The organism is Polaromonas sp. P1_F6 (assembly GCF_056405695.1).
Map to the genome: position 1 here is coordinate 57,330 of NZ_JBFUBQ010000008.1, position 115,343 is coordinate 172,672.

At 63.7% G+C, this 115,343-nt stretch carries 98 protein-coding genes (2 of these 98 cut by a window edge); 39 read left to right on the top strand and 59 right to left on the bottom strand.

What is annotated here, in order from left to right:
- The 5 genes from paoA to AC1DY9_RS19505 all read left to right on the top strand — a co-directional run.
- A protein-coding gene (gene paoA, locus AC1DY9_RS19485; RefSeq protein WP_477647584.1) for an aldehyde dehydrogenase iron-sulfur subunit PaoA crosses the window boundary here: on the top strand, positions 1–380 show its 3' portion. Its footprint begins 271 nt before the window's first position; 380 of the gene's 651 nt are visible here — the last part of the coding sequence; the start codon falls outside the window, past its left edge; it ends in the stop codon at positions 378–380.
- Entirely contained in the window at positions 377–1,333 is a 957-nt protein-coding gene (locus AC1DY9_RS19490) for an FAD binding domain-containing protein (protein ID WP_477667386.1), read from the top strand. The genes paoA and AC1DY9_RS19490 overlap by 4 nt, the downstream gene beginning before the upstream one ends.
- Positions 1,330–3,540, top strand: coding sequence for an aldehyde oxidoreductase molybdenum-binding subunit PaoC (gene paoC, locus AC1DY9_RS19495; RefSeq protein WP_477667387.1), 2,211 nt, complete (start codon positions 1,330–1,332; stop codon positions 3,538–3,540). The genes AC1DY9_RS19490 and paoC overlap by 4 nt, the downstream gene beginning before the upstream one ends.
- A 273-nt stretch (positions 3,541–3,813) precedes the next feature.
- Positions 3,814–4,644, top strand: a complete 831-nt coding sequence (locus AC1DY9_RS19500; RefSeq protein ID WP_477667388.1) for a hypothetical protein — start codon at positions 3,814–3,816, stop codon at positions 4,642–4,644.
- The gene (locus AC1DY9_RS19505) at positions 4,644–5,030 is read left to right on the top strand and encodes a hypothetical protein (protein ID WP_457282562.1); all 387 of its coding nucleotides are present in this window, start codon (positions 4,644–4,646) and stop codon (positions 5,028–5,030) included. Before AC1DY9_RS19500 ends, AC1DY9_RS19505 begins: the two co-directional genes overlap by 1 nt.
- 33 nt (positions 5,031–5,063) lie before the next feature.
- Here the strand turns inward: AC1DY9_RS19505 and AC1DY9_RS19510 are convergent, their stop codons facing one another.
- The gene (locus AC1DY9_RS19510; RefSeq protein WP_457282561.1) at positions 5,064–5,528 is read right to left on the bottom strand and encodes an Lrp/AsnC family transcriptional regulator; all 465 of its coding nucleotides are present in this window, start codon (positions 5,526–5,528) and stop codon (positions 5,064–5,066) included.
- A 228-nt stretch (positions 5,529–5,756) separates the two neighbouring features.
- Here AC1DY9_RS19510 and AC1DY9_RS19515 point away from each other — a divergent pair, with 228 nt between their 5' ends.
- Complete coding sequence (locus AC1DY9_RS19515) at positions 5,757–6,797, top strand: 1-aminocyclopropane-1-carboxylate deaminase (RefSeq protein WP_477667389.1); 1,041 nt, start codon at positions 5,757–5,759, stop codon at positions 6,795–6,797.
- Positions 6,798–6,799: 2 nt separating this feature from the next.
- Entirely contained in the window at positions 6,800–7,045 is a 246-nt protein-coding gene (locus tag AC1DY9_RS19520) for a hypothetical protein (RefSeq protein ID WP_457282559.1), read from the top strand.
- A 239-nt stretch (positions 7,046–7,284) separates the two neighbouring features.
- Here the strand turns inward: AC1DY9_RS19520 and AC1DY9_RS19525 are convergent, their stop codons facing one another.
- The 3 genes from AC1DY9_RS19525 to AC1DY9_RS19535 form a co-directional block, all read right to left on the bottom strand.
- Positions 7,285–8,520, bottom strand: coding sequence for an ABC transporter substrate-binding protein (locus AC1DY9_RS19525; protein ID WP_477667390.1), 1,236 nt, complete (start codon positions 8,518–8,520; stop codon positions 7,285–7,287).
- Between the two features lie 59 nt (positions 8,521–8,579).
- Positions 8,580–10,523, bottom strand: a complete 1,944-nt coding sequence (locus AC1DY9_RS19530; protein ID WP_457282557.1) for a hypothetical protein — start codon at positions 10,521–10,523, stop codon at positions 8,580–8,582.
- Positions 10,524–10,871: 348 nt separating this feature from the next.
- The gene (locus AC1DY9_RS19535; RefSeq protein WP_457282622.1) at positions 10,872–11,267 is read right to left on the bottom strand and encodes a YkvA family protein; all 396 of its coding nucleotides are present in this window, start codon (positions 11,265–11,267) and stop codon (positions 10,872–10,874) included.
- Between the two features lie 457 nt (positions 11,268–11,724).
- On the opposite strand from AC1DY9_RS19535, the gene AC1DY9_RS19540 reads away from it, so the two are divergent.
- Positions 11,725–12,918, top strand: a complete 1,194-nt coding sequence (locus AC1DY9_RS19540; RefSeq protein ID WP_477667391.1) for a sigma 54-interacting transcriptional regulator — start codon at positions 11,725–11,727, stop codon at positions 12,916–12,918.
- Between the two features lie 35 nt (positions 12,919–12,953).
- Positions 12,954–13,493, top strand: a complete 540-nt coding sequence (locus AC1DY9_RS19545) for an SPOR domain-containing protein (RefSeq protein ID WP_457282555.1) — start codon at positions 12,954–12,956, stop codon at positions 13,491–13,493.
- A 4-nt stretch (positions 13,494–13,497) separates the two neighbouring features.
- Here AC1DY9_RS19545 and AC1DY9_RS19550 read toward each other — a convergent pair whose 3' ends face one another.
- The 21 genes from AC1DY9_RS19550 to tssC all read right to left on the bottom strand — a co-directional run bounded on the left by AC1DY9_RS19550 (position 13,498) and on the right by tssC (position 41,785).
- A complete protein-coding gene (locus AC1DY9_RS19550; RefSeq protein WP_457282554.1) occupies positions 13,498–13,782 on the bottom strand; it encodes a 7(1) septoil knot domain-containing protein in 285 nt (94 codons plus the stop codon).
- A gap of 60 nt (positions 13,783–13,842) precedes the next feature.
- The gene (locus AC1DY9_RS19555) at positions 13,843–14,670 is read right to left on the bottom strand and encodes a hypothetical protein (RefSeq protein ID WP_457282553.1); all 828 of its coding nucleotides are present in this window, start codon (positions 14,668–14,670) and stop codon (positions 13,843–13,845) included.
- Positions 14,671–14,750: 80 nt separating this feature from the next.
- A complete protein-coding gene (locus AC1DY9_RS19560; RefSeq protein ID WP_457282552.1) occupies positions 14,751–15,884 on the bottom strand; it encodes a hypothetical protein in 1,134 nt (377 codons plus the stop codon).
- A gap of 65 nt (positions 15,885–15,949) precedes the next feature.
- Positions 15,950–16,333, bottom strand: a complete 384-nt coding sequence (locus AC1DY9_RS19565) for a hypothetical protein (RefSeq protein ID WP_457282551.1) — start codon at positions 16,331–16,333, stop codon at positions 15,950–15,952.
- 110 nt (positions 16,334–16,443) lie between these two features.
- Positions 16,444–17,250 (bottom strand): hypothetical protein, encoded by an 807-nt coding sequence (locus AC1DY9_RS19570; protein WP_457282550.1) that lies wholly within the window; start codon positions 17,248–17,250, stop codon positions 16,444–16,446.
- A 94-nt stretch (positions 17,251–17,344) separates the two neighbouring features.
- Complete coding sequence (locus tag AC1DY9_RS19575) at positions 17,345–19,540, bottom strand: GNAT family N-acetyltransferase (RefSeq protein ID WP_457282549.1); 2,196 nt, start codon at positions 19,538–19,540, stop codon at positions 17,345–17,347.
- On the bottom strand, positions 19,537–20,688 hold the full coding sequence (tssA, locus tag AC1DY9_RS19580; RefSeq protein ID WP_457282548.1) for a type VI secretion system protein TssA: 1,152 nt from the start codon (positions 20,686–20,688) through the stop codon (positions 19,537–19,539). Before tssA ends, AC1DY9_RS19575 begins: the two co-directional genes overlap by 4 nt.
- Entirely contained in the window at positions 20,685–24,659 is a 3,975-nt protein-coding gene (locus tag AC1DY9_RS19585) for a type VI secretion system protein (RefSeq protein WP_477667392.1), read from the bottom strand. The genes tssA and AC1DY9_RS19585 overlap by 4 nt, the downstream gene beginning before the upstream one ends.
- 1 nt (position 24,660) lies before the next feature.
- Positions 24,661–25,413, bottom strand: a complete 753-nt coding sequence (locus AC1DY9_RS19590; protein ID WP_457282546.1) for a DotU family type IV/VI secretion system protein — start codon at positions 25,411–25,413, stop codon at positions 24,661–24,663.
- Between the two features lie 11 nt (positions 25,414–25,424).
- Positions 25,425–26,897, bottom strand: a complete 1,473-nt coding sequence (tssK, locus tag AC1DY9_RS19595; protein WP_477667393.1) for a type VI secretion system baseplate subunit TssK — start codon at positions 26,895–26,897, stop codon at positions 25,425–25,427.
- Between the two features lie 11 nt (positions 26,898–26,908).
- The gene (locus AC1DY9_RS19600; protein ID WP_457282544.1) at positions 26,909–27,379 is read right to left on the bottom strand and encodes a hypothetical protein; all 471 of its coding nucleotides are present in this window, start codon (positions 27,377–27,379) and stop codon (positions 26,909–26,911) included.
- A 2-nt stretch (positions 27,380–27,381) separates the two neighbouring features.
- Positions 27,382–27,780: a DUF4150 domain-containing protein gene (locus tag AC1DY9_RS19605; protein ID WP_477667394.1), complete on the bottom strand. Its 399-nt coding sequence runs from the start codon at positions 27,778–27,780 to the stop codon at positions 27,382–27,384.
- A 3-nt stretch (positions 27,781–27,783) separates the two neighbouring features.
- Entirely contained in the window at positions 27,784–28,362 is a 579-nt protein-coding gene (locus AC1DY9_RS19610; protein WP_457282542.1) for a DUF3540 domain-containing protein, read from the bottom strand.
- Positions 28,359–29,366: a pentapeptide repeat-containing protein gene (locus AC1DY9_RS19615; protein WP_477667395.1), complete on the bottom strand. Its 1,008-nt coding sequence runs from the start codon at positions 29,364–29,366 to the stop codon at positions 28,359–28,361. The genes AC1DY9_RS19610 and AC1DY9_RS19615 overlap by 4 nt, the downstream gene beginning before the upstream one ends.
- Positions 29,367–29,449: 83 nt before the next feature.
- Positions 29,450–32,071, bottom strand: coding sequence for a DUF2169 family type VI secretion system accessory protein (locus tag AC1DY9_RS19620; RefSeq protein WP_477667396.1), 2,622 nt, complete (start codon positions 32,069–32,071; stop codon positions 29,450–29,452).
- Positions 32,072–32,077: 6 nt separating this feature from the next.
- Positions 32,078–34,720, bottom strand: coding sequence for a contractile injection system protein, VgrG/Pvc8 family (locus tag AC1DY9_RS19625; RefSeq protein WP_477667397.1), 2,643 nt, complete (start codon positions 34,718–34,720; stop codon positions 32,078–32,080).
- A complete protein-coding gene (tssG, locus tag AC1DY9_RS19630) occupies positions 34,717–35,913 on the bottom strand; it encodes a type VI secretion system baseplate subunit TssG (protein ID WP_477667398.1) in 1,197 nt (398 codons plus the stop codon). The genes AC1DY9_RS19625 and tssG overlap by 4 nt, the downstream gene beginning before the upstream one ends.
- Entirely contained in the window at positions 35,877–37,688 is a 1,812-nt protein-coding gene (gene tssF, locus AC1DY9_RS19635; RefSeq protein ID WP_477667399.1) for a type VI secretion system baseplate subunit TssF, read from the bottom strand. The genes tssG and tssF overlap by 37 nt, the downstream gene beginning before the upstream one ends.
- Positions 37,689–37,701: 13 nt before the next feature.
- Complete coding sequence (locus AC1DY9_RS19640) at positions 37,702–38,085, bottom strand: GPW/gp25 family protein (protein ID WP_457282536.1); 384 nt, start codon at positions 38,083–38,085, stop codon at positions 37,702–37,704.
- Between the two features lie 90 nt (positions 38,086–38,175).
- Positions 38,176–38,748 (bottom strand): Hcp family type VI secretion system effector, encoded by a 573-nt coding sequence (locus AC1DY9_RS19645; RefSeq protein WP_348049164.1) that lies wholly within the window; start codon positions 38,746–38,748, stop codon positions 38,176–38,178.
- A gap of 43 nt (positions 38,749–38,791) precedes the next feature.
- Positions 38,792–41,785: a type VI secretion system contractile sheath large subunit gene (tssC, locus tag AC1DY9_RS19650; RefSeq protein WP_477667400.1), complete on the bottom strand. Its 2,994-nt coding sequence runs from the start codon at positions 41,783–41,785 to the stop codon at positions 38,792–38,794.
- 223 nt (positions 41,786–42,008) lie between these two features.
- Between tssC and AC1DY9_RS19655 the strand changes: the two genes are divergently transcribed.
- The 3 genes from AC1DY9_RS19655 (at position 42,009) to nirK (ending at position 44,780) form a co-directional block, all read left to right on the top strand.
- A complete protein-coding gene (locus AC1DY9_RS19655; protein ID WP_457282534.1) occupies positions 42,009–42,260 on the top strand; it encodes a hypothetical protein in 252 nt (83 codons plus the stop codon).
- A 16-nt stretch (positions 42,261–42,276) separates the two neighbouring features.
- Complete coding sequence (locus tag AC1DY9_RS19660; protein ID WP_457282533.1) at positions 42,277–43,092, top strand: sugar phosphate isomerase/epimerase family protein; 816 nt, start codon at positions 42,277–42,279, stop codon at positions 43,090–43,092.
- 215 nt (positions 43,093–43,307) lie between these two features.
- Positions 43,308–44,780, top strand: a complete 1,473-nt coding sequence (gene nirK, locus AC1DY9_RS19665) for a copper-containing nitrite reductase (protein WP_457282532.1) — start codon at positions 43,308–43,310, stop codon at positions 44,778–44,780.
- Positions 44,781–44,831: 51 nt separating this feature from the next.
- Here the strand turns inward: nirK and AC1DY9_RS19670 are convergent, their stop codons facing one another.
- Together AC1DY9_RS19670 and AC1DY9_RS19675 are read right to left on the bottom strand one after the other, a co-directional pair.
- Entirely contained in the window at positions 44,832–45,872 is a 1,041-nt protein-coding gene (locus AC1DY9_RS19670; protein WP_477667401.1) for an NADP-dependent oxidoreductase, read from the bottom strand.
- On the bottom strand, positions 45,869–47,116 hold the full coding sequence (locus AC1DY9_RS19675) for an MFS transporter (RefSeq protein WP_477667402.1): 1,248 nt from the start codon (positions 47,114–47,116) through the stop codon (positions 45,869–45,871). The genes AC1DY9_RS19670 and AC1DY9_RS19675 overlap by 4 nt, the downstream gene beginning before the upstream one ends.
- 78 nt (positions 47,117–47,194) lie before the next feature.
- Between AC1DY9_RS19675 and AC1DY9_RS19680 the strand changes: the two genes are divergently transcribed.
- The gene (locus AC1DY9_RS19680) at positions 47,195–48,196 is read left to right on the top strand and encodes an AraC family transcriptional regulator (protein ID WP_477667403.1); all 1,002 of its coding nucleotides are present in this window, start codon (positions 47,195–47,197) and stop codon (positions 48,194–48,196) included.
- A 138-nt stretch (positions 48,197–48,334) separates the two neighbouring features.
- Here AC1DY9_RS19680 and AC1DY9_RS19685 read toward each other — a convergent pair whose 3' ends face one another.
- Both AC1DY9_RS19685 and AC1DY9_RS19690 read right to left on the bottom strand, forming a co-directional pair.
- The gene (locus tag AC1DY9_RS19685) at positions 48,335–48,787 is read right to left on the bottom strand and encodes a cupin domain-containing protein (RefSeq protein WP_477667404.1); all 453 of its coding nucleotides are present in this window, start codon (positions 48,785–48,787) and stop codon (positions 48,335–48,337) included.
- An 11-nt stretch (positions 48,788–48,798) separates the two neighbouring features.
- Entirely contained in the window at positions 48,799–49,197 is a 399-nt protein-coding gene (locus AC1DY9_RS19690) for a tautomerase family protein (protein WP_477667405.1), read from the bottom strand.
- Between the two features lie 107 nt (positions 49,198–49,304).
- Here AC1DY9_RS19690 and AC1DY9_RS19695 point away from each other — a divergent pair, with 107 nt between their 5' ends.
- On the top strand, positions 49,305–50,225 hold the full coding sequence (locus tag AC1DY9_RS19695; RefSeq protein WP_477667406.1) for a LysR family transcriptional regulator: 921 nt from the start codon (positions 49,305–49,307) through the stop codon (positions 50,223–50,225).
- A gap of 219 nt (positions 50,226–50,444) precedes the next feature.
- On the opposite strand, the gene AC1DY9_RS19700 is transcribed toward AC1DY9_RS19695, so the two are convergent.
- Entirely contained in the window at positions 50,445–56,582 is a 6,138-nt protein-coding gene (locus AC1DY9_RS19700) for a YDG domain-containing protein (protein ID WP_477667407.1), read from the bottom strand.
- 105 nt (positions 56,583–56,687) lie between these two features.
- Positions 56,688–58,433 (bottom strand): ShlB/FhaC/HecB family hemolysin secretion/activation protein, encoded by a 1,746-nt coding sequence (locus AC1DY9_RS19705; RefSeq protein ID WP_477667408.1) that lies wholly within the window; start codon positions 58,431–58,433, stop codon positions 56,688–56,690.
- Positions 58,434–58,578: 145 nt separating this feature from the next.
- Between AC1DY9_RS19705 and AC1DY9_RS19710 the strand changes: the two genes are divergently transcribed.
- Positions 58,579–59,223 (top strand): response regulator, encoded by a 645-nt coding sequence (locus AC1DY9_RS19710; RefSeq protein ID WP_477667409.1) that lies wholly within the window; start codon positions 58,579–58,581, stop codon positions 59,221–59,223.
- Positions 59,224–61,089, top strand: coding sequence for a sensor histidine kinase (locus AC1DY9_RS19715; protein ID WP_477667410.1), 1,866 nt, complete (start codon positions 59,224–59,226; stop codon positions 61,087–61,089).
- Positions 61,090–61,148: 59 nt separating this feature from the next.
- Here the strand turns inward: AC1DY9_RS19715 and AC1DY9_RS19720 are convergent, their stop codons facing one another.
- From AC1DY9_RS19720 to AC1DY9_RS19740, 5 genes are read right to left on the bottom strand one after another with little or no spacing between them, the layout of a single operon-like run.
- The gene (locus AC1DY9_RS19720) at positions 61,149–62,525 is read right to left on the bottom strand and encodes a class-II fumarase/aspartase family protein (RefSeq protein ID WP_477667411.1); all 1,377 of its coding nucleotides are present in this window, start codon (positions 62,523–62,525) and stop codon (positions 61,149–61,151) included.
- A gap of 34 nt (positions 62,526–62,559) precedes the next feature.
- A complete protein-coding gene (locus tag AC1DY9_RS19725; RefSeq protein WP_457282518.1) occupies positions 62,560–63,393 on the bottom strand; it encodes an HpcH/HpaI aldolase/citrate lyase family protein in 834 nt (277 codons plus the stop codon).
- Positions 63,390–64,571: a CaiB/BaiF CoA transferase family protein gene (locus AC1DY9_RS19730; RefSeq protein WP_457282517.1), complete on the bottom strand. Its 1,182-nt coding sequence runs from the start codon at positions 64,569–64,571 to the stop codon at positions 63,390–63,392. The genes AC1DY9_RS19725 and AC1DY9_RS19730 overlap by 4 nt, the downstream gene beginning before the upstream one ends.
- Positions 64,572–64,580: 9 nt before the next feature.
- Complete coding sequence (locus AC1DY9_RS19735) at positions 64,581–65,429, bottom strand: HTD2 family dehydratase (RefSeq protein ID WP_457282516.1); 849 nt, start codon at positions 65,427–65,429, stop codon at positions 64,581–64,583.
- A 34-nt stretch (positions 65,430–65,463) separates the two neighbouring features.
- Positions 65,464–66,459, bottom strand: a complete 996-nt coding sequence (locus tag AC1DY9_RS19740; protein ID WP_457282515.1) for a Bug family tripartite tricarboxylate transporter substrate binding protein — start codon at positions 66,457–66,459, stop codon at positions 65,464–65,466.
- An 86-nt stretch (positions 66,460–66,545) separates the two neighbouring features.
- On the opposite strand from AC1DY9_RS19740, the gene AC1DY9_RS19745 reads away from it, so the two are divergent.
- A complete protein-coding gene (locus tag AC1DY9_RS19745) occupies positions 66,546–67,448 on the top strand; it encodes a LysR family transcriptional regulator (RefSeq protein WP_457282514.1) in 903 nt (300 codons plus the stop codon).
- Positions 67,449–67,719: 271 nt separating this feature from the next.
- Positions 67,720–69,426 (top strand): acyl-CoA dehydrogenase family protein, encoded by a 1,707-nt coding sequence (locus AC1DY9_RS19750; protein WP_477667412.1) that lies wholly within the window; start codon positions 67,720–67,722, stop codon positions 69,424–69,426.
- Between the two features lie 67 nt (positions 69,427–69,493).
- On the opposite strand, the gene AC1DY9_RS19755 is transcribed toward AC1DY9_RS19750, so the two are convergent.
- From AC1DY9_RS19755 to AC1DY9_RS19780, 6 genes are all read right to left on the bottom strand, one after another.
- Positions 69,494–70,204 (bottom strand): enoyl-CoA hydratase/isomerase family protein, encoded by a 711-nt coding sequence (locus AC1DY9_RS19755; protein ID WP_477667413.1) that lies wholly within the window; start codon positions 70,202–70,204, stop codon positions 69,494–69,496.
- Positions 70,205–70,409: 205 nt separating this feature from the next.
- Entirely contained in the window at positions 70,410–71,861 is a 1,452-nt protein-coding gene (locus tag AC1DY9_RS19760) for an NAD-dependent succinate-semialdehyde dehydrogenase (protein ID WP_457282511.1), read from the bottom strand.
- Positions 71,862–71,970: 109 nt separating this feature from the next.
- Positions 71,971–73,809, bottom strand: a complete 1,839-nt coding sequence (locus AC1DY9_RS19765; RefSeq protein ID WP_457282510.1) for an ABC transporter ATP-binding protein — start codon at positions 73,807–73,809, stop codon at positions 71,971–71,973.
- On the bottom strand, positions 73,809–74,678 hold the full coding sequence (locus AC1DY9_RS19770) for an ABC transporter permease (RefSeq protein WP_457282509.1): 870 nt from the start codon (positions 74,676–74,678) through the stop codon (positions 73,809–73,811). Before AC1DY9_RS19770 ends, AC1DY9_RS19765 begins: the two co-directional genes overlap by 1 nt.
- A gap of 31 nt (positions 74,679–74,709) precedes the next feature.
- A complete protein-coding gene (locus AC1DY9_RS19775) occupies positions 74,710–75,666 on the bottom strand; it encodes an ABC transporter permease (RefSeq protein ID WP_457282508.1) in 957 nt (318 codons plus the stop codon).
- Between the two features lie 100 nt (positions 75,667–75,766).
- On the bottom strand, positions 75,767–77,392 hold the full coding sequence (locus AC1DY9_RS19780; RefSeq protein ID WP_457282507.1) for an ABC transporter substrate-binding protein: 1,626 nt from the start codon (positions 77,390–77,392) through the stop codon (positions 75,767–75,769).
- A 566-nt stretch (positions 77,393–77,958) separates the two neighbouring features.
- Between AC1DY9_RS19780 and AC1DY9_RS19785 the strand changes: the two genes are divergently transcribed.
- The 6 genes from AC1DY9_RS19785 to AC1DY9_RS19810 all read left to right on the top strand — a co-directional run bounded on the left by AC1DY9_RS19785 (position 77,959) and on the right by AC1DY9_RS19810 (position 84,545).
- Entirely contained in the window at positions 77,959–79,431 is a 1,473-nt protein-coding gene (locus tag AC1DY9_RS19785; protein WP_477667414.1) for an aldehyde dehydrogenase family protein, read from the top strand.
- A gap of 53 nt (positions 79,432–79,484) precedes the next feature.
- Positions 79,485–80,810 carry an NAD(P)/FAD-dependent oxidoreductase gene (locus tag AC1DY9_RS19790; RefSeq protein ID WP_477667415.1) on the top strand — a complete coding sequence of 442 codons (1,326 nt, stop codon included), beginning with the start codon at positions 79,485–79,487 and terminating at the stop codon, positions 80,808–80,810.
- A gap of 144 nt (positions 80,811–80,954) precedes the next feature.
- Positions 80,955–81,620, top strand: a complete 666-nt coding sequence (locus tag AC1DY9_RS19795) for a haloacid dehalogenase type II (RefSeq protein ID WP_477667416.1) — start codon at positions 80,955–80,957, stop codon at positions 81,618–81,620.
- Entirely contained in the window at positions 81,617–82,663 is a 1,047-nt protein-coding gene (locus AC1DY9_RS19800; protein WP_477667417.1) for a phosphotransferase, read from the top strand. The genes AC1DY9_RS19795 and AC1DY9_RS19800 overlap by 4 nt, the downstream gene beginning before the upstream one ends.
- Positions 82,660–84,012 (top strand): aspartate aminotransferase family protein, encoded by a 1,353-nt coding sequence (locus tag AC1DY9_RS19805; RefSeq protein WP_477667418.1) that lies wholly within the window; start codon positions 82,660–82,662, stop codon positions 84,010–84,012. Before AC1DY9_RS19800 ends, AC1DY9_RS19805 begins: the two co-directional genes overlap by 4 nt.
- A 32-nt stretch (positions 84,013–84,044) precedes the next feature.
- Positions 84,045–84,545, top strand: coding sequence for an Lrp/AsnC family transcriptional regulator (locus AC1DY9_RS19810; RefSeq protein WP_477667419.1), 501 nt, complete (start codon positions 84,045–84,047; stop codon positions 84,543–84,545).
- Positions 84,546–84,567: 22 nt separating this feature from the next.
- On the opposite strand, the gene AC1DY9_RS19815 is transcribed toward AC1DY9_RS19810, so the two are convergent.
- From AC1DY9_RS19815 to AC1DY9_RS19835, 5 genes are all read right to left on the bottom strand, one after another.
- Entirely contained in the window at positions 84,568–85,845 is a 1,278-nt protein-coding gene (locus AC1DY9_RS19815) for an NAD(P)/FAD-dependent oxidoreductase (protein WP_457282501.1), read from the bottom strand.
- Between the two features lie 70 nt (positions 85,846–85,915).
- On the bottom strand, positions 85,916–86,293 hold the full coding sequence (locus tag AC1DY9_RS19820; RefSeq protein ID WP_457282500.1) for a cupin domain-containing protein: 378 nt from the start codon (positions 86,291–86,293) through the stop codon (positions 85,916–85,918).
- On the bottom strand, positions 86,290–86,649 hold the full coding sequence (locus AC1DY9_RS19825) for a cupin domain-containing protein (protein WP_457282499.1): 360 nt from the start codon (positions 86,647–86,649) through the stop codon (positions 86,290–86,292). The genes AC1DY9_RS19820 and AC1DY9_RS19825 overlap by 4 nt, the downstream gene beginning before the upstream one ends.
- Before the next feature lie 61 nt (positions 86,650–86,710).
- On the bottom strand, positions 86,711–87,379 hold the full coding sequence (locus AC1DY9_RS19830; protein WP_431095011.1) for a haloacid dehalogenase type II: 669 nt from the start codon (positions 87,377–87,379) through the stop codon (positions 86,711–86,713).
- Positions 87,380–87,447: 68 nt separating this feature from the next.
- Complete coding sequence (locus AC1DY9_RS19835; protein WP_457282498.1) at positions 87,448–87,645, bottom strand: hypothetical protein; 198 nt, start codon at positions 87,643–87,645, stop codon at positions 87,448–87,450.
- Here AC1DY9_RS19835 and AC1DY9_RS19840 point away from each other — a divergent pair.
- From AC1DY9_RS19840 to AC1DY9_RS19865, 6 genes are all read left to right on the top strand, one after another.
- Positions 87,644–88,543: a GNAT family N-acetyltransferase gene (locus tag AC1DY9_RS19840; protein WP_457282497.1), complete on the top strand. Its 900-nt coding sequence runs from the start codon at positions 87,644–87,646 to the stop codon at positions 88,541–88,543. The two genes, AC1DY9_RS19835 and AC1DY9_RS19840, sit on opposite strands and share 2 nt — an antisense overlap.
- Positions 88,544–88,693: 150 nt before the next feature.
- Positions 88,694–89,620, top strand: coding sequence for a 2-hydroxyacid dehydrogenase (locus AC1DY9_RS19845; RefSeq protein ID WP_477667420.1), 927 nt, complete (start codon positions 88,694–88,696; stop codon positions 89,618–89,620).
- A gap of 159 nt (positions 89,621–89,779) precedes the next feature.
- On the top strand, positions 89,780–91,177 hold the full coding sequence (locus AC1DY9_RS19850; RefSeq protein ID WP_477667421.1) for an aminotransferase class III-fold pyridoxal phosphate-dependent enzyme: 1,398 nt from the start codon (positions 89,780–89,782) through the stop codon (positions 91,175–91,177).
- 42 nt (positions 91,178–91,219) lie between these two features.
- Positions 91,220–91,723, top strand: a complete 504-nt coding sequence (locus tag AC1DY9_RS19855; protein ID WP_477667422.1) for an Lrp/AsnC family transcriptional regulator — start codon at positions 91,220–91,222, stop codon at positions 91,721–91,723.
- Between the two features lie 131 nt (positions 91,724–91,854).
- Positions 91,855–92,226, top strand: a complete 372-nt coding sequence (locus AC1DY9_RS19860) for a helix-turn-helix domain-containing protein (RefSeq protein ID WP_477667423.1) — start codon at positions 91,855–91,857, stop codon at positions 92,224–92,226.
- A complete protein-coding gene (locus tag AC1DY9_RS19865) occupies positions 92,220–93,398 on the top strand; it encodes a M20 aminoacylase family protein (protein WP_477667424.1) in 1,179 nt (392 codons plus the stop codon). Before AC1DY9_RS19860 ends, AC1DY9_RS19865 begins: the two co-directional genes overlap by 7 nt.
- A gap of 69 nt (positions 93,399–93,467) precedes the next feature.
- Here the strand turns inward: AC1DY9_RS19865 and glmS are convergent, their stop codons facing one another.
- Positions 93,468–95,318, bottom strand: a complete 1,851-nt coding sequence (gene glmS / locus AC1DY9_RS19870; RefSeq protein ID WP_477667425.1) for a glutamine--fructose-6-phosphate transaminase (isomerizing) — start codon at positions 95,316–95,318, stop codon at positions 93,468–93,470.
- Positions 95,319–95,451: 133 nt separating this feature from the next.
- Here glmS and AC1DY9_RS19875 point away from each other — a divergent pair, with 133 nt between their 5' ends.
- A complete protein-coding gene (locus tag AC1DY9_RS19875; protein WP_457282490.1) occupies positions 95,452–95,937 on the top strand; it encodes an Lrp/AsnC family transcriptional regulator in 486 nt (161 codons plus the stop codon).
- 74 nt (positions 95,938–96,011) lie between these two features.
- On the opposite strand, the gene AC1DY9_RS19880 is transcribed toward AC1DY9_RS19875, so the two are convergent.
- The 3 genes from AC1DY9_RS19880 to AC1DY9_RS19890 form a co-directional block, all read right to left on the bottom strand.
- Positions 96,012–97,463 (bottom strand): DUF3999 domain-containing protein, encoded by a 1,452-nt coding sequence (locus AC1DY9_RS19880; protein WP_477667426.1) that lies wholly within the window; start codon positions 97,461–97,463, stop codon positions 96,012–96,014.
- Positions 97,460–100,453, bottom strand: coding sequence for a DUF2339 domain-containing protein (locus AC1DY9_RS19885; RefSeq protein WP_477667427.1), 2,994 nt, complete (start codon positions 100,451–100,453; stop codon positions 97,460–97,462). Before AC1DY9_RS19885 ends, AC1DY9_RS19880 begins: the two co-directional genes overlap by 4 nt.
- A gap of 218 nt (positions 100,454–100,671) precedes the next feature.
- Entirely contained in the window at positions 100,672–101,544 is an 873-nt protein-coding gene (locus tag AC1DY9_RS19890) for a LysR family transcriptional regulator (RefSeq protein WP_477667428.1), read from the bottom strand.
- Between the two features lie 140 nt (positions 101,545–101,684).
- Between AC1DY9_RS19890 and AC1DY9_RS19895 the strand changes: the two genes are divergently transcribed.
- The gene (locus AC1DY9_RS19895) at positions 101,685–102,644 is read left to right on the top strand and encodes a DMT family transporter (RefSeq protein WP_477667429.1); all 960 of its coding nucleotides are present in this window, start codon (positions 101,685–101,687) and stop codon (positions 102,642–102,644) included.
- Between the two features lie 686 nt (positions 102,645–103,330).
- On the opposite strand, the gene glmU is transcribed toward AC1DY9_RS19895, so the two are convergent.
- The gene (gene glmU, locus AC1DY9_RS19900) at positions 103,331–104,791 is read right to left on the bottom strand and encodes a bifunctional UDP-N-acetylglucosamine diphosphorylase/glucosamine-1-phosphate N-acetyltransferase GlmU (RefSeq protein ID WP_477667430.1); all 1,461 of its coding nucleotides are present in this window, start codon (positions 104,789–104,791) and stop codon (positions 103,331–103,333) included.
- On the opposite strand from glmU, the gene AC1DY9_RS19905 reads away from it, so the two are divergent.
- Complete coding sequence (locus tag AC1DY9_RS19905; protein ID WP_477667431.1) at positions 104,790–105,731, top strand: DUF6279 family lipoprotein; 942 nt, start codon at positions 104,790–104,792, stop codon at positions 105,729–105,731. The two genes, glmU and AC1DY9_RS19905, sit on opposite strands and share 2 nt — an antisense overlap.
- Positions 105,732–105,759: 28 nt before the next feature.
- On the opposite strand, the gene AC1DY9_RS19910 is transcribed toward AC1DY9_RS19905, so the two are convergent.
- Both AC1DY9_RS19910 and AC1DY9_RS19915 read right to left on the bottom strand, forming a co-directional pair.
- Positions 105,760–106,077 carry a hypothetical protein gene (locus AC1DY9_RS19910; protein WP_477667432.1) on the bottom strand — a complete coding sequence of 106 codons (318 nt, stop codon included), beginning with the start codon at positions 106,075–106,077 and terminating at the stop codon, positions 105,760–105,762.
- A 184-nt stretch (positions 106,078–106,261) separates the two neighbouring features.
- Positions 106,262–107,020, bottom strand: coding sequence for a Crp/Fnr family transcriptional regulator (locus AC1DY9_RS19915; RefSeq protein WP_477667433.1), 759 nt, complete (start codon positions 107,018–107,020; stop codon positions 106,262–106,264).
- Between the two features lie 78 nt (positions 107,021–107,098).
- Here AC1DY9_RS19915 and AC1DY9_RS19920 point away from each other — a divergent pair, with 78 nt between their 5' ends.
- Complete coding sequence (locus AC1DY9_RS19920) at positions 107,099–107,506, top strand: BLUF domain-containing protein (protein ID WP_477667434.1); 408 nt, start codon at positions 107,099–107,101, stop codon at positions 107,504–107,506.
- Between the two features lie 12 nt (positions 107,507–107,518).
- Here the strand turns inward: AC1DY9_RS19920 and AC1DY9_RS19925 are convergent, their stop codons facing one another.
- Positions 107,519–108,508, bottom strand: coding sequence for an MBL fold metallo-hydrolase (locus AC1DY9_RS19925; protein WP_477667435.1), 990 nt, complete (start codon positions 108,506–108,508; stop codon positions 107,519–107,521).
- A gap of 233 nt (positions 108,509–108,741) precedes the next feature.
- Positions 108,742–109,296, bottom strand: coding sequence for a gluconokinase (locus tag AC1DY9_RS19930; protein ID WP_477667436.1), 555 nt, complete (start codon positions 109,294–109,296; stop codon positions 108,742–108,744).
- A gap of 142 nt (positions 109,297–109,438) precedes the next feature.
- Between AC1DY9_RS19930 and AC1DY9_RS19935 the strand changes: the two genes are divergently transcribed.
- The gene (locus AC1DY9_RS19935; RefSeq protein WP_477667437.1) at positions 109,439–109,900 is read left to right on the top strand and encodes a TfoX/Sxy family protein; all 462 of its coding nucleotides are present in this window, start codon (positions 109,439–109,441) and stop codon (positions 109,898–109,900) included.
- Between the two features lie 68 nt (positions 109,901–109,968).
- Here the strand turns inward: AC1DY9_RS19935 and AC1DY9_RS19940 are convergent, their stop codons facing one another.
- A complete protein-coding gene (locus AC1DY9_RS19940) occupies positions 109,969–110,598 on the bottom strand; it encodes a DUF2917 domain-containing protein (RefSeq protein WP_477667438.1) in 630 nt (209 codons plus the stop codon).
- 161 nt (positions 110,599–110,759) lie between these two features.
- Here AC1DY9_RS19940 and AC1DY9_RS19945 point away from each other — a divergent pair, with 161 nt between their 5' ends.
- The 4 genes from AC1DY9_RS19945 to AC1DY9_RS19960 all read left to right on the top strand — a co-directional run bounded on the left by AC1DY9_RS19945 (position 110,760) and on the right by AC1DY9_RS19960 (position 113,232).
- Positions 110,760–111,743 (top strand): LysR substrate-binding domain-containing protein, encoded by a 984-nt coding sequence (locus AC1DY9_RS19945; RefSeq protein ID WP_477667439.1) that lies wholly within the window; start codon positions 110,760–110,762, stop codon positions 111,741–111,743.
- A gap of 150 nt (positions 111,744–111,893) precedes the next feature.
- Positions 111,894–112,367, top strand: a complete 474-nt coding sequence (locus tag AC1DY9_RS19950; RefSeq protein ID WP_477667440.1) for a hypothetical protein — start codon at positions 111,894–111,896, stop codon at positions 112,365–112,367.
- 45 nt (positions 112,368–112,412) lie between these two features.
- Positions 112,413–112,796: a hypothetical protein gene (locus tag AC1DY9_RS19955; protein WP_477667441.1), complete on the top strand. Its 384-nt coding sequence runs from the start codon at positions 112,413–112,415 to the stop codon at positions 112,794–112,796.
- Positions 112,735–113,232, top strand: a complete 498-nt coding sequence (locus tag AC1DY9_RS19960; protein WP_477667442.1) for an SMI1/KNR4 family protein — start codon at positions 112,735–112,737, stop codon at positions 113,230–113,232. Before AC1DY9_RS19955 ends, AC1DY9_RS19960 begins: the two co-directional genes overlap by 62 nt.
- A 24-nt stretch (positions 113,233–113,256) precedes the next feature.
- Here the strand turns inward: AC1DY9_RS19960 and AC1DY9_RS19965 are convergent, their stop codons facing one another.
- Together AC1DY9_RS19965 and AC1DY9_RS19970 are read right to left on the bottom strand one after the other, a co-directional pair.
- Positions 113,257–114,729, bottom strand: a complete 1,473-nt coding sequence (locus AC1DY9_RS19965; protein ID WP_477667443.1) for an N-acyl-D-amino-acid deacylase family protein — start codon at positions 114,727–114,729, stop codon at positions 113,257–113,259.
- A protein-coding gene (locus tag AC1DY9_RS19970) for a MurR/RpiR family transcriptional regulator (RefSeq protein ID WP_477667444.1) crosses the window boundary here: on the bottom strand, positions 114,726–115,343 show its 3' portion. Its footprint extends 294 nt past the window's final position; only the last 618 of its 912 coding nucleotides appear in the window; its start codon lies off the right edge, out of view — the gene reads right to left on this strand; its stop codon occupies positions 114,726–114,728. The genes AC1DY9_RS19965 and AC1DY9_RS19970 overlap by 4 nt, the downstream gene beginning before the upstream one ends.

The window sequence follows — 115,343 nt, forward strand, 5'->3', positions numbered from 1 at the left end:
AATGCGGCGCCTGCACCGTGCTGCTCGACGGGCAGCGCATCAATTCCTGCCTGACGCTGGCCGTGATGCATGAGGGCAGCAAGGTGACCACCATCGAAGGGCTGGGAACCTTGCAGCGCATGCACCCGTTGCAGACAGCCTTCGTCAAGCATGACGGCTATCAGTGCGGTTACTGCACGCCGGGCCAGATCTGCTCTGCCGTCGGCGCACTCGACGAGCTGCGCCGGGGCGTCCCCAGCCACGTCAGCGCGGACATCACCGCGCGGCCGCTGCTCTCACCCGACGAGCTTCGGGAGCGCATGAGCGGCAACATCTGCCGCTGCGGCGCCTACTCCAACATCGTTGAAGCCATCACTGAAGTGGCGGGGGCGCAGGCATGAAACCCTTCACTTATGAACGCGCCACCTCACCGGCACAAGCCGCAGCGGCGGTGGCCCGCAACCCGACGGCAAAATTCATCGCAGGCGGCACCAACCTGCTGGATTTGATGAAGCTGCAGATCGAAGCGCCTGCGCACCTGGTCGACGTGAACGGCCTGGCGCTGGACAAGATTGAGGCAACGCCCGAGGGCGGCCTGCGTGTGGGCGCGATGGTTCGCAACACCGCGCTCGCCTCAGACGAGCGCGTGCGGCGCGACTACGGCGTGCTGTCACGGGCCTTGCTCGCCGGTGCCTCGGGCCAGCTGCGCAACAAGGCGACCACCGCCGGCAACCTGCTGCAGCGCACGCGTTGCCCTTACTTCTACGACACCGACCAGCCCTGCAACAAGCGGCAGCCGGGCAGCGGCTGCAGCGCCATCGGGGGCGTGAACCGCCAGCACGGCATCATCGGCACCAGCCAGGCCTGCATCGCCACCCACCCGAGTGATATGGCTGTTGCCATGCGGGTGCTCGACGCATCGGTAGAAACCGTGCGGGCCGACGGCCGTGCGCGCGTCATTCCGATTGCTGACTTTCACCGGCTGCCAGGCGAAACGCCGCACATCGAAACCACGCTGGAGCCCGGCGAACTGATCACCGCTGTGACGCTGCCGCGCCCGGCCGGCGGCGTGCACATCTACCGCAAGGTGCGTGACCGTGCCTCTTACGCCTTCGCGCTTGTTTCCGTGGCTGCCATCGTGCAGCGTGATGGCTCCGGCAAGGTCGCCCTGGGCGGCGTGGCGCACAAGCCCTGGCGCGTTGAAGCCGCAGAGGCCGCCATGCCGCGAGGTGCGCGGGCTCTTGCGGCCGGCGTGCTGGCCGGCGCAACGCCGACACATGACAACGCCTTCAAGTTGCCACTGGCAGAGCGAACCATTGCCGCCGTGCTGGCCCAGGCGAGGAGCGCATCGTGAAATTCGACACCCCTGCCACCACCAACCCCATTGACCAGCTCAAGGTCATCGGCAAGCCCACCGACCGCATAGACGGCCCGCTCAAAACCACCGGCACCGCACCCTACGCCTACGAGCGCCACGACGCCGCACCGGACGCGGCCTACGGCTACGTCGCAGGCGCCAGCATCGCCAAGGGCCGCATCGCGTCGATGGATTTGCGCGCGGCCCGCACCGCGCCGGGCGTGCTGGCCATCATTACCGCAGAGAACGCCGGCAAGCTCACCAAGGGCAGCTTCAACACCGCCAGGCTGCTGGGCGGGCCGGAGATTGACCACTACCACCAGGCCGTGGCGCTGGTGGTGGCCAACACCTTCGAACAGGCTCGCGCCGCCGCGCAACTGGTACGCATCGTCTATGAGAGCACGCCGGGCAAGTTCAACCTGGCAACAGAAAAAGACGGCGCGCCGCTGGCCAAGGCGTCTGATTTTTCGGGAGAACCTGAGACCAAGGTGGGCGATTTCGCGGGCGCCTTTGCCGCGGCGCCTGTGCAGCTGGACGCCACCTACACCACGCCCGACCAGTCCCACGCGATGATGGAGCCGCACGCCACCACCGCCGCGTGGACGGGCGACAAGCTCACGGTATGGACAGCCAACCAGATGATCGACTGGGGCGTGGGCGATCTGGCCAGGACGCTGGGTATCCCCAAAGCCAACGTCAGACTGGTGTCGCCCTTTATCGGCGGGGGTTTCGGCGGCAAGCTTTTCCTGCGCGCCGATGTGTTGCTGGCCGCGCTGGGGGCGCGCGCGGTGCGGCGGCCGGTCAAGGTCGCGCTGCAGCGGCCGCTGATGATGAACAACACCACCCACCGGCCGGCCACCATCCAGCGCATACGCCTGGGGGCGGGGCGCGACGGCAAGCTCACTTCTATCGGTCATGAGGGCTGGTCAGGCGACCTGCCCGGCGGCGGGCCCGAGACCGCGGTGAACCAGACGCGCCTGCTCTACGCCGGCGCCAACCGGATGACCGCCACACGGCTGGCCGTGCTGGACCTGCCCGAGGGCAATGCGATGCGTGCACCGGGCGAGGCGCCCGGCTTGATGGCGCTCGAGATCGCGATGGATGAAATGGCGGAAAAGCTGGGCTTGGACCCGGTGGAGTTCCGCGTCCTCAACGACACGCAGGTAGACCCTGAAAAGCCAGCGCGCGCTTACTCCCAGCGCCAGCTGATTCAATGCCTGAGAACCGGCGCGCAGACCTTCGGCTGGAACCGGCGCGTAGCCAAACCGGGCCAGCTGCGTGAAGGGCGCTGGCTGGTGGGCCTGGGTGTCGCCTCGGCTTTTCGCAACAACCTGACGATGCCGTCTGGTGCGCGCGTGCGGCTGGACAACACCGGCCTCGTCACGGTTGAAACGGACATGACGGATATCGGCACCGGCACCTACACCGTCATTGCGCAGACCGCCGCTGAAGTCATGGGCGTGCCGCTGCAAAAGGTGTTTGTGCGGCTGGGCGACTCCGCCTTTCCCGTGTCGGCCGGCTCCGGCGGGCAATGGGGCGCCAACAGCTCCACGTCGGGCGTGTACGCCGCCTGCATGAAGCTGCGCGAAGCCGTCGCCCAAAAACTGGGAATGACCCAGGGCGACATCACGTTTGCCGACGGCATGGTCAGCGCGGGTGGCCGCTCTGTGCCGCTGGCTGAAGCTGCCGGCGCCCAGGGCCTCGTCGCCGAAGACACCATCGAGTTCGGCGACCTGGGAAAAAAATTCCAGCAGTCGACCTTCGGCGCGCACTTTGTGGAAGTGGGCGTCGACATCTACACCGGCGAAATTCGTGTGCGGCGCATGCTGGCCGTCTGCGCCGCGGGCCGCATCCTCAACCCCAAGAGCGCGCGCAGCCAGGTGATAGGCGCGATGACCATGGGAGTTGGCGCGGCGCTGATGGAAGAACTCGCTGTCGACAAGCGTCACGGGTTTTTCGTGAACCACGACCTGGCGGGCTACGAGGTGCCGGTGCATGCCGACATTCCGCACCAGGATGTGATCTTCCTGGAAGAGACCGACCCAACCTCATCGCCCATGAAAGCCAAGGGCGTGGGTGAACTCGGCATCTGCGGCGTCGGCGCGGCAGTGGCCAATGCGGTCTACAACGCCACCGGCGCGCGGGTGCGCCACTACCCGATCACGCTGGACAAAGTGCTGGACAGCCTGCCGGCGCTGGTGTGAGCGCCGGCGCGCCTCATCACGCCGGCGGCGGGTGTGGAAAACACCTTAAAAATGCCTGTTTCAGGCATAAAAAGTGCCTGGAACCTAATCAGGACGGGCGCAAGTAGCTCCTGATTTAATAGCGCCCCTGCTCAACCCTGAACCCCCTTGCGGAGGCCCGCCGGCGAGCGGAACGGCGGCCCGCCGCACCGCTGGAACAAGTCCTACACAGCAGCGTGTTCGCGCGCACTAGGATTGGTTTTACCTGTGAATCCGTTCCGTACTGACGGTGCCATGTCAACCCGCCCTTTTCGCCTCGCCACACGGCTGATCCTGGCGTCAGCCCTGGCTGCTGCCTGCCTGGGAACCGTTGCGCAGGACAAACCCGCAGGCACACTGCCGCAAGTCACCATCGCCGCCAAGGCAAACCGCGACCCCGTCGAAAAGTCCTACCGCAAGATGGTCCGCGGCATGGATCTTTTCGAGAAGCAGCGCGCCGCCATGGCGCCCAATGCGTCGCTTCGCTTCAAACTCTTGCCGCGCAAGCGAGAGACAGAGATGGACCGCATCGAGATGGAGGTCATCGGGACGACGGTGGCGTTTGGTGTGGCGGTGGCGCCGGACCATACCTTTACGCTGGAGCGTGACCCCAAGGCGTTTGACGAAAACGCGCAGGTGATTCCGAACCGGAAGGCGCAGACCATGACGTGGCGCACGGAGATACGCACGCCGGGCCTGCCGCCCAACACGCGTCGGCTGGGTGACTTGCGGCTGGAATGCCAGGTGGGCATGGAGGCGGGGCTGGTGTCGAACACCACCAATGTGATCGGCCGGCTGGCTCGGGTGATTCTGGATACGCCGGCCTATTGCGACAGGAAGGCGCCGCTTTATCTTTTCTTTGCGGACCGGCCTTTGTTCAGCGTGGCCATGATGAACGGCGCGCGGCGGGAGATTCTTTCCATCGACAAGCTGTACGCCGCCGCCAGCGACGACCCCAACCTGAACAGCGACCTGCCGTATTGCGACTGCGAGGTGCTGGTGGACCGCACTTACGTGCTGCCGCTGGGTGACCGGAGCTGGCCGGACGACACGCTGGTGGAGTTTGAGTACATGGACGGGCCGTGATGAAAACCTTGCCCCGTCAAACGCTGCGGCATGCCGGTGCGATGCTGCTTGCCTGCCTCTGGCTGGCCGGTTGCGCGGGCCCGGGGGGATTGTTCGGCTCGCAAGAGGCGCCACCGCCTTTTCGCGACCCGGCCATGACGATGGAAAGCGCGCAGGGCGCCATCGTGGCCGGGCAGTCCACCAAGGCCGACGTGGCGGCAACGCTGGGCGACGCCGCCGCGTCGGTGAAGTTCGACAGCGGATTCGAGGTGTGGGTCTACCGGAAAAAGACTTCGCAACCCACAGCGGCCAACCCGGAGCTGGTGATTCTGTTCACGCCGGCCGGCATCGTCAAAAAGACGCGGATTCGCCCGGCTTACCTGGCGCAGGAAGAGCGCAGGGATTGACGGCTTAAGTTACTCAGGACCAGGTTCGCCACCTCAGACCGGAATGACGGTCGTCTCGAACACTTCCTTGAGGCATACAAAGGTGCGCACCTGCCGCACGCCGGGCAGGGCCACGAGCTGGGCGGTGTGCATCTCGTTGAACGAGTCGATGCTTTTGATGCGCAGCTTCACAAAATAATCAAACTCACCGGTGACCAGCTGCACCTCAAGGCAACCCGTGAGGCCGGCGGCGGCTTTTTCAAATGCGGCGAATGAGTCGGTGGTGGAGCGGTCGAGCACGACACCGATGATGACCAGGCCGTTGTAGCCCAGCGCACGCGGGTTGACCAGCACCACGGTCTTGCGGATCAGCCCCAGCTCCTTGAGCCTGGCCACCCGCCTGGAGCAGGCCGGTGCGCTGAGGTTGGTTTTTTCGGCCAGCTGCATGTTGGGCAATGAGGCGTCCTGCTGCAGCAGCTTCAGGAGCTTGCGGTCTACCCGGTCGAGTTCTTTTTCCATTGGGGAATTGTACAAATCTTGCATTAAATGGCAATTCAACAAAATAAATTGTGCATTTATCCAATTCAAAGATTTTTGGGTCGCTTTATTCGCTGAAGTATGCAATTCATTCCACAGACCCGGCGATACGATTTGACCCAGGACTGCACCCAACCCTTCACCCACATGCCCTCCTTCTTTGCGGCCATTTCAGTCTACGCACCAGGGCTTCAACCGAGAAAAACTTCCATGCCTACCCCACTTCAATATCCGCTCCAGCTCCAGAAATTTGCAAAACACACGCTGACCTTCGGGCCCAGCCCGATACAGCCGCTCAAGCGCCTGAGCGCCCACCTGGGCGGCAAGGTCGAGCTGTTTGCCAAGCGCGAAGACTGCAACAGCGGCCTGGCGTTCGGCGGCAACAAGACGCGCAAGATGGAATACCTGATCCCCGAGGCGCTAGAGCAGGGCTGCGACACGCTGGTGTCGATCGGCGGCATCCAGTCCAACCAGACGCGCCAGGTCGCGGCGGTGGCGGCGCACCTGGGCATGAAGTGCGTGCTGGTGCAGGAGAACTGGGTCAACTACTCCGACGCGGTGTATGACCGCGTGGGCAATATCGAGATGTCGCGCATCATGGGCGCCGACGTGCGCCTGGACGCGGCCGGTTTTGACATCGGCATCCGCCCGAGCTGGGAGCAGGCGATGGAAGACGTGCGCAAAAAGGGCGGCAAGCCCTTCCCGATTCCGGCGGGCTGTTCAGAGCACCCGTATGGTGGCCTGGGGTTTGTCGGCTTTGCCGAAGAAGTGCGTGCGCAGGAGGCAGAGCTGGGCTTCAAGTTTGACTACATCGTGGTGTGCTCCGTTACCGGCAGCACGCAGGCCGGCATGGTGGTGGGCTTTGCGGCAGACGGCCGTGCCGACCGGGTGATCGGCATCGATGCGTCGGCCAAGCCGGCACAAACCCACGCGCAGATTGTGCGCATCGCACAGAACACCGCCAAGCTGGTGGAGCTGGGCCGCCCCATCACCGAAAAAGATGTCGTGCTCGACACCCGCTACGGCGGCCCCGAATACGGCCTGCCGTCCGAAGGCACGCTGGAGGCGATACGCCTGTGCGCCCGCCAGGAGGGCATGCTGACCGACCCGGTGTACGAAGGCAAGTCGATGCAGGGCATGATCGACATGGTCCGGCGCGGCGAGTTTCCGGCCGGCTCACGCGTGCTGTACGCGCACCTGGGCGGCGTGCCGGCGCTCAATGCCTACAGCTTCCTTTTCCGCAACGGTTGAACATGGAACGGCCTGCAGCACTGACCGTGGCGCTGGCAACCCGGCTGATGGAAGCCTTGTGCGCAGCGCCGCCTGACGCTAAGGCACCCGAGAGCGCCGGCATGCCCCTGCTGCGCGCGGCACTGAATGACCCGGCCATGCACACCGTGGTGCTGGCCATCAGCAAAAACGGACCGGCGGCCAGCCTGGTGCAGGTAATACGGCAGCCGGACACGCTGCATCAATGGGTGGAGCTGGCCTGCATCTGAACGCGACGTCAGCATTTTGCTATCAATTAAATAGCTGCTCGCGCATGACTCTATTGGGTTGCAGGCCTTTTTTACGCATCAAAAGCGGGCTCCAGGGCCTTTTTCCGCGGTCCAGCGCCTGCCTCCACACGCTAAAACCGCTTGAAAAAGGCCATTTTCAAGCATGAAAAGTGGTTGTATCCCAATAGGATCATGCGCAAGCAGCTATGGTTTTAATAGCATTCGTCGGCTAACGACCTCTAGATCCGGTCCTTCCAGCGCTGCATTTCCCATGAAGGCAGGCCCCGGAGGTCGCCGACCTTCGCGCTCTGGAATTCCCCGATGGCGGGTTTGGCACCCATCCGCTCGTAGGCCTGTTTGGCGAGCGGCGCGGTTTGCACGAACACACTTTTCACCTGCGCCCAGCTCAGGGGTTGCGGGATGATTTTTGCGCCTGCAATCATTTTGGACGTGGCGAACAAAGCCAGCGCGTCACCTTCGGTGGACCAGGACCAGCCGCGGCGGAACACGACTTCGTCGCGAACCACCCTGGCGCCATCTGCCGGCGACAGGCCCCAGTAGGACTTGACCAGCTGCGAGACGGCCTCCGGGTCGGCTTCGCTGAGAACGCTCACGGCCTCCTGCTGCGCCAGCAAAAAGGCCAGCACGAGGTTGGGGTGTTTTTCAACCAGGTTGTTGTGCACGATGCGGAAGGACCGGTGCAGGTAATAGCCGTCGGGGTAAAAGGGCGAGTTCTTCACCGAAGGCAGCAGGATGCCGGCGCCCTTGCCGGCCGGCCCGTCGTAATGCGCTTCGGTATAGCCGTAGGAGTTCATCACAGCCACCGTGCCCGTGGCCTGCGCTTTCAGGAAGGCCGGGTACACGGCCAATGTGGCGTCCACGCCGCTGGGCACCTGCGCCGCTTCGGGCAAGGTGGGCAGATGCACCATGCGGATGCCGTGCGCGGCCGGGTCGGGGTTGCCAAGTTCATAGCGCAGGATTTGCGTGAACGCGTTGTACGGGTCAGCGCCCACCAGCGTGCCGACCGTCTTGCCCTTGAGGTCCTGCACGTTGTGGATGGGCGAGTCCTTGCGCGTGCACAGCAAAAAGCGCAGCCGCCCCTCTGCCACCGACACCAGGCTGAAAGGAAGCTTTGCCACGATGGCGCGCAGCGTCGGCGTGTTGCCCCACATGGCCATGTCGAGCTGGCCGGCCGCCAGGGCCTCGACTTGCGGGGCCGCAGCGGGATAGGCACGGTAGTCCACGGTGAGGTCGTAGCCAAATTCCGCCGCGTGTTTTTCGATCAGCTTTTTATTGATCAGGTACTGCGTGATCGGCGAGTTGCCCGCCGCCCACGGAACCCAGCCATAGGACATCGTGAACGGCTTGCCGGCCTGCGCGCGGGCAAGCTGCGCCAGCCCCACCGTCGCTGCGCCGGCCAGGCCGGCGCCCTGGCGCAGCCAGTGCCTGCGCGTCAACATTGATCTGCCGGCCATAAAGACCTCTCTTTCACGTGAAGAACAGCCACGCGGACCCGACGGCGCAAACCTGCAGCTCACACGGCCGGCAGGCTCACGCCCTCGTGTTTCGCATGGTGTTCGTGGTCTATTCTTTCCACGAGCTCATACACCTCGCAGGGCTCATCCTTCGGGCCCAGCGGCACTGTGGCCACCAGCCTGAAACGGAAAAACCGCGCGGCCGCAAGCGCCACCGCACGGCTGGCGGCGATGTTCACGCCCAGCGCATTGGCCTGCCGCGCCAGCGCCCGGGCCCGGTCCAGCGGTGCGCCCACTGCGGTGAAGGTCAGGTGATCCCAGGTGCCAAAGTTGCCGACTGTGGCATTGCCGAAATCCAGGCCGAAGCGCGGTGGTTTTACCGGCACGTCCAGGCCTTCGGCCAGCGTCTTCATGGAGTCCACCGCGCGCAGGGCCGCCTCGCAGGCGTAGCCCGCCGGGTTGGACACATTGAGCGGCGTGTTCCACAGTGCGACGGCGGTGCAGCTTTCGTAGCGGTCCATCATGCCCTTGCCCTGCGCCACTTCCACCGCCAGGATCTGCAGGTAGTGGTCGGCATGCGGCGACCAGGTCATGGCCGTGGCGTGCTCCTCGTCCAGCGCGGCGCACAGCACGGCCAGCTCGCGTTGCTCGACGCCGGCCTGCGGCGTCAGGCGGTTGGCAATGAAATGCTGCACCAGTGGCCGCGGCACGTAGCGCGAAAAGCCCTGCAACGCGATGCGTGCCAGCGCCAGCGATTCCTGCAGCCGGCGCACCTCGGCGATGTCGCTGTCCTGGGGAATGTCGCTGTCGAATTCAAATTGCCGGATGTGCCTGGCCGAGCGCACCAGGTTTTTCAGGGGCCTGGCCAGCCGGTTGGCCATCCAGAACAGCATGGGCATCAGCAGCACCAGCCCGGCCACGCCCACCCCCAGCAACATCCAGCGCATACGCCGCACCTGCGCCAGTAGCAGGTTCTGGTCAGACACCAGGGCCACATAGGCCTTGCGGCTGAACACGCCCTCCATGGGCATCACCACTGCGGCAAAACGCTGGCCGTCTGCGCCTTCAACCGAATGAATCGGCGTATCTTTCAGAGAGGCCTGCGTCATCAGCGGCGGCAACGCGGCATACAGGGGGTCATCCAGCGCGGCGAGGCTCACGGGCCGGCCGGACGCCAGCAAACGGCGCAGACGGTCCGCATCGGACCAGCCCCAGACGCGGCCCTGCTCATCAAAGAGGATCAGCTCGGCATGGCTTTCCTGGCTGCGCGCACGCAGAAAATCCGAGAGGCCCGCGACCGTGAACGTTACCGCCGCGACGCCACCCTTCGGCCCGCTGAGCGGCCGTGACAACGCCATGCCGAACTCCGCCGGAAGCTGCAGCATGAAAGGGTCGGTGGCCTGGAAGGTGCCCAGGTTCAACTCGCTCACCCCCTCGTACCAGGGCCGGCTGCGGGGGTCATAGCGGTTGCCCCAGGGACGCCGCTCGCTGGCAATGGCGGTCATCTGCTGGTCGTAAAAAACCCATTCCTCCACCCGCTTTTCGTGTTCGTCGACCCGGATGATCTGCTCCGCATAGCGGGCTTCCGGCAATGATTTGGCCCAGGCCCGGTCGCGCTCGGTGCGCAGCACCATGCTTTGCAGGTAACTGCCGTCCGGGTAACCGAACACCAGCGAGGCGATCTGGGGATAGCGGTTTTGCATCGACATCTGCATGCGCTGCACTGAAATGTCGTTCTCGCCTTCGAGGCCGGCGTGCGGGTCATTGGTGGTGGCTTCCAGCCAGGCGCGGGCCGGCTCCTGAAAGCGCAGCAGCTGCTCCTGCGTGCGGCGGCCCAGTTGCTCCAGCTCGCGCTGCGCGCCGTCCAGCACGATGCGGCTTGCCGCCAGCTCGGCCAGTACCATGAGCGCCACAACAAGCACCGTACCCAGCGCGGCATAGGTCCAGAACAGGTGGGAGCGAATCGACCTGGCGTGAAAAGTCAGCGACTTCAACTTTTTCAAGCGTGTCCCCCTGCTGTGCTTGTTTGATCGCAAGATACGCTGCAGTAATACCTTTGACAAGGCGGTTGCTACTGCCCCGCGAGGGATCTTTTCGTCTTCCACATTTTGTGACGTTTGTCAGGATTTTCAGTGTGACGACTGACAGAGGGAGCGTCATCAGAAATGCAAATTTTTGGGCGCCCGTATGGATACAGATGGTGACATCGGCGCGGCCTGTTTGCGACATGTACCGCTGGAGTACACACCCCGGGCTATAACGGAAGCGCTACATGCGAGCGGCCGCCTTGCCGATTTGCTTTGTATTGCACTGGATCAAGGGACCTGCGATTGAGCGGAACGGTGCGGGAGCTATAACCTCGGCTGGACAAGCCAGATCCACAAAGCCGCGGCGAATCCGATCCAGATCAGCACGATCACGAACGCGGCAATCCGGCTGCCCGGCTTCGCACCCTGCTCCTTCACCCAATCATCAGCCCGGTTGCGGCAATCGGCGAGCACCTCTGGAGGCAGGAGCCTGATGGTCAACCAGATCAGCCCCGGGAGCAGCAAGGCATCGTCCAGATACCCGAGCACCGGGATGAAGTCCGGAATGAGATCAATGGGACTCAGCGCATAGGCCACGACGAAGAGCCCAAGCGCCTTCGCATACCAGGGCGTTGCCGGGTGCTTGCCGGCGAACCAGAGCGTCAATCCATCGCGCTTGATCCGCCTGGCCCAATTGTCGAGTTTGCCGCGCACTGTCATGCGCACAAGCATGCCACAGCGATTGGAATGATCACATCGATTGCAACGATTCCGTCGATTTGCAGACTGTCGTTTACCAGGGCCCGTCGAGGATCCGGGGAAAAGTATTGAGTTTTGCGAGCCGATCCGTGTATGCCCTACCTGTCAGTTCTGACAGGGGGATGAGGGTTGTGATCGGAGCGATTCGAAAGGTCACAGGCTTTGGGTGTTTTCAAAAAACTGATGTCCATTCGCAGGTTTGTAAGGCGTAATAGGTATCGACGATCAGTCAAGATCCGTCATCGCCACGCAAGGTTTGTCAGCACGGGTCAACACTTGCAAGCGCCAGCCATATTGGCGAAAGGCTGTCAGGCTGACCCGTGAGAAGAGGCAAACAATTCCTGGGTGCATTTCCGCACCTCGAATGCAATTCACACATTCTGCTTACAGGAGTTTGAAGCTGGAATTCAGTGAATAGTTGCGTCAGCCTTCAGTGCAGTTCAGCAGCCAGGTCGATCACGAATTGTCGGTATTAATTGCTCCTGCAATTGGAGGATGTGAGGGTTTGGCAATTCTCTTATGTTTGCTTCCAGGCACTCGGTTTCTTCTTGCTTCCTCGCGAAAGCAGGCAGAAGCCCCTGAAGTAGCCGCAATAAAACGGGGGATGTTGATGAGTGCAAGATTCGGCTTCCAGTTGCTGGGATCTTCGGAATCCCTGGCGAAAGTGCGTACGCAGATCGAGCGTGTCGCCAGAGTTGATGCGGCGGTTCTCGTCGAGGGTGAAACAGGAACCGGAAAGGAAATGGTGGCACGGGCAATTCACTACGGCAGCAAGAGGGCCGACCGCGCTTTTGTTCCGGTCAATTGCGGCGCGCTGGCGGAAACCCTGGTGGAAAGTGAACTTTTCGGCCACGAGCGTGGGGCTTTCACCGACGCAAAAGTTGCTTCGCTCGGGCTTGTCAGCGAAGCCGGCGGCGGCACACTTTTTCTTGATGAGGTCGACGCGCTCAGCCTCAAGGCCCAAGCCGCGCTGCTGCGCTTTCTGCAAGATGGCAGTTACCGCCGCGTCGGCGGGAGTTCGACCAAACAGTCCGACGTTCGTATCGTCGTGGCCAGCAACGCCAACCTCAACGAGCTTGCCGAAGCACGCCGTTTTCGCAAGGACTTGCTGTATCGCATCAACGTGTTGTCGGTCTATCTGCCAACGCTGCGCGAGCGCGGCGATGACGGGATCGAACTTGCCAGGATTTTCCTGACGCGGCTTGGCCACCATCACGGAAGGCCGCAGGTTCGCCTGACACCCGCATCGATCGCATTCATCCAGAGCTACACGTGGCCCGGTAATGTGCGTGAACTCGAAAATGTTGTCCAGCGAGCTTTCTTGCTCAGCGACAGCAACGAAGTCGATATCAGCCAGGCAATGTCACAGCCCCGCGGCGAGCGTTCCGCTGCCGCCGAACCGGAGGTCTTTCGCACAGCCAAGCAGCAGGCCGTCAAGGAGTTCGAGCGGCTGTATGTGAGCCGCTTGCTGATGCAAACCAACGGCAACCTGACTCAGGCGGCACTGATCGCGGGACAGGATCGCAGCGCTTTCGGACGGCTGGTGCGCAAACACAGTCTGAGCCCCAGCCGGGTCCAGGCCACCACCGCAGCCCGCGCCGGTGAAGCCTGAGTCCGAGCGTGCTTGCGAAGTACGGACTTGTCCTGTTGACCCTGGTATTCGGCATGGTGGCCTTCGCCGCCGGGTTGCTCGCGCCTTCCTCATTCAAGGAAGGTGCGGCAAAAATAGTGCAACAAATCGGAGCGAAAATCCCGGGCCGTGCCGATCCCGGCATACCGGCGGCTTCCGCACCCGCCGCGACATCTGGCAGCACACCGGCGGCTGCTGCCGCTTCTGCAGCCGCTGCGGCCCCAGCAAGCGCGCCGGCCGTCGCGGCGTCATCACCCCTGCCTGCGGCCAGCCTGATATTGCCGACAGTGGCCACGGCCTCTCCAAGCTTCGCGCTGCAGGCCGCACAGTTTTCGACGGCGCAGCCCGCCAGCCAGCTGGCTTCGTCAATACAGGCACAAGGTGTCACCAGCACGGTCGTGCTGATGGGCGAGCCCGAGGGCGGTTCATGGTCAGTGGTCACCGTCGGGCGTTTTGGCAGCGCGGACGAGGCACTGTCCCAGCGCAACTACCTCTCGCTCAAGCTCGGGCTGCCACCCAATATGGGCACCATCTCACTGCCGCCCCCACCCAAATAACAACTCAGCGCAGCAAGTGCGCTACCGGGTGCCGCTGCAGTTTGTTGACCCAACCAGCCTGGCCGTAGGTGTCGACATAGCAGACCACGAGCTGTGCCATGCCGAGCGAGCAAAAGTAGACGTACAGGTTCGCATCCTGCTTGGGGGCCATGTACCAAAGCCACGGGCGGGTGGCCAGGCCCCAGCTGCTGACCCGGTGCACGAGCAGGTCGGCCTGGCCGAGGTCACTGACGAGCGCGACACGGATGTTGGCGTCACCCATCGTGGGGGATTCATAGATGCGCGGCATGTATTTCTTTGTGGTCGGGGTTTTCCTGCCGCCGCCGGCGAGCGGTCTGCCGGATCGGGGTCATTTGTTTTTCAGACCGCCGGCGACTTCGGCACGGCACTTCACACAATACTCCATCGCGTGACCCGCACTGACCTCGCTGGTGGCGTGGTGGTGCACATTGGTCAGCGCGCCGTGCTGCTGGACGTCGTTCCAGGCCAGGAACGACGACTCCTTCGCCGCGTACTCGTGCCAGCTGTCCATGCCGGTCATGCTTTTGGCAAGGCCGTCGAGCGTAGCCTGGCGTTGCTGCATGAGCGTGCCGTGTTCCGCAATGCGGGTTGCCTCGGCCGCCTGGTACTTGCTCATGAGCAGGTTCTTGCGCGCATTTTTGGTGTTGGCGCCGAAGGTCGGTGCAGCTGCCGGCACATAAGCCGGTACGGCTGGTACCAGCCCGGCCGTGAACGCGTCGAGGTGTGCCGCCGCATGAGTGTTGCCGCGCTGGTTCAGCTCCTGGTGTGCGGCGATGAGGCTGTGCCCTTCGGCGCAGGAAAGCCCGCGTTTGTCCTCAGCCGGAGTCTGCTGGACATGCCGGTCCATGAGTTTTTGTGCAAGCGGATGGGCCGCGTGGTTGGCCTTCATATAGGCCACGCGGGTCTGGTATTTCGGTACGCCGGCGCCTCCATGCGGGACCGGTGTTTTGGCCCAGGCGGTGTTTTTTCCAGTCACAGACAGCGAAGCATCACCGCCCGTCAGGCGCCCTCCGCCAGGCGCTGTGACCGTCATCGTCGCATGCACGAGGTCTCGCGGCGGAGCAGCGGTGGAAGGCGATGCCGTACGCGTCGTCTTCGGGCCTGACTGCGCTGTGACCGGCTTGGACAGCGCTGGCGTTTGTCGTTTGGATGCCATGGTTTACTCCTTTGAAAGCCTGGGGATGGCCGGTGCCAGAACGCTGAAACAGCATTGACGGCCCGGCGAATGCGCGTATTTCATGACCGATCCACGCGGAACGGCTCTGATACGTATTGAGTGATGTCGCGCGCGCTCCCGCTGGCGGGGGGAGCTTTGGAGGCTTTCCCGCCAATCTGTGAACCGTCATAGCCGCCGCCGGCAACCGCATTTCCGGCTTCCAGCGCGGTACTCCTGCGCGGCGAGCTGGGCTGAGCAGGATCAAGCGTGCGCGTCCCGCCGACGCTGATTGCCAGCGCCTGGAGGTGTCGCCGCACGACGGCTTTTTCTGCCGGTTTGAGCGCACCGTAGACCTGGGCGAGGCGCTCCTTGGCCTGGTTACGATCATCTTCCCAGGTTCCAAGCGCGCGCTTATCCTTGAGTTTTTCTGCTCCCTCTGCCCGGCTGGCCAGCGCGCCGGGAGCCATTGTCAAAACCGTGGCGGCCGCGGCAGTCACCGCCATGGCGGCGGGCGTCATCTCCGTGTCCTGCAACGCGGCCATTGAGGCCGCCCGCAACATATCATGCGCGGCAGCCTGACCGGTGCTGCGGACCCCGGAACCGCTGTGCCCGGCAACGGAACCGCCCGGTCCACTCAAAATAGTACGAGCGGTATCTGTTCTCGCACCGTCACCCGCCTCCATCATTGGTCTTATATTGCTTTCCGGGAAAGTAGCGTGAGAAAAAGCTTTCCAGGAGGCTTCTTCCATGGCCGGCATGGCTGACATGCCCTTGGCATGTTTCACCCTCTTTTGCAACTTGGGAGTCATGTCAGTCACGACGAACGCCTCGTGATAGCCGCTGCTGATCCCGTGGCTCGTCGGGTTGGAAGCGTAACGGAAGGCTCCTTTGGGAAACGCCTTCGATCCGACGACCATATCTACTACCTGGGGCCGAAACCCGTCCTTGGCCTGCATTGGTGTCAGCGTGCGATCTTGCGAGGCCTTATAGGCCATAACATTGCCAAGCCATTGGTCGGTGCCCTGACGCCAGCTCTTTTTAGTGGGCATACCCATGAGCGCCAGGTCGCCAAGCTTGCGGGGTTTTGCCTTGCCGACCCTCTGGATCGCCGCCAGTTTCGCCACCTTTGCAGCCTTTGCCTTTTGGGGGGAAGGCGGGCCCGGCAGATGGGGCAAGGTCTTTCTGGACTTCGTCAGTTTGGTCGGCTTAGGCATCAGGCACTCCCGCGGTCAGGGCAGCGGACCTGACACCGCAGGCCCAGCAGTCGAGCTGCCGGCGATCAAAAAGGCTTGAAGCCCGTGTAATGGCCCTTCTTCCTGAGATCAAACTTCATAAACGACGGGCCCCCAATCTGCTGGCTGCCCGTGATCTTGCCCTGGCTCACTGTCGTGTGATGCACCTGATCGGTGTACTCGTGAAGCACATCGTTCTCGATGAAGGACTTATGAAGCGAATCTTTGGTTGAAACACCCGATGTATTGGCCGGAATTTTGTTGCCTGCTGCCAGCCGCCTCTGCGTCAGCTGCAAGGCATTCATCACCCCGCCGGGCCCTCCCACCGGAGTCATATGCTTGGTCAACGCGTTGACCATTGCCCTGATCTTGTCGCAACCCGTCAGACCCACGAAGCCCAAACCCTCTTTAAGCAATCTTTGTTTTGCCATGTTGCACTCCTTAAAAAATTTAAACCATTCGCTGATGACTGACCGAGACCCAAAGCCCGCTTACACCCATCCTCATGAGGCTCATGACACTTCAGGCGGATACGCTGCCATCAGGATTTTTTTGGCCCCTTACCTTCAGCTTTAGTGCTCATTTTTTTGTACATGTCGGCAAGTGCCGCGCGCCGCTCGGTGACAACGCCCACAAGATGGCTTTCATGCGTCGAATCGATATGACCGGTGTTCTTGAGACGCTTTAGCATGTCGAGCTGTCTGTCCATGCCCCACTCCGCGTCCCGTCTCGGCACCACGCCCTTCTGCGATGGCTTGTCGAAGGGCCGCGGATCATGGAGTGTCGGTTTTCCGAAGAGAGTCGATTCCGTCGTCGTCGCACCGAGCTCGGCTTGGATCGCTGCCGCATAGTGATCCTGCGTTGTTTGCATCCTGCCCGCGAACGGCACCATTCCGTGGTGCGCTTGCAGCAGATATGCGCGAAAGTGCTGGGCAGCTTTGCTACTGCCGGTGGTGAGCTTGCGGCGGTGCTGGGTTTCATTCATCGCCGCTGCAGGCAGCCGCTTGCTCAGTGCCGCCCCACCACCGCTCTTTCTCGAACTGCCCACAGGCTGATGCAGTGAATCTGGAGTCATGTGGTCGACCTCGACCGATGCGCCAGACGGTGTTCTTTTATAGGTTGATTGTTGCGCGTGGGTTCCGAGCACCTGCTTGACACGTTTGACCGGCGGAAACTGGCCGGGCACCGGGCCTAGCTGCTTCTTGGCGGCAAGGTCGGCGGGTTGGCGCCGGGACATCGCAGCCGGTGCTGCGGCGGCCCCGCCGCCAGACGCACTGGCCGCTGCGTTGCGCGCCAACTTCGCGGCGCGGAGCGCCATCGCAGACAGGCTGGACGCTGTTGCAGCCATTTTTCCCGCACCCGCTGCAGCAGGCGGAGCCGCACGCGCGATGGTGAGGCCTGCGCGCCTCGCGGTAGTTGGTGCTGCGCGAGCTAGCAGAAATCTAGACAGCATGAACACTTCCCCCTATGAGAGTTTGACCGGTCACCAGCGGCTCTCCGATGCAATCGCAGATCGCCGCAAGGCGTAATTCGAGTTCGTCATTGGTGCAGGCAAGCGCCCCAGGCAGCGCGAGGTGCATGAACCGGTAACCCACATCGTCGCCACGCGACTCGTGCCCGAGCGTGTCAAACCCGGCTTTCTCAAGCAGCCGGTGCGAGCGCGTGTTGCCCTCGTGTACCGAGGTGAACAGGTGCCGTACCGGTCCGCCGGCGAGGCTTGCCGTCAGCAATCGCACCGCACGCGCACCAAAGCCAGTGCCTTGATGATCGACACCTATCCAGAAATGGATATGCGCCATATCAGCCTCGCGGCGCAAACCGACGGCACCGACAAAACCGAAATTCCGGTGAACCACTGCATATTCGGTCCCCTCGCTGCCGCCTACATGGGCAAGATAGGTTTGCGCCTCCGCTTCACAGGTAATTGGCGGCAATCCGGCCACCACGGCGATGTTCGGGTCCCGGTATTGATGCAGCCATGCCGGGATATGCAGGACATCAAGTGGCTCGAGCGAGAGCTCATCGTCGCGCATCGCGTCGGCTTCATACCAGTTGCTGGCCTGCCAATTGGCCAGCCGGCGCTCCAGCAGCTCATGCATGCCTTGCGCCTCAGGGTGACCGGCATCCAGGCGCAGACATTCCCGTACGACGCGCAATGCGGTGGCGCTGCGCCCGGTTTCCGCCTCCAGTCGCGCACGCAGCAGCAGCTGATCGATGCGAGAAGCCGTCGGCGAATCGCTGTCGGGAGTCGCGGCGAGCACATCACGTGCCAGCGCCCACTGACCCACATGCACCAGCAGGCCTGCAAGGCCAAGCCCCGCATCACAACGCTGACGCGGTGTCATCTGCTGCCATGTGCGTGCCAGGCTGCGATGCAGTGTTTGCAGTGCACCTTCGTCCGCAGCGTCCAGCAGGCGAAGATCAAGGCTGTCGAGGATGGATTGGAGAGCCCAGGGATCATGACCCGAGCAGCGAAGGCGAAAATTGATTTCGTCAACGCTCCCCACAGGGCTGTGGGGAGCCCCGTGCCACCAGCGCTCCGCTGGATGGTCTTCATCTACCGTATCGATCAGACTGCTCCAGCTTGCGGCATCCATGCCGATGGCATCGTCGCGGCAGGCCATATGCTGAATGCATCCCGATGCGCCCCACTCCAGATGCGCAACATGCGCTCCAGCGCTTTCCTGATGCATCCCAAGTGCATGAAAATTGGCGGGGAAGTACAGTTCGCCAGGAGCGAGTTGCTCAGGAAGCGCCATGCAGTTAAGCCTGATCTGCCGCTCATCGGCGACTCCCTGGTCTGCCGCCAGCAGCAAATAGCGCCCGGCAGAAAAATCGGCAAGCGCATCCAGCAAGGACAGTGCGGCGTTTGAAAGTAGAACAGTGGCACTGATCAGGCTGGCGCGGTAATGGCCCAGCAGCGCGGAAGCGGCTGAGGCAAGCTCATCCTCCGCCAAAGCCTGCCATTCAGAAGTCAGCGCGAAACGACCTTCGCCGTCTGGCTGCGCCTGAACCCGCGCCTGCAATAGTTCGCCGTAGTGCACACCGTACAGTTCTGCCGGCAATGCGGAGAACCCGCCTGCCGTCATCGCGACCACCGGGTTGCGTGATCCGAACAAGGCAAAGCGGTTCGCACCGAGCAAAAGCGGGTGGCCGCGCCGAGCCTGCCAGCTTGCCTGGTCAAGCCAGCCGCGCGCGACAAAAGGCTGAAGTGCTGGCTGTTTGAGCAGCGCCAGTGCCGGTTCTTCACCCGCCAGGGGGCACAGCACATACCGGACGGGCCAGCCGAGCATGCCGCAGGCATGCATCTCATCGCGCAAAGTGGTCAACAGCACCGCAGCCAGGGCGCCGTCATCCGGACCCATGTTCAGGATGTAGAGTGGTTGCGACAAGTCCAGGCCACCCAGGCGTTCAAGCCTGCTCCAGTACATAACTACGGCACGCGCCCAGGTGCACCCCAGGCGCGGGCCGGTCAGGGCGGCAGCAATGCCCGAACGCTCCTTAAACAGAAGGGTCGGCAGTTCGCAAAGGTTTTTCCAGACCGAAGCGGCGATATCCATCGCCACTGACGGAGCCGACGGATCAGTCCCCGGGGAAACCGGTACGAGAAGCCCTTGGGGTTCAGATGATGCGATCATGTTTCCTCCCGCGCTGCGGGTGTTTCAAGCCCCACCAATTCGAAGATATTGAGTTGGCCGCCAAGACGGATAAACACCTCCTGGTAGAGCTCGGCCGTGTTGAGCCTTCCCCATTCGATCGCCCGGCGTATCAGGTAGGGCGCCGGGCTGTGCGGATCCATCTTGAGCAGTGTGTCCCCGAGTTGCTCCAGCATGGCGTAGACCTGGCGCCGGTCATCAATGGACCGCGGTACGGCAACGCCGGCCCACGTCTGGTCATCCATGATGGCCGTCTCATCGGATCCCGCGACGGTACCTGGCCCCGGCCCGGATTCGCCGCCTGCGGCCGCCAGCGTTATCCCGCGCCGCTGCAGCTCGGATTCGGCCAATGCGTACAGTTGAGCCAGCAAGCCGGCCAGCGCCGACAGACTCGGTCCGTCCACCGCGAAGTGGCGGTCGATGCTGTCTCTGAGCAGTTGCATCGCACCGAGCGCATCATTCAACTGCTGGTGCAGCGCCTGATACCAGGCCAGGGGCGTCGCGGCCATCGCTGCAGTGATCGTTTCCGTGCTGGCATGCTCCTCCTCATCAGCGCTGTTAGCTGCGGCCGCGGCGGCCGGGGCCAACCGTTCGCGGTGCATGGCAACTTCCCAATCGGCGAGGTTGTAATTGCGATGCATGCCCGTTGAAGTCATGGCGAGCTGCTTGAGCACAAACGGCAAACGGTTGTTGAGCGAACGCAGGATGTTGGCTCGGTGTTCGCCGCCGGAGTCAGCGTCCTGGGGATAGAGATCGTCCCAGTAATCACGCAACAAGCCATCAAGCAGCAAAAGGCTGGGAGCTATCGCGGAAAACCCATGCTGGTTCACTTCGGCCTCAAGCAGCCAGGCAGCGACCTGCAGGTCCTTGGATTTGGAACAAAGGGCCTCGGTGGCGACACGGCTCACTACTGGCCAGTCCGCTCGCTTGAGCTTGTGCTCCCACGGACCCAACGGCAAACTCGCATCGTCCTCGCGTCTGGCGTTCTGGATGGTGTTGTAGACACCATTGCCTTTAACCGAATAACCGGCGGGATTGCCCGCGTCGATCGGGTCGAGCAAGGTCTCGAGCGAACATCCAAGCCGTTCGCCGAAGTAACGCTGTGATCGGGTCATCAATTCAGTGTTCATGGTTTTGCTCGCTTTTGCGTGGAAACATCTTGCCGCTGCGGTGCAGACCTGGGAAAAGGTCCCGGCCAGACCAGGCTGGTACTGGCCTGGGATTTCGGATCGGTGCCAGACAGGGTCAAGCCGAGGTAGAACGTGGCCTGGCCCGTCGTGACTGCCGGGGCTGTTGTGGGTGTCGCCTGGGTCGTGCGCTGTATCGGCACACTGAATTCGAGCAACGCCTTGCCCGGCTTGAGGGGATCAGCCGGTCGTGCCGGCACAGGCTGGTAGCGCTGCAGCATGCGCAGCAACGCCCAGTTCCCGCTTTCAGTGAACGAAGCTGTGCTGCCTTCGACCCGGTAGCCACTTTGCACCGGGTATGCGGCCGGTCGCCAAACAGACAGCTCGGCCCAATTCAGATCAAGCGCGAGCACCTGGCCGTAGCTCCAGTCCACGGTCGGCGGCTTTCCACCCGGATAGCTCGCCACCCGAGAACCTGAGCTCACAACCCAGCTCACGACCTGTTCACTGCCAGGCGACTCCTGGGGTAGCGCACGGAAAGTGATGTCGAGCTTTAGAGGCTGCGGTGCTGCGCCTATACCCAAGCCTGGCCGCAGAAACTGATCGGCTGCATCGAGTTCACTGAGGAACCCGCGTGCCGAAACGACCCAGCCAGGGGTGCTCAGGCCGGACAGCGACTGTTGCAGCGATTCGCGTTGCGCGGCGTAGTCACTGAAAAAGGTCTGCACCTCCGCCAGCGAGGCGTCCGGACTGCTGGTTTCGCCGAACGGGAATCGCCCCTTGAGCCGGCTGTTGAAGCGTTTGGCCAGGGCATCGTAGGCAGTGGTTGCCTGTTCGGTACGACGGTCGACACAGCGCAGGTTCAGTTGCGCAATCAGGTCGCGCCGCCTCTCCGAGAACATGTCGTTCCCGTAGTCGGCTGGCTGGTAGGCCGCCAGCACCTTGCCGCAGTTCGCATAGGTGAGATCGGCAATGGTCTTGAGGAAAAGCGTGTCGAGAGCGCCAACTTGCTTGCCCGGGTCCTTGAACTGCACGTAACTGGTGACCTCATTGATCGTATTACTCCAGTACGGCAAGGTTTGTGCGTTGTCGCGCTGCGCATCGTTGACGCCGTCAGTGTTGCGCAACAGATTCACGAAAGGATCAGCGTAGCCAGCGAGTACCTGAGCGCGCGCAACCTGCCGCGCGAGGTAGTCGCGTATCACCGGCGTGGTGCCCAGGTTCACGAGCAGGCCGTCGGCAGGACCGGCCTCGGGGTCATAAAGCCGGCTGCCACTCACAAGGCCCGAGACGCGGCCGAGAGCATCCGACGAAAAGTCCCGCGCGCACTGTGAAACGCGTCCTGCGCTCGCGGTAAAGCCGAACTGGGTATAGAGCCGCAGGTTGCCGATCAGCGGATCCAGTGCGCGCGAAAAATCGCCACTCTGCTGCAAAAGCTGCTGGTCTGCCGCCGAGACCGCGTCAAGTCCCTGAGGCACGAACAACTCAGTTGCAGCCGACTGCGCCGAGCGCATCGCGTCATTCATGACCTGCTCAAGCTGCGCCCTCGCAAGCCGGTCGAACAGCGGCTTGCTGGTTGCCGGCGCACCGAGAGGCGGCAGTCCCTGGCCTGCTGCGAATCGCTGGTAATCAGCAGCGTAATTCATGGACCGGCCGAGGTCTGCCAGGCGCCAGCCGGGCGCTGAACTCACGCAGGCGAAGGCCTGCGGGTTCCGGACCTGCATGAAAGTCTGCTGTAGCAGGCTTTCGAGGCCGCGTACCTCTGCCGACAGTGCCGGATTCATGACGAGACTCCGGCCCTGTGCGATGAGCAGAGGCCCGTAGGGCGAAAGCTGCATGCCACGCAGCACCTGCATGGCCGGGTTGTAGCACCTTGCCTCATCAAAACCGCCGTCACCTGCCAACAGGTCTTTCGGATAGCTGTACTGTGTCACGAGGGGCGACAGCAGTTGCCGCAGTTCCTTCGCGTCATCGGCGCAGGGGTTGTTGTTCGGGTCCGATGGCACCCATGATTTGGCGACCCAGACCAGCCATGAGGTGAACCGCCTGGTGTTGTCAACAAGCGGCCCTTTTGCCGGATCAACCCTGGCCAGGAGGCTGGGGCCCATCGAGGCCTCAGCAAGCAAATCGACATGCAGTTGCCGGCTGGAATTCGCCAACTGGCGCGCCCAGTTGCCGCGCGAACGCTCGGGCACATTCACCACGCCGCTGTAAGGCACCTGCTCGAGCGAAGCGGCAACCACGCCGCCGGGCCGCGCCGCAGCAAGGGGCAATCCCGCTCCGTAGACGTAGAGATAAATCAGGTTGAGATCATCCAGCTTGCGGACGGTGGATTCGGCGGGTATGGCAGTCAAGCGTGCGAAACGCTGGAGCTTGTCTTCCAGGTTGTTCACCTCCAGCGCAAGCACCTTCAGGTTGGCGCGGGTTTTGGCATACGCCGAGTTGTTGACTGTGATACCGGCAAGCGTTGGCTCGGAAGCCGCGACCAGACCAGCGTCGAGCCGCGCGACCCGCGCCTGCAGGCCGCAAGCCAGCGCCGGAAACACCGTGCGCGCCATCACGGTACTGGAGACAGCCTGCACCGCGTTGTTGCTGGCACGCCGATCGACCCAGGACAGCGGCATCGTCGCGAACACCAGGTCGATATCGAGGGCCGAGGCCCGGGACAGCGCATCGTCAATCAATGGGCGGCCGGCGCAGCTCTCCTGTGCACCTGCCAGCGCCTGCGACTGGTAGAGCGCGGCGATGCTGCGACCCAGACCATCAACCTGGCGCTGCAGCCGCCAGCCCGATAACACCAGTGCCAACAGCAGCAACCCGGCCAGCACGATGCAGGCTTGCTGAAGCCGCAGCAGCCCCGGCTCACGCGACCAGAATGACGCCAGCGTGGCGCGCGCCAGCCCACACTCCCCCAACGCCTTTTGCGTCAGGACGTCTTCGGCAAACGAGACATCGGCACGCGGCATGCCAGCTGGTGCGCCGGTGTCTTCGGTGCAGCCTGTGAAATAGACACCTCGGCACAGTGCAGGCTGCGTCGTCGCCGTGTCGTGAAAGACCTCGGCCAGGTAATCACGCAAGGGCGCATGCAAACGCTCGAAATGCCTCGGAAACAGAAAAAACGCATCAGCGTCGGCAATCTGCTCCTGCGCCGCAGCGGCCTCTACCTGGATTTCCTTGAGTCGTTCACCGATGTCAACAAATGCCTCGTCAATCCACTGTACCGGGCCGGACTGCAACAGGCCGTCGCGCGCCGACCAGCCGAACATGCTTTCCCTCTGCGAACGCCCCTGCAGACGCCAATACGGAGCAAATCCATCGACCGCGTCGCACTGGCTGACGATCACGTAGACCGGCAAAGCCAGGCTGGTGGCGGCACGCAGGTCGTCGAGCTGTCGCCGGGCATCGAGCGCGAGTTGAAGCACACTCTCACGGCCCATGCCCAGCAAGTTACGGGAGGAAACCACCAATAGCGCCCCGTCAAGTGCACGTTCGGGGCGCAGGTGGACGAGTCCGCGCAGTACGGCTTGCCAATCTGCCGCGTCGGATCCGGTTTGACCGGCAGCGCTGAGCTTGCCTTGCGGGTCTATGAGTTCACCCTGTGCCAGGCTGTGCCAGGCTGTGTGGGGGACGCCGGCGATCGTCGCCGCCTGTGCGTCTGGCTGTTGCCGGACCTGTCGCAACGAAGCGATCAAGCTGCTTTTACCAGCGCCGGCCTGCCCGATCATGATGACCCAGGTTTGTCGGTAGCGCTCCCGTGCGGTTCTGGACAGCACGGTCCGCAGCCCGCGCAACCAGGCCAGGAACGACTGCCAGCGCGTTCGCCAGAAACTTCCCTTCAAAACGGGCTTGATGGCACCGGCCGCAACTATCAATTTGGCCTGGCGCGAGCGCACTATCAACCAAAGCACCAGGATTCCGAGTGCACTGGCGACTGCGGCAAGCACGCCAAACCAGATACTGCTGATGCTGCTCATCTCAGACACCCGCAACCTTGACCAGCGGCTGGATCAGCCATAGCCAGAGCGCCGACGACATCAGCACAAAGCCAAGTGCATAACCCATCGCCAGACGCAACCACGGGCGCAGGGGCGCGACCCGCGCATCGGCAGTCGACTTGACCGTGTGTTCATAGGCTTGCACAAACAGCCTGCCGTCAGACTCTGCCGGTCGGCCGTTGACAAAACGGTATAGTCGCTGGCGCAGTGTGTCCAGGAACAGCTGGCCCTGCGTGCCCCGATGCATTCCCTTGAACCCAAGCTGCAGCGCGAGCAGAAAGCAGGCAGCGAGATCGCGATGCAAATGGGATCGGGACACCACAGCCAGCACCTGCTCCGCCATGTCGAAGAAGCGGCGCCCAGCCTGGCGCGAACCGAACTGCCGGTGCTCAAGCAAAACCTCGAGCCAGGCATCCTGCGCCGGCCACGAGAGTTCAAGGATGAAAATCTCGTCAGCCAGCACCACCATCACATAGCTGGCTGCCGTATAGGCGCGTTGCTGCGCTTCACTCGCGGTAGCCCGCATATCGCGTGCCTGGCCGGCCAGAAGGTCGGCCAGGCGCAGGCTCACACGGCCCGCGAGTTCGGCCGGCTCGGCCGGTGCCGCACCAGAGACCCCCAGGTAGGCTTGCAGCGACCCGCGTTCGCTTTCCTGCCGCACGCGCGCAACCTCCTCATAGAACTGCGCAAAGCAGCTCAGGAGCGGCATTTCGGGCATAGCAGCAGGCTGCATGGCTGCGTCTTTCAGGTCCGCGTGCCTGCAGCGCGCGCACGATAAAGCAGAATCATCGCGGGCGGGGTTCCCGGCGACTTCTTGTCACCGCTAATGACGAGGTTTTGCCCTGGGCCGAACAGCCTGGTATCGCCTTCTTTGAGCTGCAGGACCTGGTTGTCGATCGCGAACAAGGCCGCTCCCGAACGCAGGTTGCGTTTCGCCAACTCCTCAGCGGTCAAGAGGTGCGGCCTCGCGGTCACGCGCAACCGGGCTGCGGCAGGCAGCAACGCCTCGCTCGCGATGCAGGCGTCAAGCAACCAGCGTTCCATTGACGCGCGTCCATCGGCCCCCAGGCCCTGGCCGCCTTGCGGCCTGAGCTCGACAAGCAGTTGTTCACCCGCGTCAGGAGGCAACACATGTGTAAAAGTACCGTCGGCATGGCGTTCAAACGGCTGCAGCTCGAAACTGGTATTGATATAGCTGAGCTTGCGTACCACATAGTCCAGCGCACGCCGGAACTGTGGCGAACAGTCATCGTGCTGATAAGCGTCCAGCACAGGCGGGATGGGATTGGCGCCGAACGATGCCATCGTGCCAAGCAGGAGCGCCAGGCTGTCGTAGACCGCGCGCGGGCTCGACTCGGGGCGCTGCACGATGAGGCTGAACTGCGGCAGCACGGCAGCCAGCCGTCGGGCCATCTCCAGGTGCTTGCGGAAATGGGCGCCCTGCAATTCATCGTCCTCGGGGCCGTCGCTTTCCCGGTTAGCGCCCAATTCGCGCAGCTTGAGCCACAGCGCTTCATTGAGCAGCTGGAGCCGGTGCCGCAAGCCGGTTGCCTTGAGAAAATCGCCGGCCTGCCAGCACAGCATGGGCGGGTGGTAGGGCTTGAATTCGACATGCCTGTTTTCTTCGCGCCGGAACAACTCGAACAAGGGACAGACCTCGTAGCCGGCCGGGGCTGCAACTTCGGCTGACAGCGAGATCGCCGGCCGCAGGCGGTCGACCGGCACCGATCCGGTCAGGGTGTTCTCGTCAAGCGATACCAGGCCGTGCACAACCTCATTGCGCGCCGGTGTCGTATTCCAGTGATTGGAGGCGTTGCCCCGCACAGGCATGATCAGCGACAACCGCACCCCATCCGGCGTGCGCTGCAACTGCGCGGTGACATCAAGTTCGAGCGCTTTTCCGGTGTACGAGCCGGGAAACACGACCGGCGTGCCGTCTGGCATGATGCATTCAAGCCGTTTGATTGCGACGATACCGGCCTTGAGCTTCACCATATCCAGCTGCAGCAGGCTCAATCCCCAAAAATCCGGCGCGACGCACGATAGCCGGTACCTCAACTGCTCCTGCCAGTAAACATCGCTCTGCTGAAAATGCTGGGGTGACAGCAACATCCCTTCGATCCACTGGACACTGTCGGGCAAGGCCGGACCGGCCGCAGCTGAGAACAGCTTCGCTGCGGGCTGGGCGGCTTTAGGCGCTGAAATGGTTTCAGGCATGGGTTCTCCAATCATGAAAGGCAGCTCGTATAGCTGATCTGCGTGCTACGCAGGGTGATCAATGCGCATTTGTAGGCAGTGATGTTGGCGACAGCCTGACCGCCGGCGCTCACATAGCTTGCGTAGCTGTAGACATAGACGGCCTTGCCATAACCAATGGGCAGGGGCTGGTTGGTGACCGTGCTGCCAGGGACAACCTGCACACCAAGCACTGCGATGCCGCTGGCCAGACCGGCCTGCAGCGCGTCGCGATTGGCAAACCAGTCGGGTGAGGTCTTCGGCAAGACGGCCGCCGCGTTCTTGTCGAAGACAAACACCAGGTCGACCTCGGTTCCCATATTCTGATTGGCATCGAGTTCGGCGACGATGTTCAGCGTCTTTAGCGGCGTAGTAGGGCTGTAGCCCAGCGCGTAGCTGATAAAACCGCAGCCGGAAACAGCCAGCAATGCCGCTGTGCCGAGAAAAGCGTTGACGATGCGCATGATCATCCCAGCACCATCACGCATACCTGCGAAGGTGTGATCGACATGCCGATCGCGTTGCCTATCATGCCGTTCTGCCCGACCACACTGGTCAGCCGTGTCGCAAACACACCGCCCATCGCGACCTTGAAGCTACCCATGAGGTATCGGTCCGGCCCAATTTCCATGCCCGAAACCACGCCCAGGTTGACGCCAGGCTCGTCGCCGTTGCTCAACGTGCCCTGCGTCACCAGGTTTTCAGCGAGTCCGCCGCCGACGATCACGCAGGCCTGCGAAGGAATGTGCGAAATCGTGATGACGATATTGGGAAACGGAATGGGCACCGGCCCCACCGGCGTAGGCACCAGACAGACGTCGGGAAACGCGAAATTGATGACGCAGAGGTTCGTGTTGGCGAACATGGTTCATCCCAGACTGATGCGTTCAGCATCGAGCTTGATGTCTTCTTCGGCCGTGACCAACGCCTGCCGCCCATGGAGCCGCAGCAGCGCCGAGGCCTGCATGATCCCGTGCTCGACACGCGTTACGAGATGGCGTGCCGACTGCACCATGGTCTCACTGACGGACGCCAGGAAATCCCTTGCGTTGACGCTGACGGAGCCGCTGGCCGACGTCAGCTCGACGTCACCAAGACAACGCAGTGCGATTTGACGGGTGCAGGCCAGCTCAAAAGCTGGCTGGGTGATCGCCATAAGCTCCGCACCCGGCACGGAAAGCTCGGCACGGCCTGCGCCCGGCGTGTCCGCGGCCGGCTGCGGACGCAGCAAAATATGGGTCACAAACAAGCCCGAAGCACTTTGCAGCACGGCCACCGTGTCACCTGGCAGGGGTGTGAGCAGGCAGGAAACCGCTTGTAACGCAAGCCGGCCGTCCGCCAGCCGCCACTGCGCTTGTCCGAGTGACCGGCCTATGCTCGCCTCTCCCCAGCCGTGCACGGTTGCGGCGCGCACGGGAAGGTCAAGCTGTTGTGTTGCCTGTTTCATGCTGCTTCCATTTCAAGTGAACGTTTTTCGGCGGCAGCGCGCGCCTCCTGGGTACCCAGGGCAGCGGCTACGTTGGCACCGGTGAAATCGGCACCGGTCCAGACCGCACAGTGAAAACTCGTACGGTCGAGCTTGCAGTACCGGAAATCCATTGCCCCGCCATTCGCATGCGCGAACTGGGCAAACTGCAAGTCCGATCCCGCGAAAACGACACTGTCAAGCCTGCTGTGATCCCAGATCGTTTTCACCAATCCGGCTCCGCGCAGCGAAACTCCGTTGAGTTGGGCTTTTTGCAATACCGCACCCTCGAGTTGGGCGCCGTCAAGATTTACCCGGTCAAACTTCGCTTTTACGAACTGGCAGCGCGTAGCGTCAATGCCGTTCATCAGCGTCGCACTGAAGCGGGCTTCGGCACAATTCGATTCACGGATGCTGGCGCGGCTCAGATCAGCACCTGAAAAATCGGCACCCTGCAAAGTGCAACGCAACAAGCTGGCACCGGCCAGTTTCTGCCCGGCGAAGCTGGCTTTGATAAACAGGCTGGTGCTGGCACGCATGCCAGCGAGCCTGGCTTCCTGCAGTTGTGCTTCGTTCAGGCTTACCTGCTGCAATTCGGCACCCTGCCAGTCGCTGCCGCCCCACTGGCAATCCGCAAATGCGCTGCGCAGCAAGCGCGCCTCAATCCAGAAAGAGCCGCCGATGTCGCACTTCGTCAACATGGATTTCTCAAGGCTCGCACCGTCCCAACGACTTTGGCGGAGGTCACACTGACTGAAGGCCAGCATTGTGCCGGCCGTACCACGCCAATCGCTACCAGCCAGGCGGCTCTGGCAAAAAGCGGTGCGGCGCAACCCGGCATCGCAAAAGTCGGCCGCGCCGAGTTCGCAATCAATAAAGGACGCTCCCTCCAGCTGGGCACCGGCCCAATGCGAACCCGCCAGCTGGCAGCCGCTGAAAACCGCACCTGTGAAATCGTGGCCGCTTGCATCCAGTCCGGCCAGCATCTGGCCACGCACCGGACGGCCAAGCCGCACCAAGCGCTGGATCTCGGCCCAATCCTGGGCGGAGGCCTGGCTGTAAATTCTGCTCACGCGAGCCTCCTGCGCGCATCCAGACGTACACCGCGTGTGTCCGCATCAACCAGGCAGACCTCGGTGAGTTCGGCTTCATACAGGCTGGCGTCGCGCAGATCGGCTTTTCCAAAGTCAGCCTTTCGCAACAACGCCTGGTAGAAGTCGGTGCCCACGGCACTCGCACCGGGCAGTTGTGCCTTCATCATGAGCGTGCGCGGCAGGCAGGCACCGTCAAGGCTGGCGGCACTAAGGTCAGCCCGACTCATATCGCACGCCATGATGAAAGCGCCGTCGAGCCGCGCACCCTGCAACTGGCTTTGCGTCCAGCTTCCGCGTTCAGCGCGCAATCCGGACAGGTCGGCGCCACGCCAGTCGCTGTCATTCCCCTGGACCTGGACCAGTCGGGCCTCCCTCCATTTACTGGCCGACAGGTCGGAACCGATCAGTGCACTTCTCTCCCATCTCGAACCCGAAAAATTGGCCCCCTGGGCCTGCAGCTTCCAGGCAACACATTTGTTGAACGAGGCACCGCACCAGCTACTTCCAGCCAGTTTGGCCTGGTTGAAAATTGTTGTATCCAGCGTCGCGCGATCGAAGTTTGCGCCGCAAAGATCTGCATCGTCGAGTTGAGCGGCTGACAGGTCGCAATCGGAGCCGCAAGCTTGTCTCCAGGTCGCCTTGGAAGCACGGGCCGAACAAAGACTCGCCCCGCGAAAACTCGCTTCGCATGCGTGGCTGCTGCAGAGATTGGCCTCATCAAGGTTGGCCTCATCAAGTAGTGCGCCATTGAGCCGCGCCTGCGTCAGTACAGCGCGACGCAGGTTACAGCCGCGCAGGTCGGCACCGCTGAGGTCGGCGTACTCCAGCATGCATCCGCCAAGGTCAAGGCCCGCAAGTATGGCACCGCGCAGATCCGCGCCGGCAAGGTCGCGGCCCGCAAGATTTTCTCCGGCCTTCGCCCAGGCCAGCACCTGCGCCCCCAATAGCGACGCGACAGCGGGCGACAGCGCCTGCGCGGGCGACAGCGGGACGGGAGACGCATGGCGGGCTTTGCTTTTGAGTTGCGCGGCAGCCATAAGGTCGGCATGTTGGGATGGCGTCGCGGCCAGCGCGAGCGGCGCCAGTGCCTCTCGTGTCGCCGTACCATCGGCGCGCTGCAACACCTCCGTCCAGAGCGGCCCGGACTCCGGAGCATTTCCATGCTCCCCAGCGGGAACATCCGTCTGCCCCGTCAGTACCTGTAGCTCTGCTAGCTGGTGAGTAAATGCTGCCTGCTGTGCGGCCGCGTTTTCGCGGGTACTGGCCACCAGCTTTTCGACGCTGTGCATCAGGCTGGTCAAGTCCATGTCGCCGTCGGCCAGGGCCTTCGCCGACGGTGTCTGGAGCAGGGGCGGCCCGGCTTTTGGCGGCTCGTAGCCCGCGGGCGGCTTCATGCCGCTTTGTTGCCAAAATTCACGCGTCACTTCGTCAAGCACGTCCTGGCGTTTTTTCAGTGCCGCTTCGGCTTCGGCGGCAGCCAGCGCGGGATCGACTGGATCGAGCCGCGGCGCGAGTTGCGACTCGTTGAGCGCATGCAACGGTGCAGTCTTGGGGTCCAGGCGCAGCGTGAGCACTTCCGCGTAATGGTTCAAGGTACGCGGCGTTTCGGCCGCGCCTTCGTAAGCCAGCATCAATACCCCAATGTCCAGTGCATCGCTGTCGGTGATCTGCATCTCGCCCCGCCAGGCCGCAACACCGAGTTGCTGTTCGGGCAGGAACCAGACCGTGTCCATGCGCAGCCCGATTTCAGCCAGCGAAGCGGGAGAAGCGTCCTTTTTGAGCGCGAAAGCCTTGACGCGCTGCTCAGGCAGTGCGCCCCGGATGGTCTCAATCTGCGGATGCATCCCCTGTAACAGGTAGGCTTCGCCGCCCGCGAAAGGATTCGCGATGCGCTGGTCGGCGGCAGCCTGGTTATAAAGCCGCCAGTCAAGATCTCGCGGCAAGCCGGGATAATCCTCGCGCAGCCAGCGTTCATCGTAAGTACCGGCATAGCGCTTGCGAGGCACCCAATCGATAGGTATGGGCCCAAGTCCAGCTGGGGGATAGCGACGCCCATGGCAGTCAACGGGCTGAGCGGCGTACTCGACGTTCGGCATAACCCCTTCGTTCGCACCGGCCATTGCGGCGAACCGGTTGCCGTCATGGCCACAGCCAACCGGATTGGCTTCGTAGCCCGGACCACCGAAGGCATGTGCGAAATCAAGCGGCATGTGTACAAATTCCGCAGGCTGCGAGATGCCAAAGAGCGGCAAGACGCCATAGCGCCATTGCCTGTCGCCAAAAACCGCCAGACGCTTGTCGATGGAGCCGACTTGCAGCCGTGCTTCCATATGCTTCACCGGACGATTTCCCGGTGCGCAAGCGCGACCCAGCACCATGGCCTCGGCTCCGGTCTTAGGCATCGCCTCGTCCAGCGCCTGGCCCGCCGGCAATGCGGCCAGTACCCGGGCCCATTGCGGGCCCTCCATGAGAAAGCGCTGCGGCCTGACTTCACCCAGCGGAAAGAATCCCAGCGCCGTCAACACCAGGCGGTTTATGCCGGATTGCCGGTATGTCTTGTAGAGCAGGCCTAGGCTCAAGGGCTTGATGATCTTCATGGCGGCCTAGAGATAGATCTTCAGCTCGGTGATCGTCAGGCTCAGGCCCGTGATCTGCATCGTCGCCTGCAACGCGGTGAGCTGCACCAGGATGCCGGCCCCGGTCATTTCAATCGAGGTTGATGCGCCTTTCATCGAGATCGCCGTGGTGTCGCCCGACAGCGAGATGTCAGTACTCGACCCCAGAACTGAAACACTGTTGCTCTGGCCCGTGAGGCTGACCCGGCTGGACAGGCCGGTCAGGCTGACCTCGTTGTGAGCGCCAACCAGGTTCATCGCAGTACTGGCACCGGTCAGAGAGGTGCTGCTGCTGACGCCAACCAGATTGGTGCCCGTATCGACCAGCGTCATCGAGACATGATCCGAAGCAAGCGTCACCGCAACGTTGCTGCTCGAACCGGTCGCGCTGGTCTGCATGCTCATGCCTACGACCGAGTCACTGTCGCTGAGGCCAACCATGCTGCTGCTGCTGCTCATTCCCTCCATCGAGCCCGACAGCCGCACCCCGGTCGCGCTTGCGCTGACAGCCATGCCGACCGCCGAGGTCGAGATGTGCTGGCCGGTTACGTCGAGATTGACGCTGCTGACCGTGAACGACTCGCTGGTTTGGCTCGCGGTCGTGGTTGTATTGAACACGGCGTTTTGCGAAGTCGTGTTGCTGAGCGTGCCTTCGGTCTTGCTGGTGTTGGTGGCGTCGCCGGTCACCAGCGAGTGGTTGGTGGTCGTGCCGAACTCGGTGCTGCTCCAGCTTTCCGCCCCCTTGTGGGTGCTGTGGGTCGAACCGAAGGAATCCGACTGGCTCAACAGGCCGTTCGCGCCGTCTTCGGAGGTCGAATAGCCATAGCTGGCACCCTGCGAATACGACGATTCGCGGAACTTTCCGCTGTCGTATTGCTGGCTGACGATGGCAACCGCGTTGTCCAGGTCGGCATCGGAGTGCAAGCCGAAACGGATGCTCTTGCCGTCGCCGTAGGCCGTCGAATAGCTGCTGCCAACGTTGGTATTGGCCGTCCAGCCTGACGGCATGATGACCTTGGTGCCATTAGCCTGGATGATGCTCTGGATTTCAGGCAGCTCGGATTGATCCTGCGCGCGCGTAATGATGACGGTCGTACCGATCTCCGGCACGGTCTGCATGTGCGCAGCCAATTTGACCCAGACCGGCTCCGCCGGGTCGGCACCGTCCGGTGAAAAGATGTCCTGGCCTGTCGAGAACCGCACATAGACACCCTGCGCCTCAAGCACCGGCGAAATACCCTCGCTGTCGACAATGCGGCTGGTCTCCGGGTCAAAGTTGTCTTTCCGCATATAGCGCCAGCCCACCGGCGCAACACCCTGGCTCCCACCCGAGACGACACTGGCGAGCACACTGCCTTGCTGTGTCTCCTGGATGGAGAACGGCGTGACCAGTCCCTGCGCGTCTGCCGCCTGGAACTTGTTGCTGTAGCTGCCGTCGAGCGTTGCCTCGTGCTGAACCTGCGTTGCGACAAAGCTCCTTCCCTCCAGCTGAGGTCTGACCTGCAACGGCCATTGCCCTGAACGAACTTCCTGCGTCACCGAGAAGCGGTGGCCGCAATGCAGATAGGGGCAATAGCTCGAACCACTGAATTGCCGGCTACCCGTATCCAGGGTGTCCTGCGTTGCATGGGCATAGTGATCGACCTCAACGTCGCTGCAGCCGTACTGGTAGATCTGGTATTGGTTGAATGGCAAGGCGCCAGGCGCCGGCTTGGTCTGTGCATGAAAACTCTGGAACCCGGCCACTGCATCCGACTCCCAGGCCGCCTCCTCGCGCGTGAACACCGAGGTCACCGCGCTGCTGGCCAGACTCTGCTGAAAGCGATAGTCGCTGATCATGTCGGGCTGAGCCAAGCCGAGAGTATCTTCCTGGGTGCCGCAGTAGCGTAGCGGCTTGCCACCGGGCAGGGCTTCCGGATAAACAGGCCGGTTGGCGAACACCACTGTGTGGCTAGTGCCGGTGGTCACGTAGAAATAATAAATGTGCGCTTTCGACATGAGCCGCCGCACGAACTCGTAGTCGCTTTCACCGGCCTGCAGCCAGTCCTGCTGCCTCGCGACTGCCAGATTTCCTGAGCCGACCAGCGCCGCGACCGAAAAAACAATGTTGTGCTTGTGCAGGACGCCCGCAATAGCATCACGCACATTCAGCTGGCGATGGATGCAGTAGTTGTTCGTGAGCGTAAGCTTCCAAAGTGCCGGCCGCATGGTCACGCGATAGACGCCTGGCTGTTCCATTGAGAAGGATGCGACGATGCCATTGAACAGGGACAACCGCACGCCTTCGTCCTGGCCCTGTACGGCCTGGTCAAACCACTCGTTGGCTTCTTCGCGCGTCGGCTGCTGCTGGTCATCCAACACCGGGTAGTGAACCCCCACAGTGACCGGTCGCCCGAGCAGGTCATCAAAGGCCAGCTCAAGGCCACTCTCGGGGTCCGAGTTTCCGTGCAACTCCAGTTCGTACTCAAAATGATCAGAAATGCTTTCCTGCCCTTTAAAGCTGACCAGCCGAAAGCTACCGTCACCCAGGATGACGCCCGTCTCCAGGAACAGCGCGACATGCAGGTAGACGACCGGCGCCGGCGATAGCAGAGCCAGCGCGGTCGTTATGCCAGTGACGCGGTCGTTCATGTCATGGCTCCCGATTCATAAGCAGGGACCAGAAAGCGCGCGACATAAACACCCGAAATGCCAGCGGCGCTATCCGTCGGCCGCGACTTCAACCATGCGTTAAAGCCCAGGCGCATACCGGAGAAGCCGGAGACCTGAGTCGATACCAGCCGCGCCAGCGGCACCTCTTCTGCAAGCACCGAAAGTTCGATCTCGGCATCGTGGCGACGGTCAAGCATCAACCGTAGCAAGCCTTGCAGTTCCTCATACGAGCTGCGCACGGCAGGCGCTTCGCTGCCGATATCGACCTGGCGTTGCAGCCGTTGCCATTGACGCAGCGAACGTTTTGGTTCTGTGCCTTTTTTCAGCGGCGGCAACAGCGCCTCCAGTTGGGAATATGAGACAGGGCCTGCGGTCAACCGGATGCGCGACTGCTGATCCCAAGTGCTGCGACCAAGCAGCATGTCAACACCAAGCCGGTGACCACTGCGGCCCAGGCGGTGCTGATCCTCCGGATCGATTGCACGCCATGCGCCCACCAGTGCCTGCAACCTGACTGGAAATCCAAGCTGCACCGAGAGCACCTGAACCAGCCCGGCTGCCGACCGCCGGCCGTTCGCCAGCAAGTCCCCGATGCCGAGCCACTGGCGCTGGGGCATCGGGATTTGCCCGGCCTGCTCGGCGTTGTCCACCCCCATCAGCGCGCCAAGGTATTCGGCGAGCTGGCTGCGCTCAGGCCGCTCGTTGTTCAGCCCAGGCTCAAAGCCAGCGCGGGTTTCATAACGCAGCAGATTTAGCCGGTTATTGAAAATGTCGAGAAATGCGCGCGTCGCGGATTTTCCTGCGCGATCCAGCTCGCGCATCCACTCGAGAAAAGGTTCGGGCAAGGGACCGAGTGCACTGCCAACACAGAAGTCCGGGGTGGTGATCGCCAGCATTTGCGGCCGGTCACGCTGATCGCCTTCGGCGTCGATCAGCGCCGGTACCGCAGAGGACCCGGATGCAATGGCCTGCACACGCACTGCGCTCGCCGCGCGCGCGGGAAAGCCCGCATCAAGGTCAGCCTCGAAACGCACGGTCTGGCCTGACCCGCCGGCACGATCATCCGGCTGGCGCAGCCACAGACGGATCATCTGCAGGAAATTGAACTCCCCAAAACGCTGCTCGAGCCGGCGGCTCAAAGAACGATCTGGGCCCCAACCATTGGCGGCCATCTTTTGAGTACTCCTTTCTCGTCAGTGGTTTCCAGGCTTACGCAGACCATGTTGTTGACTGTTGAGTAGAGCGCGAGAAAGTAGCGCAGCACCGATGCGAACAGCAGCATGCTGGTCGACTCAAACTGTTTTCGATTCAGTGTGAGGGTGATATAGAGGCATTGCACATAGCCCCGCACTCCATCGCGTATCGTGTAGCGCATGCCGGGCCGRCATTGAAGCGCCTGAATTCCTTCAATGCTGCGGAAAGCCTGTGTCTGCAGAGGGTCGATGTGGTCGCGCAGCATGCTTTTGAATGCAGCGAGCGCCTGCGGTCCCTCTGCCATCGACAAGTGGCTCATGCCGAGCTGGGACACCAGCGACCAGGGACGTCGCCCTATCAGTGCCGGGGTGATGTGACGCGAAGGCCGGCTTATCACTTCGAGTACCGTGATCGGCCCCGCCCCTTCGAGCTGCAGGGATTGCTTGATCAGCAGCTGTTCTGCCAGCTTGCGATTGGTGCAAAGCGCCCGCCCGCCAACCACTTCTGCCGGCGGCAGTGCCATCTGCTGCCGGACGTCAAGAAAAGATACGTACACCTCGGTACCGGCAATACCGCCAAGCTGGTTTTCCTCGCGCCGCATGACATAAAAATAGTCATCTGCGCCACGCGTCTGCGCATTTCCAAGTTCGAAGTACGGCGCCAGCTTGCGTTGGCTGCCGTCGGCGCTAATGGAAACCAGCTCCTCAATGCTGTAAATCTCGCAGTTTTGGCGGTTCTGCACATCTGCGGTTAGCTGGTATTCGTACTGCGTGTGGTCAAGCGCCAGGGGTTCCATGCGCTGACGATAGAGGTTCACCATCGGCACGCAGTTGAGCTTGAGCGAGCGTGACGAGAGCTGGCGATCCTTATGGGAAGCCACGTCAAACTGGAACAACAAGTCAAAACCATTCTCAAACGGAGCGAGGTCAAACTCGCCGGTTTCGAAAAACATAAATTTTTCCGGAAAGGAAAAATATTCCTGGAGAAGCCGGTGTCCGGGATGCATGTTGCTTCGGACCGGGAGAGCGGCCTCTTCATCACCAAACCCGAGCCAGTGGACGGCGCTCTGGTTTTCGCCTGGCAGTGGCTCACCACCAATCTGTGCGATGTCAACGGCGTGCAGGTGCAGGCCCAGCATCTCCTGCAAATACCAGGCGTCTTTTTGGCTGGTGTCGATATAAAAACGCAACCGGGTTTTCTTGAGCGCCTTCACCGGATCGATACCCAGGCTGCGCACCCGAACACGCAGCACCGACAGGCAACGCTCGTCGCTCAACCCGACCGGAAAATCTCCCGCCTGCAGCATGTCAATCTCGACAATGCCCAGCGGCACCAAAGGCAAGTCGCAGGTTGTCGTAAAGCGGCAGACGCTTTTCCGGCCCCGGCCGTCCTCGGCCGTCACACTGGCCTGCCGCCCGCGCTCCAGAACCGCGCCGGCCGCGTCGTCCGGCTTGACGCGGACCTGAGCAATCAACATGGACGGCACGGGTGCCGCCAGGTGCGGATAAAGGTAACCGAGGAGTACGTTCGGGATCAGCGCCTTGCTGACTTCGGACTCATATTGCACACGGCCGGTCAGGAAAGCAAAGGACTGCAGCAGCATTTCCACGTGAGGATCGTGCGAGCCGGTGCGATCGAGTTTGAGCGCCTGCGCCTCCGTCGGATAGGCCTGCGCAAATGCAGCGGCGTCGTTACGCAGCCCTGCCAGTTCACGCTGGTAGTAGTCCTTGAGTTGAGTTCCGTAGACTTGCATGGCCTGGAAGCGCCTAGCGGCGCGGCAACCCGAAGCTGAAGGTCTCTGTCAGCGGCTGGTCGGCGAGCTTGCCGGTGACGACTACCTGGAAAGGCATGACGGAACTGCGGGTTTCCTCAACAGTTACACGTACGCCCGTCAGCCGGGGTTCGTGACGCATGATCATGTCGCGGATGCTCAGCGAATAACGCTGTATGTCATCTTTTTGGGCGTAACCGGCGCCGGTCAGGGAAGGCAGGCCGACGCGCATGAGTTCCAGACCGGTCGAACCAGCCCAGACGTGCGAGCTAACCAGCCGCTGAATCTGCAGCCGCACGGCATCGCGCAGATTGAAGCTCTGGCCGCTTTGCGCCGGCGCCGCACCTGCAAACTCCAGGCGCTCAAGCAAGAACTGCATGTTTATCCCCTTGGGCCGGCGCGCCGCAACAACGGTACGCCATCTCAAAAACAACGAAAATCCACGGCCCCCGCAGGGCCGCAACGAGGCTCAAGTGAACGCCGTCAAAGGCCTGTTCTGCGCCAGACTCCAGCCGGCAGTGACATTCCCCTTGACCTGCATGTCCGGCGTCTGCACGGCGTAGGTCCAGACGATCTCTGTGAAGTTAAGCTTGAACTGCTCGGTCGGCATGTCGTCAGGATGTGACTGGAATTGAATTTCGCTGATAAGCGCGTCGCGCAGCATGAAGGTAATGATGTTGCCGACCTTGTCGCCCGAGTTGCGCAGGATGTAGATGTACGAGGGCTTGGCCTTGTCGCCCAGCGACTTCGCGCGCAAACAGAAGTCGTAGAGCTTGACCGAAGTCTTGTCAACATATTTGACGCAGGTGAACTCCGTGATCACCGGCCTGCCAGAGGTGCGCGCCGAATTGCTGACGTCCGTCGTCACCTGCTGCTTCATACCCTGGTGCACTGACACCAGTTCGATGCATTGGCCGAGCTTGAGTTCCTCATTGGCGGTCCAGTCGGCGCCGGTCGAAATCAGGCTGCCGCCCGTGGCCCAGTCATTGCTTGTTGTGGGGAACACAGAAGTGTCGCCGGGTTGTAGCAGTATCAGATCCATGGCTTGTCTTTCGTTGGTCTATGTTGGGTGGGAAGTGAATGCATCACTTCGGCAGATTCGCCACAAGGCGGATCGAGGTCGTCAATTCCTCAAGCTGGAAGTGCGGCCTTAGGAAGACCACCGCGTTGTAGGAACCCACAGCGCCCGGCACGTCCTTCACGATCACGTTCGCCTGGCTCAGGGGGAAACTCGCCTTTGCGTCCTGAGAGGCGTTCTCATCGAGCAACACGTAGTTCGATATCCAGGTGTTGAGGTAGGCCTCCACATTGCCGCGCGTCAGGAAGCTGCCTATCTTGGCGCGCATGATGACCTTGATGTAATGGGCGAAGCGCGAGGCTGCGAGCATGTAGGGCAGCAGCGCGGAAATCTGCGCGTTGGCATTGGCGCTGTCGGAAAAATACTTCTTCGGCTGGTTGCTGGTCTGCCCGCCAAAGAATGCAGCTTGCCCCTTGCCCTTGCAATGGCATAGCGAGATGAAGCCCAGATCGTTAAGCTCCTTTTCGCGCCGGTCGGTGATGGACACTTCAGTCGGACAAAACAACTCCTCCGCCCCGGAATCGGTGCGGTAGCTGTAGGTCGGCAGGTCCTCAACCAGTCCACCACCTTCAACCCCGCGTATCGCTGCTGTCCAGTTGTACTTGGAGAACGCGTTGGTCACGCGCTGCGCCAGCATGTAGGCCGCGTTGCCCCACAGGAAGCTGCCGCTGTCGGGTGAACTGCTGGAAGGCCCGACAGTCTCCTCGAAATCCATGCCGTCAACCGGCCAGCTGTTCTTGCCGTAAGGCAGGCGCAGCAGCACATGCGGCATCACCAGTGTCACATAGCGGGAGTCCTCGCTTTCGCGGAATTCCTGCCAGCCGGCCAGCTCAATGCTTTCAAAGATTTTTTCCAGGTCACGGGGCTTGGCGAGGTCGCGAAAGCTGTCGAGTCCGAACAGCGACGCCGAGGCCGCGGTGATGTATGGCGCATGGGCGGAGGCCGCAACTTCCGCGATCTTGCGCAGGAATTCGATATCCTTGGCGCTGCGCCCCACCTCGTAGCCGCCAATCAGAAGACTGTAGGGCAAACCACCGAAGGTGCCGTACTGGTCTTCGTAGATCATTTTGAAGAGTTTGCTTTGGTCCTTGTCGACCGCCTTCTCCATGTCATCCAGCAGCTCGTCCCTGGTGGCGTTGAAGACACTGAGCTTGAGCATCTTGCCGGTTTCGGTGTTTGACACGAAATAGTGCAAGCCGCGCCAGGTCGCTTCGACCTCCTGGAACTTCGGCGCATGCATGATCACGCTCAATTGCCTGCTCAACCAGCTGTCGATGTCGGAGATGTGCGAGTCAATCGCGGTTATCGCGGCGACCGGCGCATAGGTGGAACCCGGAGCATCGAGCCGCGCCAGTACATCGGTCGCAAAGAAACCAATCGGACCGAGGAATTTCTGCCTGTCTTCGTCGGTTTTCAGGCCGGCTGCATCCATGAGAGCGAAGACCGTATCAATGTTCTGCCTGGCTTGCTTTTTTGTCGGAGGCACCGGCTTTGCTTTCGGGTCAGGCGTGTCGGTAGCGCCGCTAAGAACAAGCAGCATATTGTTGGCCACCCTGCGATTGACCGCGTCATGCTTTTGCTCGGCCACTGTGCGCACCTGTGCTGCGTCAGCCGGCATCGCAATCGAATCGCTGTCGTCGGTCTGCTGCATGCCGAGCACAGCCAGAGCAGCCCTTTTCGCGTCGGCATCGATCTGGCCGTCCTTGGGTACGAGAGCTGCCAGTAGCGCTGTGGCGTCCGCAGCGAGCTTGGTCTGCGTCGCGGTCACAGTGGGGTCGGCGCCGAGATTGCTGGCAATCGCATTGCGTTCCAGCTGGATTTTGGAGGACAGGCCGGCATCCCACTGCGTAAGCTGCTGCAGCTGGGCTGACACTGTCTGCAGGTTCTCCGGTGTGTCCGGGGTCGAAAACACCCCCAGCAGCCTGCGCAGCGGCGCCAGGGTTGCATCGGCGTCAACCACCGGCTTGCCGTCCGCGCCCACGCTGTTGACGGTCTCATATCCCCAATCGGTGGCAGCCTTGAGCTTGGGCGTCTGATCGGCCTTGCCCATCACCATGGCCAGGTCGTACAAAGAAGATGTGGCCTTTTTGAGTTCGCCAGGCGCCTTGTCCATGTCTGCTTTGACGACGCTGTTGCGGTAGTCCGGCCCGGCCAGCACCTGAAGTTGTGCGCGCTTGGCCTGGCCGTCCGGTGTTTTGGCGATCAACAGATTCAGTTGGTCGTTGAGCCGGTCGCTCGACTCCGCCCGCGACTGCAGCATGCGGATGTTGCTGCGTACCCGATAGAGCTTGTTGAGGTCAGGAATGGCGCGCACGACGGCGATCGGGTCGAACGCATCCAGCGAACTGAAAGTAATGTCGCCGGACAGATTGGCCGATTCGACGGCTCCGATCTGCATTGCACCGGGTGGTGACGGGATACGCGGAACGCGGCCCAGAGCCACACGCGGCAACTGCGTCTTCATGACGTCGTTGAAGAGGTCCCGGTCAATAGGCACCATCTGCCGTTGCTTATAGGGCGGAAATTCCACGTCGGGATCGCGATCGCCGGCCAGGTCGGCGAACACTCCAACAATGAAGGGGAGCTCCTGCTTTTCGATGGCGCCGCCAGTCTCCACCTCGTAGGTGATCTTCACCCGGGGCGGACGATTACGCTCCAGCCATTTTTGAACACTTTCAGCCATTTTTAGCCTCTCATAGTCAATACCGCACGCACTTGCAGAAACGCTCGCCAAGCCACGAGGGCCGCGGGCGGAATTTCTCCCGCACTGTTTTTGCAAGCGGCATGCCAACCTTAAAAATCTCTTAACGCATTGATTTGCATGACTATTTTTTTCACCTCCGAAGGTGAGGGGGACTAATTTGCACCGCTCTTTTTTTAGTTGAGCGAAGGCATCGCATACCGGAAAAGCGTGCCGGTCGAAGGCCCTCGACATCTGTCCGTGCTTGTGCAACCAGCAGGACAAAAATATCCATGCCTTGGTGCAGATATGTCCCGTCACTTTGAAAACCGTGGAAACTTTCCAAAGAATGGAATGCCACTATTGCGAATAGTTAGTTTCCAAAGAAAATGACTGGTTTTGAGCTGACCAGGACAATAATGAAGTCATCTATTGCGAAGAAACTGCAGAACAGGCGCTTCGAAGACATTGCGGCATGCAGTAGTGCACGGCACGCGCACGCTTAATGACACGCAGCGGCATCTCCACAAAACAAGCTTGCTTGATGAACAAACAACTGGTCGATTTCGCCGTCCTCTGTATCCGCAGAAAGCTTGAGAGTGCCCCGCACTCAGTCGATACGGCCAGGGGAATCCACTCTTTCTGGATCGATTGGGAAGAGCCCGTCCCTCCGGAAGCTACAACACTGGAGGCGCTGGAAAGACTCGAGAGCGACGGAGTGGTAGAACGTGTCGCGCTGGACACCCAGGAACTCTGGATGATGAAGAAGGAGTCTCAGTTGCCCTCATCGACGTGAGCCCGGAGCCAGGAATATGACCCGACCCATTTCACTCGCCGCCTTGACTGTGCTGGAACTGACACCGCCGGAAATGGTGACGTGCGCCTTTGACGCCGGCTTCAGCCATGTCGGCATCCGCCTGCTGCCGGCAACGCCGACCGAGCCGCAGTACGACATTGTGGGAGACACGCAGATGCTGCGCGAAGTCGAACATCGCCTGGCGGACACCGGCATCAAGGTGCTTGATGTCGAAATCTTTCGCATCAAGCCCGGTACCCTGGTCGGCGACTACGAAGCCGCGATTGCCATCGCCGCCCGGCTCGGCGCGAGCGAGTTGCTTGTGGCCGGAAACGATCCCGACGAGGCCCGGCTCACCGATACCTTCGCCGCATTCTGCGACCTCGCCAACAGCTACGGGCTGGCAGCCGTCCTGGAATTCATGCCCTGGACCGACGCGAAGGATTTGACCCAGGCTGCGCGCATCGTTGAGCGCACCGGCCGCAGCAACGCAGGTGTGCTGATCGACCCCTTCCATCTGAGCCGCTCACGCAGTTGCATCAAGGACATTGCCGAGATCCCGCCATCGCGCTTTCGTTTCATGCAGTTTTGTGACGTGCCCGCAGCCATTCCACCGACGATGGACGCGATCCTCGCCGAGGCCCGCTCCGAGCGCCTGTTTCCTGGCGATGGCGAAGTGGACCTCCTCGGTCTCCTGCGCGCCGCGCCGCGCAACATCCCGCTCAGCCTCGAAGTGCCAACGCACACGCTGGCACTCACCGTCGGCGCCACCGATCGCGCACGCCGAGCCCTTGCCGCCACACGGCGCGTGCTGGCGCTACTCGACACATGAGCGAACTCTGTCAACCGGGCTCGTGCCAGGAAAGAAAAGAAACAGGCTGAAGGCGGGCGTTGCCCGACACGGCAACCCGAACGTTCTGAACCATTTTTATTCAGGTCGAACAAGCCATCTATCTGGCAAGGCATTGATCTAAAGCAAGCTTGTCGTGGCACATCACTCGCATAGTCAGAACTGCCGAATCGGCACAAAGACCAAGGAAACGCCACATGAAACGGACCCTCTCCCTCGGCGCCATCGCCGCCGCCATCGGTATCCTCGCCACGGCTTTGTCCGTGCAGGCGCAGCCTGCCGCACACTCGGCGCATACCGCTGCCGCGTCCGGCAACACTTCAACCGCTGCGGCACCCGCCCGGATCAAGCGCTACGAACTGCACACCAACATCGTCGACGGGAAAATGGTGTTCGTCGACGACAAAGGACAGGTGAACCCGACCCTTGCCGCCAACGTGGACGACACAATCGAGATCGTGCTGGAAAGCGGCGAAGGCGCGGAGCATGACCTGGTGATACCCGAACTCAACGTCGCATCGTCCAAGTTCAGCCCCGGCACTGGCAAGACCACTCTGCGGTTCAAGGTTCCGCGCTCTGGTACGTTCACCTATTACTGCTCAATCCCCGGTCACCGGCAGATCGGCATGGAAGGCCGGCTGCAAGTCAGCGGCCCCGCCTCTGCCCAAGTCCCTACGCCCGCTGGCAGCGACTCCGGCCAGGCTGCGCTTGCGCTCTATACCCCAGCCCCCGTGCCGCAGCGCGCAGCCGACCCCTCCGCAGTCAGCGTCGCCGCCAACCCGGCCACGGTGCCGGCTGCCGTAGGGGACCGGGCTCCCAAGACCCTGAAGTACCGCATGGAAACGGTCGAGTTGCCCGGCAAGCTCGACGACGGCACGAGCTTTACCTACTGGACTTTCAACCGCCAGGTGCCCGGTCCGATGCTGCGCGCCCGCGTAGGCGACACCATTGAGCTAACGCTGGCCAATGCCCGTGACAGCAAGATGATCCACTCGATCGACCTGCATGCGGTGACAGGCGGCCATGGCGGCGGCGAACACACGCAGGTTGCTCCGGGCCAGGAAAAGACCATCACCTTCAAGGCGCTCAACCCGGGCTTGTATGTGTACCACTGCGCCACGCCCCTGGTGCCACAGCACATCGCGGCCGGTATGTACGGAATGATCCTGGTCGAGTCCGCAGGCGGCTTGCCTAAGGTGGACCGCGAGTACTACGTGATGCAAGGAGAGATGTACACGGGCCGCCCACATGGCGTCAAGGGGCACCAGGAAGCCGATCTCGAAAAGATGGCCAATGAACTACCCGACTACTACGTCTTCAACGGCGAAGTCGGTGCACTGAGCAAGACCCATAAACTTCAGGCCAAGGTAGGCGAAACCGTGCGCATCTACTTCGGCGTCGGTGGGCCCAACAAAATCTCGTCTTTCCACGTTATCGGTGAGATCTTCGATACCGTGTACAGCGAAGGCTCCTTCACGGGTCTCAAGCACGACGTACAGACAACGCTGGTGGCACCCGGCGGCGCGACCATCGTCGAAATCAAGGTCCAACACCCCGGAAGGTATTTACTGGTGGACCACGCCTTGTCACGCGCAGGCAAGGGCGCGGTCGGCGTGCTCGAAGTCACCGGCGAACCGGTACCCGGCGTCTACAAGGCCGGTGTGTTGTAACCCTGGACAGGGCCGCGCCACGCGAGGCAGCGTAAATCTGCCCCTCTGCAGCTATGCCTCCAGGCGTACGACGACTTTGCCGGAGTGCCGGCCCTGCAGCAGGTCTGACAGGGCGGCGGGTGCTTGCAGAAGACCATCCACAACGTGCTCCAACGCCTTGACCTGTCCACTGTTGATCCATTCTTCCATGTCACTGCGGAACACGTCAAAGCGCGCGCCATAGTGGTCAAGAATGATGAACCCCTGCACCCGCACCCTCTTTTGCAAAATGGCGGCCAGGAACTGCGGCAGCTGACTGATGCCGGGAAAACCTGCCGAGTCGTTGTAATGTGCGACAAAGCCGCACACAGGCATACGGGCGCCAAGATTGAGGAGCGGAAGGACTGCCGCCAATACGTCGCCTCCGACGTTTTCAAAGTACACGTCAATGCCCGCCGGGCATGCGGCAGCAAGCTGTTCCCTGAACAATGGCCCGTGCCTGTCGACGCAGGCATCAAAGCCCAGATCGTCGACCGCCTGCCGGCATTTGTCGGTACCGCCGGCGACGCCTACCACGCGGGCGCCCTTGAGTTTCGCGATCTGGCCGACCATGGCGCCCACCGCACCGGTCGCCGCTGCAACCACAACAGTTTCACCAACTTTTGGCTGGCTGATGTCCAGCAATCCGACGTGAGCTGTGAAGCCCGGCATTCCGAGCGCACCAAGCGCCAGAGACGGACGGACCATGTCACCAATGACCTGCAGGTCGTTCCCATCGCTCAGAGCGTAGTCCTGCCAGCCAGCGTTGGCTAGCACGAGATCACCAACGCGATATTTGGGATGCCTGGAGTCGACGATGCTGCTGACTGTGCCGCCCGGCATGGTGCCGCCCAATGGAACGGGTGGTGCGTATCCAGGCCCGATTTCGTCCATCAGGTTGCGCATGTACGGGTCCAGCGAAAGAAAATGCGTTCGCAGGAGTACCTGGCCTTCGCCTGGGCGCGGCACGGGCTCGGTCACGAGCTTGAAGTCAGACGCAACAGGCAGGCCGCGCGGATGCGCCGCCAAGGTGATGCGCCGATTGATGCTAGGGTCTGGTTTTGACTTTGTCATGACTGCCTCCGTGCTTCAGCTACGGCGGGCGCCGGGCCACGCCGCCATGCCAGCAGGCCGCCCAGCGCCACAGCCACCATGGCAAATGCAGGGGCACCGAGCGCTCCAGTCCAGTCAACGATGAGGCCGCCTGCGATGGCGCCCGTGGCGATGGCGATCTGGAACGCTGCCACCAGCAGGCCGCCCGCGGCCTCTGCCTGGTCGGGCGCGGCGCGCACGATCCAGGTCTGGAAGCCGACCGGAAATGCGCCGAATGCGAACCCCCATAGCGTCACCGCCACAGCGGTGACCACGGTGGAGCTGCCGCCAATGAGCAGCGCAGCCGCAAGCAAGGCGATCATTGCGCTGCCTGCGACGATCGCGTATCGCTCACTGCGCCCCGCCAGCCAGCCCCCTGCAAAGTTCCCGAAGAAGCCGCCGATGCCGTAGCCCAGCAGCACAGCGGAAATCGCCGCCACTGGCAGCTTCGTCACGTCTTCAAGCACGGGCCGGATGTAGGTGAAGCCCGCAAAATGGCCGGATATCACGAGCAGCACTGCCAGCAGAGCGATGCGTACCGGCCCCCGCGTAAGCAGATCGCGCAGGCCCTTCAGACTGGCCTGGTCGCGTGGCGGCAGGGGCGGCAACGCGACCAGCTGCACAACGAAAGCCAGCAGGCCGACGACACCTGCCGCGACAAAAGCACTGCGCCATCCCCAAAGACTACCCATCCACGCGCCGACGGGCGCCGCGCAGACGGTGGCAATGGACACGCCCGTCAACACGAGCGACATTGCGCGCGGGAAAAGCCGTTCCGGCACCAGGCGCATGGCCAGTGCCGCCGCCATCGACCAAAACCCTCCCAGCGCGATGCCGAGCACCACGCGCGCGACCAGCAGCACCGAGAGCGAGGCGGCTGTCGCCGCCAACAGGTTGGATACGAACAAAAGGGCTGTGAGCGTCAGCAGCACCCGCTTGCGGTCAAAGCGTGCCGTCAGCAAGGGGATGGTCGGCGCGGCCACCGCGCCGACAAGCGCGGTGGCCGTGACGGCCTGGCCCGCAGCGCCTGCCGTGACGTGCAGGTCAGCCGCCATGGCGGTCAGCAGGCTGGCCGGCAGGAATTCCGCCGTGACCAGGCCGAACACGCCCAGGGACAGTGAGGCGACCGCCGCCCAGAGCGCGGCGGCCTCACCGGGCGGATCATTGACAGGAGTTACACCGGCGGCCAGCGGATCGAGACAGGCAGAACAGGAAGTTGATGACATGAAATATGAAGCCTTGTTGAGGACAGGGTTGCCAGCTTAGGCCTAGCATCGACACCTTTCCATGGCGAAAGAGCCGAAATGCTTGACGATTCCTCCAGAACTTTCACGCCCGTCGTTCAGCCTCCTCAAGAAGACGGGGGCCTGCCTGCCGCAGGGCCCGATTCCCTCACCAAAGTCCTGCTGGGCCTGCGCCTGGAAGGCGTTGAGTACGGCCGCTGCCTCATGCATGCGCCGTGGGCGATTTCCTTTGCCGCGCAACCGGCCGCACGTTTTCACTTCGTCGCCAGCGGAGACGCCTGGATGCACACGCCGCAGTCCGGGTGGATGGAACTGAAGGCCGGTGACGCGGTGCTGCTGCCGCGCGGCACGGCCCACACCTTGGCCAGTTCGCCCGAAGTGCCGCCGGTAGACCTCGCGACCTTTGATCGCGAGCGGGTCGCGGACGACATCTACCTGCTGCGGGACGGAGCTTCTGTGGCGCAAGTACCCTCCCACGTCATGTTCTGCGGCAGCATGACCTTCAACCTCGACCCGCTGCACCCCTTGCTGGCCATGATGCCGGAGGTGATCCGCGCCGGCGACCTGGCCCAACGCGATCCGGGCGTGCCCATGCTGCTTGACGCGATGGAACGTGAAGCCTCGCTCAACCGCATCGGCGCCTGCGGCATCCTGGCCCGCATGGCCGACGTGCTCGCCGCGAGCATCATCCGCGCCTGGGTGGAATGCGCTTGCAGCAACTCGACAGGCTGGATCGCAGCGCTGCGCTCGCCCGGTGTGGGCAAGGTGCTTGCAGCCATTCACGCGACGCCGGAGCAGGACTGGAGCGTGCCGGAGATGGCGAACATCATGGGCGCATCGCGATCACGTTTTGCCCAGGCCTTCAAGGAATCGGTGGGCGAAAGCCCGGCCAGGTACGTGGCCCGCATTCGCATGTTCCAGGCCCGCAACTGGATCGCGCAGGACGGCATGCGTGTCACAGTGGCCGCTGACCGGCTGGGTTACGACTCGGAGGCCTCGTTCAGCCGGGCGTTCAAGCGTGTTATCGGCCACCCGCCCAGCAAGGCCCGCAGTTCCATGTGACCAAGGCGTGCTGTGGCGCTGGACTGCTCAGTTGGGCTTTGGTGCGCATTTGCAATACGCCCGGCGCACAGAGCAATGAGCGCCGGCAAGGCCCGGGTGAAGCAGGACATGGCTATCGGCAATTCGTGAATCGCCCAGCTAGTCCAGCACGCGAGGCTGCACGCCGACTACTGCGCAATGCCGGTGGTAGTCCGAGATCCGGTCGGCGGCAGTTATCCGCTGCAGTACGCTGTGGTGCGCTCCGAGGTATTCGACACTGCCCTTGACGACGACGTGCACCAGGAGTTCCTCGTCCCCTACAGCTTCCCACCAGTCCACATTGCCGGCAGGCTCATGAATGTAGTCCCCGACGCCCACCATGCGACCGTCGTTCAAGCGACGCTCGCCAACCAAGGTCAGGGCGTGAACCTCGCCAGTGTGTCGGTGTAAACCCAGCCGTGTGCCCGGCTTGAGCCGCATCAATTCGACCCAGCCTGAACCATCTGGCAGGAACTGGATCGGAAGTGACCATTTCCCTTCCCCTTCCGGGATCCAGGTGCTGAGTCCGGCCCGGCGCATAGCCGCGGCGACGATAGTGTTTGCTAGTTCCATGGCTCTGCCTCTTACTGGTCTGGATGTTGATGGCGGTATTCCTGGGTGCGCCCGCCATAGCCGTACGCGCTGCCGCGCACGTCTTGCACGTACACATAGCTTTCTGGGTGCAGGTCTCCTAGGATGCGCCCGAACGCTTCAAATGATTCGGCGACAAACCGGGCCTTTTCGGCCTTGGTGTTGGTTTCGTCCACCACCTTGATGTCGAAGTAGAAGCTGGTCATCTTCAGTTCGGCCAGCGATTTTCCGGCGACAAACCAGTCGCGCGGATCGACATAGTCGATCACCACTGCGGTGAGGTCACGTCGCTTTCCGAGCAAGCGGCTGGAAAGGTCCAGCAGCGTGTCGGTGACGAGTTGCGAGAGTTCTGGCGTACGGTTCGCCGAGATCTTGACATTGAGGATAGGCATGGTTGTTTCCTTTTTTGGGTTGGTGTCGCCACTTTAGGGCGAGCCACTACAGCCGGAAACCACCATCCCGCATAATCGGTTTTGCTCGAAACGCAAAGGCAACCCCGATGAAACACTTCCTGCCGGACCCTGCGGACTTGCGGTGGCTGGTTCGCTCACTCGACCTCAATTCGTTCTCTGCGGCCGCCCGAGAGCTGGACGTGGCAGTCTCTGTCGTTACCCGGGGAGTCAACCGGCTCGAAACGGGGTATGGGGTCACTTTGTTGCGCCGGTCCACACATGGGCTGTCGGCAACCGCCGAAGGCTTTGAGCTGGCGCAGGAAGCGCGTGAACTGCTGGCGCGGATGGAGGACATCTCTGCCGCGGTGTCGAAACAGCGAAATCGCGTGGCCGGTGCGCTGCGGCTGGCATCAAGCCAGGAGATTTGCGAGGAACTGGTTGTGCCGCAGCTGGGCCCGCTGCGCGCGCGATACCCGGAGTTGCGCATCGAGATAGTGGCCGATGACCGGGTTGCCGATCTCGTGACGGACGGGATCGATGTGGCCCTGCGCACCACAGTGGGCAATAGCGAGGCTGTGGTCGCCCGTGCCCTTGGCTCCTTTGAACGCCGCCTGTACGCCTCGCCTGAATATTTGCGCCAATATGGAGAACCCGCCAACCCGGAGGAGCTTGGCAGGCATCAGACGGTAACCCATACCGCGCAGGGGCCCGTTGTGACATGGGCGTTCCGCAAGGCCGGACGGTCGGTCGAAGTCACTGTCAGGTCACAGCTCGCAACGAATACCACGGCCTTGGTGCATCACGCCCTGGTGGCCGGGGCGGGCATCGGCATGCTGTCGGTTCCATTGGCTGCGGGGGACGTGGCCAAGGGCCTTTTGAAGGAGGTTTTATCACCTTACGCTTCCGGTGTTACCCACACGATGTTCGCAGTGTCCCTGCCCAACCTGCGCAACGCCGCGCGCGTACGGGCTGTGATCGACTTCCTTCAGGCGGCCGCCCGCCGGCAGTGGGCCATGACTTGCACCTAGCGGAAACCGGCCTTGAACTCCAGCACCTGGAATGCTGCGCTTAAGGTTTGTTTTGATTCCTCATAACCTGCCCAAGAGGGGATGCAGACAAAAATTGGACTATCAGGAGGTAGTTCACGTATCCGTGCCAAGACAGGATTCGAGCGGTCGAGCTCTACATCAAGTCCGGAAAACCCGTGAGCCAATCATCCGTCAGCTGGGTTGCATGAATAAAGTCCTTCAGTTGGTGCTTTGAGCAAGCGCCGGCATGCGCATGCCCTCATCCACAATCGTTAGCGGCAGTTCACCGGCACAGTTGCCACGACCCGCCAGCGGGATACACGCAGAAAGCGGCCTGAACTCAGGCGCTGGCAGCGGCGTTTGCGCTTTTGCCTGCTGGTAGGGTGTGCCGCCGGTCGACCCTGCAGCCTGACCAGGCAGCAGTCCGGCCGTGATCAACAAGGTGCCGGGCGTGTAGTTGATCGTGTAGTTGCCATTGGCTGCCAGCAAACCCTGGTTGATCGCGTAATTGCCAGGCTGCTCGCCCGCCACGCGCTGCAACGCACCGCTCAGTACAGAGGCCGCGCTGTCGCCGGCCGCAAACGGCCCGGTGCGGTAAGTCAGCAAAGGGTCGGGCGTATAGACCTGTTTGGCCTGGTTATCGGCGATCACCGAAAGTGACGCTGGCGTAATGACACCGCTGTTGTTCGCGGCATAGCTGACGCTGTAGTTGTTGCCGCCATTACCGTCGTTCATGACCAGTCCGGCGGCAGTCAGCGTCTTGCCGCTGCCGGCATTTTTGTTGTCGAAGGTCTGCGTGGCTGCGCTGGCAACTGTGTCGTACAGCGCGCCGGTGACCACGGGCGCTGCTGCCGACGCGGTGGTGCCGTCGTAAACACGGTTGTCGGCCTGCGCGGTCACAGTCAGCGCGGCCGGGGTGATGCTGGCCGTGGCCGCCGCCTGACCGGTGATGGTGTAGTTACCCACGTCGGCGCCTGCGTAGCTGCTGCTGAGGGCGACGGCTTTCCCGCTGCCCACATGTTTGTCTGCGAAAGCGCCTGTGGCAGTTACCGCGAGATCGTCGTTGGTGATCAGGCCAGCGTAGCTTGCACCAGCAACGTTGACAGTGGCGGTCGTGCTGCCGTCGTAGACCTTGTCGGCAGCCGTAATGCCGCTGACGGTCAATGCTTTCGGTGTGATGTTCGCCGTCGTCGTAGCCTGGCCGGTGATGGTGTAGTTGCCGACGTCGGCGCCCGTGTAGCTGCTGGCGAGCGTGATGGTCTTGCCGTTGGCCACGTTTTTGTTGCCGAAGGCGCCATTGGCAGTGACCGCGAGATCGTCATTGATGATCAGGCCAGCGTAGCTTGCGCCAGCCACATTGACGGTGGCGGCGTTGTTGCCGTCGTAGACCTTGTCGCTGGCCGTGATGCCGCTGACCGTCAAGGCCTTGGGTGTGATGTTGGCGGTGGTGGTGGCCTGGTCCGTGATGGTGTAATTCCCCACGTCGGCACCGGTGTAGCTGCTGGCCAGCGTCACCGTTTTGCCGTTGCCTACGTTTTTGTTGCCGAAGGTGCCGGTGGCGTTGACTTCGAGTACATCGCCGCTCACCAATCCCGCGTAGCTTGCGCTGCTGATGTTGACGGCAGCGGTCGTGTTGCCGTCATAGATCTTGTCGCTGGCCGTGATACCGCTGACCGTCAGCGCCTTGGGCGTGATGTCGGCCACCAGCCCAGCCGGATTGCTGACGCTGTAGTTGCCGGCATCGGCGCCCCCCAGCAGGCCGGTACCGTTCAAGGTCACCCCTTTGGCATTGCCGACCTTTTTATCGGCGAAACTGCCGGTGACACCACTCAGGTTCAGCGTTACGTCCTCAAGGCCGATCACGCCTGACAGCGCCGCCACACCGGTGTTCAGCGTAGCGGTGGCATTGCCGTCGTACATCTTGTTGTCCGCAGTAAGGCCGCTGACCGCCAAGGTTTTAGGTGTGATGCTGGCGACCACCGCAGTCGGGCTGCTAACGCTGTAGTTGCCCGCATCGGTGCCCGACAACAAGCCCACCCCGCTTACTGTTACTGCTTTGGCATTGCCTACATTTTTATCGGCAAAGTTGCCGGTAGCGCTGCTCAAATTGACGGCAACGTTATCGCTGCCCAGCACGCCAGACAACGTTGCCGCGCCGGTATTCAACGCGGCGATAGTGTTGCCGTCGTAGACCTTGTCGCTGGCCGTCACGCCGCTCACGGTGAGCGCGGCCGGCGTAATAGTCAGCAGGCCGCCCACGATGTCCAGCCCCTGCTGATCGGAAAACGCGGTGTAGGTGCCGACGTTGCGGCCACTGGCGGCAGTGCCGGTGCGCGTGCCCGAGGGCGCCGCCACGCTGCCGGCCTGCGTCGCCGCGTTGTAAACCGTGTTCACATTGGCCACGTTTTGCGCCACCAAAAAGTTGCGCAGCAGCGGGCTGGTCATGCCTTCGTAGATGCGCCAGGTGCTGCCCGTGCCGCCCAGCTTGTCGATGCTCCAGCCGGTAAAGGTGTCGACCTGTTTCATCTGGGCGCTGGTCTTGCCGGTGCCGACAGGGCTGGTAGCTTGGCCGCTGGTGGTCACATCCCAGTAGCTGTTCGAGACGCCGCCGACGGTGACGCCGATCAGTCCGCCCGTGGCGCTAGTGCCGGTGACTGCCCCCGTCGCGTAAGTGCGGTTCACCGAACCGACGATGTGTTCGCCGATGAGGCCCCCGACCCGGGCGGCGCCGGTGACGCTGCCGGTGGCATAGGCATCGGTGAGGCTCGCCGCGCCACCGTAACCGATCAGGCCGCCCACCGCGTCGCCCGTGCCCGTCACGTTGCCCGAAGCATAGACGGCGCGGAATCGTTCCTTTGCGACCCATCCCGGGTTCAAGAAGCCCCCCGCCCCCACCAGCCCGCCAACGCTGCCGGCGCCGCTGACGTCGCCCGTGGCGTACAGGTTCTCCATCCAACCCAGGCCGTCCGTCACGCCGTCGATTCTTGAATGCCCGATCAGCCCGCCGACCATGTTGCCGTTTGCCTCGACCCGGCCGGTCGCAGAACTGTTGACCACCAGCGATTCCGAATATCCGATCAGGCCGCCCGCCTCGCTGTCGCCGGTCCCCGTGGCACGCACGGCACCCTCGGCCCGCGCGTTGCGCACGATCATCAGATTGCTGCTGGTTCCGATCAGGCCGCCGACCTTGCTGACGCCCTCTACCCTACCGCGGGCGACGGCATCCGTGACGTCATACACCGTCCTGCCGATCAGCCCCCCTACGTACAGCCCACCGGTGACGTTCCCGGTGGCTTCCGCATTCGAGACAGGCGCGAGGGCGCTGCCAACCAATCCGCCAGTGGCTTGATAGAGGCCAGTCACGTCGCCGGTCGCTTTCGCGTTGTCGATGGTGCCGAACGCCAAACCGACAAGGCCGCCGACCAGGTAGTAGCCCGTTACGGCTCCGCTGGCCTGGCCATCGGTGAGGCTGCCGCCGTTCAGGTGTCCCACCAGACCGCCGACCTGATGCCCGGCCGCCGCCACGCCGGTGCCGGTGTTCGTCACCGATCCGCTGGCGCGGACATTGGTGAGCGCCGCTCCGGTCGAGCGACCGATCAGCCCGCCGGTGTATTGGCCCTGGCTCGTGACCTTGGCGTTGGACCTTGCATTCTGGATATCGCCGCCGCTGTGGTCACCGATCAAGCCGCCGGTGTAGTTGCCGGGGCCCTCCACGGTCGCGGCGATCGCGGCTTCCGAGCGTGCATCCGTCACGGCGCCGATGTTCTTGCCCACCAAACCGCCGGTGTAGTTGCCCCCTGAAGTCACCTTACCGGTGGCGTAGACAGTGGTCAGGGTACCCGTGCTGCTCCCCGCCAGCCCGCCCGTGTAGTCGCCATTGGACTTCACATCGCCGGTGGCGTAAACGGAAGTCATGTCACCCGTGCTGCTCCCCGCCAGGCCGCCGACGTACTGGGCCTTGCCAACCAGGTTCTCAGCGGTGACGGCGCCGGTTGCGTGGGAGTTGCTGATCGACCCGGAATGGTTGACGCCGACCAGCCCGCCAATACCGCTGTAGCTGTACAGATTGAGGCCATCGGCCAGCACCTCGCCATCCGCGCTGGCCTGGCTGATGTTGCCGAAGTTCCAGCCGACCAGGCCGCCCACGTTGCGGTTGGTGCTGGAACCAAAACCGATGCCGCTGACCTTGCCGGCGGCGCTGACGTTGACCAGGTTCCCGCCGGACGTTGCCGCCGTGGGATTGCCATTGGCACCAATCAGGCCGCCCACGTTTGCCGCTCCCTTGACCTCGCCTAAGGCGCGCGCATTCTCCAAGGAGCCTCCCTGCATTCGGCCAATAAGCCCCCCCACATGGTTGTAGCCCGTCGCCGTGACATCGCCGGAAGCCGAGACATCGCGCATAGCCGTGTTGAGAGCAGTGCCAACGAGGCCACCGACATCGCTGAGGCCGGCGCTTGTCATGTTGACCGTGACTTTGGCGTGCGCGTCCTGCAGTGTCCCACCGGTCATTAGGCCGACCAGCCCGCCGACGTCGTGGCCGGGCCCCGTGAGCGTGCCGGACGCTCGCAGGTTGTGCAACGTGGCGCCGTTGGCGGAACCAGCCAGGGTGCCGTACCACTCGTCCACTCCACCGGTCACGCCGGCCAAATCCAGGTTGCGCACCGTGCCGCCGTTGATGCCGGCGAACAGCCCGCCGTTGTTCACTGTCCTGATCTTCAGGTCGGTGATGCTATGGCCCAGCCCGTCCAGGGTGCCGCTCAGCCCTAGCAGCGGCGAGGCTCCCTGGTTGCCGTTCCAGTTTTCGGTGGCGCTGGCGTCGATGTCGGCCCCCAGCGCGTAGCGCAGGCTACCTTCGAGGTTGATGGACTGCAGGCCGTCGGTAGACCCCTCCGTGCCCAAGGCGTTGATGACAATGTAGCCCTCGCCATTGATCGTTAAAAATCCCGTGCCGGCGCGGTCGAAGTTGACGCGCCCGGCAAAACCCGCGTCCGGATCCACCGCCACCTTGACCTTGCCGGCGGCAACACCCGCATCGGCGCCGTTGGCGGTGCCGGTGTTCATCACCAGCGCCGAGCTGCCGGTGGCGTCCATCACGGCGCGGATGTTGATGTCGCGCGCAGCGGTCAGCGTCAGCGTGTTGGCGGCCCAGCTCACGTTGTCGTTGACGTGGATGTCGCCGTTGCCCGCCGCGTTGCTGCCGCTGCTGGACAGGATGGTGACGTCGCTGTTGGCCAGGTTGGCGGAGAGCGTGGCGCCGCTGATGTCGCCGCTGCTGGCGGCGATGGTGAAGTCCGCGGGGTCTATCAACCAGGTGCCGGTTTTGCCCTGCGCGGCGCGCGTGCTGACGCGTGTGCCTTCAGCCACCTTGACATGCGCGCCCGAGGTGTCGACAAAGCCTCCGTCGCCGCCGGTGGGCGCGGAAGCGTCCAGCGTGCCGCCCACCTGTACCGTGCCGCCGTTGAAGCCGCCCAGCAGCTTGATGACACCGCCGCGGTTTTCCAGCGTGCGCGCCTGGATGACGCCGGTGTTGTTGACCACGGTGCCGGCCAGGGCGTCGGCGGCTTTGGCGGTGAGCAGGGCGGTGCCGCCGTCGGCCTGCATCAGCCCGCCGTTGTGCACCAGTGCGTTGACCGCGCCTTCGTCCACTGCAAGCTTGAGCAGCCCGTCGCCTGCGAAGTCGAGCGTGACCTGCTTGCCGGCGGCCAGCGCCACCGTGCCCAGGTTGGCCACCAGCGTGCCGGTGTTGCTGACCTGAGCGCCAATCAGCGCGATGCTGCCGCCGTCGGCCGCGCGTATCGAGCCCTCGTTGCGCACGCTGCCGCCACCACTGCCGCTGGCGCGCAACACATAACGCCCGGCCATGAAGTCGGTATCGCTCATGCCCAGGGTCGAGGCCACCAGCCCGCCCACGCTGACCTGCGCGCTCTGGCCGAACAACACGCCGTTGGGGTTGAGCAGGAAGACCTGGCCGTTGGCATTGAGCCGGCCCAGGATCTGGCTGGCCTCAGTGCCCAGCACGCGATTGAGTGCAACGGCATTCGATCCGGGCTGCACGAAATTGACGGTCTCGTTGCCGGCAACGCCGAAGCCCTGCCAGTTGATGGCCAGCTTGGGTGTGGCCTGAGTGATGGTGGTGGTGGTGCCGCTTTGCGTGATGCCACCCTGGCCCGCGCTGACCTGGCCACCCGTGGGAGCGGCCAGCGCCTGCGCCGCTGCCAAGCCGGCGGCAAGGGCCAACGCGCGGAGCTTGCGTTCACGCTTGCCCAGGCTGCGTTTGCCCTTGCCGCTGGCTGTTTCGGCCACGGCTTCAAAGCAGGCACCGGCTTCGTTCCAGATGACGCGGTAGGTGTGGTTCATGGCGATTTTTCCTTCGGTTGTGAATCAAATCGGGCTTCAGCCCTTTCAGGACGTGCGCAAGCAGCTATCAAATATGTAGCGCGAAATAGGCGGTACGTTGGCCACTCAAAAACTCCTGGACACCTGCAGCCACAGCCGGCTGCTGCGATCCGGCTCGGCGGTGGCCGGGCCGCCGTGCAGCTTGCGTGCGTAAAAGAAGCGTGCGCTCCAGCCGTCGGCATGCGCCCAGTTCAGGCCCAGACCGGCACCCGACAGGCTTCGCCGGTTTGACGCGCCAACGCCGGACAACGGCTGCTCATTGCCGTAGCCAACGGCCGCGTCGTAAAAGCCGACCAGCTGCCAGCCGGCGCCCAGCGGGTATTGCAGTTCCAGCGTCAGCAGGCTGGCGCGGTCTGACGGCGCTTCGCCCTGCGGGTAGGCGCGCACGGCGCCAGCGCCGCCAAGCGGCAGCTTTTCGGACGAGTCCAGGTTCTTGCTGGGCCACTGGCCGGTATAGGAGACCAGCAAGTTGGCCTTGCCGACGCTTTGCTGGCGCATGGCCAGCAGGCCCAGCTTGCCGAAGCTGCCGGCGCTGCGCACGGTAGCCTCGTCGATGGCCAATGCGTCGGCACTGTTAATGGCCAGCTGGCCGCGCGTATAAGCGGCCGAAAACCCCCAGACGCCACCGCCACCCCAGCCGTCGCGTGCGTCACCGGAAAGGCCAAGATTGAGCAGGTTCAGATGCTTGTCATCGGCCGAGCCGACGAGGTCGATGCGGTCACGCAGGCGCTTGTGCTCGGCACTGACTTGCGCGTTCAGGTTGTGCAGGCGTGAGCGCAGCACCGGGTGCGCGGCGAACAGGGTGACTATGGAAGCGTCGCCGTGTGCGTCCAGGTTTGCAAACTCCCCGCCTAGGCGGTACCTCATCACCGAGACGGCAGCGCCCGCGCGCGTGCCGTTGCCGCCCACCGGTAACTGCCACCCCAGGCGCGCGTAGTTCATATCGCTCCCGGCGGTCAATGCGCGCAGGGACACCAGGTCGCCCAGGCCGGCCGGGTTGTTGAAGTACAGGCTGGCGCCTGCCCGTTCGCGGCCGGTGGCGCGGCTGCCGAAATTGTCGGCCTCCAGCAAGCCAGTGACAGCCGGCCCCCGCTCAACGTCCACCACCAGTTCGCTGGTGCCCACCGACGCGCCGGGCTGCAGGGTCGAGCGCACCGCGATGCCGGGCACGTCGGCTGCCAGCAGCAGCGAACGCTCCAGCGCTGCGTCGTTTACCAGCTCACCCGGCACCAGCGCGGCCAGTGGCAGCGGCGCGGGCAATTCGCCCTGCGGCTTCACGGTGATGGCGCTGTAACGGCCCTCCACAATGGCGATTTTCACAACACCATCCCGGATGTCCTGCTGGGGCAGGTAGGCGCGCGCCACCGTATAGCCGTGCTGGCGATAGAAGCGGCTCAGGCGCACCGCCAGTTCCTCGAGCCCGGCGAAGTCAAGCTCACGGCCGATGGCGTCCTGCACCACCGTGAACAGCTCTGCTTCGGAAAAAGCGGTGGCACCCGAAATTTTTATCTGCGCCACCCGCACCTGGATTGCAGCATCCCCCGGTGATGCCTGTGGCATCGGGGATGCCGCGGCCGGTGCTGCAGGCAGCACAGCCGGTGCGTCATCGCGGGGCACGGGAGCCGCAGGCCTGAGTTGCTGCAACACATTGCCGGCATCGGGAGGGCTGACCGCCGCTGCAGGCTCCAGTCCGGCCAGGCACGCGGCTCCGCACAACAGCACCGCGGCGCGGCGCACGGGCCAGGAAGAGGCGTAGACGCCCTGACGCAGCGGCAGCGAAGCGCCTGTCGTGGATCGGGTAGTGGTTTGCATGCCGCGTATGGTGTCGGGCCGGGAAGGCAATCGCCTCCCCTGATTCGGGGAGACGGTCCGAATTTTTTTGCGGTCAAATAGGCGCACCCGCTAAGATTCACGGCGGCGTCAGCCCCAACAACAACTGAAGGAATCAAGCGCATCCATGTCCATCCTGACCGTGACCCTGGTGGAAGACGACACACCAATCCGCGAGGAATTCGCGCGCATGGTGCGTGAAGATGTTGGCCTCAGGCTGCTGGAGGCGGTGGGTTCCTGCGCTGAGGCACGGCGCAGCTTTTCATTTGCCCAGCCGGACGTTGCACTGATTGATTTGGGCCTGCCCGACGGCGACGGCACCGAACTGATCGCGGACCTGGCCCGCCGCTCGCGCCACACCAGCATCCTGGTGGTGACCATCTTCGGTGACGAGGCCCACGTGGTGCGCGCCCTGCAGGCGGGTGCCCACGGCTACCTGCTCAAAGACACACCGACCGCGGAATTCGGCCGTGCGATCCGCGCCGTGAGCGAGGGCGCAGCCCCGCTTTCGCCGCAGGTGGCGCGCTATCTCCTGCGCAGCTTCGCCGCACCACGGGCAGAGGCACTGCGCTGGCTGATGGAGCCGCTGACGCCTCGCGAAAAAGACGTGCTGACGGCCATCTCGCAAGGCCTTTCGGTGCCCGAAACAGCGCGGCACCTCGACGTCGCGCCGTCTACCGTAGCCGCCCATATCAAGAGCATTTACGGCAAGCTGGCCGTGCACTCGCGCGTCGAAGCCGTGAACCAGGCGCGTGCCCGGGGACTGATCTGAATGCGATTGCAGGGCATATGGGCCGCGCTATGCGCCTGCGCCACGCTGATGCTGGCGGCGCCGTCCTGGAGCGCCACGGCGGCCACCCTGGAACGGGCGGTGGTCGTCACTGAAGACGCAGGGCGCCCCGCCGAAGTCGATTTCAGCAAGGCTTCGCCCGTCACGCTGCCCGACAACTGGCGCCGCAGCCGCCCTGGTTTTGACGGCGTCGCCTGGTATTCGATCGCGCTCGACGCTCCCCTGAAGGCCGCCGGCGCTACCGGCCCGGAGCATGAACTTGTGCTCGTCGTGCCGCGTGTGGCTGACCTGGGCGAGTTCTGGCTCAACGGCGAACGGCTGGACCTTGGCACGGGCAACGGATTTACCCGCAACCGCGCGCTGTGGGTGCCCCTGGGAGGCCACGTACTCAAGCCCTCGGGCAACCTGCTGCAGGTGCGCGTCAGCGGCAGCGCCGACACCCGCGGCGGACTTTCGCGCATGAGCCTGGGAACCACTGCGGCCGTGGGGCCGGCCTTCCAGGTGCGCCGTTTCCTGCAAAGCATTGCCCCCACAATGCTGATGTTCGCGGTGCCGATCTGCCTGTTCGGCGCCATCCCGCTGTGGTTCAAGACGCGCCGCTACATCCACCTGCTGTTCGTGCTGCTGTGCGTGAGCTGGATGCCGCGGGCACTGGTGATGCTCGCGCCTGAAGCCGGGCCGCCCGGCCCCGAATCCCTGCTGTTCGCGCTGGCCAGCACCCTGGTGTCCAACACGCTCATGATCATGCTGCTGCTGGAGTACAGCCACTGGACCAGCCCGCCCTGGAAGCGCTACCTCAAAGTGCTCTACGGGGTCATCGCGCTGTCTTTCGCAGCGGGCGTCGCCGCCTACCTGAAGGGCGACATGCGGCCCAACGTCGCGGCCGTGCTGCACTGGCCTTATTTCGCCCTGACCATCGCCGTGGTGCTGGCCCAGGTTCACAGGGCCTGGCGCACACGCCGGCGCAACGAGGTGTTCCTGGCAGTGACGCTGGTCCTCTGGTGGGCCGCGGTGCTGCAGGACCTGGCCATTCCCGCCGACCTGAACGCCTTCGACAGCTTCTTCATGGCCCCAGTGGCCGCACTACTGGTGCTGGCCACCCTGGTCGCGCGCACGCTCGAGGGCCTGGCGCTGCACAGGGCCAGCGCCGAAGAAGAGATCAACCTTGCGGTCGCCGGCGTCAGCACAGCGCACGGGCAGGCCCTGGAAGAAATGCGCGCGGAATTCGACCGCCGCAAGGCCGAGGAGCGCCAGGCCGTGATCGCCGCCGAGCGTACCCGGCTGCTGCACGACCTGCACGACGGCATGGGCAGCCAGCTGATCACCGCGCTGCGGATGACCCGCCGCGACGAAGTGCCGCGAGAGGAGGTCGCGCGCGTGATCGAAGACTCCCTGGAAGACATGCGGCTCATCATCGATTCGCTGGACCTTGAGGAAAGCGACCTGCTGCCCCTGCTGGCCAACTTGCGTTATCGGCTGGAGCCGCGGCTCAACGCCATCGGGGTTGGTTTGCAGTGGCAAGTGGGGCCGTTGCCGGAGATGGACTACCTGACACCCGAGACAGGTCTTTCCATCCTGCGCACGCTCCAGGAGGCCATCAACAATGCAGTGCGCCATGGCGCGGCCAGGACCATCACAGTTCGCGCGCGTGATACCGCCAGCACACTGGAACTGTCCGTCACAGATGACGGCTGCGGCTTCGACACGCACGCCGTTCCCGCCCCCGGCAAGACCCAACGCGGCCTGGCCGCGATGCGAATGCGCGCACAAAAATTGGGGGGCCAGGTCCGCATTTCCAGTGGCACACATGGAACCTGCGTGACGCTGGAGCTTCCGTTAAGACGTTGAGACGGTACCCTTCAACCGCATACACAAAACTTTGGTCCGAAGCTTGAGCCGCCCTCTTTTTACGACACTCTTGTGGGCTGCGAGTCCGGCACCTTGACCGACGCGAGCACGCGGTCGACCATCACGCCTGCCTGGCCCAGGTTATTCATCGGATCGCAGAACGAGGCCAGCTGCTCCCGTGTCACGTGCTTCTTGATTTCGGGATGCTCCGCCAGCAGATCGATCAGCGGCCGCTTTTGCTGGAGCGCGTCGCGGCAGATGTCGTAGACAAGGTCATGAGCGTATTCACGCCCGATGTAGGGGCCCAGGCCCATCATCACGGCCTCCGACATCACGAGGCCGTGGGTCATGTCGATGTTGCGGCGCATCTGCGCGGCATCGACTTCCAGACCCGCGAGGATGAACTTCGTCTGCTTGAGCGCGCCCGAGATCAGGCAGAAAATCTCGGGCATCGCCACCCATTCGATTTCCCACGGGCCGGTGGAGCGTTCATGGTCGGCGACCATCGCGTCCATCAGCGACGCGGCCAGCTGGCGTACCACGGAGATGTTGGCATGGATGTAGAGGCAGGAGATCGGGTTGCGCTTTTGCGGCATGGTTGACGAGGAGCCGCGCCCTGGCGCGAAAGGCTCAAACACTTCGGCGACCTCGGTCTGCATCAACAGCTTCACATCCATCGCGATCTTTCCGAGCGATCCACCGACGATGCCGAGGAAGGCACCAACTTCAGCGAAGTTGTCGCGCACGGTGTGCCACGAAATCAGTGGCTGCCCGAGGCCGAGTTCCTTCATGAGGTCGGCCTGGGTTTCCATTGCGCCTTTTTCAAGCGAGGACAGCGTGCCCGACGCGCCGCCGAACTCGCCGACCAGCACCCGCGGCTTGAGCTGCGTGAGGCGCTCGCGGTGGCGCTCGATGCCCGCAAGGATGCTGGCCATCTTGTAGCCGAAGGTGATGGGCGTCGCCTGCTGCAGATTGCTGCGGCCGATGATCGGCGTGTCGCGGTGGTCGCGCGCCAGTTTGGCGAGCGAGGCCGAGATGTCCGCGAGGTCGGCCTCGACCAGTGCGAGGCCCTCGCGTATCTGCAGCACGGCGGCCGTGTCGGTGATGTCCTGCGTGGTGGCGCCCCAGTGGCAGTATTCGCCCAGGCCATCCTTGCAATGCGCGTTGATCTGGTTGACCACGGCGATGATCGGGTAGCCGATCTGCTCGGTCTTGGCCTTGAGCTTGACCCAGTCGATCTGGCTGGGCTCGCAGTTCTTCACGATCTCTTTAGCCGCCTCTTTGGGAATGATGCCGAGGGCGCCCTGAACCTTGGCGAGCGCACGCTCGATGTCCAGGTATTTGGCGGTGCGATTCTCGTCCGACCAGACATGCCGCATGGCGGCATCGCTGAACATGTCGCCGAAAATTTTTGAGTCGATGATGGTTGCGGACATAGGTTCTCCGTTGGGTTATGTATCTTGTGAAAAATCAGGGAGTGCGTGCAGCCAGGGCCACGATGCGCTCGGCTTTGAGGACAACCGGGCGATCGACCATCTTCCCGTCGAGCTGGATGGCGCCGCCGCCGGCTGCGCGCGAGGCGCTCAGGATGCGTTGCGCCCAAGCCAGCTCTTCGGCGTCAGGCCGCAGCGCACGATGCACCGCGGCGACCTGCACGGGATGAATGCACATCTTGGCGCCAAAGCCAAGGCAGCGTGCCTGCGCCATGTCGGCGGCAACCCGGTCCGCATCGACGTCGGGCGTGACGCCAGCCACGGGCGAGGGCAAACCCGCGGCGCGTGAGGCAATGGCAAGCTGGATCGCGGCGTGCTGCAACGACGGGCTGTCGGCGGGAATGTCAAGGTCGGCCATGTAGTCGAGCGAACCGAAGGCCAGGCGTGCGATGCCGGGTGCAGTGGCAAGGTCGAAGGCGGCCAGCAGGCCACGCGCTGTTTCGACCAGCGGCAACACGGTGGTACCCGCATCGAGCGAACCAAGAACGTCAGCCACCTGCCGTCTGCTTTCGCATTTCGGAAGCATGACGCAGGCTGCCCGAACCCGCCGCAGGAGCTGCAGATCGTCTGCGTACCAGTCCGTGCTCGCGTCGTTGATACGGATCAACAGCTTGCCGCGAATCTCCTCGTTGGCGGAGGGCATCCACGCCGCGATGGCTTCGCGCGCGGCAGCCTTGTCAGAGGGCGAGACCGCGTCTTCCAGGTCGATGATGACGCGGTCCGCGCCCGAGGCCAGCGCCTTCGCGAATCGCTCGGGCCGGTGGCCCGGCACGAACAGGTAGCTCAGCGGCACGGCGGGCGGCCTACTCATACCGCACCTTCCGCGCGCAACTGGGCAATCTGTTCGACGCCATAGCCAAAGTGGCTCAGGATCGCGTCGGTGTGTTGGCCCAGCGCGGGCACGGCGCCCATGCGCGGGGCGCCATGTTGCCAGGAACCGGGCGGCAGCATGGCGGGCACGGCGCCGGCCGGGGTATCGATTTCACGCCAGCGCGCGCGCGCTTCGAGTTGCGGATGTTTCCACAGCTCACTCATGGTGTTGACTTGCGCGTTAGCCACACCAGCGGTTTCCAGCCGCTCGACGACTTGGGCGGCGGTCAAGGTGCTGAAGGCTTCAACGATGATTGACGAGAGTTCGCCCCGGGCGGCGCTGCGCTGTGCGTTGCCGGCGAAACGCGGGTCGCTGGCAAGCGCGGGCTGCAGCAGCACTTTTTCGCAAAACACCTTCCACTCGCGTTCGTTCTGCAGGCCCATCATCACGGTCTTGCCGTCACCGGCCAGAAACGGGCCGTATGGATAGATGGTCGCGTGGCTGGCACCCGTGCGCTGGGGCGGCGCCGCGCCTTCGAAGGCGTAGTAGAGCGGGTAGCTCATCCACTCCGACAGCGATTCGAGCATCGAGATGTCGATGCGCTGACCCTCACCGGTCTGCCGACGGTGCATGAGCGCGCCCAGGATGTTGGTGTACGCATACATGCCGGCAGCGATGTCGGCGATGGATGGACCGGCCTTGGACGGTGTGTCGGGCGTACCGGTTACCGAGACGAAGCCAGCCTCGCTCTGGATCAGCAGGTCATAGGCTTTTTTGTCGCGGTAAGGACCGTCACCGCCGTACCCCGAGATGTCGCACACGATGATGCCGGGCTTGCGCTTGGCCAACGCTTCGTACGACAGGCCGAGCCGTGCTGCAGCGCCCGGCGCGAGGTTTTGCACCACGACGTCGGCCTCTTCAATGATCAGGCGCATGAGGATTTTCTGCGCCTCCTCGTGCTTGACGTCCAGCGTCAGGCTTTCCTTGGAGCGGTTGGTCCAGACGAAATGCGATGCAAGGCCCCGCACGCGACTGTCGTAGGCCCGTGCGAAATCGCCCACACCGGGGCGTTCAACCTTGATGACCCGCGCACCCATGTCGGCCAGCTGCCGTGTGGCGAAAGGCGCCGCGATGGCGTGTTCGAGCGTGACGACGGTGATTCCCTTGAGTGGCTGCATGGCGTCTCCTCAGCCCAGCGTGGCGATGGCGTCCATCGTGAGCCAGCCTTCATGGTCACGCCCCCACAGCCGCACGCTCTTGCCGTCGGCCGAAGGCTGCCCGTGGATCGAGAACGGGTTGACGTCGAACGTGGGCCGGACCGCCTTGAACTCAAATTTGCGCACCATGGCCTCAGGCATATGCCGACGCAACAGGTCCATGAGCAGCGTGGCGATCAAGGGGCCGTGCACGATGAGGCCGGGGTAACCCTCGACCTCCGTGACGTACTTGCGGTCGTAGTGAATGCGGTGCCCGTTGAACGTGAGGGCCGAGTAGCGGAACAGCAGCACGTCGTCGGCGACGATGCGGCGCACCCACGCGAATTCGGCGGGCGCTGCCAGCGGCGGAGGGGTCACGTCGCCGGGCGTCGGCGCCGCACGGTAGACGATGTTGTGGTGCTCGGTCAACGCCACGCCTGCAGAACCGTTGCGGCGCAGTTCATGGCGCACCTTCACGAAAACCAGGCTGCCGGTGCGGCCGCTCTTTTCCGTCACATCGACGATGGTTGAGGTGCGCGAGAGCGCGTCGCCGACACACAGCGGCTCGTGGAACTCGAAATCGCTGCCGGCCCACATGCGGCGCGGCAGGGGAACGGGCGGCAGGAAGCCGCCTCGCCGCGCATGGCCGTCCGGGCCGATCTCCGATTGCGCGTGGATCGGCAGGAAATACAGCCAGTGCCAGAGGCAGGGCAACGGCGTGCCGGGCGCGGGACGCGAGGTGTCGGCGCGGTCGAGCGTGGCCGACAACGCTGCGTACGGCGTGGCAGTGGCGGTGTCCTCCACTGTTTCGCTGCGGCCTGTCCAGTCTTGCAAGTTCATGCGCGTACCCTCCTTTCAGTGAAACTTGCGCGACTCAGTCGAGCTTGATTTTTGCGGTCGCCACAACGCCCTTCCAGCGCGTGACTTCCTTTTGCACCAGGGTTTTGAGTTGCGCAGGCGTGCTGGTTTCAACCTCGGCCCCCTGGTCTTCAATGAATTTCTGTACGGTTTTTTCGGCCAATACGCGGTTGATCTCCTGGTTCAACCGGTCAACCACCACCTTGGGGGTTTTAGCGGGGGCGAACATGGCGTACCACTGCGACATGCTGACGTTGGGAATTCCCTGCTCGGCCAGCGTCGGAACGTCCGGCAAGACGGGAGATCGCTTGTCACCGGCGATGCCGAGCGCCTTGAGCTTGCCGCCCTTGATTTGCGGGTACGCGGTAAACAAGCTGGGAAACATGTATTGCGTAATGCCGGAGATGGTGCTCATCACGGCGGGCGCTGAGCCTTTGTGGGGAATTCCAATCACGTCCACCCCCGCGGACAGCTTGAACAGCTCGCCTGCGATATGCGGTGCGGTGCCGTTCCCCGCCGTCGCGAAGCTGAAGCTGTCGGGTTTGGCCTTGATGAGCTGCACCAGTTCTTTGGCGGTCTTGGCCGGCACTTCCGGGCTGACGACCAGCACCGTCGGAGATGCCGCCACCATGCCGATGGGTTCAAAATCGGCGACCGGGTCGTAGCGCAGCTTTTGCAAGGCCGGGTTGATGCCGTGGGTAGCGATGTAGCCGAACATCAAGGTGTAGCCGTCCGGCGCGGCGCGGGCCACGAACTCACTGGCAATCGCGCCGTTCGCCCCGGCCCGGTTGTCCACGATGACCGGTTTGCCAAGCCGTGCGCTGAGTCCCTGCGCCAGGACGCGCGCCATCGCGTCATTGGCGCCGCCGGCGGAGGTCGGCACCACGATGGTGATCGCTTTTTCGGGCCAGTTCTTGGGCGTCGCCGGACTGGTCGCCGCCATGGAGAAACCAGCCGCCAGTGGCAGCAAGCTCAGCATCAGCAAAGTCCGGACGTGGTGTTTCGGCAGCATGGTTTGTCTCCTGTGGATGTTCTGGTTGCCGGATCTTCGGCGAATGCAGGGAATCCGTGAAGTGCAACTTTTGTTAGTATTGGTGCATGGCGCGCATCAATTTCGATTTGCAGCAACTCGAAGCCTTCGTGGCGGTGGCCGAGCGCGGGAGCTTTCGCGCAGCAGCCGACCACATCCATCTTTCGCCACCCGCTTTAAGCCGGCGCATCGACAAGCTCGAGACCATCCTGGGTGCGCGGCTTTTCAACCGCACCACACGAGAGGTCGAACTGACGGCCCTCGGGCACGTTTTTCTTGATCGCGCACGCGCCGCGCTGGACGACCTTGAGTCCGCCATGCTCGGCATCACCGACATCGCCGGCAGCCGGACCGGCCGGGTCACGGTGGCCTGCGTGCCTTCCGCGGCCATCCATTTCCTGCCTACGGTCGTGAGCTCGTTCTCGGAACGCTACCCACTGATCCGCGTCCGTGTGATTGACGAAGCCGCCGGCGCGGTGATGGCCAGCGTGGTGTCGGGCGAGTCGGACTTCGGCATCAGCTTCATGGGCAACCAGGTACCCGGCGTGGACTTCGAGCCGATCCATACCGATCCCTTTGTGGTGGCCATGCCGCGCCGCCATGCACTCGCCGGGCGCAAGACGCTGTCCTGGAAGAACCTGGAAACCGAGCGCCTGATCGCGGTATCGCGTACCAGCGGAAACCGGCAATTACTGGACGACGCGCTGGCCAAGGCTGGCATCAACCCCTCATACCGCCTCGAGGTGAGCCACATCGCGACGCTGCTCGGCATGGTCGAAGCGGGGCTCGGGCTTGGGGCCGTACCGCGCCTGGCCTTGCCGAAACAGCATCCGTCGATCATTGGCGTTGCGCTCGTGGCGCCGGCGGTGTCGCGTGTACTGGGCCTCACCACCTTGCGTGGCACGACGCTGCGCGCACCGGCAAAGATGTTCTACGACTACCTGCACACGGCGCTGAAAGAACGTCGCTAAGGGAAATGCCAAAGGTCGGCACCGGTGCAAGCCAGGCACCAATGCGTGGCGGTGTTTTCCCTGTTCGGTCGTGATGAAACTTCGAGCGCCCGAACGATGGGTAGTGGAGCAACCACCGCGACCACCTCTGCCTTCCACCCGGACCAGAGGCAGCCCAGCCCTGACGGACGCGCGCCGAAAGGATCGGCTGCGCCTGTTGCCATTCGCGCGCCGATTTGATTATTATTGATAACTATTCTTGTGGCTCCGTGACAACCAGTAGAAAGGGCGTATGACCTATCAACCCGCTGTGCAAGATTCGCAATTCATTCTTTTCGACGTGCTGGACGCGGGCGGCCAGTTGCGGCCGATCGAGCGCTTCGCCGATGCCGACAACGACCTGCAGCGGCAGGTTCTGGAGGAAGCGGCAAAGTTCGTCGCCGAGGTTGTGGCGCCGCTGAATGCGGCGGGTGACAACCCCGGCTGCCGCTTCGATGCGGGCGTGGTCATAACGCCTCCGGGATTCGCATCGACCTACAAGGCCTTCTGGCAGGCCGGTTGGCCCGCGCTTTCCTGCGCGCCTGAACACGGCGGGCAAGGCCTGCCCTGGGTGCTGGAAGGTGCGCTATACGAATGGCTCAGCGCCGCCAACCATGGCTGGACCATGGCCCCCGGCCTACTGCACGGAGCCTGTGAGTGCCTGGCCCATCATGGCAGCGATGAATTGAAGGCGACTTACCTGGAGAAGCTTGTCTCCGGCGAATGGCTGGCCACGATGTGCCTTACCGAAGCGCACGCCGGCAGCGATCTCGGACTGGTGCGCACCCGCGCAACGCCGAAGCCGGACGGCAGCTACCGTGTTAACGGCAGCAAGATCTTCATTTCCGGTGGTGATCACGATCTCACCAGCAACATCCTGCATCTCGTCCTCGCGCGCCTGCCGGATGCACCTGCCGGCCCCAAAGGCCTGTCGCTGTTGCTCGCCCCCAAGCTGCTGGCGGACGGCAGCCGCAACCATGTCTACTGCGACCGCATCGAAGAAAAGATGGGCCTGCACGGCAGCCCCACCTGCGCCATGCGCTTCGATGATGCGACAGCCTGGCTGATCGGCCAGCCGGGCGAGGGCCTGAACGCAATGTTCGTGATGATGAATGCGGCGCGTTTGCACGTGGCGCTGCAGGGCATCGGCCTGCTCGACGCCGCATGGCAAAAGGCCGATGCCTATGCGCGCGAGCGCAGGCAGATGCGCGTGCCCGGACCACGCACCAGCACCGAGCCCGCCGACTTCATCATCGGCCACCCGGCGATGCGCCGCCTGCTGGACACGCAGCGGGCCTGGATCGACGGAGGGCGCGTGCTGGCTTACCAGACAGGACTCGAGCTCGACATCGCCAGGCACCACCCCGACCCCGCCCGTCGTGAAAGGGCACAGCAGTGGTGCAGCCTGCTCACACCCGTGTTGAAAGCTGCCTTCACCGATCAGGCTTTCCACGGCGCCAGCGAATGCCTGCAGGTTTTCGGTGGCCATGGCTACATCCGCGAATGGGGAATCGAGCAGACTGTGCGCGATTCACGCGTGACCATGATCTATGAGGGCACCAACGAGATCCAGGCCATCGACTTGCTGGTCCGCAAGGTGATACCGGACGGCGGCAAGACGTTGCGGCAGATGTTCCAGGTCCTGCAGGAGGGCCTGGACGACGGGCGCGCGAACGAGAAGGCTGTATTGAGCTGTTTCGCCCGCCTGGAGATGACGACCGCAGCATTGATCAAGGCCGCGGGTGCGGCGCCCCAGTTGCCCTATTGGGTCGCTGGCGACTACCTGCGCGCGGTGGCGCTGGCGCTGCTCGGTTGGGCTTGGGTGCGAATCTGCAACACGCCTGACGCGCAGGGCCATGAGCGCTGGCAAGGCCCAGGTGAAGCGTTACGGCGCTGGGTGATGCCAGAGTTCGATATGCTGCTGGGCATCATCGAAGATGAAATCGGACGGCAGGACTGACCCGCTTTTCATGTGAACGGGACGGCACTGAATCGACAGTCAACCCCAGCAAGCCGTGGCATGCCTTCTAGCTTTGAACTCCGCGACTGCCCAAGGCTCGCTGCGCGTCGTTTTCAAGCGCGATGGCCTCGTCGAAATGGCGAAGACCGATGTCGTTGAGGACCCGTTTGAAGCTGGCTGCCACCACCGGCTGAAGCGACGCCAGCCTGGCGCCGATTTGCCGGGAAGCCGATTCGAGTTCCTGGTCGGGGACCACTTTCCAGACAAAACCCCAGGCCATCGCCTGCGCGGGTGAGAACTCCTCGCCCAGTAGCATCAGCGCCTTGGCGCGCGCCACGCCTGCATAGGCAGATAAGGTGGCGGTCAATCCACCCGTCACAAAAACCCCGAGGGAGGCCTCCGGCAACTTGAAGCGGGTGCTTTCCCCCGCGACCACAATGTCCGCATTCAGCATCCACTCGAAGCCGGCGCCGACAGTCCAGCCATGGACCGAAGCAACCACCGGCTTGGACAGAGACAGGAGCGCCTTGGCCACAGCCTGCACCAATACCAGATCGTCTTCCGTGGGTGGGCTGCTGACGTCCCTCCCCGCACAGAATGCCCGGCCGTTACCGCACAAAAGGAGCACCCGGACGGCATCGTCGCGCGAAGCCAGCTCTATAGCAGCAAGAAGTGCACGCGCAAGCTCGTTGTCAATGGCGTTGAGTTTGTCGGGCCGGTTCAGGGACACGGTCATGATGCCGTCCACGGACTCGATCAGCAGCTTGGGAGTTGTCATGGGTGTGATTCTGAACCGGGAAGCCATCAGCGAACGTATAAATTTCCGGTCCAATGTTTTTTTTGATCAGACTGTATGCGTATCGACCCGAGGGAGCGGCGGCTTCGCTGCCTGGCTTGCACTTGTATCTCGACGCCAACACCAAAGGACAACTAGGAGTAGGCCGTCGTGGTGCCGATGACGCCGGCACCGAGGACCAGCACCTTCATGCAAGATTTCCCTGGCAGAGGTACTTGGTGTGCAGGTATTCGTCCAAGCCCCAGTGCGAGCCTTCGCGGCCGTAGCCCGATTCCTTGACGCCGCCGAAGGGCGCGGCCTGCGCCGCAATGGCGCCCTCGTTGATGCCGACCAGGCCGGTCTCGAGTGCGGAGGCCACGCGCCACACGCGCTTGATGTTGTTGGAGAAGAAGTAGCCGGCCAGGCCGAAGGGCGTGTCGTTCGCCTGCGCGATCACCTCGTCTTCAGTGCTGAAGCGGAATATGGGCACCACTGGGCCGAAAGTTTCCTCGCAGGACAGCTCCATGTCGGGCGTCGCGCCGGTCAGCACCGTGGGCGCGTAGTAGTTCGGGCCATTGGCGACTTCCGTGCGCACGCGGCTTCCGCCCACGACCGCCTTCGCGCCTTTGGCCACGGCGTCGTTCACGTGGCGCTCGATCTTGTCGACCGCCCGCCCGTTGATCATTGGGCCGATCTCGGCCTCCGCCCAGCTAGCCGGGCCGACCCGCAAGGCGCCCACGCGGGCCGCCAGCTTGTCGACGAAGCGGTCATGCACGGCCTCGTGCGCGAACACGCGGTTGGGGCTCACGCAGGTCTGGCCGCCGTTGCGAAACTTGGCGGCCATCAGGCCTTCGACAGCGGCGTCCAGGTCGGCATCCTCAAACACGATAAAGGGTGCGTTGCCGCCGAGTTCGAGCGAAAGCTTCTTGACCGTGCCGGCCGACTCGCGCGCCAGTATCTTGCCCACAGCCGTGCTGCCGGTAAAGCTGACCTTGCGCACACGGCCGTCACGCAGCCACTCGCCCACCACCTCCGGCGTGCGTTCGCGCGAGGCGGGCACGATGTTCAGCACGCCAGGGGGAACGCCCGCTTCCTCGGCCAGCTTCACGAGGGCCAGGGACGTGAGGGGCGTGTCTTCTGCGGGCTTGGCCACCACCGTGCAACCTGCCGCCAGCGCGGGGGCGATCTTGCGTGCGATCATCGCCGCGGGAAAATTCCAGGGCGTGACCACGGCGACGACGCCAACGGCTTCCCTCAGCACCAGGTAGCGCTTGCTCGACACCGGCGCGGCGATGATCTCGCCGTGGGCGCGCACGCCCTCTTCGGCGAACCACTCCACATAGCCGGCGCTGTAGGCGATTTCGCCGCGTGACTCCGCGAGCGGCTTGCCCTGCTCGCGCGAAATCAGTTCAGCCAGCGGCTCCACGTCGCGCTCGATCAGCGCCTGCCATTTCTTGAGGATCAAGCAGCGATCACGCGGCGAGCGTGCTTTCCAGGCGGGCAGCGCTTCTGCCGCCGCGTCGGCGGCCAGCCGCGCGTCCGCCGCACCGCCGTCGGCCGCCAGGGTGATCAGGCTGTCGTCGGCGGGATTGCGCACCTCGAATTGGCGGCCGTCCTGGGCTGCCTGCCAGCGGCCTGCGATGTAGTTCAGTGTTTGCATGTCAGTTCAATCTGTTCAGTTCAGTTCAGTTCAACGAAAAAATTCCCGATGGCACCCAAGGACGCCGATCTCGATATGCACGCGGCGCTCTCAAGGTCGGCAGTGCGGATCAGGCCGTGCATTCACGCGGCAGCGCCTGGGTCTGCTGCAGTTGCAGCAATTCGTCGGCGCTGCGGTGGCAGAAGACCTCCACGCCGCCTTCGAGTTCGTGCCGCGGCGGCGTCTTGCTGTCGCACACGCCGGCCACGCGCAGGGGGCAACGGTCCAGGAAGCTGCAGATGCCCGCGCGGTCGACAGGCGCCTGCACCAGCGGCAGGGCCGCGCGCTGCGCCGCTCCGACTTCATCGAGCCATCCCGGGCGCAACTCAGGGACGGAATTGGCCAGCAAATGGAAATACGGATGACGCGGCGCATGCGCGAAAGCCGACCGGGTCAGCGACTCCACCTTTTGGCCGGCGTACAGCACCACGATCTCGTCGCACACCGCGCGCACGGTGTTCATGTCGTGGCTGATGAACATGTACGAGACCCCGAGCTCCTTGCGCAGCTGAGCCAGCAGGTCCAGGATGGCGGCGCCCACGACCGTGTCCAGCGCCGAGGTGACTTCGTCGCACAAGATCAGGTCGGGGTCGGCGGCCAGCGCGCGCGCCAGGTTGACGCGCTGCTTCTGCCCGCCGGAAAGCCCCGCAGGCAGGCGCCGGGCACAGGCCTGCGGCAGTTGCACGAGGTCGAGCAGCTGCGCGATGCGTTTGTTCAGGGCCTCGCCCTTCAAGCCGCGGTACAGCTGCAGCGGCCGCGCGAGGATGTCGGAAATGGTGTGCGCAGGATTGAGCGCCGTATCCGCCATCTGGAACACGATCTGGATGCGGCGCAGCTCCTCGGGCGAGCGCTGCGACACCAGGCGTGGCAGCGGCTTGCCGTCGAACATGATCTGGCCGCGGGCGGGGCCGATCAGGCCAGCGACGGCACGGGCCAGCGTGGTCTTGCCGGAGCCGGACTCGCCGATGACGCCGATCGCCTGGCCGCGGTACAGGGTCAGGCTCACATCGTCGAGCACCGGTGAGGCGGGCCGGCCGTGCTTGTCCAGGGGCCCATAGCCGGCGACCAGATTGCGCACCTGCAGCAGCGGCGTAGCGCCTTCGGCCACCGTCTCGCCGCTGCGCGCCTTGGGATTGGCCGCGGCGATCAGGCTGCGCGTGTAGTCGTCCTTCGGCGTGTTGATGATCTGCGCCGTGGTGCCGATCTCGCGCTCGGCGCCGTCGCGCAGCACCAGGATGCGGCCGGCCATCTGGGCCACCACCGCCAGGTCGTGCGTGACGTAGACCGCCGTGGTCTGACGCTCGCGCACCACGCGGCGGAAGGCGTGCAACACCTCGATCTGGGTGGTGACGTCCAGCGCCGTGGTGGGCTCGTCGAAGATCACCAGGTCCGGGTCGCTCATCAGCGCCATCGCGGCCATCAGGCGCTGCAACTGCCCGCCCGAAACCTGGTGCGGGTAACGCTGGCCGATGCTGTCGGGCTGCGGTAGTGCCAGCTCGCGGAACAGCGTCACGGCTTTTTTCTCGGCCTCGGAGCGCGGCATCAGGGAATGGATGTGGGCGGTTTCGACCACCTGGTCCATGATGGTGCGCGACGGATTGAAGGAAGCGGCCGCGCTCTGCGCGATGTAAGAGACACGGCGGCCGCGCAGGCGGCGCCGTTCTGATTCAGACAGGCCCAGCACATCGGTATCGCCGATACGCACGCTGCCTCCGGAGATGCGGCAGCCGTGCCGCGCATAGCCCATGAGCGCCAGGCCTATGGTGGTCTTGCCCGAGCCGGACTCACCGATCAGCGCCAGCACCTCGCCGGGCTCGATGCTGAAGGAAACGCCTTTGACGATCTCTGTATCGCCGCCGGCGGCTTGCGCCACGACGCGCAAGTCATTCACGAGGACAGTGGCACCCATTAATGTTTCTCCCGGTCAGCGTCGGTATGGCCCGGCAGGTTGTCGATCACCAGGTTGACCGCGATGGTCAGCGCGGCGATCGCGAAGGCTGGGGCGAGCACGGACACGCCACCCAGCGGCAAGGCACCGAGGTTCTCGCGCACCAGGGAGCCCCAGTCAGCCATCGGCGGCTGCACGCCCAGGCCCAGGAAGCTCAGGCTCGCCAGCAAGCGCAGGGCGTAGACAAAGCGCAGGCCCATGTCGGCCAGCAACGGGCCGGTGATGTTGGGCAGGATCTCGCGGCGCATGATGTAGGCCCGGCGTTCGCCGCGGGCACGCGCCACCAGCACGTAGTCCATGGCGTTGATGTTCACGGCCAGCGAACGGATGATGCGGTAGGCGCCCGGCGCGTAGACGACGGCCGTCACCGCAATCAGCAGCGGAACCGAAGAGCCGAAACCGGCGATCACCACCAGCGCGAACATCTTGCTCGGGATGGACACCAGCGTGTCCAGCACGCGGCTGAGCACAGCATCGACCGCGCCACCCGCCACGGCGGCCAGCAGCCCGAGAACCGCGCCCACGCCGCAGGCAATCAGCGTTGCGACAAAGGCCACACCGATGGTGTACGGTGTGCCGACAACGATGCGCGTGAGCATGTCGCGGCCCAGGTAGTCAGTGCCGAGCCAATGCTGCGCGCTCATGTCCTGGAACACGCCGGCGTCGGACATCTCGCCAAGCGCGCTGTCAGGCACGAAGCAGGCGAAGATCCCCACGGCCACCCAGAAGGCCAGTACGGCCAGCCCGAGTTTGCCGGCGCGCGACCAGCCTACGAGCCAGGCGCGGCGCCGGGTAACGGCCGTCGAAGAAGCAAGTGTTGCAATAGTCATAGGAAAATCTCCGCGCGGCGCGCTGCGGTGCTCATTGATGCCTCAATCGGGGATTGGCGACGATGCCGCACACGTCGGCGAGCATCACCAGGACAAGGTAGGCCGAGCAGAAGATCATGGCGCAGGCCTGCACCAGTGGCATGTCCCGCTGCGCGACGGCGTCCACCATGAGCTTGGCGATGCCCGGGTAATTGAAGATCACCTCGACGATGATCACGCCGCCAAGCAGGTAAGAAAGGCTCAGCGCCACTGCGTTGGCGATCGGGCCGATGGCATTCGGCAGCGCGTGGAACAGCACGGTGCGCGCGGCGCTGGCGCCTTTGAGCCGCACCATCTCGATATAGGCCGCGGCCAGTTGGTCGATGACGGCCGCGCGCGTCATGCGCAGCATCTGGGCCACGATCACGCTGCCCAGGCTGAGCACCGGCAACGCGAAAGAGCGCAGCATCTCGCCTGGCGACGAAACGTCGACCGCGTACGACAGCGCTGGCAGCCATTTCAGTTGCACCGCGAACACCAGCACTGCCAGCGTGGCCACCAGGAATTCCGGCACCGACACGACGGCCACTGTCGCCATGCTGGTGAAACGGTCGAAAGCCGAGCCGCGCCGCAAGGCGCACAAAATGCCCAGGCCGAGGGCAAGCGGGACGGAAAACACCGTCGTCACCGCGGCCAGCTGCAGCGAAGCGGGCAGGCGGCTGGCGATGGCCTCACCCACCGGCATGCCGGTGACCACGGACTTGCCCGCGTCGCCCTTGGCCATGCCGCCCAGCCAGTCGAAGTAGCGCAGCACCGGGCTTCGGTCCAGGCCCATCTCGGTGCGCAAGGCCTTCACCGCCTCGGGCGTAGCGTCCTGCCCCAGCTTCTCTTCGGCCGCGTCGCCCGGCAGCACGGAGGTGATGGCGAACACCACCACCGACACCGCCAGCAGTGAGCCGAGCCCGGCGAGTATGCGGCCGCCGACCAGTTTCAGGATAGTGAGATTCATACGAGGCTCTTCCATTCAAGTGCCGGCGCGGAACCGGCTTTGCCGGGCCGCAGAGGGCGCCCCCCTAGGGGGGAGGCGCCGAAGGCGCTTCGGGGGGGAGTCATCCTTCCAGCCACACGTGTTCGGCAAAGCCGTAGCCCATCATCCCACCCAGCGGGTTCACCTGCAGGCCTTTGAGCTTCTTGTTGTGGCCGTCCAGGCTGGAGAGGAACATCGGGATACCGATGCCGCCGTCCTGGTTGATCAGCGTCTGCATGTCGGCGTACATCTGGGTCCGCTTGGCCGTGTCGGTTTCGGCGCGCGCGCCCACCAGCAGCTGGTCAAACTTCTCGCTCTTCCAGCCCGCTTCGTTCCAGGGCGCATCGGACTTGAAGAACAGCGTCAGGGCCAGGTCGGCCGTGGGGCGCGTATTGACGTTGCCGAAATTGATCGGGTGTTTCATCCAGTGCTGCGACCAGTAACCGTCGGCCGGCATATTGCGCACATCCAGGTTCAGGCCGGCTTGCCGCGCCGCATGCTGCAGCACCAGCGCCATCTCCACCGAGCTGGTGGCCGCGGACGAGGCCACCATCGGGATGGCGGCGCTGCCCAGGTTGGCCTTCTTCAGGTGCCACTTGGCCTTGTCGGCGTCGTAGGGGCGCTGCGGCAGGCCCTTGAAGAAGAAGCGGTTGCCCGGCGCGATGGGCTGGTCGTTGGCCACAACGCCGCGGCCCAGCTGGATGGACTTGAGCATCTGTTCGCGGTTGAACAGCAGCTTCATGGCCATCACGAAGTCCGGGTTGGCGCCCGGGCCGCTGTCGCGCCGCATGATCAGGTCGGTATACGAAACGCCCTTGGTCTCGAAGATGGCGGCCTTGCCGCTGGCGTTGACGCGGTCGATCGAGCGCGGGTTGACCGTGCCGATCAGGTCCAGCTCACCCGCCAGCAGCGCGTTGACGCGCGCCGACTCGTCGCTGATGCCCACGTACTCGATCTCGTCCAGGTAGGGGCGGCCGGGCTTCCAGTAGCTCTCGTTGCGCACGCCGATGGAACGCACGCCGGGCTTGAACTCCTTGACCTTGTAGGGGCCCGTGCCGATACCGGCGTTGAAGTCGGTCGTGCCGTCCTTGATGATGTGGAAGTGGTAGGTGCCCAGGATGGCCGGCAGGTCGGCGTTGGGGGCCACCAGGCGGATGGTGACTTCATTGGGGCCGGAGGCCGTCACGTCTTCGATCTGGTCGGCCAGCACCTTGGCTTTGGAGCCGGTGGCCGGGTTCTTGTGGCGCATCATGGAGAACACCACGTCGGCCGGCGCGAGCGGTTTGCCGTCGTGGAAGGTCACGCCCTTGCGCAGCTTGAAGATCCAGGTCTTGGCATCCTTGGTGGTGAACTCCTCGGCCAGCGAGGGCTGGGGCGTGAGGCTGCTGTCCAGCCAGGTCAGCCCGTTGTAGAAAGTGAAGCCGCGGGCGTAGTCGGCCTGGTTGGCCTGCTTGGCCGGGTCCAGCGTGTCGCTCACGGAGGAGACCGCGCCCGCCACCTTGATGCGGCCGCCCTTGCGCGGCGTTGGCGTTTGCGCCTGTGCATTCGCGGCAAGGCCCGCAATGCTGCCGGCCAGGGCCGCCTGCATGCCGCCGGCCGTCAACATGGCCAATACATCGCGCCGGCTCGCGCCGCGCTGCAACGCACCCAGGATGCGTGTGCTCTCTTCGGGGCCGATGAGGCCGTTCAGCTGCTTGTTATCTGCCATGGTTTTCTCCTAGTCATCTCGTGGGTGGGGTAAAGGCATTGGAGCACCTGCCGACCGGGGATATACCTCGATCACGCCGGGGCGCTTGGTTAAAACTGCGGTTTTGCGGATAGCCGGCGGCATGGTGTGCGGCGCGCCCCCGATGGCTTGCTGTCCGGCTCAGGCAGCCCGCCCTTGCGATGCCGCGGCGCGTGCGGGCTACCCGGCGCATGGCAAAACCAGTCAGCGTGCCGCGGCAATCGAAGCCGGTGGACTTGGGACGAGAGCTCATGAAAGCGTCCTCCTGGAGGGGGTGGTGCAAAGCCTGTGCCGGTTCGCCGGCGCCATGCAATGAATGCTATTGAAGCACCGCCGCAGATGCTGCGGTTGTGCGCCGCTTGCGCACCGTTCATGCCGAATGCCCACGCTTAAACGGCAGATCAATTCCGGTCAAGGGCGTACCATGACTTCGATTCTTTTGAGAGGGAAAGCATGGAATATGACGACACAATGCGGGGGTTCCGCAAGGGCAATTTCCCCGCGGTGCAGCGCGGAATCAACCGCGCCGCGGCAAAGGATATGCGCCCATGAACGTCTCCCTTGTTGAGCAGCTCAAAGCCGCCGGCCGGCTGGATCGCCTGTTCATAGACGGCGAGTGGGTCCTGCCCGCAGGGCAAGCCCGGGCTAGCGTCATCAACCCGTCGACCGAGGAGCCCATCGCACAGATCGCCTTGGGAACCTCTGAAGACGTCGCGACGGCTGTGGCCGCTGCCCGCAGCGCCTTCGCCAGCTGGTCCGTCAGTTCCACCGAAAGCCGGGCCTTGCTGCTCGGCCGCGTCCACGCCCTGATCCTTGAGCGGGCGGAACTGTTCGCCCAGGCGATCTCACTGGAGATGGGCGCCGCCATCGGCTTTGCGCGCAGCACACAGGTGCCGGTCGCAGCCGAGCACATCCGCGTGGCCCGTGACAACCTGGCCAGCTATCCCTTCCTCTCCCACCGGGAGGGCGTGACTATCCAGCGCGAGGCCATTGGCGTGTGCGGCCTGATCACGCCCTGGAACTGGCCGCTCTACCAGATCACCGCCAAGGTCGGCCCCGCCCTGGCCGCCGGATGCACCGTGGTCCTCAAACCCAGCGAGCTGTCGCCGCTGAGCGCCTTGCTGTTTGCCGAGGTGGTGCACGACGCCGGCATCCCGCCGGGTGTGTTCAACCTGGTGAGCGGCAATGGGCCCGAGGTCGGCGCCGCGCTGTCGGCGCATCCAGACGTGGACATGATCTCGATCACCGGCTCGACCCGGGCCGGCGTGCTGGTGGCCCAGGCGGCGGCCCCGACGGTCAAACGTGTGGCCCAGGAGCTCGGCGGCAAATCGCCCAACGTGATCCTGCCGGACGCGGACCTGGCTCGCGCCGTACCGGCGGGCGTGGCGGCCGCCTTTCGCAACGTCGGCCAGTCTTGCAGCGCGCCGACCCGCATGATCGTGCCACGCGAGCGCCTGCAGGAGGTTGAGCGGATCGTGCTCGAAGCGGCCTTGAGCTTTGTCGTGGGCGATCCGCTCTCRCCGCAGACCACGCACGGCCCGGTGGCCAACCGCGCGCAGTTCAACCGGGTGCAGGAAATGATTGCCACCGGGATTGCCGAGGGTGCGCGCCTCATTTGCGGCGGCCCCGGCCGGCCTGAGGGCCTGGAACGCGGCTTCTATTGCCGCCCGACCATCTTCTCCGGCGTGAACTCCCAAATGCAGATCGCGCAGGAAGAAATCTTCGGGCCGGTGCTTGTGATCATCGCCTACGACAGCGTGGATGAGGCGGTAGAGATCGCCAACGACACGGTCTACGGCCTGGGCGCGCACGTGCAGGGCCAGGACCTCCCCGCGGCGCGTGCGGTTGCGGCGCGCATCCGCTCGGGGCAGGTGCACATCAACTACCCGGCCTGGAGCCCCCATGCCCCCTTTGGCGGCTACAAGCGCTCGGGCAATGGCCGCGAATACGGCATCGAAGGCCTTGAGGAGTACCTGGAAACCAAGGCAATTCTTGGTTTCGGGCAGGAGCAGCCGGCATGAGCGCGGCCTTGGTGCAAAAAATGCAGACATCCAACAACGACCAGAATCCATCCATGTCCCAGCCCCTGCGCCTCCTCGAGACTTCCAGCACCCCGCCAGCCAGCGCCGATGTCGTCGTGATCGGCGGCGGGATCATCGGTGTCTTTACCGCCTACTACCTGGCCAAGCGCGGCATGTCGGTCGCACTGGTCGAAAAAGGCCACATCGGCGCCGAACAATCGAGCCGCAACTGGGGCTGGTGCCGCCAGCAGAACCGCGATGCGCGCGAGCTGCCCATGGCCACCAAAAGCCTCGAACTCTGGGACCAGTTTGCCGCCGACAGCGGCGAAGACACCGGCTTCACGCGCTGCGGCTTGTTGTACCTCAGCGATGACGAAGCCCAGATTGCAGGCTGGGCCAAGTGGCGCGAATTCGCCACGACCGCCGGCGTGACCACACACATGCTGAGCGGCCGCGAAGCTTCGGAGCGGGGCCAGGCGACCGGCCGCGCGTGGAAGGGCGGCGTCTTCTCACCCAGCGACGGGACGGCCGACCCGGCCAAGGCGGCGCCTGCCGTGGCGGCCGCGCTCATGAAGCTCGGCGGCACCGTCCACCAGAACTGCGCCGCGCGCGGCATCGAGATGGAGGGCGGCCGGCTCAGCGGCGTCGTCACCGAAGCAGGGACCATCAAGACCCGCACCGCGGTTCTCGCGGGCGGTGCGTGGGCGTCTTCGTTCTGCAACCAGCTCGGCGTGCAGTTTCCGCTCGCCACGATACGCCAGTCCATCGTGCGCCTGTCGCCGGTGGCGCAGCAACTGCCGGCAGCGCTGACCAGCCCGCGCGTCGCCATCACCCGGCGCCCCGACGGCCATTACGTGCTGGCCATCAGCGGCCGTGGGCGCGCCGACCCCACGCCGCAGCTGCTGCGCTTCGCGCCGCAGTTCATCCCGATGTTCGCCAAGCGCTGGCGCAACGTGTTTCCCGGCGGCCTGGAAGGCATACGCTGGGGCCACGAAACCCGCGCGCGATGGAAGCTGGACGCCCCCACCCCCATGGAACGGGCGCGCATCCTCAACCCCAAGCCCGACCCCGCGGGTGTCCGCGAAATCCACCGCCGTGCCGTCGACTTGCTGCCCGCGCTGCGCGAAGCCCGCATCGCCAACACCTGGGCGGGCTATATCGACAGCACGCCCGACGGCGTGCCGGGTATCGGGGAACTGCCGCAGGTGCCCGGCCTCATCCTGGCCGCGGGTTTTTCGGGACACGGTTTCGGCATTGGCCCCGGCGCCGGCCACCTGATTGCCGACATCGTGTCGGGGGCCGAGCCGATCTTCGATCCGAAACCTTTCGACCCCGCCCGGTTCAAGGAGTCGATGTGGGGCAAGGTGGCCGATTTCTAAAGGGCATTTGCAAACCGGGGCCAAGCAAAATTCCGGCAAGCCCCCGGATTGAAACGGATTCCACTTGCACCGCATGTGAATGCGGCATTTCGGAAGGCGGGGAATTCATAGACTTATATCCATCCCAACAGCGTGGATCCTTCTATGACATTCAAACCCAAATTCATCAGCTTCGACTGCTACGGCACGCTCATCAACTTCGAGATGGGCCCGACCGCCAAAAGCCTGTTCAAAGACCGCGTTCCGGCCGGCCGGATGCCGGCCTTCCTGGACAGCTTTCGCGCCTATCGACTCGACGAGGTCCTGGGCGAGTGGAAGCCCTTCTTCGAGGTTGTGGAGAATTCGATCCGCCGTGCCTGCAAGGCGCACGGCATAGCCTGCCAGCCATCGGATGCCATCGCGCTGTACGACGCCATTCCCGCCTGGCAACCGCACCCGAACGTCGTCGAGGTTCTGGAGGCGATCGCGCCGCACGTGCCGCTGGTGATCCTCTCGAACTCTATGGTCGACCTGATCCCGGCCAGCGTCGCCCACCTGAAGGCGAAGTTCCACGCGGTCTACACCGCCGAGGAAGCGCGCGCCTACAAACCGCGCTTCCAGGCCTTCGAGTACATGTTCGACCAGCTCGGATGCGCGCCCGACCAGATGATGCACGTCTCGTCGAGCTTTCGCTACGACCTGATGACGGCCTCCGACCTGGGCTTCATGGCCAAGGCCTTCATAGACCGCGGGCATGAACCGACTTCCGACGCCTACGGTGTCAGCCGTTTGACCGACGTCCGCCAGCTTCCCGGCCTGCTCGGCCTATGACGGCGCTGAGCACCACCGCGCCCGACCTCGCGCCGGCGGCAGTGGAGGCCCTGGTCCGCCGCCTCTACGGCATCGAGGGTTCCACCCGGCCATTGGCGGGCGAGCGCGACCAGAACTGCCTGGTAGAGGCGGCCGACGGCTCTCGCTACGTCCTGAAGATCAGCAACCCGTCGGAGTCCCCCGCGGTCGTCGACTTCCAGATCGCGGCGCTAGACCACATCGCCCGCATGTCACCGGACCAGCCGGTGCCGCGCGTCGTGCGAACACTCCAAGGACACACGCACGACACGGTCGCGCTAGCCGGGGGCGTCCAGACACGCGTGCGCATGCTGAGCTACCTGGACGGCATCCAGATTCGCGAGACCGTGCGCACCGCCGAACAGCGGTGCGCCATGGGCGCCGGGCTTGCCGGCTTGAACCGCGCGCTGCAAGGCTTCGCGCATCCGGGCGCGGCGCATGACCTGCTGTGGAACGTCGCCACGGCGCATCGCCTGGGCGAACAGCTGGGCAGCCTCGTGGACGGCAAGCAGCGCGCGCTGGCCCAGGCCTTCATGACGCGCTTCACCACGCACGTGCTGCCGCGCCTGTCATCGCTGCGGTCCCAGGTGATCCACAACGACTACCACCTCTACAACGTGCTGGTCGCACCCGACGACCCGGCGCGCATCGTGGGCATCATCGACTTCGGCGACATGGTGCACGCACCGCTGGTCGGCGAGGTGGCGACGGCCGCCGCCTTCCACATGGCCGGCAACCCCGACCCTTTCGAGGGACCGGCCCAGTTCGTGGCCGCCTATCACGCGGTGCTGCCGCTGACCGGCGCCGAACAGGAGGTCCTTGCCGATCTCCTGGCCACGCGACACCTCATCACGGCGTTGATTTCGGAATGGCGCGCCGCGCGTTATCCCGAGAACCGCGCCTACATCATGCGGCACAACCCCGCGGCATGGGAAGGTTTGTCCCAGATGGCCGATCTTTCCCGCGACACCGCACGCGACCGGCTGCTGGCCGGCGTACACGTACAAACAGGAGCCCATCAATGAAAAGCACCACCGACCTGAACATGGTCAATGCCTATATCCCCGGCCGCGCCGACGTGGACCCGGCCACCGCGCAAATGATCGCGCGCCGCGACGCCCTGCTCGGCCCGGCCTACCGCCTGATGTATGAGCGGCCGCTGCACATCGTGCGCGGCGAAGGTGCCTGGCTGATCGACCCCGAGGGACGCCGCTACCTCGACGCCTACAACAACGTCACCTCGCTCGGGCATTGCCACCCGGCGGTGACCGAGGCGATCTGCCGGCAGGTGCAGACGCTGGCGACCAACACGCGCTATCTGCACGACACGATCCTCGAACTGGCCGAACGCCTGCTCGCCAGCGTGCCGGGGACCGACCTGGCCCACCTGATGCTGACCTGCACGGGCAGCGAGGCCAACGACCTCGCCTATCGCATCGCCAAGGTCCGCACCGGCGGCACCGGCATGATCGTGACCGACACCGCCTACCACGGCATCACCGATGCGGTGGCCAAGTTCTCGCCCTCGCTGGGCGTGAGCGTCGATCTCGGCGTGCATGTGCGCCTGGTGCCGGCGCCGCGCCAGTACCACGCCGGGGGCGCCGACCTGTCCGAGCGCTTCACACGCGACGTCGAGGCGGCCATCGCCGACCTGCGGCGCCACGGCATCCAGCCGGCCGCGCTGATTGTCGATTCACTGTTCACCAGCGACGGCATACTCCCCGGACCGCAAGGCTTCCTGAAGGGTGCAGTCGACGCGATCAAGCGGGCGGGCGGCCTCTTCATTGCCGACGAAGTGCAGCCCGGCTTCGGCCGGACCGGCGAACACCTTTGGGGTTTCCAGCGCCATGGCGTGGTGCCCGACATCGTCACCATGGGCAAACCGATGGGCAACGGCCAACCCATCGCGGGATTGCTGGCGACCGCCGACGTGCTGGCCGAATTCGGCAAGAGCTCGCGCTACTTCAACACCTTCGCGGGCAACACCGTTTCCTGCGCGGCGGCACTGGCGGTACTGGACACGATAGAGCGGGACGGTCTGGTGCAGCATGCCGCCAAGGTGGGCAAGATTCTTCACGACGGCATCGCCACCCTGGCAGCCCGCCACGAGGCTATCGGTGACGTGCGCGGTGCCGGCATGTTTGTCGGGGTCGAACTGGTCTCAGACCGGGCATCGCGCGCGCCGGACCGCGGCCTGACGAGTCAGGTGGTCAACCGGATGCGCGACAAGGGCGTGCTGATCAGCGCCTGCGCGATGGGGCACAACGTGCTCAAGATTCGCCCGCCGCTGGTGCTGTCGGCGGACCAGGCCGGCCTCGTCATCCAGGCGCTCGACGAATCCCTGGCCGAAGCGCGGGCGGCCGGTACTCACTAGCCGCATTCGGTATCCGGCGCTACCATCCGGCCATGACCCCAGCCACGTCCCTCGACCGCTTCGACCTCAAGATCCTCGCACACCTCGAGCGCGAGGGGCGCTGCTCGAACGTCGAGCTGGCCGACGCCGTCGGCCTCAGCCAGAGCCCGTGCCTGGTACGGACAAAACGACTGCAGGAAATCGGCGTGATTCGCGGTTATGGCGCCCACATCGCGCTGGAGAAGCTGGGCAATTGTGTGGTGGTTTTTTCCGAGGTGACGATCAGCAGCCATCGGCCTCCGGACTTCCGCAAGTTCGAGCAGGCCGTGGACCGGCACGACGAAATCGTCGAGTGGTACAACCTCAGCGGCGGTTACGACTACCTGTTGAAAATCGTAGCGCCGAACGTCGCCCATTTCCAGGCGTTGATGGAGAGCCTGCTGCAGGAAGATATCGGAATCGGAAAGTTCACGAGCCGGATTGTTTTGCGCCAGTCATCGGGCAAGCGGACGCACCCGCTCCATCTCATCGCGGCGCAGCTGGACCGGGCCTGAAGGCCACGATCCTCAACGGTCTTCAGGACAGCTTGTCCTTGAGGCGGTAGTAGGCGCCGACCAGCGGCAGGAACCAGGGAGGGCCGAAGTGGCCCGGGATGGCCGGCCAGGTGAAGTCTTTCCAGGGGTTCAGGTCGGTGCGCCCGTCCATGACCTCCGCCATGATGCTTCCCATCAGTGTCGACATCTGGGTGCCGTGGCCGCTGTAACCCATGGAGTAATAGATGCCGTTGCGCTCGCCAGCGCGTGGCAGCCGGTCACGGGTCATGTCGACCATGCCGCCCCAGCAATAGTCGATGCGCGCATCGCGGAGTTCGGGAAACACCTCGTGCAGTGCAGTGCGCAGGATGGCGCCGCTTTTTTCGTCCGAGGCCGGATCGGAGACGGCAAAGCGAGCGCGTCCCCCGAAGAGCAGCCGGTTATCGGGTGTAGTGCGGAAGTAGTTGACCAGGTTCTTGGTATCGACCGCCATCCTGCGTTTTGGCAGCAGCCGGTCCAGCGTCTCTTTCGGTAGGGATTCGGTGACGATCAGGAAGGCGCCGACCGGCACGATCCTGCGCCGGATCCATCCCAGCGGCCCGGTCTGCGAGGTTCCGCTCGCCAGGAAAACCTGCTTGGCATGGAGTCGGCCCGTTGGCGTTTCGACGATGTGGCCGCCGCCAGACGCAGGCCGCAGGGCCGTCATCGGCGAGTGCTCGTGGATTTCGGCGCCGCGCCGCGCCGCCGCTTCCGCCAGGCCGCGCACAAAGCGCCCCACATGCATGCCAGCACCCTTGCGGTAGACCAGCCCACCGTAGTAGCGGTCCGAACCGACTTCACCTGCCAGATCCGCGCGGCTCACCATATGCGTATCGGGATCCACCGTGGCGGCCAGCAACTCCTGGCTGCGCATCAGCTTGTCGTAGTGCTCGGGCTTGGCCGCCAGCTTGATCTTGCCGACGCGCGCGAAGCTGCAGTCGATGTTCTCTTCAACCACCAGGCGTTCGACCAAATCGACCCCGGCATCAAAAGCCCGGTAGAGCCGGTTGGCGACGTCCTTGCCGAGTTTGGCCGACATCATGCCGTAGTCCTGGGCGAAGCCGTTGTTGCACATGCCGCCGTTGCGGCCGGATGCCGCGTTGCCTATCGTGTCCGCTTCCAGCAGCAAGACACGCGCGCCCTTCCTGGCAAGCGCCAGCGCGGCCGAAGCACCGGTCAGGCCGCCACCGATCACCGCCACGTCGCAGCTGCCCTGCACCGGCCCCGGGGTGGCGCCCTTGAAGGGCTCCGATGTGTCCAGCCAATAGGATGTCAGTTTCATATCACCTCCGGGGTCATTGTTGTCTGCTTGAATAAGGACTGGTTCGCGAGCCCGAACATGGCTGACTCACTCATGCCGTGACCCAGACCTTGCGCACGGTTTCAAGCGTGCGCCAGGTGCCGGTGTAGCCGGGCTTCATGATGAAACAATCGCCGGCCCGGTAGGTCACCGGGGCCTGCCCGTCCTCGGTGATCTCCGCCACGCCGGAGAGGATCAGGCAGAACTCCCAGGTGTCGCCCTTGATGGAGCGGTTGACGCCCGGGGTCGATTCGAACACGCCGGCGCGGACCTTGCCGTCCTTGGCGCTGTCGACGTCCCAGCTGCGGCACACGATGTCGCCTTCGATGACACGATCGGCCGGCGGCCGGTATTCGCGCGGCTCGCCCAATTGGTCGAGCTTGAAGGTGACGAGGAGATTGTTGGGCATGGAAGTTTGGGCCGCGCTCATGCGCTGCCGTAGATGATCCAGATCTTGCGCGTGGTCTCGATGCAGCGCCACTTGCCGACGTAGTCCGGCTTCATGACAAAGTTGTCGCCGGCCTGGATGCGGATGGGTTCCTTGCCGTCTTCGATCAGCTCCGACACACCGGAGAGGATATGGCAGTACTCCCAGACACCGCCCTTGATTGAGCGGATCGTGCCCGGCGTGATTTCCCACACGCCGGTGCGCAGCTTGCCGTCGGCCGTCTGTTCCACGTCCCAGTTCGCGAAGCGTGGATTGCCCTCGAGCAGGCGCTCGGGCAAGGGGCCGCTCTCGCGGCCGGGACCCAGGTTGTCGAGTTTGAAGAAAGTGAGGTTGCTCATGGGTATCGGGTACTTTGCGATTGAATGAAGACGGCAGGCTGAAAGTCAGGCGTGTGCCGGATTACAGGCCGACCAGCGCCGGCAGCCCGTTGATGTCGCGGATTTCCACATGGCTGTAGAACTCGCTCGGCTTGGGCTCGTGGCCGCGGTTGACGAACACCTTGTTCTTGATGCCCATGTCGTGGGCCGACATCAGGTCGTAGCGTGGGCTGGAGGACACGTGCAGGATGTCGTCCGGCGAGCAGCCCAGCTGGTCGAACATGTACTCGAAGGCCTGCAGGCGCGGCTTGTAGGCGCCGGCGTCCTGCGCGGTGTACACCTTGTGGAAGGGCGCTTCGAGCTTGCGGACGTTGGCGTCGATCTGCTCGTTCATGGCGTTGGACAGGATCACCAGCGGGATCTTGTTGCCCACGCGGGTGAGCGAAAACGGCACGTCGGTGTGCGGGCCCCAGGTGGGCACCGCGTCGTAGAACTTCTGGCCGTCCTCGTCGCGGTAAGCGACCCCGTGGCGCTTGCAGGTGCGCGCCCATGCCGACTTGAGCACCTGGTCGTAAGGCTTCCAGTCGCCCATGGCCTCATCCAGCCGCAGGGCGCTGAAGTCCTTGATGAACTGCTGCATGCGCTCGGGCGGAAGCTGGTCTCCCACAATGCCGTAGGCCACCTCGTGCATGCGAAAGTAGATGAGCGTGCCGTAGCAATCGAAGGAGATGTACTTGGGTCGGAAAATCATGGTTGGCCTCGTGGATGGTGGGATGGAGAAGTAATTCAGGCGGTGCGGTGGTTCGGATAGGAGCAATCCTAGGCAGCATCCGCCGCAGTTGTTGCGGTTCTGCGCGGCGCGAACGCAGCATTCCTTCGCAGTACCGCGGCCTCCAGGCGCTTTGTGCCGTTCTTCCAGCGGCCGCGGCCGGCGCCAAGATCGTACAAGCCGCCGGCCCTTGCGCCGAGCATCATCTTCCCCAAACCGCCCTTGACGTTTTTGAAGGAAAGCCCCATGCCCGACCACGTTTCCATTCCACAGGCCGCGCTTGCGGCAGTGGGCCGTCCATTGCCCGACGGCGTAACGCTTCGCCGGCTGAAGGAGGACGACCTGGAGGCGGCGCAGGGGCTGTCACGCGAGTTCGGGTGGCCGCATCGCCTGGAAGACTGGCGCTTCAGCCTGGCGCATGGAGAGGGCGTGGCGGCGCTGCGCGACGGTGAACTGATAGGTACCGCGCTGCATTGGCCCTGGGGCAAACAGCACGCGACGGTAGGCCACGTGATGGTGTCGCCGCGCATGCAGGGCCAGCGTGTGGGCCAGCATCTCATGCATGCGGTGATGTCGGGCCTGCAAGACCGCACGGTGCTGCTGCACGCCACGGCCGAAGGTCGCGGCCTGTATGAACGCATGGGCTTCGAGATCACAGGCGAGGTCCGGCAGCACCAGGGTTCGGCCGCGCCGGCGCAACTGGTGGCCCTTGCGCCCGGCGAGCGGCTGCGCCCGCTGGGCCGCAACGACGCAAAGACACTCGTTGCCCTGGATGCCATTGCCGCCGGCATGCCGCGCGATGCGATGCTGCGCCAGCTGCTGGGCGACGGCGAGACGGTGGTGCTGGCACGCGGCGGTGAAGCCGTGGGTTTTTCCGTCGTGCGGCGCTTCGGGCGCGGCCATGCCATCGGTCCTGTCGTGGCACCCGACCTCACCAGCGCGCAGGCGCTCATCGGCCACTGGTGCAGCCGCTTTGCCGGCAAGTTCCTGCGCATCGACGTGGACGCCGCCAGCGGCCTGCCCGAATGGCTTGAAGCGCAGGGCCTGCCCCGGGTAGACACGGTCACAACCATGGTGCGCAACGGCCCGCTGGCACGAGGCCCGGCCGTCGGCGGCTGGGCGCTGGTTACCCAAGCTATGGGCTGATGGGCCACCCCCGTTCAGGCTCACTTCGTGTAGCCTGCTCCCCCCTCAGGGGGCTCACTCTGCGGCCCGGCGAAGCCGGTTCCGCGCGTGCACTTGCACAGACAGTGGCTATAACGTATCGCGGGCCGTTGCGGCTTCTGGAGAACTGAGATGACTTTCCTTTATAAAGGGCCGGCGCAGCGCGGGGCCGTGTGGGCTGAGCAGTTCGCGCGCAGGATGCCGCAGTTGCCGTTCCAGACCTGGCCCGAGATCGGGGACCCGGCGCAAGTGCGCTTTCTTGCGGCCTGGGAGCCGCCGCCGCGCATCGCCGAAGCCTTACCCAACCTGGAGGTGTTGTTCTCGGTGGGGGCCGGCGTGGACCAGTTTGATTTCGCGTCGCTGCCACCCGGGCTTACCGTGGTCAGGATGGTGGAGCCGGGACTGACGGCCTGCATGTGTGAATACGTCAGCTGGGCCGTGTTGTCGCTGCATCGGGAGATGCCGATGTACCTGCGGCAGCAAAGCCTGGGCCAATGGAAGGAGCACCCTGTGCGGCCCGCCTCCACACGGCGCGTAGGCGTGATGGGCATGGGCATGCTGGGGCGCGCGGCGCTTGTGCAGCTGCGGCTGCTCGGCTTTGACTGCACGGGCTGGAACCGCTCGCGGCGCGACGAGCCGGGCGTGCGCTGCTATAGCGGTGAAGCGGAGCTGGACGAATTCCTGGCCCGCGCCGACATCCTGGTATGCATGCTGCCGCTCACCCCCGAAACACGCGGCATTTTCGGCCGGCGCGTGTTTGACGCGCTGCCGGAAGGCGCCTGCGTGGTCAACGCGGCGCGCGGCGGCCATCTGGTGGAAGCGGACCTGCTCGCCGCGCTGGAAAGCGGGCGGCTCTCGGCCGCGGTTTTGGATGTCTGCGAGCCGGAGCCGCCCGCGCAGGGACACCCGTTCTGGAGCCATCCGCGTATCTGGCTGACACCCCACATCGCGAGCGCCACCCAGGCTGGAACCGCGGGCGAAGCGCTGCTGGACAACCTGCGGCGATATGAGGCCGGCCTGCCGCTTGAAGGCGTGGTGGACCGCTCGCGCGGGTACTGAGCCCGCCATCCCAGGCCTGGCCGAGGCCGCGAATCACGCGAATCACCCAGCCTGACCGCAGAATCTTCTACCGTACGCGTACGAACAACAGCATGGTCGTGCGCGCGCAAGGGGGGAAGCCGCAGCACCCGCTGCGCACTCGCGCCTAAGCTTGTAACCATGATGTCCACCAAAACCCTTTCCCTCGATTCGCTTGTGGCGCTTGACCGCGCGCACCTGATCCACCCTGTGGCCAACTGGCGCGGCCATGAGCGGCGCGGCGCCACGGTGTTGCGCTCCGGCAAGGGCGCCTGGCTGCGCGACGCCGACGGCCGCGAACTGCTGGATGCTTTCGCCGGCCTGTGGTGCGTCAATATCGGCTACGGCCACGAAAGCGTCGTGGAAGCCGCCGCGCACCAGATGCGCGAGCTGCCCTACGCCACGGGTTATTTCAGCTACGCCAGCGAACCGGCCATCCGCCTGGCCGCCAAGCTTGTGGAGATTTCTCCGCCCGGGCTGGAGCACGTGTACCTGACGCTGGGCGGCTCCGAGGCGGTTGATGCGGCCGTGCGCCTCATCGTGCAGTACTACAACGCCACGGGCCGGCCGAGCAAGAAGCATTTCATCGCGCTGCAGCGCGGCTACCACGGCTCTTCTTCCACCGGCGCCGGCCTGACGGCCCTGCCCGCCTTCCACCGCGGCTTCGACCTGCCGCGCCCCGACCAACACTACATTCCCTCGCCTTATCCCTACCGCAGCCCCGTGGGCGGCGATGCGCAAGCGGTGATCGCGGCTTCTGTGGCCGCGCTGCGCGAGAAGGTCAACGCGCTGGGCGCGGAGAACGTCGCAGCCTTCTTCTGCGAACCAATCCAGGGCTCGGGCGGCGTGATCGTGCCGCCCGCGGGCTGGCTCAAGGCCATGCACCAGGCCTGCCATGAGCTGGACATCCTGTTCGTGACCGACGAGGTGATCACCGGCTTCGGCCGCACCGGCCCGATGTTCGCCTGCGACGCCGAGGGCGTGTCGCCGGACCTGATGACGGTCGCCAAGGGGCTGACCTCAGGCTATGCGCCCATGGGTGCGCTGCTGATGTCCAAACGTGTGTACGCCGGCATTGCCGACGGCACGCCGGCCGGCGCCCTGGTGGGCCATGGCGCGACCTACTCGGCGCACCCGGTGAGCGCCGCCGTGGCGCTGGAAGTGATACGGCTTTACGAAGAGGGCGGCATCCTCGCCAACGGCCAGCGCGTCGCGCCCCACTTCGAGGCGGGATTGCGCTCCATGCTGCGCCATCCGCTGGTGGGCGACGCGCGTTCACGCGGGCTGCTGGGCGCGCTGGAACTGGTGAGCGACAAATACACCAAAGCCAGCTTCGACCCCGCGCTGCAGCTGCCCGACCGCATCGCCAAAGCGGCCTACGAGAACGGCCTCATCTTCCGCGCTTTCGGTGACGGTATCCTGGGCTTCGCGCCGGCTTTGTGCTTCACACCCTCGGAGTTCGAGCAGATGTTCGAGCGGCTGAACCGCACGCTGGACAGCGTGCTCGACCAGCCCGACGTGCGGCGTGCGCTGGCTTGACCTGATTGACTTGGGCTTGGAACTTGCTTAAAAGGATTAACGATGAACACCTCCACCGGCAATCCCAAGCTAGACCGCCTCGACCTGCGAATCCTGTGCCATCTGCAAAAAAACGGGCGTGCCTCTAACGTCGAGATCGCCGATGCCGTCGGCCTGTCCCCCAGCCCCTGCCTGGTGCGTGTGAAGCGGCTGGAACAAGCCGGCTATATCGGTGGCTACGGCGCGCAGATCCGCCTGGAGAAGCTGGGTGACACGCTGCTGGTGTTCACGGAGGTTACGCTGCAGGACCACAAGCGCGAGGACTTCGTCAAGTTCGAGATGAGCATCCGGCCGATCGACGAGATCGTCGAGTGCCACCTGGTCAGCGGCGGCTACGATTACCTGCTGAAGTTCGTCACACGCGGCGTGAACCACTACCAGGAGATCGTCGAAGGCTTGCTGGAGGCCAACATCGGTATCGAAAAATACTTCAGCTACATCGTGATCAAGACGCCCTTCGTCAAGAACTACTACCCGATCGAGCAGCTGATGCAATCCCACGTTTAAGCGGCGCTTAGAACGTGTTCACGGTCTAAGGGCCGCAGCTTTTGCTGCAGCCCGACCCGATTCAACATTTGCTGCTGCCCCGGCGCCCGTATGCGGTGCCATCTCCGGCGGGGCTGGCCTACGCTAACAGCATGAACCCTCCTCCCCGCATTCCGGCGCCTGCCCGCTCGGCCGCAGCGATCCAGCGTGTGCAGCGGCACATCAACGAGAACCTCAATCAGGCGCTGTCGTTGTCGGAACTGGCCGATCTCGCCGGGCTCAGCATCTGGCGTTTCGCCACCGTGTTTCGCCAGCAGGTGGGGGTTTCGCCGCATCGCTACATCTGCCGGCTCCGCCTGGCACGCGCCCAAGCCCTGATCCGGCAGGGGATGCCGGTCGCCAGTGCGGCCAGCGAGGCGGGCTTTTATGACCAAAGCCATCTCTCGCGGCATTTCAAGAACGTGTTCGGCATGACACCGGGGCAGTACCTGACGACCGCCGGCCAGCCGCGAACGGCATGCTGAGCCCCACCATGACGCAGGAAATCGCGGACCTGGTGCCCGACCTGGTCTTGCTGCGGCGCGACCTGCATGCGCACCCCGAGCTTGCCTTCAAGGAACACCGCACGGCCGGCATCGTCGCCAAGGCCTTGCTCGACCTGGGGCTGGAGGTGCATGAAGGTATCGGCGGCACGGGTGTCGTCGGTGTGCTCCGCTCCGGCAGCGGACAGCGCAGCGTGGGACTGCGTGCCGACATGGACGCGCTGCCCATTCTTGAACAAGGCGAACGGCCCTACGTCAGCCGGTTCCCCGGCGTGCACCACGGCTGCGGGCACGACGGGCACACCGCCATGCTGCTGGGCGCGGCACGCCAGCTGGCTCGCACGCGCCGCTTCGACGGCACCGTCAACTTCATCTTCCAGCCCGCCGAAGAAGGCCGGGGCGGCGCACGCGTGATGGTCCAGGAAGGGCTTTTTGAGCGCTTCCCCTGCGACACGGTCTACGCCCTGCACAACTGGCCGGAGCTGCCCGCCGGCACCGCCCAGACGCGGCAGGGCGCCATCATGGCGGCGGCGGATCGCTTTGACATCGTGGTACGGGGCCGGGGCGGCCACGCGGCCCAGCCGCATCGCACGCCCGACGCGGTGCTTGCCGCGAGCGAGCTGGTCAGCCAGCTGCACACCATCACGTCGCGCCGCATTCCGCCCACCGAGAATGCGGTGCTCTCGGTCACGCGCATCAGCGGCGGCCAGTCGCACAACGTGCTGCCCTCCGCGGTCGAGCTGACGGGTACGGTGCGCAGCTTCGACGCCGGCGTCCAGGACACCATCGAAGCGGCCATCCGGCAGATCGCGCAGGGCGTGGCCCAGGCCACGGGCACCACGATCGAAGTGGAGTACGTGCGCTACTACCCGGCCACCATCAACACGCCGCAAGAGGCATCGCTGGCCCTGCGCGCCGCAGAAGCCGCGGGCCTGCGGGCTTCGGTGGCGCCCTCGGCGGCGTTCACGTCAGAGGATTTCGCATTCATGCTGAAAGCCAGGCCCGGCGCCTACCTGTGGCTGGGCCAGGGCGCCGGCCCAGGGCGCGAAGACACCCCCTCATTGCACCATCCCAGCTACGACTTCAACGACGAGGTATTGCCATTGGGCGTCAGCTGGTTTGTTCAGGTGGCGAGCCTCGTGCTCGCAGGCTGACTCGGTGTTGAGTTGCGTTGCTACTTGACCCAATGTAATGGCGATTAGCGCTCACAAGCACTGTGACTGTCATTCGACGGTCACGCTCTTTGCAAGATTTCGAGGTTTATCAACATCCGTCCCGCGCGCCACAGCCGTGTGATACGCCAGCAGCTGCAGCGGCACCACGTGCAGCAGTGGGCTCAACGCGCCGTAGTGTTCGGGCATGCGGATGACGTGCAGGCCTTCGCCGCTCTCGATGTGGCTGTCTGCGTCTGCCAATACATAGAGAACGCCGCCGCGGGCGCGGACTTCCTGCATGTTGCTTTTGAGTTTTTCGAGCAGCGTGTCGTTGGGCGCGACGCAGACGACTGGCATTTCGCTGGTGACCAACGCCAGGGGGCCGTGTTTGAGTTCACCTGCGGGGTAGGCCTCGGCGTGGATGTAGCTGATTTCCTTGAGCTTGAGTGCGCCTTCAAGTGCGATGGGGTAATGCAGCCCGCGGCCGAGGAAGAGCGCGTTTTCCATCTTGGCGAAGTCTTCGGCCCAGCTGATGACTTGCGGCTCCAGCGCCAGCACGGCCTGCAGGGCGGCGGGCAGGTGGCGCATGGCTTTGAGGTGGCCGGCCTCTTCTTCGTCGCTGAGCTTGCCTTTGCTTTGGGCCAGGGCCAGCGTGAGCAGGAAGAGACCTGCCAGTTGCGTGGTGAAGGCCTTGGTGGAAGCCACTCCAATTTCCACACCCGCACGGGTGATGTAGGCGAGCTTGCACTCGCGCACCATGGCGGACGTTGACACATTGCAGATGGTGAGGGTTTGCGTCATGCCCAGGCTTTGCGCGTGGCGCAGTGCGGCCAGCGTGTCGGCTGTTTCGCCGCTCTGGGTGATGGTGACGACGAGTGATTTCGGGTTGGGTACCGATGTGCGGTAGCGGTATTCGCTGGCCACTTCGACTTGTGTGGGGATGCCGGCTATCGACTCGAGCCAGTACTTGGCCGCACAGCCGCTGTAGTAGCTGGTGCCGCACGCCAGGATGAGCACCGAGTCGATGTCCTTGAACACGCGGTAAGCCTCGTCGCCGAACAGCTCAGGCACGATGCCTTCCACACCTTCGAGCGTGTCGGCAATGGCGCGCGGCTGCTCAAAAATTTCTTTTTGCATGTAGTGGCGATACGGGCCCAGCTCTGCGGCACCGCTGTGGGCGTGCACGGTTTTGACTTCGCGCTGGACCGCCTTGCCTTCTTTGTTGAGCACCCAGTATTTGCCGAGCTGGATGTCGACCATGTCGCCTTCTTCGAGGTAGACGATCTGGTCCGTCACGCCGGCCAGGGCCATGGCGTCGCTGGCCAGGAAGTTTTCGGTCTTGTCCTTGCCCACGCCCAGGATCAGCGGCGAGCCGGCGCGCGCGCCGACGACGCGGTGCGGCTCGTCCTTGCAGAAGGCCGCAATCGCATACGCGCCGTGCAGTTGCGCGACGGTGGCCTTGAGGGCTTCGAACAAATCGCCGTCGTACAGGCTGTCCATCAAATGCACGATGACTTCGGTGTCGGTCTGGCTGTCGAAGACATAGCCCTTGGCCTTGAGGCCGGTGCGCAGCTCTTCGTAGTTTTCGATGATGCCGTTGTGCACCAACGCGACCTTGCCTGCGCGCGCCGTGGCGCCCGCGCCGCTGCCGTGGCTGAAATGGGGGTGGGCGTTGTGCACTGCGGGCGCGCCGTGGGTGGCCCAGCGGGTGTGCGCAATGCCGGTGCCACCTTCGAGTTTGTCAGCGCTCACCTGCTCCTGCAGTTCGGCCACACGCGAGGTGCTGCGAGCGCGCTTCAGGCCGCCGGCGTACACGGCGACGCCGCAGGAGTCATAACCGCGGTATTCGAGGCGCTGCAAACCCTGCACCAGGATGGGAACGATATTTCGGGTCGAAACGGAAGCAACAATGCCGCACATGAAGGTCTCCTGAAGATCAATGCGGTGATGCTACGTACTTACAGTTTTCCAATGTGATCTATTTTTTCATTTCAATGAAATTAAATTTCATTCATTACAATGAATAGAATTAAATTTCATTTATATTACATTAATGGAACAAATACTCGTTGATGACATCGACGTAAAGCTACTGAACAGCCTGCAAACCGATGCATCGCTGAGCAATCAGGCGCTGGCCGAACGCGTCCATATCTCGCCGCCGACCTGCTTGCGCCGCGTGAAACGCCTGCGCGATGCCGGGCTGGTGGAACGTGAAATCGCGCTGCTCAGCCCCGACAAACTGGCCGCCCTCACCGGCCACGGGCTGACGGCCCTGGTCGAAATCACGCTGGATCGTCAAGGCACCGAGCAGCAGGAGGCGTTTGAGGCGCGGGTGGTGCAGGACGAAGCAGTGCAGCAGTGCTACCGCGTCTCACCGGGGCCGGACTTCATGCTGGTGGTGCATGTGGCCGACATGCCGCGCTACCTGGCGCTGGCGCAACGGCTTTTCACCAGCGACGCGAATGTGCGCAACGTGAAGGCTTTTTTCAGCACCAAACGCGCAAAATTTGAACCAAAAGTGCTTCTGACCCAATAAGAATCAGCGCGAGCAGCTATCAAAACAATAGCACATCAGCGACTCCGTCAGCACCCACCACCCGCCGCAAGACCTTATGGGGCCGGTCCGGGGCCTTGCCGGGTTTGCCTGAGCAGCACCCACGCCATCAGCCCCAGCGCCAGCGCGCCCGCCAGCAAGACGCCCCACAACACCAGGCTGCGTGTGGGCATGCCCTGGCTGGGGGGCTGCGCCGCCACCAGCGGGCCGGCCGCACCGGCACTGCCACCGGTGACGTCTGCTTTGGACACGTCGGCCTGGGCGACAGGCAAGGCGTTTTCCTGTTGCGCCTTATAGCCAGGAATCAGGCTGGCCATGGGCAGAAAAGCGCCTGCTGCGCCCGTTGCGCTGGCCAGGCCCGCAGCCAGGGTGAAAGGGCCCTGCCCGCTGGCCAGAAAGATGAGTTGCGCCGGTTCAAACTGCAGGACGATTTCAGGCGCGGCGGCAAACCCCGGCGTTTTGAGGTCGGCTTCGATCTTCATTTCGCGCACTGATGAGCCCTGCAATTCGACCGGCCCGCTGGTTTGCTCTTTACCTGCGGTTGTCATCCGGTAGACCACGGCGCTGGCCAGCAAAGCCCAGGGCTGGTTGCGGTCATTACGGCCCAGCACGCGGATGGGCACCAGCACATTGCTGCCTTGCGGCGTGATCTTTAAAGCGGCAACAGGCGTGGCAAAGGGCAACGCAAAAGTCAGCTCATGGGGATTCGTCAGCACCGGCGTGGTCATGGTGGCGCCCAAACGCTGGCGCAGGGCCGTGCTGCGGGACGTGACCAGCGTGGCGCCGCGCAGGGTGACGGCGGCGTCGCCCCAGGTGATGCGCAGGTACTGGTCTTTCAAATCCGCCATGGAAAGCGCAAGGCTGTTGTCGCCCAGGCTCGCGGCTTTGGCAGAAGCATCGGCGCGGTACAGCACGGTGTCGGCCAGGGGCCGCCAGTTCTTCAGGTCCTTGCTGGCCTGCACATTAAAGCTGACGGGCTGGCCGACCGGCAGGTCGGCGTCCAGCGTCATGCGGGCGGCAGGCGCATTGACGCTGCGTGTGTCGAGCAGCGCGCCCAGCACTTTTTGCGATGAAGCTGCACCCGCGGTGTTTGCGCCGCTGCCCGTGTTGAGCTGCACCACGCGCCGGCCCTGCCGCTCTTCAATGCGCAGCGACAGGCCTTCCAGGCCGGCAGCGCCTGCGGCACCCAGAATGGGGTACGCCGTGAGCTTGACCTGCTGCTCCTGCGTCGCCGTTTCCGCGGCAACATTGGCCAGCGCCATGGGCACCGGCTGACCCGCCGCGTTGAAGAGGCGCAGGTCGCCATAACCGGCACTTTGCAGCCGCACCAGGGCCTCGGCAGGCACCAGCAGCCGCTGCAGCGGCGCGTCGGGCGCCAGCGTGACGGGTATGCGAACGGCATACGATTTGGCGCTGCCGGCATCCGCGGCGTCGGCGGCCTGCACCAGCAGCGGGGTTGCGAGTCCGGCGGACAGCGCCAGCGTTAAAAAGCGTTGGTTGATTTTCATGACTGGGCTTCTTTCAGGTCACCCGCACCCGCGGGCAAGAGATCTTCCGAAGTGGCAGCAACAGCGGCCTTGGGCGGCAGCGGCGCAAAGTAGCCCACCACCAGCATCAGCACACCCACCACGATGAACGCGATGATGCGCTCCGCACCGCCGGCGTTCGACAGGTCAATCAACAGCAGCTTGACGACCACCAGGCCCAGCAGGCCTGCGCCCACCAGCCACAGCGGCCGCTGCACGCGCCGGTGCGCCAGCACCATCAGGCTCAGGGCCAGCAGCGTCCACAAAATGGCGTAACCGGTTTGCACCACGAAGCTGCCGAACAGCGCGTCGGCATCCCAGCGCACGCCGAAGAAATGGTGGGCGATGCGCAGCCACACGGTATTGACGGCGACAAACACCAGCAAGGCCAAAGCCACCAGCGCATTGCGGCCGGTGACCCACCCCGCATTGCCCGGCGGCGGCGCGGCCGTCACCAGCACGCGGCGCCAGAACACCAGGCTGCCCAGCGCAAGCGCGAGCGTCAGGTCGGTCGGGTTGAGCAGCGGGATGTAAGGCAGGGGCGCGGTACGGCCCGAGGAAGTGACGGCGGCAGCGAGAGCCCCCCAGAACACCAGCACCGCCAGCGGCAAGGCTGCATACCAGTAGTAAGCCTGGGCATGCGGATTGAGAGGCCACTTCGCGCCCTGTCGCAGGGCCGCGCTGTTGGCCCGCCCCGCCCAGACCGCCAGCAGCATCAGCACCGCGATGGCGCTGACCAGCAGGACCACGCCGGCCCACGAAGTGCGCCAAAGCTCGGCCTTGCCGATACCCGACCACAGGCAGTCTGCAAGGAGGAAGGTCACCAGCCATGCGCTTGCGGCGTGCAGGAAACCATAGGGCGACTGAGAGGCGCCAGTGGACGTAGCCTGCGCCAACGCCTGGCGGTCCGTCTGCCGCAGCATCCAGTAATGCAGCACCAGCACCGCCGGCCACACGGCCCACGCCGGCGTAGCGAGCACGCGGTAGCCTTGACCGGCCTGCGCCACATAACCCAGCGCCAGCACACCCACGGTGATGCGCGCGGGCCAGGTCGCCACCGCCCATTGCTTCTTCAGGCCCAGCACCATCGACAAGGCCGCGCTGGCCACCACTGCCAGCATCATCAGCAGGCCGGTGGTGCGGTCGCTAAAGGCCTGCCGGGGAAAGGCATCGGCCTCCAGCGCCGGCACACGGCGGTTGATTTCCAGCAACCAGGCCAGGCACCAAAAGAAAAAACCGTAGAGGTAAACAGGAACACTGAGCTGCGACTCCACACCGGCATAGGCCTTGGCCCACGAAGACTCGCTGTGCGGCAGGGGCCGGCGCAGCCACCAGGCCAGCTGCAGCGCCGGCAGCGCGATCAGCATGGCGCCGATAAAGGCCGGGTTGCCGAACGGAATGGCCGATACGGGGTTGCCCAACGCGCCTGCGTCATCAAGCCCACCCAAAAACGCCATGGCGGCCACGCCCTGCAGCAGCAAGCCGAAAGCGCGCGGCATCCAGCGCGCCTGCCGCATGCCGACCCAGAACGCGCCCGCGCCTTCGAGCGCCCAGACAGCCGAGGTCCACTTTGCATCAAGCGCCAGCGGCACCGCCAGCGTGGCAAAACCCACACCCACTGCAATAAAGCATTCAATCAGCAGGCGGTAGCTGGACAGCGCCCGGCCCACCAGCACCATCGCCGTCACCAGGTACAGCGCGGCAAAGCCCAGCGCCGAAAAGGCCGTGCCCAGTTCCATGGTGCGCACCAGCCCGGCCTGAAGGCCGAAACCCACCAGCGGCGTGCCGAACACCAGCATGGTGTCGACGGCGTTGCCGAGCTTCGTGGGCGTGTTGCGCGCATAGAGGATGGCGGCGAAAAGATAGATCAGTACAAAGCCGATAAGGAAGGGCTGGGTGCTGGCGTAATGCTCTGGCGTGTACTTGAGCACGCCCCAGGCAGTGGCCACGCCGAAGGTGGCGATAAAGCCCACCACGTTCAGGATGCGCCATGAGCGCTTCCAGGCAATGAACAGGATGGCCAGGTTCAGCACTGAGTAATAGCTGAAGAGACCCACATGGCTGCCCTGCCCTGTCGACAGCAGAATCGGCACGGCAAAACCGCCGGCGAAGGCCGCCACCGCCAGCGCACGCGAGTTTTGCAGCAATGCCAGCGCACAGCTCAGCGCGCACACCACAATCATCAAACCAAAGGCAGGCAGTGGCTCCAGCAGGCCGTACATGCGGAAGGCCGCAAACACCGTGAGGTACATCACCGCCACGCCGGCGCCCTGCAGAGCGAGTGCAAAGCCGGGCTTTTCCGTGCGCTTGCGAAAACCCACGGCCAGCAGCGCGATCGCCGCGGCAGCGATGGCCGTCAGGCGAAACTCCACCGGGAAGAGCCCGGCCGATGCCGCGTAGCGCGCCAGGAACGACAGGCCAATAAACAAAATGACCAGCCCGACCCGCACGATGGTGTTGCCGCCCAGGAACCAGTTTTTGCCGGCAATCAGGGCCAGCTCGATGGCATTGGGCTGGGCCGGTGTGTATGTCGGCCGGCTGGCGGGGGCGGCCTGACCGCGCGGCAGGCCGTTCGGGGCCAGGTCTTCTTGCAGGGATGCCTCTTCATTGCTGACGGCACTGAGAGCGCTGGCGGCCGCTGGCGCCATGGTTTGCGGCGCAGCAGGTGCACGTGCAGGAAGCTGGGCAACGGGCGAAGGAGCGGCGTTTTCAAACTCCCTGAAACCGCCGTCATCCTCCGTGGCCTGGATGCTGCCGCGCGGCATGGCAGGCGGATGCTGTGCCGATGCGGTCGCCGCCCTCACCTGCGGCGCATGCTTTTTGTGTGCAGCCTCGACTTCGGCTCGCACGGCCCAACGCAAGGAGAGGCCGGCGAACAAACCGAGGAAGCCCCCCAGAAAAACACCGAAATCGCCATAGCCCGGCCAGAACCAGCCCAGCACGGCACCCCAAACAATGCTCCAGATAATCATGACCCCGGCCTCCCTGTTGTTTTCCGTGCTGCGATGTCGCGCGCCAGCCTGCGGAATGGGCTGATGGTACTTGATGGGCCCACTCGTGAGCACCGGCGGCGCGGTGCCGGGCAAGCCGGCAGAAAAGCCCCTATGCAACCCTCATTGATTTAGAAAGAAACCGGCTGAAATCCAATCAGGACAAGCGCAAGCAGCTATCAAATAAGTAGCAAACTGACTCAGTGCACCCTGGCCCCTTCACGGGCGGTGTTCCAGAAGGCGCGTGCCAGCGGCGAGAGTTTGGCCACATCCAGGCAGGCCAGGCCGACCGTGCGCGGCTGCGGCGGTGACAGGGGCCGGTACACCACGCCCCTGGGTGCGTCGGGCAGCGCGAGGCGGGCAGCTACCGATACCGCCAAACCCTGTTGCACAAATTGCAGGATGGAAATGATCTGCGTGAAGTGATACAGCACCTTGGGCAGCGCGATGTTTTTCTGCAGGATGGGCACAATGACCGGCCCGCAGCCGGCCTCCGTCAGCACAAAGTCCAGCCCCGTCAGAGCGGTAACCGGCACGGCCTTGTGTCTGGCCAGTGGGTGTTTGGCCGGCAGGATGGCGACAAACTCGTCCTGCACCAGCGGCAGCACCTCAAAGCGCTCGTCGGGCACGACGACAAATCCAAGCTCCACCCGCTTTTGCAGCAGCCAGTCGTCCACCACTTCGTCGCTTTCCTCTTCAATGCGCACCTGCGCGCCCGGATGGCGCTTTTTAAAGGCAGCCAGCAATGGCGGCAGCAGGTTGACGGTGGATGTGGGCCCAAACGAGCCGATGCGCAGCGTGCCGGTTTTCAGCTCACGGGCGTCGCCGAGCTCCTGCGTCATGGTGGCGGCCAGGGCGGTCATTTCGCGGGCGCGCAACAGCAGGCGCTCACCGGCATCCGTCATGGCCACGCCGGACGCGTCGCGCTGTGCGAGCTTGACGCCGAACTGCGTTTCGAGCGCGCGCAGCGCATGGCTGACGGCCGATTGCGTCGTGCCCAGCCGCATGGCCGCGCGTGAAAAGCTGCGGCATTCATCGAGGGTGATCAGGACTTCAAGTTGGGCGAGTGTCATGGCCGGCTTGGAAAAGCGGTAAAACGGTAAAGCGGTGCATGGGCAATGATGAGTAAACACTCATTTGATGGTGAACTAAATAGCAGTTAATCTCATGCATCAATCTAACCGATGCCAGTCTTTTTTCCAATAAAAACCGCATGACAGCCACAGCCACATCTTCCACCGCAGCGCCCTTGCCCGGCATTGTGCCCACGACTCCGCCGGCTGGTAAAAGCCTTCTGGGCCTGTACCTGCGCCTGACCTGCGTGCCATTTCTCTGGGGCGGCACCTTCATTGCCGGGCGCGTCATCTCAGCCCACCTGCCGCCCGCCACGGCGGGTTTCATACGCTTTGTGTTTGCCACGCTGGCCCTGCTGGTGGCGCTGAATTTCACCGAAGGCCTGCGCGCACTCACGACACTGTCGCGCCGCCAGCTGCTGGGCACGATGGCGCTGGGCGCCACCGGTATCTTTATTTACAACCTGCTGTTCTTCACGGCGCTTTCCGTGCTGCCGGCAGGCCGCACCTCGCTCATCATTGCCCTGAACCCGGTGGTCACACTGCTGCTGGCCGCCGCATTCCTGGGCGACCGGCTTTCGCCAGTGCGCTGGCTGGGCGTGGCCCTGGCCTTGCTGGGCGTGTGGATCGTCGTCACACGCGGCGACCTTTCGCAAATCGCGCAGTCGCTCGGCAAAGGTGAGCTGTCGATGTTTGGCGCGGTGTGCGCCTGGGCGGTGTACACGCTGCTGGGACGCAAGCTGTTGCAGGGCCTGTCACCCGTGCTGGCCACGCTCTGGGCCGCCATCTGGGGCACGCTGTTCCTGGGCCTGCTGGCCCTGCGCGACATCGCCAGCGTACATGCCGAATCATTCACCCCTGAGGTGTGGGCCGGCCTGGCGTTTCTCGGCGTGCTCGGCACCGCGGTGGCTTTTGTCTGGTACTACGAAGGCATACGCCAACTGGGCGCGGCACGCACCGTGGTGTTCAACAACCTGGTGCCGGTGTTTGGCGTGCTGCTCGGTTGGCTGATTCTGGGGGAACCCTTGAGTGTCAGTTTGCTGGCGGGTGGGGCGTTGGCGATTTTTGGGGTGTTTTTGGTGAATCGGGTGAAGGGGTGAGTTTGTGTTGATTTGATGGCCGCGCTTTTTGCTGAGGGTAGCTGGCCGGGGGTTGCCCGGCATGCAACTCACTTTCTTTTGCTTCGCCAAAAGAAAGTAAGCAAAGAAAAGGCGACCTTGCTGTTTGCGTCCCCTTTGCTTCGCTACGGGGCAACCTGCGGTGCTCGGTTCAGGCGGGGTCTCGCTCGAACTCGCTTCGCTCAGACAATCGCGATCCCTGATCCGCCTGAACCTGCGCTCCTCGGCGCATACAGAAGGGGCAATCGGGAGCGGGGACCGAAGACAAAGACAAATACCAACTCCAATACCAACAAGGACACGCCATGGCGTGTCCTTGTTTCTTCAGGTGTTCGGGTTCTGGTATTCGGTTGTTGGCTGTTCGGCATTCCTTCCCCCACCCCTTGTGGATGCGCCGAGGAGCGCAGGTCCAGACGGATCAGGGCAAAAACTTGTTTGAGCGAAGCGAGTTGTTTTTGACCCCGGCTGGACCGAGCACCGCAGGTTGCCCGTAGCGAAAGCGGAGGGACGCAGGAACCAGGGTCGCCTTTTCTTTGCTTACTTTCTTTTGGCGAAGCAAAAGAAAGTGAGTTGCATGCCGGGCAACCCCCGGCCAGCAACACTCAGACGAAAGCGCCCAACCCTGAGCAAGAACGGCCAAGACAGGCTCTGCCAGGATAGGTAAAGACCTACCCCTTAACCACCTTCACCGGCCTCTTCCAGTTAGGCAAACTGACCTGCTTGCCCCGCGCCACACTCAACGAATCCGGTGGCGTACTTTTGGTGATGGTCGACCCTCCGCCCACCGTGCCGCCCGCGCCTATGGTGACCGGTGCCACCAGGACGCAGTTGCTGCCGATGTGCACGTCGGCTTCAATGACCGTGCGGTGCTTGTTGGCGCCGTCGTAGTTGGCGGTGATGCTGCCGGCGCCGTAATTCACGCGCTCGCCCACCGTCGCGTCGCCCAGGTAAGCCAGGTGGTTGGCTTTGGCGCCCTTGGCCAGGGTGGCGTTTTTGACTTCCACAAAATTGCCGATGTGCACCTCGGCGCCCAGCTGCGCGCCGGGCCGCAGTCGGGCAAAGGGCCCGATCAGTGCACCCTCGCCAATCTCTACACCCAGCTTCTCGCCGTCGATATGGGTGAAGGGATGGATCACGGCGCCGGCGGCAATGGTGCAGTTGGCAATCACGCAGTTGGCGCCTATGCGCACTCCGTCGCCCAGCGTGACCTGGCCTTCGAACACGCAGTTCACGTCGACTTCCACATCCTGGCCGCAGCGAAGCGTGCCGCGCACATCGAGCCGTGCGGGATCGGCCAGCCGCACGCCTTGCTCCATCAGCGCCGTGGCCAGGCGGCTTTGGTACACGCGTTCCAGTTCGGCCAGTTGCACCGGGCTGTTCACGCCGGCCACCTGGGCCGCGTCGGTGATCTGCTGCGCCACCACGGCCACGCCGTCCGCCACCGCAAACTTGACGATGTCGGTGAGGTAATACTCGCCTTGGGCATTTTGATTGTCCAGCCGGGAAAGCCAGGCACGCAGCAGGCGCGTGGGGACGGCCATGATGCCGCTGTAAATTTCACGGATCTCGCGCTGGGCAGGTGTCGCATCTTTATGCTCGACGATGGCGCGTACCTGGGCCGAGGCTTCGGTGCCGGCCCGCAAGGGCTCGGAGGCGTGCGCTTGCGCGCGCACGATGCGGCCATAACCCGTGGGGTCGGCCATGCTGAGCGTGAGCAGCGCCAGCCGCTGGCCGTCGCACTGCGCCAGCAGGGCCTGCAGGGTGGCGGCCTGGGTCAGCGGCACATCGCCCGACAGCACCAGGGTGACGCCATCGTCTGCCAGCAGGGGAATTGCCTGCTGCACCGCATGGCCCGTGCCGAGCTGTGGCTCCTGCCGCGCAAATTGCAGGCTGACCTTCGAATCCGGGCCCACTTCCTGCTGCGCAAAGCCCCGGCAGGCGGCCTCAACAGCCTCCGCGCCGTGGCCGGTAATGACGACCGCCTTGCGCGCTGACAAAGACGCAGCGCATTCGATGACATGCTGCAGCAAAGCCTTCCCGCCCAATCGGTGCAAAACCTTGGGTAAGCTGCTTTTCATCCGCGTGCCTTTGCCCGCGGCCATGATGACGACATCAACTGGGGTTGCCATGAAGTTTCCTCTGGATTTTCGAAGGACAGGATTTGAAAAGCGTGCCACCCCCGCCGGGGCAGGGCTGGTACGCAGCTTACGGATTATCGGTGTGCTTGCCGCCGCGCTGCTGGGTGCGGCGCTGCCCGGCTGCAACGTGATGATGAAACTGGCCTACAACCAGGCGCCTGAGCTGGTGTATTGGCATCTGGACGGTCATTTTGACTTCACCGACACGCAAAGCGTGCAGGTCAGGGCCGACCTGGACAGGCTGCATGCCTGGCACCGGCAAACCCAGCTGCCGGGCTATATCGACACGCTGCAAAAACTGCAGCACCAGATGCCGCAGGACATGGATACGGCAAAGGCTTGTGCGGTGTATACCGACCTCCGCCGAAAGCTGCTGGTGGTGTCGAACGAGGCTGAGCCCCTCATGACGAAGCTGGCGGGCACGCTCCACGTCAGCCAGATGAAGAAGCTGCAGCAGCGTTTTGAAAAAGGCAATGCCGACTACCGCGAGGACTTTCTGGAGTCATCCAAAACGAGCCGCAAAAAACGCTACAAAGAGGCGGTGAATCGGGCCGAAATGCTTTACGGGCGGCTGGAAGAAAAACAGCTGGACATCATTGGCCGTCGGATCGATGCGTCCCACTTTGACGCCGCCGTGTCCTACCGGGAAAGGCTGCGGCGCCAGCAGGATGCCCTGCAAACCCTGCGCCCGCTGGCTGACGGCCACAGCACACCCGAGAAAACGCAGGCCGCCGTGAACGGACTGTTTGAACGCACGCTGAACTCACCAGACATCGCTTATCGGGACTACCTCGAACGCCTGACCCAGGACATTTGCCAGGGCTTTGCAGAACTGCACAACAGCACGACGCCCGCCCAGCGCTTAAAAGCAGTGGAAAACCTTCACCGCTATGAGCGGGATTTCAAAGCCCTGCACAGCCAAAAGTCCTGACACCGGAACCTGCCCCGCGCAACCCGGCTTATTTGCCGGGCGCTTTGGAATGGGACAAACCTTCCTGTTCAGCTTTCTTCAGTTCTGCCGCCTGCTGGGGTGAATCGGGTTTCGCCGCCTTCGCATCGGCAGCGACATCTGCATCCTTGAGATAGGACTTGATGTTCTTCTGGTAGTCGCGGGTGGCTTCATAGCTCCCTTCGCCCATCTGACCGGCCGGGGCATCGCCCGGCCTGGACTGCCGCGGCTGGAACTCGCGTGATCCGCTGCTTTGCTGTTGCTGGCGGTCCGAAACACGGCGCGGTTGCTGCTGCAGGCGTGCGCCGGGTGCTTGTGCGTGGTTCATGAACGTCTCCTGGGTGGTTGTCGGTGCGCCGTCGTCACGGCCTTCCCTTCGCTGGAAAAGGGGGGCAAATCGCGGGCAAGGGGAGTCACCTTAAAGCCGGATGCGGGCCGCATTTGTCATCCGCCCCACGGCCTTGTTGTCAGCGACCGCCTACACGCCTGAACCAAGCTGGAATCAGATGAAATCAGAGCAATGGAACCTGCGCAGGCGGCGTGTCGTAATAGTCGGCAATGCGCTCCAGCGCGCGGGTATTGAGCAACCGGAGCTGCCCATTTTCAATCTCATGCAGGCCCAGCTGGCGCAAACGCCTGAGCGTCTTGTTGGTGTGCACCAGCGACAGTCCCAGCGCGTCGGCAATATGCTGCTGGTTGATGGGAAACCCTATCCAGCCTTTTTCAGCCATGCCCACGCGTTCCAGCCTGCGGTACAGGTGCATCAACAGCATCGCCACGCGTTCGGTGGCATTGCGCCGGCCGGCCGTCAGCAGATGGTCATCGACCATACCTTCCTCTCGCGCGCCCATCCACGTGATGTCGTAGCCCAGGCTGGGGTGGTTGCGAAACAGTTCCCACAGACCGTCCCGCGGAAACACACAGAGGCTTACATCCGTCACTGCCTCGATGCCGTGCATGGCGCCGTCCGCGAACTTTTGCTGCAGGCCGATGAAGTCGCCGGGCAACAGGAAATTGAGGATTTGCCGGCGGCCGTCGCTCAGGGTTTTGTAGCGGAAGGCCCATCCCGAATACAGCGTGAAGAGCTTGCCGTTGGGCTTTTGTTCATACAGGATGGTGCCGCCCGCCCGCACTGCAGAGGTGCCGGTGCGAAAGGCTTCGATGAACGCCAGTTCCCCATCGCTGACAGGCATGAAGGCCCCGGTCCTGCGCAGCCCGCAGGCATTGCAGTGAGGTGGACAAATCGATGACGTTGGCGCTGGAATGTTCATAAAAGGAGCATCTTAGGCGCATTTGGCTGTGTCTTTTGACATTGTGAAAAGGCAGGCTGCCCGCTACATTCAGCCGCCATGACGCCAACAAGCCCCACGCCGTATGAAGTTCTTTATGTCAGTACCCTGGCGCCCGAAGCGCCGCTCAGTGTCGTGGCGAACATTGCCGTCAAGGCCCGTCAGGCCAACGCCGAGCGGGACATCACCGGGCTGCTGATTTTTGACGGCATGCGCTTTTGCCAGCAACTGGAGGGCGACCAGAAGCAGGTGCTGACGTTGCTGGAACGCATCCGCCAGGACACCCGCCACATCAACATGCAGGTTCTGCACCATGGCGAACTGGCCGCCCGGCGATTCCGGCGCTTCAGCCTGGGCTACTGCCTGGTCGAGGATGAGGACGTGCTGGAGCGCATGGAAACCCTGGACGACCAGGCCGCGCTCGATGCCTTTGTGGGATTGCTTTCCAGGCTGGACCTGGATTCCTGAACGCGCCGGGCTTCAGCCCTGCAGCGCCTGCCACATTTCCTGGTCGCGTTGGGCTGTCCAGATACGCGGGTTCTTGATGCCGCTGGCCTCGTCAAACGCCCGGCTCACGTCAAACGGCAGGCAGTGCTCGTAAATGAACACATGGCCGAAGATCGGGTCCATGCTTTTGCGGGTGTGGTTCATGGCGGCTTTGAGGTCCATGCCGGCGGCGGCGGCTTCTTTGCCCGCCTGGTACAGGGTTTCGACCCAGCGCTTCGTATAGTCCAACGCCTTGTTGACGTTGGCCGCGCCCTTCATGGCCTCGCCGCGGCCGGGCACGATGGCTTCGGCTTTCAGTGCGCGCAGGGCTTCCAGTGTGGCGGGCCATTCCTCCAGCTGGGCGTCGCCGGTGTAGACGCCGGCCTCGTACTCGACCAGGTCGCCTGAGAACAGCACTTTTTCTTCTTCGACCCATGCAATCGTGTCGCCGCGCGTGTGGCCGGGGCCCGGGTGCCACACCTGGACTTTCACCCCGCCCAGGTCCAGCACCAGCTTGCCGGGCACCTCGCCTTTCACCGGATTGCCGCCGTCGATGACCAAAGTCGGCCAGGTCAGGCCGGGCACGCTTTCGGCGTTGCGAAAGAGACGCGGAAAGCGTTCCATCTCGCTTTGCATGTCCTGCGCGCCGCGCTCGACGATGAGCTCGTACGTGCCCCGGCTGGCGATGACTTCCGTGGCGCCTTCCGCAAGGTAGGCGCTGGCGCCCAGCACCCGGACCGCGTGATAGTGAGTCAGCAGCACATATTTGATGGGCTTGTCGCTCACGGTGCGGATGCGGGCGATCAGGTCCTGTGCCATGGCCGGGGTGGCGGTGGCGTCGCTCACCATGATGAATTTGTCGCCAATGATCACGCCGGAATTGGGGTCACCCTCGGCGGTATAAGCCCAGCAATGTGCGCTGAGCTGCTCAAAAGTGATGACCTTGTCGGTGAGATCGGACTGCGAGGCGAAGGCTTTGGACATGCGGTTCCTGTGTTTGGGACGCTGCGCCGGCGGTTCAGTGAACCCGGCGCCAGTTTTGGGTCATTTTACTTAAACGTAATGCGTTACGGATAGTTAAACCAATACCCTGCCCGGCGAAAACGATCTTCAAGACTGCTACTTATTTGATAGCTGATCGCGCTCGTCCTGATTGACCTGCGAGGCAATTTGATGCCAGAAAACGGGGCCTGCGAGCGAGGCCTGGCGGCAGGGCTCTACCCGCGAATTTCCAGCCAGGCAACCGCGCTGTCGGCCAGGGCTTCCAGGGAAGCATTCCCGGCCAGGGTCAACACACCCGGCTCGGCCGAAGGATCCTGCAGCGCCTCGAACTGGCTGGCGACCAGGCTGGGTGGGTAAAAGTGGCCCGGCCGCGAGGAGACGCGCCGCAGGGATTCGGCCTCGCTGATGGCCAGGTGCACAAACTGCAGACCGGGCACGGCGCCGCGCAGGCTGTCGCGGTAGGCGGCCTTGAGGGCCGAGCAGGTCAGCACAACACCGGCCGGGTGGCGTGCCAGTTCCACACCCAGCTGGCGCAGCCAGTCAGCGCGGTCCTCGTCCGTGAGGGGAATGCCTTGCTGCATCTTCTGGATGTTGCCGGGGGGATGGAAATCATCCCCTTCGATCAGCGGCAACACGAGCTGGTCGGCCATCAGACGCCCGACCGCCGACTTGCCGCAGCCGGCCACCCCCATGACCACCACATGGACTGCCGGCGCGGCGTGGCGCACAACGGGCGCGGAGAAGGAATGGGTCTGGGAAGCTGGGGCCATGCCCAAATTATCGCGGCCCACCGCGTCTTTGCGCGTCGCGCCTGCGATATCTGCCAGGGATCGGTTTTTTTGAACATAAGCGACAGCCATGCGCGCTGCGCCCGCCGCAACACAATTGCGCCGGGTTTGGTATGGTTGCGCGATGGCCTCTTCCACGAATGATTTTGCGACCTACTRCTGCGAGCTTTTGTCAGGCGTCGGGCCCTGCACGGCCAGGCGCATGTTTGGCGGGTTTGGCATCAGCACCTCGGGACTGACGCTGGCCCTGGTGGCCGACCTGGGCGGCGGCGAGAAGCTGTGGCTCAAGGCGGATGCCGAGACCCGCAGCCTGTATGAAGCCCATGGCTGTGAGCGGTTCACCTTTGAAATGACACGCAATGGCGTCAGTGCGCCGCACAGTCTCAACTACTACGCGGCACCCGAAGAGGCGATGGAGTCGCCCGCCGTGATGCTGGAATGGGCGCGTGTAGCGCTGGAATGTGCGCTGAAGGCGCGTGCGGCCAAGGCGACCAAAGCGCCCAAGACAGCGAAGGCGAGGAAAACGCCAAAGGCGCCGGTAACCAGGACCGCCAAAACGGCCAAGCCCCGAACCAGGCGCCCATAAAAAAACCCGCAGCCTTGCGACTGCGGGTTAAACGGTTTTCCCGGAGTAAAACTGTTGGCTATCTGCGCTTAGACCAGGTTGGACATGGCCAGCACGTTGTAGTTGCGCGGCTGGAGCTGATTGTCCCTGTAGGCGTCAAAGTCGTGGCCGGTGACGTGAGGCCGGGCGCGGGCAGTGACGAACACCAGGGCAACGGGGGTCAGCACCGCTTCAACAGCGGCGACAGCACCCATCGCCAGCCCGCGGACCAGGCGGCCGAGGGCGCTGGTGGCCAGGCCGAAGGCGGCACGCAAGTCACCCAAAGGCTGCATCACGCCGGCGCGCCAGCCGGAAGTCTCTTTCATCTCGGGCACTTTGGCGCAGGCCGTTGCCGGCTCCCAGCTGAAATAAGCGGAAGCAGCGTGACCAGCGCTGAAGGACTCCATCACCAGCGACTCACCCGCCCGCAGCGAAAGGCTTTCGCCCCGGCTGAGGAAATGGTCGCCGGCGCGGACCTGGATGTCCTGGCTGGCGGCGTCGAAGGTGGCCCAGACCCGGCCATGCGCAATTCGCAACACACCGGCCTGCGAGGCACGCAGCGTCAGCGCTCGGCCCGCGCCCAGTTTCCAGAAGCCCGCCAGGCCGGCCACATGGCCGTTGGTGGCATCGGAAGCCTGTTGCAAGAAACGATCTCCTGAGAGGTGAGCTGCGTGGTCCATGGTGTTCTCCTAAAAAGGCACAAAGTGAGTGATGAGGGTTGAATCATCTCGCCACGGGCTTGCACAGTCCAATGAAATCGCGGTAAGCTATTGATTCCATAATCGCATCAATCAATTAGGCCCGAATTGCCCTATTTGGCCTTTTTCACCCCCACACTGTCATGCTCCATTCACAAACACACTTGCGCTCCCGGCCGATTTCCGCCGGCCAGTTAAGGGCTTTTGAGGCCGTCGCCCGCCACCTCAACTTCCGCGCTGCCTCGGAAGAGCTGGCCCTCACCCAGTCGGCCGTGAGCCGCCAGATCCAGGGCCTGGAAGAAGACGTGGGCGTGAGCCTTTTTCACCGCCACACGCGCGCCGTGGAGCTCACCACCGCCGGCGGCATCTTGCTGCGGGCCGTCACGCCCTCCCTGGAGCGCATTGACAACGCCGTGCGGCAGATACGCCAGACCGCCGGGCGCAAGAGCGTGTCGCTCACCACCTTTGCCTCGTTTGCCTCGATGTGGCTAATCCCCCGGCTGGAGGGTTTTCAGCGCGACAACCCCGACATCGACATCCGGATTGATGCGTCGGACGTGGCGGTGGACCTGGACATTTCAGACCTGGACCTGGCCCTGCGTTACGCCCCGGCCAGCCACATGCCGCCAGGCGCCATACGCCTTTTCGGCGAGCAGATCACGCCCGTCATCAGCCCCTGGCTGCTTAAAAGCGGGCCGCGCCTGAAGAAGCCGGACGACCTGGCCCAGTTCACGCTGATCGAGGCAGGCGACGCACATCACACCCACCTGGAATGGCTGACCTGGCGCCGTTGGCTGAGCGACCATGCCAGCCCCAAGCTGGAAGCCAAGCGCTGGCTGTACTTCAACTATGCCTACCAGATGGTGCAGGCGACCCTGACAGGGCAAGGCGTGGTGCTGGCGCGCCTGCCGCTGATCGCGGAGAGCCTGGCCTCGGGCGACCTGGTAGAGCCGCTGCCGCAGATGCGCATGGAGTCCCCGATGAGCTACTGGCTGATCATCGGTCCGCGCAATGTGGCCCGGCCTGAAGTGATGGCCTTTTGCGACTGGCTCAAAAGCCAGGCCGCGCTGACGCGGGAGGCTATCGGCGATGTGCCGGATCCGGATACAGTGGATTCCCTCGATTGAGCCCCGCTTCCGTTCGCCCTGAGGCGTCGAAGGGCTGGCACAGTGCCCCGGCTTCGATGCCTGCGCCCCACCCATCATTCGAGCGAACGCCTGATGACGCCGCTCAAGTTAACCGTTAGCCCTTCACACTTACCCCGGAGAACCTGCCCCATGACATTTGTACGACTTGCTTCAATTGCCTTCGTGGCGGCGTCTTTGATCGCCTGCGCCAGCCAGCCTGTCGTTGCCATACCCAAACCGTCGCCGTCAGCGCAAGGTGAGATTCTTGTTTTCAGGGAGTCGTCGTTCATTGCCGGTGGCGTCTCGCTCGCTGTAGGTACAGACGGTGCAGCATTTGCATCGTTATCGAATTCCGAGTACGCCATTGCAAACCTGTCGTCTGGCGAGCGGGAGATTTTCGTGCAGGCAAGAACAGCCAAGCCCACCCGCCTTCAATTCAAATTGCAGCATGGATCTCGCATCTGTCTTCGCACAAGTGCTTCTCCGGGTACTTTAGCCAAGGTCGCCGTACCAATTGCTCTTATCGCAACGGGATACCACTTCTACCTGGATGAAGTGCCTTGCCCATCGGCCGAAGAACTGGCCAAATACAAATCGGTTCCCGTAACCTATGCTGCCAGGTAACAGTTCCGTACCGGTGGCAAGGCCCAACTTCAACGTCAGACGCTTATGAGCCAATTTCGCGACTTTGAGAAGCAAGCCGTTCGTATGCTCGCAATGCCCGAGCTCGGCAACGCTCTGGTCGAGGCAGTCCTCAAAGACTCCGGGTTTGTGGCTTTTGAGCGCACTGGAGTGGGTTACTTTCTTACGGTCAGACATCCGCTGCTACCGATGGAGCGCGCAGTGTTCGATGAACCGGCAGTCGTCGGCCGAATTGGGGAGTATGAAGTTGGCTACCTGGTCTTTATCGAAAATCGCGAACTCATGCTTGAGTGTTATTCGACAGGCGCTGTCGAAGTGCCGCCCGACTTCAGAGAACGGAAGGTCAGCCTTGCAACAGCTGACCCATCCTTCAAATATGCCGGTGGTCGAACCCTGGGCCAAGATCATTGAATACTGGCGCCTTAGCGGGATTCCTGTCCGCCCGGGTGTGCAGCCGTCGCAAGTGGCCGAATTTCAGTCTAAGTACGGCGTAACCATTCCACGTGACGTACTCGAGTATCTCGAAACCGTGGATGGAAGCAGTTTCGATTTTACGGACTCGGATTGTTATAGGTTTTGGCCGCTATCCGAGATTCGACCGGTTCACGAAGTACTCGACGACAGTACCGGTGTCATCTATCCAGATCGCTTTTCGTATCCGGACTGCTTTGCATTTTCTGATTACTTGATGAACAGCTGGCTATATGCAGTCAGGTTCACTGGCGAGCCATTGCAACCTGCACATGTATATCGAGTGGCGGAGGATGCCACGCCGGGAGAGCCAATGGCACCCTCATTTCGGGAATTTATGGTGAGCTATGCTGCAAATCCAAAGAGCATTTTGTAGATATGCGAGGAGAGCGACCGAAACTCAGGCCGCGCCGCGTTTGAGCAAACGCCCGGCACGCGCCTGCACCTTGGCGTTCACCGCGTCGGCATCACCGGCCACATAGGCCAGCTCGCCGTTCACAAACACTTTCTCAATCCCTTCGGACACCGCGATCGGGTCCTGGTAGGTTGCCACGTCGCGCACGCGGGCCGGGTCCAGCACCACGACGTCGGCATGCCAGCCGGGCTGCAGCTGGCCGCGCTGGTGCAGGCGGAAGTTGCGTGCCGACAGGCCGGTCATCTTGTAGATCGCAGTTTCCAGCGAAAAAAGCTGCTGCTCGCGCCAGTAACGCGCAAGCACCCGCGGAAAAGCGCCCCACAGGCGCGGATGCGGATGCTTGTCATGCGGCAGGCCGTCGGAGCCGATCATGGAGAGGGGATGCGCCATGACGCGCTTGACGTCGTCCTCGTGCATCTGGAAATAACAGGCGCCGCCCGGCTGCAGGCGGCGGCAGGCGGCCTTCTGGTCGACACCCCACTCCTCGGCAATCGAGGCCAGCGTACGGCCCATCATTTCGGGGTGGGGAGTCGACCAGCTCAAGAGGACATCGATCACGCCGTCCACCAGGTCTTCCCGCAGCACGGTCGAGCCGGCCACGTAGGGGTAGACATCCATCGCGATGTCCTGGCGCCGGGCCAGCGTGTCGATCAGCGGCAGCGTCTCGCGCGTGCGGCCCCAGTTGGCCGGGCCGGCGCATTTGTGATGCGAGATCACCAGCGGCACGCCGGCCTCGAAGGCGCAGCCGGCGGCCTCGTGCATGGCCTCCAGGATGTCGGCCATCTCCGAGCGCATGTGGGTGGCGTAAATGCCGCCGTACCGCGCAACAACGCGCGCCAACGCCGTCACCTCGGCAGCCGGCGCAGGCATGGCTTCGGCATAAAAAAGGCCCGACGAGAGGCCAATCGCTCCCTGGGCCATGCATTGCTCCAGCAGGGCGCACATGGCGGCCACTTCATCAGTGGTGGCTGGCCGGTTGAGGTCGCCCACGCAGGCATAGCGCAGCGTGGTGTGGCCGATCAGTGGCGCCACATTAACGGCCGGCTGCGCTTCGGCAACGGCCTGTGCGTAGGCCTCCACCGAAGGGTATTTGAACGAATTTCCGAGCAGGGTGAGGGCACCCTGCGGCTCCTCCACCACGAAGGGTGCGACCGACAGGCCGCAGTTGCCGGTGACCACCGTGGTGATGCCTTGCGACAGCTTGGGAAACATGCCTGGCGCGTTCAGCACAATGGCGTCGTCGTGGGTGTGCACGTCGATGAAGCCGGGCGCGATCACCAGGCCGCTGCAATCGTACACATCGGCGTCGGCCAGAGTCAGGCCATCCGGCAGGCCGTGCCGCAGGCCCGTGCCCATGGCCACGATCCGGTCGCCCGCCAGCAGAAGGTCCCCAGGTCTGCCAGCCGCGCTGGTACCGTCTACCAGCAGGCCGTTTTCCAGCAAGGTGGCGCGCGTCATCGTACTTTTCCCATGGTGAGCTTGGCGCCTTCGTCCCAGTCCAGCCGGGGGTGGTGGTGCATGTCCACGCCGCGGGTTTCCAGCGTGCGCTGGATGTTGGCCAGCCGGTTCACGGCCTTGTCGCCCAGGCGCTGCGCCACCAGCACGGTGAGTATCTCGATCACCGTCAGGTGCGCCAGGTAGGCCTCGGGCCCCACCGGCATTACCGGGTCGGGCGCCACTTCCACGCCCAGCACGATGTCGGCCAGCGCCGCGAGCTGCGAGCCGGGCTGCGTCAGCGCGATGATGGTGGCGCCTTGCGAGCGCGCGACGTCCACCGCCTCCAGCAGCGAAGGCATGCCGCCGACGTGGGTGATGGCCATCACCACGCCGCGCGGGCCGATGGTGGCGGCCGAGATCAGCTGCAGGTGCGGGTCCAGGTAGCTGTTGGAGGCCACGCCCATGCGGTACAGCCGCGCCTGCAAGTCGGAGGCCATGAAGTTGGAGGTGACGCCGACGCCATAGCAATCCACCCGTGCACCATCGACGATGGCATCGGCGGCCGCCTGCACCGCCTCCACATTGAGCTGGGCCTGTACGCTGTTGATCACCGTGGCGGCGCCGCGCGTCACCTT

Bases quoted from the DNA above. Each gene is read 5' to 3' on its own strand.
- AC1DY9_RS19490 (WP_477667386.1), top strand. From the start codon at position 377: ATGAAACCCTTCACTTATGAACGCGCCACCTCACCGGCACAAGCCGCA.
- AC1DY9_RS19500 (WP_477667388.1), top strand. From the start codon at position 3,814: ATGTCAACCCGCCCTTTTCGCCTCGCCACACGGCTGATCCTGGCGTCA.
- AC1DY9_RS19505 (WP_457282562.1), top strand. From the start codon at position 4,644: ATGAAAACCTTGCCCCGTCAAACGCTGCGGCATGCCGGTGCGATGCTG.
- AC1DY9_RS19510 (WP_457282561.1), bottom strand. From the start codon at position 5,528: ATGGAAAAAGAACTCGACCGGGTAGACCGCAAGCTCCTGAAGCTGCTG.
- AC1DY9_RS19515 (WP_477667389.1), top strand. From the start codon at position 5,757: ATGCCTACCCCACTTCAATATCCGCTCCAGCTCCAGAAATTTGCAAAA.
- AC1DY9_RS19520 (WP_457282559.1), top strand. From the start codon at position 6,800: ATGGAACGGCCTGCAGCACTGACCGTGGCGCTGGCAACCCGGCTGATG.
- AC1DY9_RS19525 (WP_477667390.1), bottom strand. From the start codon at position 8,520: ATGGCCGGCAGATCAATGTTGACGCGCAGGCACTGGCTGCGCCAGGGC.
- AC1DY9_RS19535 (WP_457282622.1), bottom strand. From the start codon at position 11,267: ATGACAGTGCGCGGCAAACTCGACAATTGGGCCAGGCGGATCAAGCGC.
- AC1DY9_RS19550 (WP_457282554.1), bottom strand. From the start codon at position 13,782: ATGCCGCGCATCTATGAATCCCCCACGATGGGTGACGCCAACATCCGT.
- AC1DY9_RS19555 (WP_457282553.1), bottom strand. From the start codon at position 14,670: ATGGCATCCAAACGACAAACGCCAGCGCTGTCCAAGCCGGTCACAGCG.
- AC1DY9_RS19560 (WP_457282552.1), bottom strand. From the start codon at position 15,884: ATGCCTAAGCCGACCAAACTGACGAAGTCCAGAAAGACCTTGCCCCAT.
- AC1DY9_RS19565 (WP_457282551.1), bottom strand. From the start codon at position 16,333: ATGGCAAAACAAAGATTGCTTAAAGAGGGTTTGGGCTTCGTGGGTCTG.
- AC1DY9_RS19570 (WP_457282550.1), bottom strand. From the start codon at position 17,250: ATGGCTGCAACAGCGTCCAGCCTGTCTGCGATGGCGCTCCGCGCCGCG.
- AC1DY9_RS19575 (WP_457282549.1), bottom strand. From the start codon at position 19,540: ATGATCGCATCATCTGAACCCCAAGGGCTTCTCGTACCGGTTTCCCCG.
- tssA (WP_457282548.1), bottom strand. From the start codon at position 20,688: ATGAACACTGAATTGATGACCCGATCACAGCGTTACTTCGGCGAACGG.
- AC1DY9_RS19585 (WP_477667392.1), bottom strand. From the start codon at position 24,659: ATGAGCAGCATCAGCAGTATCTGGTTTGGCGTGCTTGCCGCAGTCGCC.
- AC1DY9_RS19590 (WP_457282546.1), bottom strand. From the start codon at position 25,413: ATGCAGCCTGCTGCTATGCCCGAAATGCCGCTCCTGAGCTGCTTTGCG.
- tssK (WP_477667393.1), bottom strand. From the start codon at position 26,897: ATGCCTGAAACCATTTCAGCGCCTAAAGCCGCCCAGCCCGCAGCGAAG.
- AC1DY9_RS19600 (WP_457282544.1), bottom strand. From the start codon at position 27,379: ATGCGCATCGTCAACGCTTTTCTCGGCACAGCGGCATTGCTGGCTGTT.
- AC1DY9_RS19605 (WP_477667394.1), bottom strand. From the start codon at position 27,780: ATGTTCGCCAACACGAACCTCTGCGTCATCAATTTCGCGTTTCCCGAC.
- AC1DY9_RS19610 (WP_457282542.1), bottom strand. From the start codon at position 28,362: ATGAAACAGGCAACACAACAGCTTGACCTTCCCGTGCGCGCCGCAACC.
- AC1DY9_RS19615 (WP_477667395.1), bottom strand. From the start codon at position 29,366: ATGCTGGCCGGACTGGATGCAAGCGGCCACGATTTCACAGGTGCGGTT.
- AC1DY9_RS19620 (WP_477667396.1), bottom strand. From the start codon at position 32,071: ATGAAGATCATCAAGCCCTTGAGCCTAGGCCTGCTCTACAAGACATAC.
- AC1DY9_RS19625 (WP_477667397.1), bottom strand. From the start codon at position 34,720: ATGAACGACCGCGTCACTGGCATAACGACCGCGCTGGCTCTGCTATCG.
- tssG (WP_477667398.1), bottom strand. From the start codon at position 35,913: ATGGCCGCCAATGGTTGGGGCCCAGATCGTTCTTTGAGCCGCCGGCTC.
- AC1DY9_RS19640 (WP_457282536.1), bottom strand. From the start codon at position 38,085: ATGCAGTTCTTGCTTGAGCGCCTGGAGTTTGCAGGTGCGGCGCCGGCG.
- AC1DY9_RS19645 (WP_348049164.1), bottom strand. From the start codon at position 38,748: ATGGATCTGATACTGCTACAACCCGGCGACACTTCTGTGTTCCCCACA.
- AC1DY9_RS19655 (WP_457282534.1), top strand. From the start codon at position 42,009: ATGAACAAACAACTGGTCGATTTCGCCGTCCTCTGTATCCGCAGAAAG.
- AC1DY9_RS19660 (WP_457282533.1), top strand. From the start codon at position 42,277: ATGACCCGACCCATTTCACTCGCCGCCTTGACTGTGCTGGAACTGACA.
- nirK (WP_457282532.1), top strand. From the start codon at position 43,308: ATGAAACGGACCCTCTCCCTCGGCGCCATCGCCGCCGCCATCGGTATC.
- AC1DY9_RS19670 (WP_477667401.1), bottom strand. From the start codon at position 45,872: ATGACAAAGTCAAAACCAGACCCTAGCATCAATCGGCGCATCACCTTG.
- AC1DY9_RS19675 (WP_477667402.1), bottom strand. From the start codon at position 47,116: ATGTCATCAACTTCCTGTTCTGCCTGTCTCGATCCGCTGGCCGCCGGT.
- AC1DY9_RS19680 (WP_477667403.1), top strand. From the start codon at position 47,195: ATGCTTGACGATTCCTCCAGAACTTTCACGCCCGTCGTTCAGCCTCCT.
- AC1DY9_RS19685 (WP_477667404.1), bottom strand. From the start codon at position 48,787: ATGGAACTAGCAAACACTATCGTCGCCGCGGCTATGCGCCGGGCCGGA.
- AC1DY9_RS19690 (WP_477667405.1), bottom strand. From the start codon at position 49,197: ATGCCTATCCTCAATGTCAAGATCTCGGCGAACCGTACGCCAGAACTC.
- AC1DY9_RS19695 (WP_477667406.1), top strand. From the start codon at position 49,305: ATGAAACACTTCCTGCCGGACCCTGCGGACTTGCGGTGGCTGGTTCGC.
- AC1DY9_RS19700 (WP_477667407.1), bottom strand. From the start codon at position 56,582: ATGAACCACACCTACCGCGTCATCTGGAACGAAGCCGGTGCCTGCTTT.
- AC1DY9_RS19705 (WP_477667408.1), bottom strand. From the start codon at position 58,433: ATGCAAACCACTACCCGATCCACGACAGGCGCTTCGCTGCCGCTGCGT.
- AC1DY9_RS19710 (WP_477667409.1), top strand. From the start codon at position 58,579: ATGTCCATCCTGACCGTGACCCTGGTGGAAGACGACACACCAATCCGC.
- AC1DY9_RS19715 (WP_477667410.1), top strand. From the start codon at position 59,224: ATGCGATTGCAGGGCATATGGGCCGCGCTATGCGCCTGCGCCACGCTG.
- AC1DY9_RS19720 (WP_477667411.1), bottom strand. From the start codon at position 62,525: ATGTCCGCAACCATCATCGACTCAAAAATTTTCGGCGACATGTTCAGC.
- AC1DY9_RS19725 (WP_457282518.1), bottom strand. From the start codon at position 63,393: ATGAGTAGGCCGCCCGCCGTGCCGCTGAGCTACCTGTTCGTGCCGGGC.
- AC1DY9_RS19730 (WP_457282517.1), bottom strand. From the start codon at position 64,571: ATGCAGCCACTCAAGGGAATCACCGTCGTCACGCTCGAACACGCCATC.
- AC1DY9_RS19735 (WP_457282516.1), bottom strand. From the start codon at position 65,429: ATGAACTTGCAAGACTGGACAGGCCGCAGCGAAACAGTGGAGGACACC.
- AC1DY9_RS19740 (WP_457282515.1), bottom strand. From the start codon at position 66,459: ATGCTGCCGAAACACCACGTCCGGACTTTGCTGATGCTGAGCTTGCTG.
- AC1DY9_RS19745 (WP_457282514.1), top strand. From the start codon at position 66,546: ATGGCGCGCATCAATTTCGATTTGCAGCAACTCGAAGCCTTCGTGGCG.
- AC1DY9_RS19750 (WP_477667412.1), top strand. From the start codon at position 67,720: ATGACCTATCAACCCGCTGTGCAAGATTCGCAATTCATTCTTTTCGAC.
- AC1DY9_RS19755 (WP_477667413.1), bottom strand. From the start codon at position 70,204: ATGACAACTCCCAAGCTGCTGATCGAGTCCGTGGACGGCATCATGACC.
- AC1DY9_RS19760 (WP_457282511.1), bottom strand. From the start codon at position 71,861: ATGCAAACACTGAACTACATCGCAGGCCGCTGGCAGGCAGCCCAGGAC.
- AC1DY9_RS19765 (WP_457282510.1), bottom strand. From the start codon at position 73,809: ATGGGTGCCACTGTCCTCGTGAATGACTTGCGCGTCGTGGCGCAAGCC.
- AC1DY9_RS19770 (WP_457282509.1), bottom strand. From the start codon at position 74,678: ATGACTATTGCAACACTTGCTTCTTCGACGGCCGTTACCCGGCGCCGC.
- AC1DY9_RS19775 (WP_457282508.1), bottom strand. From the start codon at position 75,666: ATGAATCTCACTATCCTGAAACTGGTCGGCGGCCGCATACTCGCCGGG.
- AC1DY9_RS19780 (WP_457282507.1), bottom strand. From the start codon at position 77,392: ATGGCAGATAACAAGCAGCTGAACGGCCTCATCGGCCCCGAAGAGAGC.
- AC1DY9_RS19790 (WP_477667415.1), top strand. From the start codon at position 79,485: ATGTCCCAGCCCCTGCGCCTCCTCGAGACTTCCAGCACCCCGCCAGCC.
- AC1DY9_RS19795 (WP_477667416.1), top strand. From the start codon at position 80,955: ATGACATTCAAACCCAAATTCATCAGCTTCGACTGCTACGGCACGCTC.
- AC1DY9_RS19800 (WP_477667417.1), top strand. From the start codon at position 81,617: ATGACGGCGCTGAGCACCACCGCGCCCGACCTCGCGCCGGCGGCAGTG.
- AC1DY9_RS19805 (WP_477667418.1), top strand. From the start codon at position 82,660: ATGAAAAGCACCACCGACCTGAACATGGTCAATGCCTATATCCCCGGC.
- AC1DY9_RS19810 (WP_477667419.1), top strand. From the start codon at position 84,045: ATGACCCCAGCCACGTCCCTCGACCGCTTCGACCTCAAGATCCTCGCA.
- AC1DY9_RS19815 (WP_457282501.1), bottom strand. From the start codon at position 85,845: ATGAAACTGACATCCTATTGGCTGGACACATCGGAGCCCTTCAAGGGC.
- AC1DY9_RS19820 (WP_457282500.1), bottom strand. From the start codon at position 86,293: ATGAGCGCGGCCCAAACTTCCATGCCCAACAATCTCCTCGTCACCTTC.
- AC1DY9_RS19825 (WP_457282499.1), bottom strand. From the start codon at position 86,649: ATGAGCAACCTCACTTTCTTCAAACTCGACAACCTGGGTCCCGGCCGC.
- AC1DY9_RS19830 (WP_431095011.1), bottom strand. From the start codon at position 87,379: ATGATTTTCCGACCCAAGTACATCTCCTTCGATTGCTACGGCACGCTC.
- AC1DY9_RS19840 (WP_457282497.1), top strand. From the start codon at position 87,644: ATGCCCGACCACGTTTCCATTCCACAGGCCGCGCTTGCGGCAGTGGGC.
- AC1DY9_RS19835 (WP_457282498.1), bottom strand. From the start codon at position 87,645: ATGGGGCTTTCCTTCAAAAACGTCAAGGGCGGTTTGGGGAAGATGATG.
- AC1DY9_RS19845 (WP_477667420.1), top strand. From the start codon at position 88,694: ATGACTTTCCTTTATAAAGGGCCGGCGCAGCGCGGGGCCGTGTGGGCT.
- AC1DY9_RS19850 (WP_477667421.1), top strand. From the start codon at position 89,780: ATGATGTCCACCAAAACCCTTTCCCTCGATTCGCTTGTGGCGCTTGAC.
- AC1DY9_RS19855 (WP_477667422.1), top strand. From the start codon at position 91,220: ATGAACACCTCCACCGGCAATCCCAAGCTAGACCGCCTCGACCTGCGA.
- AC1DY9_RS19860 (WP_477667423.1), top strand. From the start codon at position 91,855: ATGAACCCTCCTCCCCGCATTCCGGCGCCTGCCCGCTCGGCCGCAGCG.
- AC1DY9_RS19865 (WP_477667424.1), top strand. From the start codon at position 92,220: ATGCTGAGCCCCACCATGACGCAGGAAATCGCGGACCTGGTGCCCGAC.
- glmS (WP_477667425.1), bottom strand. From the start codon at position 95,318: ATGTGCGGCATTGTTGCTTCCGTTTCGACCCGAAATATCGTTCCCATC.
- AC1DY9_RS19875 (WP_457282490.1), top strand. From the start codon at position 95,452: ATGGAACAAATACTCGTTGATGACATCGACGTAAAGCTACTGAACAGC.
- AC1DY9_RS19880 (WP_477667426.1), bottom strand. From the start codon at position 97,463: ATGAAAATCAACCAACGCTTTTTAACGCTGGCGCTGTCCGCCGGACTC.
- AC1DY9_RS19885 (WP_477667427.1), bottom strand. From the start codon at position 100,453: ATGATTATCTGGAGCATTGTTTGGGGTGCCGTGCTGGGCTGGTTCTGG.
- AC1DY9_RS19890 (WP_477667428.1), bottom strand. From the start codon at position 101,544: ATGACACTCGCCCAACTTGAAGTCCTGATCACCCTCGATGAATGCCGC.
- AC1DY9_RS19895 (WP_477667429.1), top strand. From the start codon at position 101,685: ATGACAGCCACAGCCACATCTTCCACCGCAGCGCCCTTGCCCGGCATT.
- AC1DY9_RS19905 (WP_477667431.1), top strand. From the start codon at position 104,790: ATGAAGTTTCCTCTGGATTTTCGAAGGACAGGATTTGAAAAGCGTGCC.
- glmU (WP_477667430.1), bottom strand. From the start codon at position 104,791: ATGGCAACCCCAGTTGATGTCGTCATCATGGCCGCGGGCAAAGGCACG.
- AC1DY9_RS19910 (WP_477667432.1), bottom strand. From the start codon at position 106,077: ATGAACCACGCACAAGCACCCGGCGCACGCCTGCAGCAGCAACCGCGC.
- AC1DY9_RS19915 (WP_477667433.1), bottom strand. From the start codon at position 107,020: ATGAACATTCCAGCGCCAACGTCATCGATTTGTCCACCTCACTGCAAT.
- AC1DY9_RS19920 (WP_477667434.1), top strand. From the start codon at position 107,099: ATGACGCCAACAAGCCCCACGCCGTATGAAGTTCTTTATGTCAGTACC.
- AC1DY9_RS19925 (WP_477667435.1), bottom strand. From the start codon at position 108,508: ATGTCCAAAGCCTTCGCCTCGCAGTCCGATCTCACCGACAAGGTCATC.
- AC1DY9_RS19930 (WP_477667436.1), bottom strand. From the start codon at position 109,296: ATGGCCCCAGCTTCCCAGACCCATTCCTTCTCCGCGCCCGTTGTGCGC.
- AC1DY9_RS19940 (WP_477667438.1), bottom strand. From the start codon at position 110,598: ATGGACCACGCAGCTCACCTCTCAGGAGATCGTTTCTTGCAACAGGCT.
- AC1DY9_RS19945 (WP_477667439.1), top strand. From the start codon at position 110,760: ATGCTCCATTCACAAACACACTTGCGCTCCCGGCCGATTTCCGCCGGC.
- AC1DY9_RS19950 (WP_477667440.1), top strand. From the start codon at position 111,894: ATGACATTTGTACGACTTGCTTCAATTGCCTTCGTGGCGGCGTCTTTG.
- AC1DY9_RS19955 (WP_477667441.1), top strand. From the start codon at position 112,413: ATGAGCCAATTTCGCGACTTTGAGAAGCAAGCCGTTCGTATGCTCGCA.
- AC1DY9_RS19965 (WP_477667443.1), bottom strand. From the start codon at position 114,729: ATGACGCGCGCCACCTTGCTGGAAAACGGCCTGCTGGTAGACGGTACC.